The following is a 113,464-nucleotide window of genomic DNA, read 5'->3' on the forward strand; positions in this document are numbered from 1 at the left end:
ATTCACGGCGCTGTTGAGCCCCGGCGACTTCGATCGGAACGGAACGGTGGATGTCATCGCGCGGGCGGCCGGCGGAGACCTCGTTCTCTATCGTGGCGACGGGCGCGGCGGCTGGGGCGTGAGCGGGGTCATCGGGTGGGGGTGGAACACTCTCGTTTCCATCGGATGACACGGGCGGGCGCGACTTCGGAGGTCTATCAAGTCGTGGCATAAGATAGTGGGATGTGCGTGACATCCGTCATCGCAGTCGAATGAGTGGGCCAGTGACAGATACCCGAGATTTTTTCGCCGTCGTCCCGCGTTCCGAGTTCGAAGTCCCCGGTAAGAGCCGCGGACTGATCGATGTCGTACGCTGGCGTTACCTTTTGTACCTGCTGGTGAAGACCGGCGTCAGCACCCGTTACCGCAACTCGGTGCTCGGCTGGACGTGGTCGTATGTCCGTCCCGGCGCGCAGTTCCTCGTGTTCTGGGTCGTGCTCGGTCTTTTCATGAATCTCGAACGCGGGGTTCCGAACTACGCGGTGTACCTCTTCTCCGGCATCGTCGTGATCAATCTTTTCTCTGAGGCCTTCAAGAACGCGACGACATCGATAGTCGGTAATGCCCCGCTCGTGCGCAAGGTGTTCCTTCCTCGCCAGCTCTTCGCTGTCTCGGCCGTGTTCGTGGCGTTCATCCATTTCCTCCCTCAGCTCGGGCTTCTCCTAATCGTCTGCTTGTTCATGGGATGGATCGTGAACATCTCGCTGGTGTCAGTCCTCGCCGTCTTCGCGGGAATCATCATCGTTTCGTTGTTCGCGTTGGGCACAGGCCTCTTCTTCGGTGCGCTGAATGTCCGCTACCGGGACTCCGAGAACATTGTGGAACTACTGCTGCTGCTCGCCACGTGGGCATCGCCGGTCCTCTATGCGTGGACGATGGTGCAGGACGCGGTCGACGAACTCGGCTGGCCGCAGTGGATCGTTGATGTGTACATGCTCAATCCGATCACACAAGGTGTTGAACTCTTCCATTACGCCTTCTGGCGGCCGGTGACGGAGACGACACTCACGATGCCTCCCGGCCTCGCATTGAATACCGTGTGGACGTTCCTGATCGCTGTCGGGACGTTGCTGATCGGGCAGTTGGTATTCCGCCGCCTCGAGGGAAGGTTCGCGCAAGACTTATGACAACAGCAACCGCTTCGCGCCCCAGCATCATCGTCGACAGCGTGTACAAGACGTTCACTCTCAATCACGCGTTCTCCTTCAAGGACACGGTGGTCTCCTGGATACGGCGTCAGAAGACGACCAGCACCTTCCAGGCGCTCAAAGGAATCGACCTCGTGATCAACGAGGGCGAATCCGTGGCGATCCTCGGGTTGAACGGATCGGGGAAGTCGACGCTTCTGAAACTCGTCTCCGGCGTCATGGAACCCGATGACGGGCAGGTGCTCACACGCGGGCGCGTGGCGGGCTTGATCGAGGTCGGTGCGGGCTTCCATCCCGAGCTCTCCGGTCGCGAGAACGTGTTCCTCAACGCCGCGATCCTCGGCATGCAGCGCCAGGAGATCGAGGCGCGCTACGACGAGATCGTCGCCTTCAGCGAGATCGAGAAGTTCATCGACCAAGAGGTCAAGCATTACTCGTCAGGTATGTTCATGCGACTGGCGTTCTCCGTGGCGATCCATGTCGAACTCGATGTCCTGCTCGTGGATGAGATCCTCTCGGTGGGCGACGCGCCGTTCCGGGAGAAGTGCAGGCTGAAGTTCGCCGAGCTCATCGAGAAGAAGAAGACCCTCGTCGTCGTCAGCCACGACATGGAGATGGTGCGTGAGCTGTGCACGCGCGGCGTGGTGATCAACAAGGGCGAGGTCGTCTACGACGGTGAGATCGAAGGCGCCATCGCCCTGGTCGACGAATGATCACCGACTGGATCGCGCAGTCCGGGCTGATCGGCCTGGCGATTCTCGTGCTCTTCGGCCCCGGCCTGCTGATCGGAGCGGGGCTGCGCCTGCGCGGTCTGACGCTGTGGGCTGCGGCCCCGGCGATATCCGTGGGTCTCCTCGCGGTTCTCGCGATCGCGTTCCCGTACCTCGGCGTGCGCTGGGGGCACCTCAGCGTCGGGATCGCGTTCCTGCTCATCGCAGCCGTGACCTGGGGCTGCTCGATGCTCCTGCGGCGTGGTCGGGTCCCGTCATCCGTCCGGCTCCCCAGCCGTGGCGCGACACCGATGCTCACGATCGGGCTCGTCATCGGCGGGGGGCTCAACGCTGCGCGCTTGCTGACGTACATCGGGGTGCCGGACGCGATCTCGCAGACCAATGACGCGGTCTTCCATCTCAACGCGCTGCGGTGGATCGCTCAGACCGGCTCCGCATCGTCGTTCGATGTTTCCGGTCTGGTCGGTGGCAGTACTTTCTACCCCTCTGCGTGGCACGCGGTGACGTCGCTGGTCGCATTGGACAACGCCTCGATACCAGTCGCCGTGAACGCGGTCTCCCTCGTGATCGCGGCGGCCGTGTGGCCGCTCGGCATCGCGTATCTGACACGCGTCGTCAGCCGTGGCAACGCGTCGGCCACAGCCCTAGCCGCTGCTCTGTCCGCCGGGCTCATGGCGTTCCCGCAGTTGATGTTCGAATGGGGCGTGCTCTATCCGTACGCACTTTCGCTCGCAGTGGTGCCGGTCGCGACGGCGCTCACGATCACGACGCTGAGGGCATGGGCGACGGCACGTCCGGGAGAACGACTGCGTGCAGGCATCGGGCCCCTGGTGGCTGGAATGTGCGCCGTGACCGCGACAACGATCGCTCAGCCGTCGACAATACTCGTCTGGGCCGTTCTCGTGATGCTTTGGGCGAGCGGCGAGCTGATGCGCCATCATCGAGCCGCGACCGAGCGCCGACGACGCATTCTGATCGTCTCAGTGATCGTCGCCGGTTGGCTTGCGATCGCCGTCGTGTGGGCGGTGCTCGCGTTTCTCGCCGGGATCGTGCTGTGGCGCGCCTATCGCAGCCCGTTCGGTGCGCTCGCTGACGTGCTGACGAACGGTCATTCCCAGTTGCCTCCCGCTCTCGCGATGAGTGGGCTTCTCGTTGTTGGACTCGTCTGCGCGATCCGCGCGAATCGGCTGCGCTGGCTCGCCGTCGCCTGGATCGGGGTATCGGCGCTGTACGTGATCAGCGTCGCCACCGACCTCCCGGTGATCAAGCGACTACTGACGGGGCCGTGGTACGGCGATTCGTTCCGTCTGGCCGCCATCGTCCCCATCGTCGTGGTGCCGCTCGCGGCGATCGGTCTGGATGCGCTCGTACGCTGGATCGTCGCTTTCGCCGCTGCTCGGCACACGAGGGTGAACCGGCGGGCGCTCACGGTCGCGGCGATGCTGGTGACGGCCCTCGTCGGTGCCCTGAGCGTGATGGCGAGCCCGGTCACCTTGCTTCGTGTGGCCGCTGAGACCGACGAGCAATCCCGCTACGCGCTCAATGACGACAGTTACCTGTCGCTCGATGAGTACGAACTATTGCGAAGCCTGCCAGATCTCGTGCCCTCCGACGCATTGATCATCGCCAATCCCTCGACGGGTGCGGCCTTCGCCTACGTGCTGGGCGAGCGCGAGATCATTCCTCGTACGTGGTCGCCGCCGCAGTCGGTGGCGTGGGAGATCATCTCGGAGGATCTGCGGGACGCCAGTGAAGATGACGGTGTGTGCGAGGCTCTCGCGGCGTACGGGTACCCGGACTACGTGCTCGATTTCGGACCGGGCGACGACGGACCAGGACAGTACGTGATGCCGGGGATGACGGACTTCGAACATCTGTCGGGCTTCGAACTCGTCGCGGGCGAAGGCGATGCGACCCTCTGGCGCATCACCGCCTGCGATCAGGCACCGTCGCCGTGATCAGGAGCCGACTCGTCGTTCGACGTCTGCAGCAGCGCCAGTTTGCGGGCAAGTAGCGTGAGGCTTCGCTGCTGGGCTGCATTGCGCCGCGACTGGGTGTACACGAACACGAGGAACATCAGCACAAGCGCATACAGCAGCAGGTCGGTGCCTCGCCCCACACCCACCAGATTGGCGACCCAGGTCAGCCATTGCGGGAACAGAATCGAGAGGATCGCGACAAGGACGAACAGTCCGTACAGGAGGCGGCGTATAGCGAGATGGCTGTCCGCGCCCGTGCGACGCATGAACACGGCGCCGATCGCGACGACGCCGACGATGAGAACGATCTGGATCCACATCGCATTCACCGGATGACCAGATCGACCAGGATGTTGACGGAGTTGAGCACCGATTGGCCTTTCGATTTCGAATAGTCGGTGTACAGGAGTTCGACCGGGTACTCAGTCCAGGGAAGTCCGGTGTCGCCGAGCTGAAGCACGATCTCGGTGGCGTGCGCCATCCGGTCCTGTTTCAGCTGGATGTGTTGCGCGGCATCCCTGCGGATGACCCGCAGCCCGTTGTGCGCGTCGGTGAGTTTTACGCTCGTGGTGAGGTTCGTCACCCACACTGCGGTCTTGAGGATCATGCGCTTGATCCAGCCCGGGTTCGTCCGGTCGTCGAGGAATCTCGATCCGAAGACGATCGCCGCATCGCGCTCACGGGCGGCGGCGACCATACCGACGGCGTCCTCCACGCGATGCTGTCCGTCGGCGTCGAAGGTGACGATGTACTCGCACCCGGGCTGGGCGAGCGCGTATTCGATGCCGGTCTGCAGAGCGGCGCCCTGGCCCAGATTGATCGGATGCTCGACAAGATGGGTCCCCGCGTCCCGCGCGGCTTCCGCAGAGTTGTCGGAGGAGCCGTCGTCAACGCAGACCACATTCGGAAAGCTCGGAAGCAACCCCCTGATCACTCCGGCGATGACCGTGGCCTCGTTGTACAGCGGGATGACGACCCAGGTGTGCGGGTCTGAGAATGGAGGGTTGGTCACGGGTCTATCCTCTCAGGAATCCGAGCAGAGAGCAGATAGGATGATCGAGCCCCCTTTCCTGATCCTTCGAGGAGATCTCAGTATGGCCTCACCGACTGGTGTTCGAATCGTCGATTCGGCCGATGTCTCTCCCGAAGCGGTGATCGGGGCCGGGAGCTCGATCTGGCACCTGGCGCAGGTGCGCGAACAGGCGCGGCTGGGCGAGAACTGCATCGTCGGTCGTGGTGCCTACATCGGCACCGGCGTGACGATGGGCGACAACTGCAAGGTGCAGAACTACGCACTCGTATACGAGCCGGCCACGCTGGCTGACGGCGTATTCATCGGCCCGGCTGTCGTGCTCACCAACGACACGTATCCGCGCGCGATCAACGAGGATGGTTCGCAGAAGAGCGCGCACGACTGGGAGCTGGTCGGCGTGACCATCGAGCGCGGTGCCGCGATCGGGGCACGTGCGACTTGCGTCGCCCCCGTCACCATCGGTGCGTGGGCGACGGTCGCGGCCGGTGCAGTGGTGGTGAAAGACGTCCCTGCCTATGCTCTGGTCGCCGGTGTCCCGGCCCGGCGCGTCGGCTGGGTGGGCGAATCCGGTGTGCCTTTGACCGCCGGTGACGCCAACGGGGTGTGGGTGTGCCCGAGCACGGGTGCGCGTTTCATCGAGACTGATGGATCTTTGATCAAGGAGACCGTGTGAGCGAGTTTATTCCCCCGGCGAAGCCGATCATCGGCGATGAGGAACGCGAGGCAGTCGACCGCGTGTTGCGAAGCGGCATGGTCGCTCAGGGACCAGAGGTCGCGGCCTTCGAGGACGAGTTCTCGGCGCATTTCGTGCCGGGTCGCGCGTCGGTCGCGGTGAACTCGGGTACCGCCGGCCTTCATCTCGGTCTGTTGGCTGCGGGCGTCGGCGCAGGCGACGAGGTCATCGTGCCGTCGTTCACCTTCGCCGCGACGGGCAACTCGGTGGCCCTCACCGGCGCGACCCCGGTGTTCGTGGACATCGAACCGGAGACCTTCTCACTCGACCCCGACGCGGTGGCCGCCGCCATCACGCCAAGCACCAAGGGCATCCTGCCCGTGCACTTGTACGGTCACCCTGCGCGCATGCGTGAACTCGAGAAGCTTGCGGCTGAGCGCGGAATCGCGCTCTACGAAGACGCGGCACAGGCGCATGGCGCGTCGCTCGACGGGAGCCCGGTCGGGTCGTTCGGAGAGTTCGCGATGTTCAGTCTGTATCCGACGAAGAACATGACCAGCGGCGAGGGCGGCATGGTCACGGCAGCTACCGATGAGATCGCCCGTCAGCTCAGGCTGCTGCGCAACCAGGGCATGGAGCGTCAATACGAGAACGAGGTCATCGGCTTCAACGCGCGCATGACCGACATCCACGCGGCGATCGGCCGCGTGCAGCTGACAAAGGTCGATGCATGGACGAAGACGCGCCAGCAGAACGCCGCGTTCCTCGATGCCAATCTGCAGGATGTCGTGACCCCGCCGGTCGCCGATGGTGCCGTTCACGTGTACCACCAGTACACGATCCGCGTGCCTGAGGACCGCGACGGGTTCGTGACCGCGCTGAAGGGCGAGCACAACGTCGGTGCGGGTGTCTACTACCCGATTCCGAACCATCGGCTTCCCTCGCTGGCGCCGTTCGCCCCGGGCCTCGAGTTGCCCGAAACTGAGCGCGCGGCGCGCGAGGTCGTCTCCCTGCCTGTGCATCCCTCGCTGTCACAGGACGATCTCGAGCGCATCGTCACCGCCGTTAACGCCGTCGCTGGAGCAGGCGCCTGATGACTCAGTTGCGAGCCGGCCTGCTCGGCGTCGGAATGATGGGCCGCAACCATGCGCGCGTACTCCGTGATGTCGATGACATCGAGCTCGTCGCAATAGCGGATCCCGGCGGGGACCCGCACGGCGTCGCGGGCGGTTTGGAAGTGCTTCCCGACGTCGACGCGCTCATCGCGGCGGGTATCGATATCGCTGTGGTGGCTGTTCCTACTGCGTTTCACGAAGATGCCGCGCTCAAACTGGCGGATGCCGGAGTGCACACACTCGTCGAAAAACCTATCGCGCACAGCATCGAGGCCGGGCGTCGCATGACCGACGCGTTCGCCACGAAAGGACTCGTGGGCGCGGTGGGTCACGTGGAGCGTTTCAACCCTGCTCTCCAGGAGATGCGCCGCCGGCTCGAAGCCGGTGAGCTCGGTGACGTGTATCAGATCGCCACGCGCCGACAGAGCACGTTCCCGGCGCGCATTGCCGACGTCGGAGTGGGCAAGGACCTCGCATCGCACGATATCGACCTCACCAGCTGGGTCGCGCAGAGCGAGTACAGTACCGTCTTCGCTCAGACGGCGTTCAAGAGCGGACGCGAGTTCGAAGACATGGTGACCGTCACAGGCCGCCTGGCAAACGGGGTCATCGTGAACCACCTGGTCAATTGGCTCTCGCCGATGAAGGAGCGCGTGACGGTCGTCACCGGTGATCGCGGAACGTTCATCGCGGACACCGCCACCGGCGACCTGACTTTCTACGCCAACGGGACCATTCCCCTGGAGTGGGAGTCGATGCTCGCCTTCCGCGGCGTGTCCGAAGGGGATATCACCCGCTACTCGTTCGCAAAGCGAGAGCCGCTGCGCGTGGAACACGAGAACTTCCGCGACGCGGTACTCGGGAAGCCCAACCACGTCGTCACCATGGAGCAGGGGCTGCGAACCCTCGAAGTGGTCGAGGGCGCCTTGGATTCGGCACGCACAGGCGTGTCCGTTTCTTTCTGAGCACCACCATCACAGGAACAGACACCGATGAATCGCGTTATGCCGGTCTTGCGGGGCCTCCTTCCGCTGCTGCCCAAGGGCGCGCAGCGCTACTTCATGGGCTATATGATCGCCACGACGGCGATCACGGCCCTCGATGTCATGGCGATGTCGCTCCTGGCCATCATCATCGGGCCGGTGCTGACCGGCGGTGCGCTCAGCCTGCCGATCATAGGCGAGATCCCGGCGGACTGGATGCCGCTACTCGCCCTCGGGGCCTGTGTTCTCATCATTCTGAAGTCGGCACTGTCGTTGGTATTGCACTGGTTCGCGACTCGTCGGTTCGCCCGTTACGAACTCGAGATCGGCGACCGCATGTTCAAGGCGTACATCAACTCGTCGTGGGAGGAGCGCTCGAAGCGAACGGTCGCTGAGATCACGCGAATCGCCGACGGCGGTATCGCGAACACGATGTCAGGATTCCTGCTGCCACTCATGCGCATCCCGAGCTTGGTGTTCACGTTCGTGCTGGTGATCGTCGTGCTGCTAGTTGTCGATCCGCTCACGTCGTTGATCGCACTCGTCTACTTGACCGCTGTCGCACTCGTCGTGCATTTCGTCGTGACGAAGCGGGCACTCGAAGCTGCGACGGTGAACCGCAACTACAGCTACCGGGTCGCCATCCTGATGACCGAGATGATGGATGCGCTCAAAGAGCTGAGCCTGCGCAATCGGCTCGGCGATGTGGCGCAGCTTGTCACTGACAGTCGCCACCATTCGGTGCGCGCTCGCGCGAATGCGTCCTTCCTGGGGATCGTTCCCGGCTTCGCTTTCGAATCGGCACTCATCGGTGGAGTCCTGCTGATCGGGACCGCGGCGTTCCTGCAGAATGGGATCGGCGGTGCGCTGGCATCGGTTGCCTTGTTCGCCGCGACCGGTTTCCGGTTGATCCCGGCCATCACAGGAATCCAGAGCGGGATCGTGCAAGCTGTCGCGAGCACGCCTTCGGCGCAAGACGTGATCGGTGACCTGACGGCGGCCGAGAATGACATGAAGCAGTCGCAGACGCCAATCGACACTGCCGAGCTCGCCGAGTCGCCCAGAGCTCTGCGGCTGACCGACGTGCGCTTCAGATATCCCAAGGCCGAAGAAGACGTGATCCGTGGTCTCTCGCTCGAAATTCCCTTGGGTAGTTCTCTCGGTATCGTGGGTCCTTCTGGCGCCGGCAAGTCGACCTTGATCGATCTGCTCCTAGGGCTCAGCCAGGCGACCGAGGGCGAGATCTCGATCGACGGCGATCCGTTGCGCACAGTACTCCGGCAGTGGCGCGGCCGCGTGGGATATGTACCTCAGCGCGTGGCCCTGTTCGACGGCTCTCTCGCGCAGAACGTCGCTCTGTCGTGGACCGAGGAGATCGATCGCGACCGTGTGATGTATGCGCTTGAGCGCGCGCAGCTTTCCGGTCTGGTCGCGTCGCGGGCAGGTGGGCTTGATGAGCGCATCGGGGAGCGAGGGGTTTCGCTCTCCGGCGGCCAGCAGCAGCGGCTGGGCATAGCGCGCGCCCTGTACACCGATCCGCTCGTCCTGGTGCTCGACGAAGCGACCAGCTCGCTCGACACGAAGACAGAAGACGAAGTGACGAAGGCGATCTCAGAGCTTCGCGGCGAGGTCACGCTGATCTCGGTCGCACACCGGCTCTCCACCATAAAGAACTACGACCGCATCTGCTATATGGAAGACGGAACCATCGCCGCACAGGGCACATTCATCGAAGTGGCCACCGCGCACGCCGGGTTCGCCGAGCAGGTCGCTCTGGCCGGACTCGCGGGCGATCTCCGCCTCTAATACCCGACGTCAGGAGAACGCTCTGAACTCGTCTTCAGTCCTCGCGGCCCCGACTCAGCGCCTTGACGCGCTGACGGGGCTGCGTTGGTGGGCGGCATTCGTAGTGTTCTTTTACCACATGAGGGCGTTCGCACCCTTGCCAGGGTCGATCATGCAAGTATTCGACTTCGGATATCTCGGCGTCACGTTCTTCTTCGTGCTCTCGGGGTTCGTCCTGACCTGGTCGGCAAGGCCGAACGTGCGGACCTCGACGTTCTACTGGCGTCGATTCGCACGCATCTGGCCAGCGCACATCGTGGCGTTGCTGCTTGCGATCCCGGTGTTCTACACGATAGGCGCGATCCCGGAAGGCAGCTTTCTCAAGCCGTTCGACCTGGGCGTTCTGCTGTTGTCGGTCGTGCTGCTGCAAGCCTGGTCGGCGAATCCGGTCGTGCTCTTCTCCGGCAACCCCGCGGCCTGGACACTCACGTGCGAGGCGTTCTTCTACGCGCTGCATCCGTGGATATCTCGCGTGCTTGTGCCTCTCGCGCGTCGTGGCGCCCTTTACATGGCGGTCGGGATCGTCCTCGCAGCCTTCGCCTATCGGATCGCTGTCGTGCTGTCACCGGAATCTTGGCTGGCATCGGTCCCCACGCCGGTGCAGCGCCTGCCCGAGTTCGTTCTCGGCATGGCGTTGGCATGGGCGATGCGCAACGGCTGGCGTCCCCGCATCCATCCATTGATCGGTGTGGGCGCGCTCGGTGCCGTGGTGGTGCTCGTGTTGGCGAGCTATCGGTTCTTCGGCGAGATTCGAGTTCTGCACCACATTCCGGGGTTCACGAACGAGATGTTCACGGTGGCGTGCGGGATCGCGATCGTTGCTCTGGCGTCGCACTCCCTGCGCGGCCGTCGGTCGTTCTTCGAAGCGCGGTGGCAAGTTCGTCTCGGCGAGTGGTCGTTCGCGTTCTACCTCGTGCATGCGACGTTCATCTACTTGTTCGTGACGATCTTCGGCATTCAACAGCCCTCGTGGGCGAACCTCGGCTGGTTCGTGGTGCTGCTCGTTATCGATCTCCTCGCGGCATGGGGCCTGCACGCGCTTGTCGAGAAGCCCGTCGAGAAGCGCATGCGCAAATGGAAGGATCGCCGCGACGCCGCCCGTCTGGTTGTCCGAAGCTGAGGCCTTCCGGCTCGGGCACGTTACTCTTCTGCAACGCGTCGTGCATCCCGCAGCAGACGAAGCATCGCCTGGCGATGCAGTGACAGCAGCGGGTTGCGAGTGAGCAGCACGCCGAGTGAGCGTCCGTTCCAGCGCTCGTGAGACAGCGCGAGGATCCGCTCGGCATCGGGAGTCGCAGACAGCGCCTCGTCGATGATCTTCCGGTCGACGCGTGCGAGCACACTCAGTGCTCCTGGTGCCATTCGGCGTAGTCGCGCGAGCACAGCGCGCAGGGCATCTTGGTGGTCGGAAATCGTCCTGCGTCGCGCGGTGATCGCACTGAGCAACTGAATGCGCAGGAGCTTGCTGACGATAGCCAACCGGTCTGCACGATCGAGGGCCGCGAACCAGTCGGCGCCCTCTATGTCGTCCAAGAACGCGAAGTCGGCCGAGAAGGCGCGTGGCGCCGCCGTCACTCGGTCATGTTCGTCTTCATGCCCCAGATACGCGGGACCGTGCAGGTCGATCGCGATGTTCCGGGCGGTGAACCAGAGCTGTGCGGTCACCGGGATGTCTTCGCCGCTGCCCACGCCCTCGGAGAACCGGAGGTGCCCGTGACGCGCTCGCTCCACCAGGCCGATCGGCGCGCTGCGGTACGAAAGGCGGTCGCGTCGTGCGCTCAGGTCGCGAGCCCTCGAACCGTCGCGTATCGGGGGCAGCGGGGCGCTGGGGCGGCCCAGCAGCACGATCTTCGGGATGACGACTGTCGCGCTGGTTTGTTGTTGGATGTTGAGCCAGGAGTCGATGGCGCCGGGTGCGAATTCGTCGTCGGAGCCGAGGAGGGCAGTGAAGGGGGCGGTGGCTTGGTCGAGGCCGTGGTTCATGGGGCCGGCTGGTGAGGGGATGCCGTCGCGGTAGGGGAGGAGACGTACGTCGGGGTGGTCGGCGTAGGCGCCGAGGTTGGTGCGGATGATGTCAGGGGCAATGTTGTGGGCGACGACGTTGACGCGTACGGGTGCTTCGGTGTGGTCGATGACCGAAGCGACGGCTCGCGTGATGGGGCGGGTAGCGGTGTGCACGGCGATGATGACATCGACAACAGGAGAACTCATCGACCGAGCACCGATCGGGCCCCAGCGAGCAGCGTGCGGAATGGCGCCTGCCGATGGAGTGCCAAGAGTGGATTTCGGGGAAGCATTGCATTGATCGAGCGATACGTCCACCTGGCGGCGAGCAGTTCGGATATCTCGCGCTCAGAAGCTCTATCGGCGAGGACGGTGTCGAGGACGCGTCGGTCGGCGCGAGCGAGCAAGCGGATCGCGCCTGGTGCCATATCGTGCAACCGACGGAGCACTTGGGTTATGTCCTCCGCGAGCGTTGAGCGGGTCGCGGGTACCGAGATTCGAGCCGCGATTGCATCGAAGACATGGATGCGCAAGATTTTTACGACCAGCGCAGTTCGAGTCGCGGTGCTTGCTCCGGTCAACCAGTCGAGCTTGTCGAACTCGTCGAGATATCGGAAATCTTCAGACATGGGTCTTGGCTCGAATGTGACGCGGTCGGGCACATCGTCGTTGATGATGTAGCCAGGGTGGTCGAGATCGTATGCCAAGCGGTGGGCACACGCCCAAACCGTTGCCGAGTACGGGAGGTCCTCGCCCGAGCGTAAACCGACGGCCAGACGAAGCTCCTTAAACCGTTCGCGACTCACCAACCCGAGCGGAGCGCTGCGGTAGAAGAGCCGATCCTTGCGCACATCTAGTTCACGCACGCGTACGCCATTTCGCACAGGCGGGTACGGATCGATGTTGCCATTAGGGAGACGAATCTGCGCCAGAACCGCATCTGCGCTGGCTTGTTGTTGGATGTTGAGCCAGGAGTCGATGGCGCCGGGTGCGAATTCGTCGTCGGAGCCGAGGAGGGCAGTGAAGGGGGCGGTGGCTTGGTCGAGGCCGTGGTTCATGGGGCCGGCTGGTGAGGGGATGCCGTCGCGGTAGGGGAGGAGACGTACGTCGGGGTGGTCGGCGTAGGCGCCGAGGTTGGTGCGGATGATGTCAGGGGCAATGTTGTGGGCGACGACGTTGACGCGTACGGGTGCTTCGGTGTGGTCGATGACCGAAGCGACGGCTCGCGCGATGGGGCGGGTAGCGGTGTGCACGGCGATGATGACATCGACAACAGGAGAACTCACACAACGATGCTACCCAGCGTTGTCGGTGGCGACGGCGAGTAGCATCGAATCATGCCCAACTCAGTTCTCGACGCCGCGACCGTGGCTCGAAGTCTTGACGCCTCACTGCACGGTGAGAACAACCCCATCACGGCACCGGCGGCCATTCAATCGGCCGGTCCCGGACACCTGACGTTCGCCGTCGATGTCGAGCGGTACGGCGCCGCGATTGAGTCGGCGCTATCGGCTGGCGCCGTGATCATCGCGCCCGTCGGCACAGAGTTGCCGCCCGGAGTCTCAGGTTCGCTCATAGTGGTCGAGAACCCGCGCGGGGCGTTCGCCCGTGCGGTGACCGACCATTTCACCGAGACGCCTCTGGCCGGCATCGCCTCGACCGCCCGGGTGCATCCCTCCGCTCAGATCCACGAGACGGCGGTCATCGGCGAGTACACAGTCGTGCGCACGGGAGCGGTGATCGGGCCGCATGCCGAGGTGCGCGATCATGTCGTGATCGGCGCCGGCGTGCAGATTGGTGCACACGCACTCATCAAGAGCCATGCTGTCATCGGCGAAGAAGGCTTCGGCATCGAGAAGGATCCGAACGGCGACAACATCCGCATCCCGCACATCGGCTCGGTGCGCATCGGCGATCACGTCGAGGTCGGCTGCTTCACGACGGTCTGCTCTGGCACCATCACGCCGACCGTCATCGATGATCACGCGAAGATCGATGATCACGTGCACATTGCCCACAACTGCTTGATCGGGCGCAACGTCATCATCACGGCGTGCGCCGAGATCTCAGGCAGCGTCATCGTTGAAGACGACGTCTGGATCGGACCCAACGCTTCCGTCATCAACGGCATCGTGATCGGAAAGGGCGCACTCCTCGGCATCGGTGCCGTAGCGATCCGAAGCGTTCCAGAGTACGAGGTCCGCGCAGGCAATCCTGCGAAGCGGATCGGCAGCACTCGTTGATGTTCTGAATGCTCGTCGTCAGACGATCAGGACGTGACGCCCCAACGAGATCCGAACCTGAGTTCCGCCAGAGAAGTCGCCGACACGGTTTCCCCGGTACAGCCAGATGGTCTGGTCAGACAGGCGGCGACCCATCAAATCCGCGGCACCGTCACCGGTGTAGTCTCCTCCGCCGATCAGCGTGAATCCGTTCCAGCCGATACCGAGCTGAGTGGCATCCGTCATCCCGCCCGACGCAGTGCCGAGGTAGATGAACAAGTTCCTGTCGCGTTGCGCGCGATGAGATCACCTCGTCCGTCACTATTCACTCCAACCGGACCCGGAGAACGGAGAACCTGCGAGAAGCTAGGAGATCAATCTGCTTAGCAGTGAGCATCCGCGATCCAGCCGTCGATGAGGACACGTGCACTCGCTGCTCCGCTGTGCACGATCTCGACGAACGCGGGCCCCGACTCGGCGATCCGTCGTGCGCGATCGCGGTCGTCCGCCAGCTCGCTCAGTACATCATCAAGGGTGTCAGGGGTGGCCTCCACGATGGGCAGTTCGATCCCGAAGTCGGCGTGCACGCGTTCTCTCACGTTGGGAAGAACATGGCCGATCACGATGCGCCCGGCCGCCATCGCTTCGCAGGCCGCGACACCGTAAGAGCCTGCGCGGAACTGATCGAGAAGAACGTCGGTTTCGGCGAACACGTCCGGGATCTCGGACGACGGCAGAGACGACAGCGATCTATAAGCAATGTCTGATCGCCTAGAGGAAAGCGCCTCCATCACGGGCGCGATGAGGTGGGTGCCCTTCTGCAGAGGAGCGCTGGGCACGTGTATGACACGCAGAACCTCTGCCGTGGCCGCGGTCGTGGCGCGCGCATCGGCGAACCGTGCCGGGTCGATGACGACCGGGCACCAGCGGGCCCACGGCACGTCGAGGAGCAAGTCGGGCGTTGAGACGAAGGTGGGACGCCGGAGTTCACGCAGTAGTTCGAGGTTCGCCTTCGCATCGGCCCGCAGCACGTCGGTTCGAGGATCTTCGGGATACAGCGACCACGGCGTCAGAGTCGCGTGCCTGTCGGGATCGCGGATGTCGGTGCCATGACAGAGATAGGCGACGGAGACACCGCCATCACCCAGTGCCTTGATCTCGGCGCGGAGGTCTCTTTCGAATCGACGGCCGAACATCGACCGCTCGGCTTCTACGAGCACATGCGTGAACCGCCGGGCCGATTCCCATTCCGCCGCTGCCCAGTCTGCCGAAGAGTTGACGGTCGCGATCGGCACATGGGTATCGGCGCGGAAGCCATAGTCTCCAGGAAGCTCGATGGCGACGTTGCGCGCGCCGATACCGGCGTCTTCACGCTCCACGGCGCGTGCCCATGCATAACCCTGACCTGAATAGTTCGTCGGCGCGATGTACAGCCGCACGGGAGTGTCGGGAATCGTGGTCGGCGGGGTATCGGGGCCGCGCAAGATGCGTCCTGCAAGGCGCCCGACGATGCCGTCAGGATCGCGTGCAACCGATTCCATAGCTCGATTCATCCAGCCGGGAAGCGACGTGCGGTGACGCATCAGCCACTCGGTGGCCATGCCAAAGACCGAGGTCACCGTCGCCGCCTCACGACGGAGCCGAGCACTTCGACGACTCTACGTGCGACGGCGGCCATGGAGTGCTCGCCCGCCGTCCATGCACTGAGCTCGGCACGTTGCTGCGCAGTGGCTCGCTCATCGGCCAGCCACCCCATGGCCGCGGCGATCTCGTCGGCATCGTAGTCACAGGCGATTCCGGCCTTCACGTGCTCGTTGGCGTTCGCAATGAGATCGATCGTCGGCCCCGGTCCGGCGAACAGCACGGGGCAGCCCGCCGAAAGAGATGAGAACGCCTTCGAGGCGTACGAGTACTCGTAGACGGTACCGGGCTTGATGGTCGCCAGTGAAGCGGCGGCAGACGCGAGGTGCGGCAGAAGCTGCGCCGGAGGGACCGGTTCGAGGTACTCGATCTGGCTGGTTACGCCGAGTTCGGCAGCCCGAGTGCGTACCCGCGGCTGCTCAGTCCCGTTCCCGATGAAGCGCAGTACATACTCGGGGTGGGACTTGAGGAACAGCGCGAACGCATCGACAAGGATGTCTGCTCCGTGATAGGGCGAGTAGCTGCCGGCGTAGACGAAGAGCTTCTGCGCCGGGCCGCTGGTCAGCGGGAACTCATTCACGTCAGCGCCGAAGCCCGTGATGGTCGCCGGACGGCCGACGCCGAACGCACGCACACGGTCGACGACGCCCTGGGAGACCGTCACCACGTGTGCGGCCCCGCGCAGCGCGAACCCCTCCAGCGCGGCGAGCACGCGCACGACGAGCGGAGAGACCGGCTCGAGCTGCGCGGCATCGGACCAGATGTCAGCCGCGTCGTAGACGTAGGGGATGCGCCGCAGTGCGCAGATCACCCGAACGACCACTCCCGTCGTGGGCGGCGGCTCGACGAAGACGGCATCGGGACGGCGGGCGAACAGCAGCCGGAATGCGAGGGGGACATCGAAGCTCATATACGGGATGTAGCCGCGAACGTATCCCTTGGCGTCGCGGAGCACGGGGAAGGTGCGCACTCGCTCGCGCGTTCGCCGCTCGGCCATTCCCCTCGGTGGAGACGCTGTGATGACATCCACATCGTGCCCACCGGCGAGCAGCTCATCGGCAATGGCGCCGAGGTAGATCGAGGCGGCCGACGGCTCTGGCCGGTAGATGCGGGAGACGATCGTGACGCGCATATCAGACCGTGAGGAATTCACGCATGAGCACTTCGCGCGAGAAGTCCCCGTTGTGCAGGCGCCGGACGAACTCGGGCCCCTGAGCGGCGAGCGAGCGGTAATGCTCTCGGCGTGCGACGATGTCGCGAAGCACTTCCTCGACGCGATCGATCGGAGTCTCCGGGATCGGCAACGACATGCCGGCGTACGCGTCGACCGATCCGCGGACCTGGTCGCTGACATGGGCAAGCAAAACGCGTCCAGCAGCCATCGTTTCGCATGCGGCGACGCCGTAGTCCCCTGACCGGAACTGATCGAGCACCACATCCGCTTGGGCGACAGCCGCTGGCATCTCTTCGTTGGGTATGCCTTGCAACTCGACGTACTCGATGAGTCCTTCGTCATGAAGCCGACGAGCGACTGGCGCGACATGGGTCGTTCCCTTTGCCTTCGGATGGGTGGGCGCGTGAATGACCCGGATCCGTTCGCGCGCAAGCAGCGGGACCTCGTTCGCCCAATGGTCGGGGTCGATGACGACGCCGAGGAAGTGCGCGTTGGGGAGGTCGAGAAGCAGGCCGGCAGTGGAAACGAATGTCGGGACGTCCAGATCGTCGATGAGCTTGAGGTTCTCGGAGACGACCTGTTCGACACGTTCGGTCGGCGCGCCCCAGAGGTCGTTCTTGAAGTAAGACCACTCGTCGAGCTCGACGTGTCGAGACGGAAGGCGTACGTCTGTGCCATGGCCGACGATTCCGACTTTCACTCCTGCGTCACGAAGTAAAGTGACCTGTCGGCGAACATCGCCGCGGAACATGCCACCGAGGATCGGGAAGCACGCTTCTATGAGCACGTGTGTGTAGCTGCGGCGGATCTCATTCAGAAGTGAGTTCTGCCAGGCGCGTGAGTGCTCTGACATCCGCCAAGATACGAGATGATCGGCGTCGTACCCGAGCGGGTTGTTGCCTGTGTGCACGTAATTGCGTGCGGAGACTTGACCGCTTTGCTCTGCAGCTCGTGCCCACCGATAACCCTGACCGGCGTAGTTGACAGGGCCGACGAACAGGCGAATCGGCTTTGTGGTATCGGGAATGGGAACCGCTGGTGGCCGACGTCCCTGCACGCGGTCGACGCTTGACGCGATGGCGTCCTGGAGCGGTTTCGGCACCAGCTTCCAGGTGCCTTCAGCGAACGGATGCATCTGAGACCTTTCCGTGGTCGGTCTGTCCGGGAGCGATCCATGAGCCTCGAAGTGCCTCTGCCGATCGCCGGCCATCATGCACATGTTGCACGAAAGAAGTGCCGCGATACCCAAGGTTGGAGAGATTGTCCCGACTCGCAAGATCCCGCAACACGTTCTCGATGGTATCCGGGGTCGCTTCGAGAATGGGCAACGAGAGCCCTGTGAGGTCTCGGACACGATCCCTCGTCGGAGTTGCGACCTGTCCGATGACGACGCAGCCGGCGGCCATCGCTTCGCAGGCAGCAACCCCATATGATCCTGCGCGAAGCTGGTCGATGACGACATCAGCCCGCGCGAAGACTTCGGGCATCCGTTCGGAGGGAATCCCGGAGACGATCTCGACTGTGATGAGCCCCTCCGCCTCGAGTTGGTGGAGAATCGGCATGATCAGTGGCGTCCCCTTCGCAATTGCAACCGACGGGGCATGGGCGATGCGAAGTGGACCGGAGCGGCCCTGCGGTCGTTCCGCCCGCCAGCGCGCGGGATCCACGACGACGGGGCACCAGATCGCGGTCGGCAGATCATCGAGCAGGTCCGGTGTCGAAACGAACAGCGGACGCCCGCTGTTCACGATGAAATCGATATTGCGCTGAGCGACCGTTTCAAGTCGGGGAGTGTAGATACCCGGATCAGCGAAGTACGACAACGGATTCACCTGAATATGCCGAGAAGGCAAGCGAACGTCGGTGCCGTGACCGAGGAAAGCGACGTTCACATTTCGCTCCAACAGCGCCTCGGCCTGGGAACGAACCGAACGACCGAATAGGCGTCCGAATGGAGGCTCTTCCGCCTCGATGAGGACATGGGTTGCGTCTGAGGCCGCCGCGAACTGACGGCGTTGCCAATCCCGATCATTGTGATAAGTCGCAACAGGCACTACGAGATCGGCGTCGAATGAGAAGCCTCCCGGGACTTCGATCGCCATGTTCCGGGCCGAGATCTGTGCATCCGACTTCTCCAGCGCCCGCGCCCACTCCCTGCCTTGGCCCGAGTAGTTCACTGGTGCGATTAGTACTCTCTGCGGACGATCGTCGAATGTCGTCGTCGGAACAGAGCCCCGGGGCGCAGGGCGTCCCATTCTCAACGCCGCCAGTCGGCCGGGGAGACTCATCGGGTGGTCGGCGAGCCAATCGATGAGCGCATTGATCCATCGGGGGAGCCGGTATCGATCCATCACAGAGCATCCTAGCCGCCCATGCATCGCGGAAACCGGAAAGGCTGAGTGCCGAACAGGCCGCAGGATAGGATATGAAGCCGTGTGCCGCAGTCGGTGCGCTTCACCGACATGGGATGGTTCAGATATGACGACGCCGAGGACTGATTTCTCCCTCGATTCCTATTCCAGCGCTCTGCGCGCGTTCCGCGAAGCGGGCTATGCGGTCACCGGTTTCCGCGACTTCCTCGCGGCCCCCCATGACAAGCACATGATCCTGCGCCACGACATCGACAACAGCATCGAACAGGCGCTTCGCGTGGCCAAGGTCGATGCGGAAGCAGGCTGCACCTCGGCCTTCTTCCTGCGTGTGCACGCGCGCGGGTACAACCTCATGAGCCTGCCCTCTCTACAGATCATCCGCGAGATGGAAGAGCTTGGCCACGAGGTGCAGCTGCACCTCGAAGGCGGCATCAACGAAGTGCTCGGTCATGACAATGAGGAATGGGCCGAGCGTCAGCGGTGCGTCTTCGAGACCGCGGTCGGGCGCGAGCTGGGAGGATTCAGCCTGCACGAGCCGGCACGCATGGGCGGTTACGAGTTCGCAGATCAACTCCGGCAGAAGTGGTCGGATACGGTCTCGTACCACTCGTACGAATCGCGATTCATGATGCCGACCATGAAGTACCTCAGCGACAGCAGTGGAAACTGGCGTGAGGGCCACTTTGCGCTGTGGGTCGACAAGGTGCCCGTGCTGCAGGTGCTCACCCACCCCTTCTGGTGGTTCGACAAGGTGCCCGCAGAGAACTACTGATCGCTCGTTCGCCGATAGGATGAATGCATGAACGCCGAAGATCTCCTCAAGCTCGTTGCCGGAATTCTCGAGATCGATGAGGTGACCCTCGACGGTGACCTCGACGACCTGGGCTGGGATTCGCTGTCGAATCTGTCGTTCATCGCCGAGGTCGATGATGCGACCGGTGTCACCATCGATGCCGACAAGCTCGCCGAAGCCAAGACGGTCGCCGACCTGAAGGTGCTCGTCGACGCCGGTGCCTGAGGACTACCTCGGTCTGGCGGGCCGAAACCTCGTCGTCACCGGCGCTTCTTCGGGCATCGGAAGGGCGACTGCGACCCTGGCCAGCCGGCACGGCGCGACGCTCGCTCTTCTCGCCCGGCGGCCGGAGGCCCTCGAAGAGACGCGCGCAGCGCTCGCCGGGACCGGCCATCTGGCGCTGCCCTGCGATGTCACCGACGCGCCGAGTGCGGCGAGCGCGCTTCGTGAGGCCGCTGACCGACTCGGGCCGCTGGACGGCATGGTGCACGCCGCCGGCATCCACGACACCACACCGCTGCGAACAACGACGGCCGAGCAGATCACGCGGCTGTTCGATGTGAACGTCACCAGTGCCCTGATGCTGGTCAAGGCATTCCGCCATCGGCAGGTGCGCGGTGAGGCGCCGAGCATCGTACTGCTCTCGTCAGCCGTCGGCCTGGTCGGCGAAGCCGGAGTCAGCGCATACGCCGCCTCGAAGGCAGCCGTGGCGTCCCTCGGCAGGTCGCTCGCGCTTGAGCTGGCACGTGAACGCATCCGCGTCAACAGCATCGCGGCCGGCATCGTAGAGACCGAGCTGACCCGTGGCATCCGCGATCGAGTCGGCGACGCGGGCTGGGAACGCATCGAAGCAACACACCCGCTGGGTACGGGCGCGGCCGATGACGTCGCGAACGCAGCGCTGTACCTGCTGTCGAGCGCTTCCAAGTGGGTCACCGGCAGCACCCTCGTCGTCGACGGCGGGTACACGGCCCAGTGAGCGTATCGCGCCGTAGACTCGCGGTATGAACGCACGCATCGCCGCCGTTGGCTATCACGTCCCCGAGACCGTTCTCACTAACGATGACCTCGCCGCGCAGTTCCCCGAATGGAGCGTCGAGAAGATCGCGTCGAAGACCGGCATCGCGCAACGTCACATCGCAGGCGCCGACGAGTTCTCTTCCGATCTCGCGATCGCCGCCGGCCGGGCGCTGATCGCCGAGCACGACATCGATCCGAAGACGATCGACTACGTGATCGTCTGCACCCAAAGTCCGGACTACTTCCTGCCGTCGACTGCGTGCATCGTGCAGGATGCGCTCGGCATCCCGACCACGGCGGGGGCGACCGACATCACGCTTGGATGCTCCGGCTACGTCTATGCGCTGGGGCTCGCGAAGGGCCTGATCGCATCAGATCAGGCATCCAACGTCATGGTGCTTACCGCTGACACCTACACGAAGTTCCTCAATCAGGCCGATAAGAGCGTGCGCACGATCTTCGGTGATGGCTCATCAGCGACCCTCGTTTCCGGAGACGGGGCGGCTGACTCCATCAGTGGCATCGTCTACGGCACAGACGGATCCGGCGCAAAGAACCTGATCGTTCCGCGCGGCGGCCTGCGTGAAGGAACCGCTCTCCAGCCCAAGGCCAATGCAGATGCGCGAGAACTGGTCGAGGGCTCCTACGACCTCTACATGGACGGCCCCGAGATCTTCAACTTCACACTTCGCGTCGTGCCGGGGTCGGTCGAGCAGATCTTGTTTAAGGCGGGACTGTCACTCGGTGACATCGATCTGTTCGTGTTCCATCAGGCCAATGCATTCATGCTCGAGCATCTGCGCAAGAAACTCGGCGTTCCGAAGGAGAAGTTCTTCATCGCGCTGGAGAACTTCGGCAACACCGTTTCGTCGACGATCCCGATCGCGCTTGCCGAAGCCGAGCGGGATGGCACTCTCAAGCCCGGTATGCGTGTGATGCTGCTGGGCTTCGGAGTCGGGCTCTCCTGGGGAGGGCTCATCGTCAACTGGTGATCGAGCTCTCGTCCTGCGCTCAGGCGATCATCGCGCGCAACGTCGGGTACGGTGCTTGCGGGTGCAGCGCCAGCAACGGGTTCGCGGGTAGCCAGGCGTCGGCGTTCCGACCCCAGCGTTTGGCGAAGGCCTCCCGAATGCGCGCCGGGTCAGGCCTCGGGGTGCGCAGCTCGTGCAGCACGTCTCGGTCACAGCGAGCGAGCAGTGCCGTCGCACCAGGGGAGAGTCGTTCGATCGTGTCGGCGACACGAACAAGGTCAACTGCGTGCGAATCGAGGTCGTCCAAGCGAGCGGCGACAGCATCCATCAGGTGCATCCGCAGATTCTTCACGCCCCATGCGCGCTTCTGCGACTTGCGCAACCGTGGGTACCACGTGGTCGCGCCCACGACCTCGAGGAACCTGAAATCCTCGTCAACGGGACGCGCGGTCGCTGTGACGCGGTCATCGCCTTCCTCGTGGAGCACATATGCGGGACCGTGGCGGTCGTAGGCGAGAGCATGGGCGGTGAACCAGAGCTGCGCCGTGAATTCCTGATCCTCTCCCGAGGCCAGCCCTGGGGTGAAGCGAAGGTGGCCGAAGCGCTCGCGTGAGATGAGTCCCTGCGGGACGCATCGGTAGGTGAGGCGATCCCTGGCTCCGCTGAGCTTCGTCTCTCGACCTCGTCGCGTCGGGGGCAGGGGCTCCACGCCCTGAATACTGCGGTTGACCCGAGCGAGAACAGCGTCGGCGTCCGTGCGCTCGGCCATGGCGAGCCAGGAATCGACCGCGCCGGGTTCGAACTCGTCGTCAGAGCCCAGCACCGCGTAGTAGTTCGCCGTTGCAACCGATATTCCGTGGTTCAAGGGGCCGGCCGGCGACCCGATACCGTCCATGAGGTGCAGCAGCCGTAGCGAGGGATGCCCGGCGTACTCGCCCAGTTCCCTTCGGATCAACTGCGCATCGATGTTGTGAGCGACCACGTTCACGCGCACTCGACGATCGTTGTGATCGAGCGCTGAAGCGGCAGCTCTGGCGATGGGGCGGGTGGCGGTGTGCACAGGGATGATCACATCTGCCTCGAAGTCGCTCATGACTGCGAGCGTAGCCGCAGCAGTGCGGCCGCGGCTCTGCGCTCGAGCGATTCGAGCACCCGGGTATCGTTGATACGGTGGCGGTCGCCGCGTCTGTTCTACGGAGTATCCCCATGAAACCACGTTTGCTCATCTTGTCGTTCGTGCCGATCGACGGCGACCCGCGGGTGGGCAAACAAGTGAGGCGGTTCGTCGACGACTATGCCGTGACGACCTGCTCACCCGGGCCATCGCCGCACCCTGACGTCGAGCACGTCGAGATGAGCGGAGCCCTGCCGACGCGTCGGTCGTTTTTCGCGCGCCTGGTCGACGAGTTCGCGCGCCGGACGGAGCGGTTCGAGCGACTGTACTTCATCACGGATGCTGCTCAGAATGTCACCCAGATGCTCGGCGGTCGCGAGTTCGACGCCGTTATCGCGAACGACGCGGAGACCGTCGGGATCGCCTGCGCACTCTTCGGTGCGGAGCGGGTGCACGCAGATCTTCACGAGTTCTTCCCTGATATGGGTTTCGATGACACAGTGCTGGGCAGGCGGCAGCGGCGCTATTGGACCTGGATGACCCGTGAACACGTCTCACAGGCAGCCTCGTCGACGACGGTCGCAGCTGGGATAGCCGAGCGCTATCACGACTACGGAGTGTTCCCCGAGGTTGTCACGAACTCCACCCACTTGCGAGACCTGCCTGTGCGAGCAGTTGACGGCCCCATTCGCATCGTGCACAGCGGCAACCCGTTCCACGAGCGAAGCCTCGGTGAGATCATGCGAGCGGTCGCGACGTCGCCTGCTGACGTGCGCTTCGATCTCTACCTCACTGCCGAGCCGGCTAAGCAGCGCGCCGAGTTCGTCGCTCTCGCCGACGAGCTCGGCGACCGGATCACCGTGCACGATCCGGTGCCGCAATCCGCGCTGATCGAGACTCTCAACCGGCACGATGTCGGCATTCACGTGCTGCAGCCGGTAAGCACGAACAACACCATGGCGCTTCCGAACAAGTTCTTCGACTTCGTGCAAGCACGCCTCGGCATCATCATCGGCCCTTCACCCGAGATGCAGCGCATTCTCGAAGCCCGTCGGCTGGGAGTCGTCGCCGACGGGTTCGACGAGAACGCCATTCGGCGCGCGATCGACTCGCTCACATCCGAGAACGTGATGCGGTACAAGCGTGCTTCCGCCGATGCCGCGGACGCGCTGTCTTCGGAGCGGCAGGTCGAGACCTGGGCCGAGGCGATCGACGCGATCGTGCGACGGGCGCGAGATGCGCGCTAGCCTTACCGAAACGGCCTATCGCCTCGTCACGGACCTGCTGCCCTCACCGGTCGCCGACCGCGTTCTGCCCGGACGTCGTCGTGAGTATCGAGAAGTGGGGGTGACGGCGGCATCAGAAGCGCCGCACCGGCTGCTCATCGGCCCCGTCAACTCCGCCGGGCAGGGCCGTGCTTGGGCAGAAGTCGCACGCGGCTTGCCGCAGGTGTCGGCGGCGAGCTTCATGTACCGCGGTGCAGACGACCTCTTCCGCTTCACTGCGCATCATGTGATCCCGGTGAGCGCAGTCATTTCCAACGGCCGATGGCGTGCAGCGCAGGAACGAGCCATCCTCACTGGTTTCACACATGCGATCATCGAGTCCGGTCGTCCGGTCTTCGAAAGAGACGGCGATGTCGTGGAGCAGATCGGCAGGCTCGAGCAGGCCGGAATCCGCGTTGCACTGCTGTGGCACGGCAGCGACATCCGCCTGCCCAGCGCGCACGCTGCCCGAGAACCCGACTCGCCGTTCGCGCACGGCTATCCCGACACGGCAGCCCTCGAAAGCATCGCCGCCGCGAATCACGCTATCGCCGTCGAGACCGGCGCCTTCCAATTCGTATCGACCCCTGATCTGCTCGAGTACGCAGCCGGTGCGACTTGGCTCCCGGTCGTCGTAGACGTCGAGGAATGGGCATCTGCTGCCACGACGCCGGCGTTCACGCGGGCCCGCCCCATCGTCGTGCACGCGCCGAGCCGCGCCGGGCTCAAAGGCAGCGATCGCGTAGCGGAGCCGATGCGCAGGCTCGATGCCGAAGGCCTGATCGAGTACCGCGAAATTCACGGCGTGCCGTCAGCGCAGATGCGCGCGATCTACGGCGATGCCGACATCGTGCTGGATCAGTTCCTCGCGGGCAGCTACGGCGTCGCGGCGTGCGAGGCGATGGCAGCGGGCCGTCTCGTAGTCGGTCACGTCTCAGGCGACGTCCGCGCAGCAGTTCGGCGGGTCGCGGGAACTGACCTTCCGATCGAGCAGTCGAGAGCGTCGGAGATCGAACGGGTCCTGCGGCGGATTATCGACGACCGGTTCGCATCCGCGGCCAAGGCCGCATCCGGCACCGACTTCGTGCGATGCGCACACGGTGGCGACCTCGCCGCCAGGGCGCTCAATTCATTCCTCGCCACGTGATCCCGAAGGACTCAGCCACGTAGGGTAGATGACTGTGAAGATCGTCAGCGTCGTGGGCGCGCGCCCGCAGTTCGTCAAGCTCGCTCCCATCCACAAGGCGGCGAGGGCGGCCGGAGTGGATCACATCATTGTCCACACCGGCCAGCACTACGATCCGATGCTGTCGGATGTGTTCTTCGAAGACCTGGGGATCGATGCCCCCGACGTGCATCTGGGGGTCGGCAGCGGTTCACATGGGGTGCAGACAGGGGCCATGCTCGCTGCGCTGGACGCCGTATTCGATGAGCACCGTCCAGACTGGGTGCTCGTGTACGGCGACACCAACTCGACCGTGGCCGCAGCGCTCAGTGCGGTGAAGATGCACATCCCGGTCGCGCATCTCGAGGCAGGGCTGCGCAGTTTCAATCGGCGGATGCCCGAAGAACACAACCGTGTCATGACCGATCACGCGGCGGATCTACTGCTCGCACCCACGCAGGTGGCTGTCGAGCACCTGAGTCGCGAAGGACTTGCGGAGCGCACCGTGCTGGTCGGTGACGTCATGACGGATGTGCTCTTCGCGGTGCGCGATGAGGTCGCAGACACTCCGTCGAGGCTGCTTGTCGAACTCGGGCTGACGCAGGGCGAGTTCTACATCGCAACGATTCACCGTGCCGAGAACACCGACGATCCCGCCCGTCTGGCAAGGGTCGCAGCGGGGCTGGCTTCGCTGGACAAGTCGGTGATACTGCTCGCGCACCCGCGCGTGGTCGAGAAGGCCGCCACACATGGAATCGAGTTGACGCAGGGATCGTTGATGGCGCATGCCCCGCTGGCGTACGCCGACCTGATCGCCGCGGCGCTGTCGAGTGCAGGGGTGGTCACTGATTCAGGTGGTCTGCAGAAAGAGGCGTTCCTGCTCGGAGTGCCGTGCACGACCGTGCGCACCGAGACTGAGTGGGTGGAGACGATCGATCTCGGCTGGAACGTGCTCGCGAACACCGCGGAAGAGATCGCCGCCGCGGTGAGCCGACCGCGGCCCTCGCCTACGACCGAATCGCCCTACGGGCACGGCCACGCAGCGGAAAAGGTAATCGAAGTGCTCGCCGCACGCAGCTAACCGAGCCGCGCGTCACGGCGCGAGATCGTGCTCCGCGTTGGCAGCGGATTCGTGCGTCGGCCGTCCGGCACGGTACCAGGCGACGACGCTGATCAGCAGAGCGAGTACGAGTCCGGCGATCACCCACAGCACGATGAGGAAATCGACCCACGACCCGATGGGCGGTTGACCGGGAAAGAAGTTGCGCAGAGTCGGCGTCGCGAACAGCATGCCCGCGATCCAGGTGAGGAATCCGATCTCCATCGGGCGGCGTCCGCGCAGGGCCAGGATCGCGACGGTGAGTCCGAGCACGGGCAACATGACCATCAATGCGAGCAGGACGATCCCGAAGGCGATCGTCGCCGATGCGCGACGTGCTTCGATGATGTACTGCTGAACGGCGACGTTCCCTTCAGCTACGAGCGGCGGCGACGTGGTGTCGGCCGTGAGCGTGATCACCCATCCCGGCACGTGGTGCTCTCCGAGGGAGAGATCGGCGTGCACGGCCGTCTGCTCGTCGCTTCCGTCCGTGGAGGGCACGGACACCAGCACCATCGTTTGGCTCGCATGATGATCGAATGGCCATTGCTCGATGGCACCGGTCGTGCGCAGATCGATCGACATCGGCGCGACAGCCTGATTCTCCTCATAGCCGACGAGCTGGCGAGCCCCGGCGGATGTGATCACGATCTCCACGTCCGACGTCGTCGTCAGCCCGTCATCGCTCGCCAGCAGACTTCCCTGCGCGAAGCTGAGATCGACACGTATCCGGTCCTGGACCGCATCCACGTCACGCGGTGTCATCACCAGATGCGTGCTCGGCTGGTTACGATCCACTGCGCTTCCCTCATCGGACCGGCCGCCCTGCGCGTACAGGAGGACGACTGCCAGATAGACGAACGCGAACACGATCGCGGAGATGACGACGAGGAGCGGGAACCGACGTCTCTCGGACGATATCGTCATGCGCACGGACAAGCCCTTCTTCCTCATCGTGATTCGACGCTAGCACCGCCTCCTCGCTCACCCCGTAAACTGGAGTCCATGCGCATCGCCGTCGTGGCCCTCGGAAAGATCGGGCTCCCTCTCGCCGTCCAATTCGCCGGATCCGGCCACGACGTGATCGGTGTAGATGTGAACCCCGAACTCGTGGCCGCCATCAATGCCGGTAGAGAGCCTTTCCCCGGAGAAGCAGAGCTGGGCGAACGCCTGACCTCGGCGCTGACGGCGGGGCGCTTGCGTGCGACCACGGACTACGCCGAGGCGATTCGGGATGCGGATGCTGTCGTCGTGGTGGTACCGCTCTTCGTCAACGAGCACACGGCAGAGCCCGAGTTCGGCTGGATGGACGACGCGACGACGTCGCTCGCCCAGCATCTGACCCCGGGAACCCTCGTCTCCTATGAGACGACCCTGCCTGTCGGCACCACACGCGGACGCTGGAAGCCGATGATCGAGAAGATCTCAGGGCTGATCGAGGGCAGGGATTTTCACGTGGTCTTCTCCCCGGAACGTGTCTATTCCGGACGAGTCTTCGCCGATCTGCGCAAGTACCCCAAGCTCGTCGGTGCCCTGTCGCCGTCTGGAGCCGAACGCGCCATCTCGTTCTACGAGGACGTACTGCAGTTCGACGAACGCCCGGATCTGCCACGCCCCAATGGTGTCTGGGATCTCGGCAGCGCAGAGGCAGCTGAGATGGCAAAACTGGCCGAGACCACGTATCGGGACGTGAACATCGGACTCGCAAATCAGTTCGCTCTCTTCGCTGGCACTAACGGCATCGATGTCCATCGAGTGATCGAGGCGTGCAACTCACAGGTGTTCAGCCACATACATCGCCCCGGTATCGCTGTCGGCGGACACTGCATCCCGGTTTATCCGAAGCTCTATCTCTCGACCGACCCCGACGCGAGCATCGTGCGCACCGCGCGTGAACTCAACGAGTCGATGCCGGAGCGGCTTGTCGCCCAGGCGGCGACGATGATCGGCTCGTTCGAAGGCCTCCACGCAGTCGTGCTCGGTGCGTCCTATCGCGGCGGAGTGAAGGAGACCGCGTTCTCGGGGGTGTTCCCGACTGTCGCTGCCCTTGAGGCGCGTGGTGCGAGAGTGTCGGTGCACGATCCGCTGTACGACGACGACGAGCTGAGCAGGCTCGGCTTCGCGCCGTACACGCTGGGGGACGACGTGGACGTGGCTGTATTGCAGACGGACCACGCATCGTACCGTGAGCTCACACCTGATCAGCTGCCCGGCGTCCGCCTCCTGGTCGACGGTCGCGCGGCGACGGACCCTCAGCGCTGGACGGGTACGCCGAGACTGGTCGTCGGTGCGGGCGTCTGAGTTGACGACGCCTCATGCGACACAGCATCCGCTCAGCCTGTGCCCGGGTCGCCGATACGATGGGGTACATGGATCTTCTCGTCGTAGGCTCGGGTTTCTTCGGCCTCACCATCGCTGAGCGCGCCGCGGATGCCGGCCGCAAGGTCACTGTCATCGAACGGCGCGCGCACATCGGCGGAAACGCCTACAGCGAGGCGGACCCGGAGACCGGGATCGAGGTGCACCGCTACGGAGCGCACCTCTTCCACACGTCGAACGCGACCGTGTGGGAGTACGTCAACCGATTCACGACGTTCACGAACTACGTGCACAAGGTCTACACCAACCACAAGAGCGTCGTGTACCCGATGCCGGTGAACCTCGGCACGATCAATCAGTTCTTCCAGGCCGCCTACTCACCCGACGAGGCTCGCGCCCTCATCAAGGAGCAGGCGGGGGAGTACGACGTCAAGTCGGCGCAGAACTTCGAGGAAAAGGGGATCGCTCTCGTCGGACGTCCGCTGTTCGAAGCCTTCTTCCGCGACTACACGGCGAAGCAGTGGCAGACCGATCCCCACAAGCTGTCCGGCGACATCGTCAGCCGCCTCCCCGTGCGCTACAACTACGACAACCGCTACTTCAGCGACACGTGGGAGGGCCTGCCGACCGACGGGTACACAGCATGGCTCGAACGGATGGCGGATCACCCGAACATCGAAGTCAAGCTCGACGTCGATTTCTTCGACGAGTCGCAGCCACTGAACCGCAAGTCTCTCGTGGGGCAGGTGCCGATCGTCTACACCGGCCCCGTCGACCGGTACTTCGACTACGCCGAGGGCGAGCTCAGCTGGCGCACACTCGACTTCGAGCGCGAGGTGCTGAACATCGGCGACTTCCAGGGCACCCCGGTCATGAACTACCCGGACATGGACGTGCCCTTCACACGCATCCATGAGTTCAAGCACTTCCACCCGGAGCGCAAGGACGTGTATCCGGATGACAAGACGGTCATCATGCGCGAGTTCTCCCGCTTCGCGGAGAAGGCCGATGAGCCGTACTACCCGGTGAACACGCCCTCGGACCGCGACGGTCTCCTGTCGTACCGAGAGCTGCAGAAGGGTGAGAAGGACGTCCACTTCGGCGGACGCCTCGGCACCTACCAGTACCTCGACATGCACATGGCCATCGGCTCGGCGCTGACCATGTGGAACAATCAACTGGCGTGACCAGCGCTGCAGGCACCGTCTCGACCGGCAAGCCAGGGAAACGTCTACAGAACCCCTATCGATATGACATCGACGGTCTCAGAGCCGTAGCGATCTTGCTGGTGGTGATCTACCACGTCTGGATGGATCGCGTTTCAGGTGGGGTCGACGTCTTCTTGATAATCTCGGCGTTCTTCCTGACGCTGACGATGTCTCGCCGAATCACGGATGGCCTCCCGCTGCGGATCGGGTCGTTCCTGGCAGGGCGCTTCCGCAGGCTCGTTCCGACCGCCGCTGTGACGATCGTGCTGATACTGGGCGCGTCGTGGATCTTCGTATCGTCGACCCAGTGGCCCAGCATCTGGCGTGAAGGGTGGGCGTCGCTCTTCTACGTCGAGAACTGGCAGCTCGCGTTCTCCGGCGTCGACTATTACGCCAGAGACAGCACGCTGCCCTCGCCGTTCCAGCATTTCTGGTCTCTTTCGGTCCAGGGCCAGGTGTTCGTGCTGTGGCCGCTGATCTTCTTACTGGGCGCTGCGCTCGCTCGATGGATGAAGCGCAGCGCGATCGGTATCCTCGCGGTGCTGTTCGGTGCCGTGTTCGCCGCATCACTGACTTACTCGATCATCCGCACTCAGACTGATCAGACTTTCGCGTACTTCGACACCGGCGCGCGCCTGTGGGAGTTCGCCGCCGGCTCGCTGCTCGCGCTGGCTCTGCCGTACATCCGACTCCATCGCGCGCTGGCGAGCGCGCTCGGATGGATCGGCCTCGTCGCGATCGCCGTTTGCGGTGTCGTGATCGACGTCCGCGGCGGTTTTCCTGGCTTCCTGGCGCTTTGGCCGGTGCTGGCGACTGCCATGGTGGTCATAGGCGGAATCGGCAATGCGGGTCCGGCGCGATTCCTCGCCGCTCGGCCGCTGCGATTCATCGGCCGAGACGCTTACGCCCTCTATCTTGTGCACTGGCCGATCCTCATCCTGTGGCTTACCGTCGTTGACAGCTCACGTGCCGGTGCTCTTGACGGCGTATTGATCATCGCGCTCTCTGTGTTGCTCGCTCGAATTCTCACTTTCGCGGTGGAAACGCCGCTTCGGTTGCCGCGGGGTGAAAGCGGGACGATCTTGCGCAACCTCGTCGTCGTCGCGTTGTGCGCACTTCCTGTCGTCGCGGTCACATCGGTCTGGCAGCTCACCGCCCACGCGCAGGCCGATGCAGCCGAAGCGCAGGCCGATGCGTATCAGGGGGCTGCAGGCGACACGGCTGATGCAATTGACGTGCCGTTGCTTCCCAACGCTATCGATCTCGACTCCGAGTGGGTCTCGCTCGATGAGATGTGCAGCGGGCGACTGACAGCCGCGGAAGAGCGGGTGCAGGTGACCTGTGAACAGACATCGGACGCCGACGCAGCGGGTCACCTGGTGATTGTCGTCGGCGACTCGCACGCCGAGCAGATGATGGCTGCGCTGCGCCCGATCGCGGATGAGGACGGGTGGGGCGTTGTCGGTCTCCTGCACGGCGGATGCTCGCTTGAACGGCACGACGAGGATACGGAGAAAGCGGCCGAATGCGCGCAGTGGCGCGAAGGCGCGATCGCGTACATCGATGCCGTGCACCCGGATGCTGTGGCCACCATCGTCACGGCAGCTGAGGCTGATGGCCCGAACGAACGGATGCTGGCCGGCATCGACGACGTGACGGCAGGTTTCGCCGAGGAAGGCATGCGCGTGATCGGCGTGCGCGACAACCCTCGTTTCGGTATCGACATGTACGAGTGCGCATTGGTGAACGGCGATTGCGATCGGGCCGTGGGCGACGCGATGCAACTTGAGAACCCGGCGGCGGAACTGGCCGACTGGGTGACGCTCATCGACTTCACGCCGCAGCTGTGCCCCGACGGCATTTGCCGCGCAGCCATCGGCAACATCGCGGTGTACATCGACGACAACCACCTGACGAAGATGTTCGCGAAGACGCTTGCACCCGCGATGCGCGCGCAACTCGGCGGGGAGATCGGATGATGCAGGCAGACGCCGCTACGCTGACAGAGCGCGTGCGGGATCTTCGACGTGCGGCACTACGAATTTGTACGGGAGCACGATGAGCACGACGACGGTGGGGGCGCCGGGTACGCCCCGGCGGTATCTGCATTCGTTGTGGCTGCTGTCGGCGCGCGATCTGAAGGTCCGCTACGCCACCAGCTGGCTCGGCTACCTGTGGTCTGTGCTCGACCCGCTGATCATGAGCGGGATCTACTGGTTCGTGTTCACCCAGGTGTTTCACCGGGACAAGATCGGCGAGCAGCCGTACATCGTGTTCCTCATTCTCGCGTTGTTGCCGTGGGTGTGGTTCAACACATCGGTTTCCGATTTCACGCGCGCGTTCCGCAAAGATGCCAGGTTGGTGCGTTCGACATCGATCCCGCGCTCGATCTGGGTGAATCGCATCGTCCTGAGCAAGGGGTTGGAGTTCCTCTTCTCGGTCCCTGTGCTCGCGATGTTCATCATCTTCAACGCGGACAAGATCACCATCGGTTGGACATTGCTGTGGTTCCCCGTCGCCATCGTGCTCCAGGTGATGCTGCTCGTCGGGCTGGGGCTGCTCGTCGCTCCTCTGTGCGTGCTCTACGCCGATCTGGAACGCACTACGGCATTGATACTTCGCGCTCTGTTCTACGCGTCCCCGGTGATCTACAGTGTCAACGACCTTCCTGCCCCCTTCGACATGATCAGCGCGTTCAATCCGCTTTCCGGCATCTTCACGCTCTATCGGGTCGGGTTCTTCCCTGATCAGTGGCACACGACGACCATCCTGATCAGCGTCGTCATGACGGTCTGCATCTTCGTCATCGGGCTATGGGTGTTTCGATCTCTAGAGCGTTCCGTCTTGAAGGAGCTGTGATGGTCGCCGCAATCGAGGTCGTCGGTCTAGGCGTGCGCTTCCGCCGAAATCGTCGGGGACGCCGGAGCATCAAGGATCTGTTCGCCGGATCATCGCGGCGCAACCGCCCCGGGGAGTTCTGGGCGCTGCGGAACGTCTCCTTCACCGTGCAACCCGGCGAGTCCATCGGCGTCGTCGGACGCAACGGCCAGGGAAAGTCCACGCTGCTTCGCCTCGTGGCAGGCGTGCTTCTGGCCGATGAAGGGACGGTCGCCGTCAACGGTGGCGTCGCGCCGCTCATTGAAATCACCGGCGGCTTCGTCGGGGACCTCACCGTACGCGAAAACGTACGGCTCACCGCCGGATTGCACGGGATGTCCAAGGCAGAGATCAGCCGGCGCTACGAGGACATCATCGGCTTCGCGGAGCTCGAAGACTTTCAAGATGCGCCTTACAAGCATCTGTCCAACGGGATGAAGGTGCGCCTCGCGTTCTCGGTCGTTTCGCAGCTCGATGAGCCGATCCTGCTGGTCGACGAAGTTCTCGCGGTTGGCGACAAGGCGTTTCGTGACAAGTGCTACAAGCGCATCGATGAGTTGCTCGCGGATGGACGCACGCTGTTCTTCGTCAGCCACAACGAACGCGACCTGCGGCGCTTCTGCACGCGTGGTCTGTATCTCGACAAAGGCGCGCTCGTGCTGGACTCCGGTATCAATGAGGTGCTGGACCGCTACAACCAAGACTCCGCGCCGCGCTGACCACGGCCTATGCGTCGAGTGTCACATTCAGACGCCGACGAGCGTGCGGAGCTCCTGCAGCGCAGCGGTGGCGGCATCCATGGCTCTCTGCGTGTCTCCGCCGCCCTCGAACGCGCCGCGGAGCTCACCGAGCCGTGCGCTGTACTGCCCGACCGCGTCGTACCATGTCGATGAGATCGAACTCGGAGCGGCTGCATCCGACAGGCGCCCAGCATCCTGCTGGAGCGTCTCGATGACCTGAGCGGCTTCCTGACCACTTGATCCGGCGGCGATCGAAAGCCCTGTCGCGGCATCGTCGAGGCGTGGTTGCACCTGGGCGGCGAAAGTCGCGACGTCGGGATCCGGCACCGGCGGCGCGGTGGGCTCAGGGGCCGTCGTCGGGTCGGGCGTCGGCGTGGAAGTGGGTGTCGGCGTCGGCGTGGCTGTCTTCGTCACCGTCGGGCTCGGTGTCGGCTCGGGGTCGCCGCCACGGGGCAGCAGGAAGAACAGCAGTGTGGCGACGATGGCCAGAGCCAGTACGGACAAACTCACGATCAGCCAGATGCGTCCCTTATTGCTCTTCTTCTGCTCTGAGAAGATCCACTCGGCGCGTGGTTGCTGCTCGTCGCTCATCACTTCTCCAATGCAGGCATGGGCGTCCAGCTGCGGTCGCGGTTGATCTTGCCCCCGTCGCGGATGCCACGGAACAGATTGCTCGTGCCCCGTACCGTGCGCTCGACGAAGAGCAGTCGGATGAGTTCCTTGAAGAACGTCGCCGTGGTTCCCAATCCGAACAGGACAGGATTATAGACGCCGTGCACGCGGTAGTACTTCTTGATGAACGCGCGATTGCGCATGATGTAGTAGCGGTACGCGTTGCTCGACGCATTCATGTGGCGAACGCCCATGTCCCACTGCTTGATCTCGCGAGTACGGCGCAGCACGAACTCGTTCACGATGACGGCGGTCGTCAGCCGCGAGGCGAGCCAGCCGTACATCTGGTCGTCCCAGTAAATGAAGAAGCGAGGGTCAGGCAAGCCGATCTGCGTGACGATGGAGCGGTGGATGAACATCCCCTCGAAGCATCCGCTGTTCATCTCCTTGAACCCTGACGCGTCGAACCCTGCGGGCGCGAAGGGGATCGGAATGCCCATCCGTTCCGCGATGCGGTACTGCCAGTAGAACTCGCTGCCGTCGTAGTCGTAGCGCCGTCCCTGGATGCTCTTGAAACGAGGAGTCCATTTGCCCATGCGCGCCAGGCCGTCGGGCAGGACCTCGACGTCGTCGTCCATCATCCAGATCCACTCGGAGCCGAGCTCGTACGCCGTGCGCATGCCCTCGCTGAACCCCCCGGAACCTCCGGTGTTGGTTTCCAACTTGCGGTACACGATCTCAGTCCCGACGCGCGCACGGAACGAGTCGACGACCTCTGTGGTGTCGTCGGCGGATGCGTTGTCGATGATCACGACATGTCCGGGCTTCGGGTCCATGACCGCGATGCTCTCGAGCAGCCGGGTGAGCAGATGCGAGCGGTTATAGGTGACGATGACGATCGTCGCCGACGCGGGGGCGAATGCAGCGGGCGCCGCGGTCATGCCTTCTCCTCGAAGATCTGCTGCCAGGACTGGGGGGAGACGAGCTCAGGAAGCGCCTCCCGGTATTGCTTTTGCAGTTCAGGCCAGCGCCGTTGGAGTTCGGCGTGCAGCCGGATCGTATCGCGCAGCATCTGCCGGTACTTCTTGCGGTCGCGGGTGTAGATGTTCTTACCGGATCCGTCCGCGGCGCTCACCAGCGCGCTGTCGAACGCGGGAACGCGCCACCAGTGCGCATCCTCCTTGCCGAACTCGACCTCGGGCTGGGCGACGTTCGCAGGATTCGGCTTGTGCATCCAGTGAGCGACCAGGGTCGACAGCGTGAACCACCGAAGCTTCGTGCCCGTCGGGTTGTCGAGATCGTTCTTCGAGAGCTGCTTGTAGACCTGTCGTCCGTGCCTGGAATGCAGCACAGTCGACGGATCGCGATGCACCACGGTCTCGGGGTACTCGGCGGCGAGTGCACGCGCGCGCGGCATCGCTGTCGCCAGATTCTCCCGCATGTGGGCCGGTCCTGAGAGCACGTCGCGCAGGGCTTGGGCGCGCAGCGCGACCGGGTAGTACTGCATCATCATCAGATGCTTGAGGTCGACACGGCGGCTGTGCCGTAGCAGGCGGCCACCACGCGGGACCTCAGAGTGCAGCAGCCCGGCGACGATGCGGTTGCGAGCGTGGAAGTACGCCTGCCAGTCGATCGAATCGTCCTTGTTGACCCACGACACGTGCCAGAGCGCCACGCCGGGCATCGAGACCGTCGGAAAACCGGCTTCGCCAGCGCGGAGGCAGAACTCCGCATCGTCCCACTTGATGAACGCGGGCAGCGAGAGTCCGACCTTGCGGATCGCGTCGAGCGGGATGAGGCACATCCACCACCCGTTGTAGTCCGCATCCATGCGCATGTGCAGAAGCTTCGACTGACGGAGGTTCGATGCGCCGAAGTCGTGCGGCATCTTCTCCTGGTAGAGATTGCGCCACATGAACGGGCTGCGGTCGACGACCTCGGCCCAACCGTGCAGCTTGGGGCGGTCGAGCAGATCGAACATGTGCCCGCCGACGAGAACCGGATTGGTCGCGAACTGGCCGAACACGATCGAGCGTCGGACGGATTCCGGCTCGAGCCGCACATCGTCGTCGAGCAGCTGCACGAAGTCGCTCTCCGGTCGCTTCAGCGTCTCGTGCATCGCGCGGGCGAAACCGCCGGAGCCACCGAGATTCGGTTGCCTGATGACCTGAAGCGTGTCGCCGAGAGCACGTGCGACCTCGTCGTAGCCCTCTTGCTCTGCGACCAGCTGCGTGCCCTGATCGATGAGGAAGATCCGGTCGACGAACTCGAGCGCGTCCGGCGAGGCTGCGAGTGCCTGGAGGGTCTCGACGCAGTAGTCCGGCTTGTTGTAGGTCGTGATACCGAGCGAGGCCTTCCCGATGCGTGTCGGTTCCTGCTCCGTCGTCCACTCCGCACCTTCGAGGATCGCGGACTTCTCGTCGGCGACGATGTCGAACCAGATCCACCCGCCGTCGCTGTACTGCGTGAGGGCGAGGTCGAAGGATGTCGTCGCGTCGCCGGTGACCTCCCCCGTGTCCACCCGCTGGCGCACCCCGGAACCGTTCGAGCGGTACACGAGGATCGTCGCCGGTCCCTTGGTGCGCACGGTGAGACGCACCTGGCGCACGCTCGTCCAGTGCTGCCAGTACGACGCGGGGAACGCATTGAAGTACGTGCCGAGTGAAACCCTCCGTCCGGCGACGATACGCGCGCTGTGCCGGCTCAGGATGTTGCCCAGATGCGCACGATTCGAGACCCGGACGGGCTCCTCATCGATCACGGACCAGGTCTCGGGATCGGCATACAGCGGGAGGAGGTCGGGGTCGCGGTCGAGGGGGAAGACGACATTCTGCAGGACGTGGGTCACGGGCGAGATCTCCGGGATTGCTTCGCCCCGCCCGGATGGGCGCTCGGCTGTTCAGCGGGCACCGAGTAGCCTACCTTCAGCTCATGTGGAACCCCGCAGAGCACGCCCATGCCGTCGTACCCAGGACGCTCGGGCTACGATTGTTCGCAATGAAGGCTCTGATCACCGGCGGCGCCGGATACATCGGTTCCACTGTCGCGACGGCGTGTATTGAAGCGGGCATCGAGACGGTAGTGCTCGACGACCTCTCCACCGGTCTCGAGGAGTTCGGCGCAGAGCGCAACCTCTACATCGGTGACATCGCCGACCGGGAGATCATCGAGCGGATCACCACCGACCACCCCGATATCGACGCCGTCGTACATTGCGCCGCACGGATCGTCGTGCCGGAGTCCGTCGCGGATCCGCTCGGGTATTACGACACGAATGTCGGCAAGACGGTCACATTGCTCAGCAACCTACGCCGTTGCGGTATCGCCCGTGTCGTCTTTAGTTCCTCGGCAGCTGTCTACTTCGGCGAGGGCGGCGAGGGGGTGGATGAGACAGCGCCACTTGCGCCGTCGAGCCCCTACGCATCCACGAAAGCGATGGTCGAAGCGATCCTCTCTGATGCGGCGAAGTCCGGCGACCTGCGGGCTATCGCGTTGCGCTATTTCAACCCGATCGGTGCTGACCCGCGTCTGCGTACCGGGCTGCAAAGCCCGACACCATCACATGCCTTGGGCAGGATCATGCGGGCACGTGCCGCAGAGGAGGCCTTCACGATCACGGGAACTGACTGGGAGACCCGTGACGGCACAGGGCTTCGAGACTATATTCACGTGTGGGACCTCGCACTCGCCCACGTCGCAGCGATTCAACGATTCGACCAGGTCGCCACTGCATCCGATCCTTATCAGGTCATCAACGTCGGCACCGGCGACGGAGTCACCGTTCGCGAGCTCGTCGCGGCGTTCGAACGAGTGACCGGTCGGCCGATGCCTGTCATCGAGGCTGATCGCCGCCCCGGCGATCAAGCCGGCGCTTACGCGATCGTCGACCGTGCCGCTTCTGTGCTCGGATGGCGATCGGAGCGATCGCTCGATGACGGCGTGCGTGATGCGCTCGCGTGGGCCGAGAAGCTCCGTTCGCTGGGCTGAGCGGGTCCGGCGCCGCGTCACTCCTGCGGTCGAAGCGTCGGGATCGCGCCGGTGTTCGCCGCGTCGATGTTCTCGCGCCAGGATCGCGACTGTCCTGCGCGCAGCGCGCACAGCACGAGCATGAACCAGCCGGCTCCGGCGAGCGTGAAGCTCTCGAACATCGAGTCGACCGCGAGCGTGACGAGCACGAGCGGCGTCCACGCGTACACGACCGAATGGCGCACGCTGGCCACCAGCCACGACCTGATCAGCGCGACCCCTCCCAGGATCAGGAACAGCAGGAATCCGGCGATGCCGAGCTGGAGCAGAACGTCGAAGAACGCGTTCAGCGCCGTCTGATGCTGATCGTCGAGCAGATAGTTGATGTAGGTGAACGGGTACTCGCCGCGCTGCCACGGACCGAACCAGCCCCACCCCTGAAGAGGCCGGATCGCCACGAAGTCGAGGATCTTGTTCCACAGGTCGGCGCGGATCGAGAAGTCAGACCCTGCGCCCATCCAGGCGATGATCGGATGCCGGAACGCGAAGGCGACGGCGAGCGACGTGACGGCGAGAGCGCCCAACGTCCACTGCACGAGGTTGCGGTGCGCTGCCGGCGTGTGGCGCACGATCGTCAGCGCTGCGGTCACGACGCCGACAGCGACGGCGAGCACCAGCACGGTCGGCGACGCCGACACGAGCGCGAGGAACCCGGCGAGTGCGATCGACGGGATCGCGACAGGAGCGATCACCGACTGCGTTCGCCACTCGATGAAGAACGTGATCAGCGCGATCACCGCGACGAAGCCGAGCATGTTGCGCGTGCCGAAGATGCCCTGCACGGGCCCGCCGATCGCCAGGTTCCCCTCGACCTGGAGGAACGCGATCGGCACGTCGAGCAGGATGCCGGAGAGGATCTCCAAACCCAGTGAGACGAGCAGCAGAGCGCGCAGGGCATCGCCGATCGCGCGAACCGTCTGCAGCGTGTCGCGGATGTGCCCGATCGTGATGGAGATGATCGCGAAACCGAAGGTCCACAGCCACCCGACGAGCGTGTCTGAGCGGTCCGTCGTCCAGATCACACTCGCGAGCGCCAGCGCGAGGAAGGCGAACAACGACGTGGGGGCGATCCGCAGCAGTGAGAGCTCCTCGCGCCGCACGAACAGGATCGCGACCCCGAGCACGCACAGCAGCACGATGATCGTCGCGTGACTGGTCGCCGACGTCATCCGCTCGATCGCGAATGAGCCGAACGTGGCGGTGAGCGCCACCAGGGTGTAGGCGCGCGCCATCTCGACGGAGCCGAGCAGTCGGCCGAGTCCATCCTGCGCGGGGGTCACGGTATGCGCCGAGCCCTGCTGCCTCGCTCGGTGACTCGAGACTGCTCACTGAGCCCCACACCGACCAACGGCACCGATTTGATCTTGAAGGAGAAGAGCACCAGCATCAGCCACCCCCAGAGCATGATCGGGGTGGACTCCGCGAGCCCCTGCACCAGCAGGATGACGGTGAACAGCAGCGGCAGCAGCGTCAACGGCGAATACGGCCGGTCGGCGCGGAGATTCCAGCGCGGGCGATCGGCGGCGAAGAACCATGCACGCCAGAGCAGCCCGAGATACGCGGCGGCCATCAGCACGACGCCGACCACGCCGAGCTGCATCAGAACATCGAGCCACATGTTGTGCGCATGGAACACCGTGATGCCGTGGTCGATGATCCATCCGTCGAAGGCCGGGTCGGTGGGGATCCACGGACTCGAGAAGCCGTTGCCGAACACAGGATGCGTGCCGGCGCGCTCGAGCACCTTCGTCCAGATGACGTCCGTGCGGCCGGTGAGGTCCGCGCTGCGTCCGAGGAGCTCGAACAGCGGCCTGTGGAAGACGATGACCACGGCCACCACGACCGCGACGGCACCACCGCAGATCGCGTAGATCCGGGCGCGCGCGTCCGGCGTGCGCGCCCGCCGGATCAGCAGCGCCACCATCAGCACGACGGCCGCGGCCAGCGCGCAGACGTACGTGGTCGCCGACGACGCTCTGAACAGCATGTACGCCGCCAGCACCATCCACATCACGAGTGTCGTGCGCCAGCGCGCGCGCAATGCGAAGCGCACACCGAAGGTGACGATCGCGAACAGGCTGATGATCGCGAGCACGTTCGAGTTGCCGACGATCCCTTGGATGCGGTCGCCGTCGAGGAGGTTATTGCGCACCCAGTACCAGTGCGGGTCGATGTCGCCATCCGGAAGAGTCAGGAAGTTCGGCAGCAGGGGGCCGTGCAGCACCAATGACACCCACAGCTCGAGCGCGAGCGAAAGGCCGAGGATCCACTTGAACGCCGAGGCGAGCGCCCGTACGATCTCGTGCCAGCTGAAGGCATGCGTGATCAGCAGGGCGTTCACCGTGACGGCGGCGAGCAGCAGCCAGGTCAGTGCAGTGGGCAATCGCCACTGCGACCACGCCACGGACACCAGGGCCAACGCCACGTACCCGAGCGCCGACCACGGCAGACGCCGCCAGGGGAACGGGTGCGGTTCGGCTCGCGCGATCATCGGGATGCCGATCGCCAGCGCAGCCAGCGTGAGCAGGATCATGACCGCACCGGCGCCGTAGACGCCGACGAGGTTGTAAAGGGCGGTGTGGGCGAACGCGACGACGAAGACGAGGATCCCGTAGCCGCGCAGCAGCAACTGCCCCGTCGACTCGCGTTCCGGTGCGGTCGGCGGGGCTTTCACCGGATGTTTCGTGTACTGCGCCATCGGCTTCAGGCTACCGCGCCGGCACCGTCAGATCGCTGTGCCACGGCCGGATCGATACGCTGGCCTCATGCTGCTGAGTCTGTCGAATGCGCCCCGTGACTACGCCTGGGGGTCGACGACCCTCCTCGCTGATCTCGAGGGCCGGGAAACCACCGGCGCTCCGGAAGCCGAGGTGTGGTTCGGCGATCATCCCGGCGACCCGGCCGAGACCTCTGACGGCTCGACTCTCGACGCGGTGACGGGCGGCACTCTGCCGTATCTGCTGAAGCTGCTCGCCGCAGCCTCTCCGCTTTCGATCCAGGTGCATCCGACCATCGCGCAGGCGCAGGACGGATGGGGGAGGGAGCAGGCGCTCGCCGCGGACGATCCCGCCCGCAACTACCGTGACGCGAACCACAAGCCGGAACTCATCGTCGCACTCAGCGACCGCTTCGAGGCGCTCGGCGGGCTCCGGCCCGTGGCCGACACGCTCCGCCTTCTGGACGCATTGGACGGATCCGCCGGTGTTCGCGCGCTGCGCGAGCGCCTCGAGGGAGGCAGGGATGAGGACCTGCTGAGGGATGCCGTTGGCTGGTTGCTCTCCGGTGACGCGCAGCGCGAGGTGGACGAGATCATCGCCGCCCTGTCCGACGCCGCATCCGGCGAGTTCGCTGCCGAGCTCGCCGCAGTCCGGGCGATCGCGGGACGCTATCCGGGCGATCCAGGAGTCGTAGTGGCGCTGCTGATGAACTACATCGTGCTCAGGCGGGGCGAGGCGATCTTCCTGCGCGCCGGTCTCCTGCACGCGTACGTCTCCGGTCTGGGCGTCGAGATCATGGCGGCCAGCGACAACGTGCTGCGCGGGGGACTGACGCCGAAGCACATCGACGTGCCGGAACTGCTCTCGGTGCTCGACACCACTCCCGAATCGGTGCCGGTGCTCCAGCCTTCACCCGGTGCGGTGACTTCCTACCCGATCGATGTGCCGGACTTCGCGCTGCGGCGCGTCGTGCTCACCGGTGCACCGGAGCCCCTGGACGTCGCCGGGCCGTCGATGGTGCTCGCGACCGGGGGAGACGTCGCCGTCACCGGCGCAGACGGGGTGGCTGTGGCCGTTCCTGTCGGATCGGCTGTCTTCGCCACCGTAGACGAGACGTCGTTGACGTTGAGCGGCGCAGGCGAGGCGTTCATCGCGCAGCCAGGGCGGTGAGCCGCTGGGATCGCGCCGAGCACGACGATCCGCAGACCCGTGTCGGATCCTCTTCCGCCGACACGCCCGAGTGCGCGCTGCACTGAGTTCCACCTGACACGACACGCCGTCGACACGCCGTGAACCTTCAATCCTCGATTGAGGCTTTAGTATCCGCGACTTGACCACAGCGAATGACACGGGTGTAATTAGTTCAGCAAGGCCCGGTGGGGGGCATTCTGAAGGGCAAGGAGAGCGACATGACGGGTTACCGTTCCGACGTTCCCGAGAACTGGTTTATTGATCCGGTCAATCTCGGGGTTCCCGGGGTCAGGCGCATCGAGCCGGACGACGACAGCACCCTGTCATGGCAGACGGATGCGCTGTGCTCGCAGACCGACCCTGAGGCGTTCTTCCCCGAGAAGGGCGGCTCGACCCGCGATGCGAAACGCATCTGCTCCTCGTGCGACGTGCGAGGAGAATGCCTCGAGTACGCACTGAACAACGACGAGCGCTTCGGCATCTGGGGCGGTCTGAGCGAGCGCGAACGCCGCAAGCTCAAGCGTCAAGCCGGCTGATCGATCACCGCTTGGCAGGCTCGCCGCGCATGATCACCGTGGGCTGCGAGCTCAGCGCATAGGCTGACCAGGCCATGCCTACCCCAGTTCACGCCATCATCGTCGCGCGCTCCGGTTCGTCCGCGCGTGCGCAACTGCTGCGAACGCTCGACGCCCTCTCGATGCAGACCCGTCGTGCCGACGCGATCACCCTGGTGGTGAGCGGGGACGGATCGGACGTGCGAGCGAGCGACGTCGTCGCCAGGTCGGTCGAGGGCATCATCGAAGCCCGCGGCGGAACCTCGTACGCGGAGGCAGTGGAACTCGCCCAGACGCGGGTCGCCGACGGCGCAGCCATCTGGTTGCTCGCACAGGACACCGCACCGCATCCCCAGGCTCTCGCTCAGCTCGCGGGTGCACTGGAGCGTTCGCCGTCCGCCGCGGTGGCGGCGCCCAAACTCGTGAACGCCGACAATGAGCGCGAGCTCGTCTCACTGGGCGTCACCATGACCTCGCTCGGGCGTTCCGTCGAACTCGCCGCCGGCGAACTCGATCAGGGCCAGCACGACAGGGGCGACGACGCTCTCGGCGCCGACATCCGCGGCATCCTGATCCGTGGCGAGGCACGTGGGCGGCTGAAGCCGGACACGGCTCTCGCCGGTGCGGATGAAGGGCTCGATCTCGGTGTCCGCGCGAGACTCGCCGGTGGGCGGGTGGTGCTGGCGCCCAACGCGCGGGTCTCAGTGCATCCCGACGGACCCGCTGCGCTTCCGCGAAACGCATCGCAGCGCGCCTACGCGACTCGGCTGGCTCAGCTGCACCGTCGCCTCACCTACGCGCCGGCCGCCGCTGTGCCCCTGCACTGGCTGTCTCTGCTGCCGTTGGCGTTGTGGCGCACCATCGTGCATCTGATCGGCAAACGCCCCGCATCGGTGTTCCCCGAATGGGGGGCGGCGATCACGGCGATGGTGCGCCTCGGCGCGGTCGCGCGCTCGCGGCAGCGCATCAGGGCATCGCGCACCGCAGGGTGGGCGAGCATCGCGCCGCTGCGCATGACCCGAGCACAGCTGCATCGTCGTCTCGACGACGGGCACGGCAGCGAGGGCGGCGCGCTCAGCGAGCTGAACTTCTTCTCCGGTGGCGGCGCGTGGGCGGTGCTGGGCGCTCTCGTCGTCGGCGTCGCGTCGTTCTTCACGCTGCTGGCGTGGCCCGCGATCGGCGGAGGCGCGCTTCTGCCGTTGCGCAACACCGTCGCCGCGCTCTGGGAGGACGCCGCGTGGGGGCAGCGCGGGATCGGCGTGGGAATCGTCGGACCTGCTGATCCCTTCTCCGGCGTGATCGCCGTGCTCGGCACGCTGTGGGCGGGCGCTCCCTCGTTCGCCGTCGTCCTGCTCTGGCTGCTGGCTCTGCCCCTCGCCGTGCTCGGCGGATGGTTCGCGGCGACGCGGATCACCGATCGCGGCGGACTGCGCATCTTCGGCGGCGTCGCGTGGGCGCTGGCACCGACCTTCCTCACCGCACTCGTGGAGGGCCGTCCGGCCGCCGTGCTGCTGCACCTACTGCTTCCGTGGCTGTTCCACACCGCCGTCGTCGCTCATCGTTCCTGGGGTGCTGCCGGCGCGGCCTCCATCGTGCTCGCCGCCGCACTCGCATGCGCACCGGTCCTCGCACCGGCATTCGCTCTGCTCTGGGCGACCGCGCTGGTGATCGTGCTGACCCGCGGATGGTTCCATGGTGCGGTCCGGCTGCTCTGGATGCTCGCCCCCACCGCCGTGCTCTTCGTGCCGCTCGTCGTTACGCAGGTGCGCAGCGGCAACGTGTGGGCGATCTTCGCCGATCCGGGACTGGTATGGGCGGGCCCTCAGGTCGCAGCCGACAGCGCAGGCCGGATGCTGCTGGCCACAGGGTTCCCCACGTCAGACCTCGCAGGGTGGGCCGAGGTGATCGACCCGGCGATCGCCGCATGGGCGCCGCTGCTCATCGCGCCGATCGCTCTGCTCGCACTGGCCGCGGCGATAGCGCCACGATGGGGCGCGGGCATCATGCTGCTCGTGATCGCGATGACCGGCCTCGTCACCTCGTTCATCGCCGTCGGCGTGGTCGTCAGCTTCGCGCAGGGCGTGCCGGTGGAGATCTGGCCCGGCACGGGGCTGAGCCTGGCCTGGGCCGGGGTCGCCGGCGCGGCGCTCGTCACGCTCGATACGGCCGTGACCCTTCCTCGGCTCCGCGTGGCAGCCGTGACGGTGGCCGGTCTGGCGCTGGCGATCTGCGCCGTACCTGCACTCACCGCACTGCACACCGACCGCACGGTCCTCACCGACGGACCGGAGAGCACCCTCCCCGCCTTCGTCGCCGCCGAGGCGAAGGGCGATCGAGAGATCGCGACGCTCGTCCTCACCCCGCAGAACGACGGCGGTCTGGCCGCCGAGGTCGTGTGGGGTGCGAGCGAGACTCTCGGCGCCCAGACGACCCTGCTCAACACCGCGACGGAACCGCGGGGCACCGACATCAGCGGGCTCTCGGTCGACTTGCTCTCCACCCGCACCTTCGACGCACCGGGCGAACTCGCCTCCCACGGCATCCATTTCGTTCTGCTGGATCAGGTCGGCGCCGATGAATCGGATGCCGCCAGGGCGTTCCGTGTCGCAGCGATCACCGCACTCGACCAGCGCGCCGGATTCGTGAAGGTCGGCGAGACCGACAAGGGAGTGCTGTGGCGCCTCGAGGCAACGCCCTCCGAGCGGGCCCCGCTCACCGACGTGCAGGAGGGGACGGCCGCAGCGGTCATCACCGTGCAGCTGATCGTACTGTTCGCCGCTCTTCTGCTCTCCATCCCGACGAGGGCGTCCCGGCGAGCGGCCCGCGCGCAGTCGAGGATCGTCGGACGCTCCCCGGAGGAGCCGATGGTGCTTCCCCGACGCGCGGACGATGAACCGGACGACGAGCAACCGGACGATGAACCGGACGACGACCGCGCAGAGGACCGCGACGCGACCGATTCACCCCGGGAGCCCGAGACCGACGCACAGGAGCCCGAGACCGACGCACGGGAGCCTGAGGTCGACGTGCGCGAGTCCGAGGCCGACGGGCAGGAATCGCAGCGCGATGCTGACGAAGCCGACATCGACGCCCAGGAGCCGGACGCGGATGACCCCGGAACCGGAGCGGAAGAGCCCTCCGAGAAGGCGCCGGACGGTTCAGAGCGTGTGAAGCCGACCGAATCCGAGGAGGAGCGATGACTCAGAACCGTGCGATCCGTGTCGTCGCGACCGGCGCCCGACTGCTGGTCGGGGCGGTCATCGCCATCGGCTGCGTCGTGGGTGTGACCGCGGCCGTGGCGCTGCCATGGCCCGGAATCGAGAACCAGCCGGCCCAGGTCTCGGTGACCCCGACGGCCGGCGACACGACTCTGGTGTGCACCGGAGACTTCCGCGCGATCGGTCGCAATTCGCAGAGCGCCGGACAGATGTCGTCCACCGGGCAGGTTTCACTCACCACCGAGACCGGCGCGGCGAGCGAGGAATCGACGCTCACAGCATCCGATCTCCTCACCGCCGACTTCAGCGGTCCGGCGGCAGGTCCGCTGAAGATCGTGGCGAACGCCGAGCGGGGCTCCGCTGCACGCGTCGGTGCGGCCGAATCGATCACGCTGGCTGCGGACGACCTCTCGGGATTGGCGGCCAGTGCATGCCGCGAGCCGAGCACCGAGTCCTGGCTGATCGGCGGAACGGTGGAGACCGGAACCAGCGACCTGATCATCCTGTCCAACCCCGGTGACGTCACGGCGACGGCCACGATCACGGTGTTCGGCATCGAGCAGTCCTCGACGAAGACGATCGTGCCGGCGGGAACGCAGCTCGCGGTGCCGCTGTCGTCCGTGGCGGCGGGACTGCAGGAGCCTGTCGTGCGCGTGACCGCTGCAGGAGCCCCGCTGCGTGCGGTGCTGCAGTCCTCCCTCATCCGCACCCTCGACCCTTCGGGCATCGACGTGCAGGACACCGCGGGCGCTCCGCGCACGGATCTCGCCTTCGCCGGAGTCCAGGTGCTCACCGAGAGCGCCGACTCCGCCGTCACAGTGCTGCGGATGGTCGCCACCGACCAGGCGGCGCAGGCCACCGTCACGATCCGCTCCGACGACGACGACGACGCCGAGCCGCAGACGCTGGCGGTGCCGTTGGAGGCGGGGATCCCCACCGAGGTGAGCCTCGAAGGACTGGAACCGGGTGTGTACAGCGTCGAAGTCGAGGCCGAAGCCCCCGTCGTCGGCGCCGTCCGACAGGTCACCGGCATCGGACCGGGCGCTGATTTCGCATGGATGACGCCGGCCCCCGAGCTCTCGGGGGACATCGTCTTCGCCGTCCCTGAGGGTCCCCGGCCGCGTCTTCACCTCGTCAACTCGGCCGACGTCGACGCCGCGGTGACGCTCGCACCCGCCGCGGGCGGCGAAGGCGAGCAACTCACCGTCCCCGCACACGGATCGCTCGTCGTCGACGTCGCTCAGGATGCGGCGTACTCGCTGGCGACAGACGCACCGGTGCACGCGGCCGTCGCCATGGCGGGCACGGACGCGATGGCCGGATGGCCCATCTGGCCGGGCGCGGCGGCGGAGGACGCCGTCACGGTCTATCCCTGATCCGGACCGAATTCCCACGGATCCTTGCCGACGTACTCGGCAGCAGCGCGGAACACCGCGCTCTCGATCGCGATGCGGCGGTGCATCGCGTCGTCGTGCCCTGGTGGGAGCAACCGTTCGATCGGGATACGGAACAGCACGATGCGGCCGCCCTCGCGGTCGATCTGCCATCGGGGGATGCCGTTCGACTCAGGATTGAGCGGCAGCGCACCGATCTCGAACCGGACCTCCTGCAATTCGGGCCATGTGCCGCGCAGGAACTCCACAGCCGTGCCGATCGTGACGTCGAAGCGTTCCACCCTGCCCTCCAGCGGCGGGAGGGGTGGCCGCACGACCTCGCTGCGACCGAGGCGTCCGTGGCGCCCGTGACGCGCGCCGCGGCGGGGCGCTGCGGCGCTTCGTGCGGTCCGACGACGGGGCATGACGAAAGTCTATGGTGTTCCGCGCGGCATCCGGCCCTGGACTGCCGTGCGTCCTACGCTGGCACAGATGGACGGACGACTCTGCTCGAAGGTCACCTGCGCCCGTGAGGCCGTGGCGACGCTCACCTACGACTACGGCGACCAGATGGCGGCGCTCGGGCCGTTGGGTGGGGCGGGCCACCCCGGTGCGCACGACCTCTGCGCTCAGCACGCGCAACGCGTCTCCGTGCCCACCGGCTGGATGGTCGTGCGCCACGAGGCGCTCCGCGTCTGAGAGGCCGCGCCGGACAGGGGCACGGACGGGTTGTTCGGTCTCAGACGCCGACGTGGCGCCCGGTGAGCTTCTCCGCCCGTGCGTCGGCGATCGCGAGCGCGCGGCGCTCGCGCTCCCTGCGCAGCACGGTGATCGCGATCAGCAGCTGCTCCGGGTGCGCGGCGACCGGCTGCGGCGAGATGTAGCGGCTGGTCTCGACGACGAGCTCCTGGGCGATGCGTGCGCGTGCGGGCGGCGACATCCGCTCCGCATGCTGCAGGAACTGCGAGACGCGTCTGGCCAGGCGATCGGGCATCCGTGCCACATCGGCGACCTGCCCCCAGCCGGTCAATGACTGAGGCATCACGGGGGCGAGCGGCACGAGTCGGGGCGTGCGCACCCGCTGGCTGTAGGTGCCGGCGACCATGTCTCCCAGACGCTGGGAACGGGCGGTGAACGCACCGGCGAGGATCGCGACGGCGCCGAAGGTCATGTAGATCTCCAGCACGCCGATGAGCGCGCGGATGAATGCGTGCCGGAAACCTGCGGCTCCGCCGTCGAGCCGCACTATCCGTCCGCCGACGGCGAGGCGGCCGAGGCTTCGCCCGCGCAGCGCCAGTTCGATCACGATCGGCACCACGACGAAGCAGACGACGATGGCCGTCACGTTCATGATGCCGTCGATCGAGCCGTCGATGATCCCGGTGCCGAGCAGCCACATGCGCAACCACAGGAACAGCAGGAAGAGCGCCCAGCTGACCAGCATGTCGATCAGGGCGCCGAGCGCACGCATGAAGAAGCTGAGCGGCTGCACGTCGATCGCGACGGCCTCGCCGGAGAGGACTTCGTCTGCGGTGTCGATCGGCGTGGACATGAGTACAGTAAATCAGGTGGATGCCGATGCTCTCAGCGATGCCCGCCGCGCCGAATGGGAACGGCTGGACGAACTCAGCCGCCAACGGCTCGACGGCGAAGGCGTCGACGAGCTCATCGTGCGCTACCGCGCCGCATCCGCCGATCTCGCGGAGCTGAAGACATCGGTCGGCGAGTCGCCCCAGGGCGCGTACGTGTCGTCCATCGTCGCAAAGGCGCGGCTGCGCCTGACCGGCACCTCTGACAGCATCCTCACCCAGACCGCTCGGTTCTTCACCGATCAGCTGCCGGCCGCGCTGTACCGCCTGCGCTGGACGACGCTGGTGATCGCGCTGGTCTTCATCGCGATCATGGCGGGCGTCTCCGCGTGGATCTCCAGCGATCCCGCACTGGTCGCCGCGCTGGGGCCCGCCGACTTCCTCGAGCAGTACGCCGAGGAGAGCTTCACCGAGTACTACACCGAGAACCCCGCCGCGGTGTTCGCGGGGATGGTGTGGACGAACAATGCCTGGATCGCAGCGCAGTGCGTGCTCTTCGGCGTCACCGGTATCTGGCCGGTGTACGTGATCGCGCAGAACGCATTCGGTCTCGGCGTCTCGGCGGCCGTGATGGCCGCACACGACCGCCTCGACGTCATGGTCCTCTACATCCTCCCGCACGGGATGCTGGAGATGACGAGCATCTTCGTCGCGGCAGCGGGCGGACTGCACCTGTTCTGGGCCTGGGTGGCGCCGGGGCGCCGCACCCGTGCGACGGCGCTCGCGCAGGAAGGCCGCTCGCTCGCCACCGTCGCGATCGGTCTGGTGTTCGCCCTACTGCTGTCGGGGCTCGTCGAGGGCTTCGTGACGGGATGGTCACTGCCGTGGCCCATCAAGATCGGCATCGGCGCCGCGGCCCTCGCCGTGTTCCTGGTCTACATGCTGCTCGTCGGCGGCCGGGCCTACCGGCGCGGTGAACGCGGGGACCTGCTCGAGTACGAGGCGGGCACGCCGCAGCTCGTCTCGGGATGACAGAAGATCCCGCCCCCGGATGACCGGAGGCGGGATCTTCTTCGTGCGTCGTCGTCGAGGCGGTGGTCAGACCTTCTTCGTGCCGTCGAGCAGCGTCTTGTACGCGAACCCGGCGATCAGTGCGCCCACGATCGGGAACACCAGGAACACCCACAGCTGGGAGAGCGGGCCGACGCCGCCGTAGACGGCCGCGGCGATCGAACGGGCCGGGTTCACCGAGGTGTTGTCCACGGGGATGCTGATGAGGTGGATCAGTGCCAGCGTCAGACCGATCGCGAGTCCCGCGAACGGGGTCGGGCGCAGCTTGTGCGTCGTGCCCAGGATCACGAACAGGAAGATCGCGGTGAGGATCACCTCGATGATGATCGCCGCCCACATCCCGAATCCGCCGGGGGAGAACTCGTCCCAGCCGTTGCTGGCGAAGCCGGCATCCTGCGCACCCGTGAGCCAGCCGTCGGGACCGAACAGTCCGATCAGCACGAGCAGCGTGCTGGCGATGAGCCCGCCGACGATCTGGGCGATGATGTAGCCGGGCACGTCCCGCCACGGCAGGCGGCCGGCCGCCGCGAGGCCGAGGCTGACAGCCGGGTTGAAGTGCCCGCCGGAGATCGGCCCGAACGCGTAGACGCCCACGACCACGGTGAGTCCGAACGCCAGGGAGACCGCCACGTACACGGCGGAGCCGGAACCGGGATCGGTGAAGTGGTTCGAGGCGAACAGCGCGGTGCCGACGCCGCCGAACACCAGGAGGAAGGTGCCGAGTGCCTCGGCAGTGAGTTTGGAGCCGACCGATGGGATCGGAGGCGCAGCTTCGGCGAGTGATTCACTCATGGGATTCCCTCTCATCAGTTCGAGTCAGAGCGACCGAATTCACGGCACATCTTCCACGCTCGAGGGGATCAGGTGCGGGAGGCGCGCCGACGTGCACTCAGCGTTCTCCCAGCGGACATCGCGTCGCCGAGACGACGGATGGGGCCGGATGCCGAAGCATCCGACCCCATCCGCACAGAGTGATTACTCGCCGACGCCGACCGGGTCTGCCGACGCGTCTGCGGTGCTCAGAGCGAGCGCGCGCACCTTGTCGGCCGTCGCCTGGTCGACCTGACCCCAGTACCAGAAGAAGCGCTCCTGGATGGCGGGGACCGTGAGGGCCTGGTACTGACCTGCGAGGGTCTCGATGAAGCGCTGACGCTCCTCATCGGTGAAGACCTCCGTGATCAGGGTGCGGGCCTGGCCGAAGTCGTCGTCCTCCGAGTGCAGCGTCGCCGCGCTGCGCACCAGTGCGCCGTCGTTCTCCCAGCTCGCCTCGACACCGCGCTGCGGGTCGGCCTCTGGACCACCGGCTGCGCCGTAGGAGTTCGGCGTGTACACGCGGTGCTCTGCAGTGTTGAAGTGGTACTGCATGTTGCCCTCGTGCATGTAATTGCTCACCTGGGCGGCGTGCGGCTGGTTCACCGGCAGCTGATTGTAGTTCGTGCCGATGCGGTAGCGCTGCGCGTCGGGGTACGAGAACACGCGGGCCATGAGCATCTTGTCGGGCGAGATGCCGGTGCCGGGAACCTGGTTGCCGGGCGAGAACGCAGCCTGCTCGATCTCGGCGAAGAAGTTCTGCGGGTTGCGGTTCAGCGTGAACGTGCCGACCTTGATGCGCGGGTAGTCCTTCTTCGACCAGGTCTTGGTCAGGTCGAACGGGTTGAAGCGGTAGGTCTTGGCCTCTTCGTACGGCATGACCTGCACGTACACGTCCCACGACGGGTTCTCGCCGCGCTCGATGGCCTCGTACAGGTCGCGACGGTAGTAGTCGGCGTCCTGACCGGCGATGCGCTCGGCCTCGTCGGCGAACATCGGCTCGACGCCCTGCGTGCTGAGGAAGTGGTACTGCACCCAGAAGCGCTCGCCCGCGGCGTTGACCCACTGGTAGGTGTGCGAGCCGTAGCCGTTCATGTGGCGCCACGAGCGGGGGAGCCCGCGGTCGCCCATGACGTAGGTCACCTGGTGAGCGGATTCGGGGGAGAGGGTCCAGAAGTCCCACTGCATGTCGGCGTCGCGCAGGGCGGAGCCGGTGAGGCGCTTCTGCGAGTGGATGAAGTCGGGGAACTTCATGCCGTCGCGCAGGAAGAAGGTCGGTGTGTTGTTGCCGACGATGTCGAGGTTCCCCTCGGTCGTGTAGAAGCGCAGCGAGAAGCCGCGGACGTCCCGCCAGGTGTCGGGCGAGCCCTGCTCGCCGGCGACGGAGGAGAACCGGATGAGCGTCTCGCTCGTCGCTCCAGGCTGGAAGACCGCGGCGCGGGTGTACTGCGAGACGTCCTCGGTGACGACGAACTCTCCGAATGCGCCGCCGCCCTTGGCGTGCGGGTTGCGCTCCGGCACGCGCTCGCGGTTGAACGACGCGAGCTTCTCGACCAGGTAGCGGTCGTGCAGCGCGGTGGTGCCGTCGGTGCCGGTGGTCAGCGAGTGGGCGTCGCTGGCGACCGGCGTGCCGGTCTGGGTGGTGGTGAAAGTCTTGTCAGTCATTCACTTCTTCCTTTCGCAATCGGAGCAGATGGCTCGGTAGGTCACAGAGGCTTCGAGGATTCGCATCCCGTGGTCGTGGGACGGATGCAGGCACGGTGCGTCGCCGACGGCGCAGGCGACGTCTTCGACACGGCCGCACTCCACGCACTGCAGATGGTGGTGGTTGTCGAACGTGTGCTGCACCTCGTACAGGGCGCTCGCCGCATCGGGGAGGCTCACCCGGCGGACGATGCCGGCGTCGGTGAGGTCGTTCAGGATGCCGTGCACGGTGGGCAGTGCGACACCGCTGAGGTCTTCACGCAGGCGGGAGTACACCGCTTCTGCCGATGCATGCGGGTGGGAGGCGAGCGCCTCGATGACCGCGACGCGCTGCACGGTGACGCGCAACCCGGCGGCCCTCAGGCGCTCGGGGGCGGCGAGTGCCGCCGTCGTCGTGTCCATGCCCCTATTCTCGCAGTTTCCTGAATCATTCGCAAAAAGAAATCATTCAGAATCGAGCTAGAGCCGGCCGGCGGCCTTCAACTCGAGATAGCGGTCGGCGATCTTCGGCGGCAGCGCCTCAGGATCTGCCGTGATCGCCTCTCCGCCTGCGCGCCTTACGGCGTCAGCCACGTTCTCTGCGTCGCGCAGGGTGCGCTCCGCGGCCGCCGCGAGGTAGATCTCCTCGCGGGAACCCCGCTTCTTCGCCAATTCGCCGACCGCGTCATCGGTCACGGAGCCGACCAGCACGGTCGTCGCCCTCGAGGGATCGGGGAAGGCGCCGAGGAAACCCCGGGCGGATTCCGCGGCATCCTGCGCGGTGAGCACGACCACGAGCGATGGGCGGGTCGTGAGCGTGCGGATCGCCGCGAACGCACCGGACCAGTCCGTGTCGACGAGCCGCGCGTGCACTGGCGCCATGGCATCCGTCATGGCGGGCAGGAGTCCTGCGCCGTCGATGCCGGTCACGCGTGCGCGCACGACACGGTCGTAGAGCAGCAGATGCACATGATCGCCTGCCCGCGTCGCGAGGGCCGCGAGCAGCAGAGCGGCTTCGAGCGAGGCATCCAGTCTCGTGCCGTCGCCCACGCGCGCGGCGGCCGTGCGTCCGGTGTCGATCAGGATCACCACGTGACGGTCGCGCTCAGGACGCCACGTGCGCAGCATGGTCGTGCCGGCCCTGGCCGTCGCCCGCCAGTCGATCGAGCGCACATCGTCGCCGCGCACGTACTCGCGCAACGAGTCGAACTCGGTGCCCTGTCCTCGCACCTGGATGCTCGTGTTCCCGTCGAGCTCCCGCAGGCGGGCGAGCCGTGACGGCAGGTGTTTGCGCGACGCGAAGGCAGGGAGCACGCGGATCGCTCCGCGCACTTCATGCCGTGCTTGACGACCGCCGAGGCCCAGCGGCCCGCGAGAGCGGATGAACACGAAGTCGCTGACCAGCTCGCCGCGGCGACGGGGGAGCAGCGGAACCTCGATCCGACGTCGTTCACCTGCGGGGATCTTCGCACGTAATCGGGCAGGATCGGCTCCTGCCGTCGGCTGCCACGCGTCGCGCAGCAGCGCGTGCAGAGTCCGCGATCCGTGATTGTGCACGGAGATGCTGGTCTCCAGGGGCTCGCCCATCCTGGCGCGCGATGGCACGCGCCTGGTCACGGTCACGGAGCGCGCGCCGGCCGCAGAGACGATGTCGACGGCGAGCAGGACGGCGCACAGCAGCAACCAGCCGGACAGCACGACCCACACCGGCGCCCCCGCCGCGGTGAACGCGACGAGGGGGATGACGCCGAGCCCGATGGCGACGGCGAGACGGCCGGAGACGAACACCTTAGATCGGCACCCTGGTCTGCTGGATCACGCTGGCGAGCACGGCATCTGCCGATACGCCCTCCATCTCGGCGTCCGGTCGCAGCTGCAGGCGGTGGCGCCACACGGGAACGAGCATCGTCTGCACGTGATCCGGCGTGACGGCGGTCGATCCGTTCAGCCACGCCCATGCCTTCGCCGCGGCCAGCAGGCCGGTCGAGGCGCGAGGGCTGGCGCCGAGCTGCACCGAGGGCGACTGGCGGGTGGCTCTGGCGAGATCCACGACGTATCCGAGCACCTCGTCGGTGACCTCGACTCTGGATGCCGCATCCTGCGCCGCGCGGATCTCGTCCGCCGTCACGGCAGCCTCGACGCCGGTGAGCTCGCGAGGTGAGAAACCACCGGCGTGCAGCCGCAGCACGGTGACCTCGGCGTCGCGCTCCGGCATGCCCACCACGAGCTTCATGAGGAAGCGGTCGAGCTGAGCCTCCGGCAGGGAGTAGGTGCCCTCGTGCTCGATGGGATTCTGCGTCGCCGCGACGAGGAACGGATCCGGCAGATCTCGACTGGTTCCGTCCGCGGAGATCTGACGCTCCTCCATCGCCTCCAGCAGCGCTGCCTGCGTCTTGGGCGGAGTGCGGTTGATCTCATCGGCCAGCAGGACGTTGGTGAAGACGGGGCCCTGTCGGAACTCGAACTCGCCGGTGCGCGCGTCGTACACGAGGGAGCCGGTCACATCTCCCGGCATCAGGTCGGGCGTGAACTGCACGCGCTTCGTGTCGAGACCGAGCGCGCGTGCGAACGAGCGCACCACGAGCGTCTTCGCGACGCCAGGCACACCTTCCAGCAGCACATGCCCGCGGGAGAGCAGACAGACCAGCAGTCCCGTCACGGTGCCGGCCTGCCCGATGACGGCCTTGTCGACCTCGGCGCGCACACGATGCATCGCCGCACGCAGCTGCGCCTCATCTGGCGTGGCCGCGGAAGAAGCGGGGGAGGTGTCGGTCACGGTGTGTTCCTTTCCACGTGCACAGCGGCATCGACCGCTGCTTCGAGCTCGGCGAGCCGCCGTGCGGTGTCGATCAGTTCGGCGTCGTTCGCAGGCAGTGCACCCGCGAGCAGATGATGCAGGGAGCCGCGCGGAACGCGGAGCCGGTCGCTGGCGGCGTCGGCGATCTCGTTCGGCGTCGAACGCGCCGTCAGGCCCAGACGCGACGCGAGGCGGCGCAGCGATCCGTCGCGCAGCGCCTGCGCGGCGTGAGCGGCGTCGGCGGCCTTCGCGGTGAGTCGCGCGCGCCCGTGCATGGTCTCGGACGCTCTCACCGTCACGGGCAGCGTCTCCGCGACAAGAGGGCCGAAACGCTGCCCGCGGGAGATGCCGGCGACGATTCCGGCGAGCAGCAGAAGAAGGATGGCCGGAGTCACCCACTGAGGGGTCAGCGTCGCGAGGGTCTCGGGACTCTGCGCCTCGATGTCGCTGTCGCCGAACGAGGGGACGTACCAGACGACGTGGTCGCTCTGACCGAGCAGGGCGAGTCCGAGTGCGGCGTTCCCGTCCTCGGTGAGGTGCTCGTTGCTGAACAACGTGCTGCCTTCGATGAGCGAGACGCGGCCGTCTCCGCTGTCGTCCACGAGCAGAGCCGCAGCGCCGTCGTCATCGATGTAGCATCCGGTGACGCCGGCGGCGGGGATGAAGAACCGGTCGGGATGCACTGCTCCGACGTTCGCGAGCTCCGGCAGCCCGCACTCCGCGGTCAGCGCGGCATCGGACGCGGGCGGGGCGTTGTCACCCAGATCGAGGATGCGCAGGAGCCTGCTCGCACTGGACAGGATGACCGTGCGCTCGGCCGGGCCGACGAGATCTTCGACGGCCTGATCGGACAACGCGAAAGGATCGGCCATCACGAGCGTGCTCTCGTCGCCGAGCGCGGACGCGGCTTCGGCCCGCGTACGTGCGACCGTGATGTCGACGCCTTGATCGCGGAGCAGCTCGGCGAGGGCCAGAGCGCCCGATTCATCAGCGCTCTCGGGGTCGAGCGCACCGCGCGAATCGGGGGTACGGGTGGTGATGCTGCCGACGAAGAGGGCGAAAACGATCACGAGCACGGCGATGAGCACCCATCCCAGCGCGGAGCGCAGGCGCCCCTTCTCGCGCACGGCCGTGCTCGGGGCGACGCCGACTGCGGCTTCCGGCTCGAGTGTCGTCGTCATACGGATGCCGCCTCGAGAACGGCCGGGTGAAGCGATGCCAGGCGGTCGTCGATCTCGGCCAGCGCGCGGTAGCTCCGTTCGGTCGCCGGGCGGCGCAGATAGCGCACGTCGTCGAAAGCACCGGCGGCCGCGGTCAGCGCCTCGCGCTGCGCGCTGAAGGCCGCAGCCGCTTCACGCGCGATCGCCTGCGCGGTCGCACCGGGAGCCGGGTCGATGATGTCGCGTTCGAGCAGCGACCGCGCCAGCGCGCGGAAGCGCAGCACGGTGGCGGTGTCCCAGTCGCCGTCGCGTGCGCTTCGTGCGGCATCCGCCCTGAGCTGTGCAGCGGTGCGTCGATCGCGCGCGCCGAGCAGGTCGCTCTCGCGCTGCCTGACCCGTCGCGACACGCGTGGTCGCCCCCAGAGGATCAGCACGGTGATGAGGGCCGCCACGATGACCACGGTCACGATGATCAGTGCCACGTTGCCCGCCTGCTCGCCGGTGTCCTGAGAGAACAGGCTGCCGATGAACTCGGCGACGTCCTCGGCGAGGTAGTCGAACCACGTCGGCTTGGCGTCGGCGTAACGCGGATCCTGGAGCTCCTGCTCCGCCCACCGCTGCGCCTCGTCGCCGTCGGGCGCGTAAGGATCGATGTCCAGCCGGATCATGCACTTCCAGATCCGGGAGGAGCCCAGGGGCTCTCGCTCTCCGGAGGGATCGGCTGAGCGGCCGCCGGGGGATTCTGCGGAGACCGGGGTGCAGGAGGCGGCGGTTGCGTGCCGTACGGCGGTTGCTGCGGAGGGTAGGGCTGCGACGCCGGCTGCTGCGGATACGGCTGCTGCGGATACGCCTGCGTCGGGTACGGCTGCTGCACGGGGTACGGCGGTTGCGGCTGCGCTGGGTACTGCTGCGGCGGGTACTGACCCCACCCGACCGGCGCCGACTGGTACGACGGGACGGGCTTGGGAGGCGGTGCGCTCGACACGGCACGCGCCGGGTCGACGGCGAACGGGTCTCCGAGCTCGTCCTCGCCCGCTCCGAGGTCTCGGCGCTCCAGATAGTTGATGAGACTGTGATCGAGCCCTTCGTAGCGCATCCGGCAGTCGAGATAGATGAAGACGCCGGCGGCGCACTGCACGACCACGGTGACGGCCTGCAGGACGTAGATCAGCAGTTGAGGAGCGAGCGCGGTGATCAGGTAGAGGGCGATCCCTGATGTGTCGTTGGGGCCGGTCGGCGCGATCACGGTGCCGAACAGCGACCCCAGCAGCGACAGCGGCATGCTCACCACGCTCACCGCGGTGCCCATGATCAGGTTCACGAGGAATATGACCCCGAACGCCGTCCAGAACCGGCCGCGCGTCAGACGCCAGGAGCGCACGATCGCCGCGCGGATGCCGGCGCGTTCGAGCACGAGGATCGACGGTACGAGCAGCAGCTTCGTGCTCAGCCACACCCACAGCGGGATCATGCCGAGCACAAGCAGGATGCCGATCACCACGGTGAGGCCGACACCCTCTGCGGATCCGCCGACCCCCGCCATGACGCCGAGGGCGATGATGCCGCCGATCACGGCGAGCAGTACGAGCGCGGCCAGCGCCTGCATCACGCTCCAGCCGACGAGGGGCCAGAACGCCGGGCGCATCAATCGCCAGAGTCTGCCCAGCGCCGGCTTCTCGCCCAGTGCGGCGTGGCCGACGTCTGCGGCGACGACGCCCTGCATGATGGCGGTGAACGCGAGACTCACGAAGCCCATCGCGAGCACGACCAGCGCATTGATCGCGACAGCGCCCCACATCACAGGCAGGAAATCGGGCGAACTGGGGGAGAGGGACTCCAGCCGCAGGAACGTGGCGACCAGGACGGCGCCGACGACCAGCGCCGTGATGACCGCCACGACGAGCTGGATCACGATCGCGAACCCGAACAGCACCTTCGGGTTGTGCCGGAGCGTGGCGAAGGGCTTGCCGAGCAGCACGCCGAAGGTGAGCGGATGCAGGGGGATGAGCCCGCGCTTGAGGGCGGGCGTCCAATTCTGCGCGTACGTCTGACCCTGTGCGCTCACAGCGCTCCCTCCTACGGTGCGAAACCATCGTGTCACACCCCAGGCTCCTGTCGAAGTGGCCACGGGGGCGCTACCGTGATCGAAACGTTGTCATGAAGTACGCTGGGAAGTGCTGCGCTCCACCGCGACCCGCAGGCGCCGCGCACATGCTGAGAAAGATGAGGCTGGGATCAGATGACCTCACGGATCCTCGTGGTCGACGATGACACCGCACTCGCCGAGATGATCGGAATCGTGCTGCGCACCGAAGGCTTCGAGCCGGTGTTCTGCGCTGACGGCGCGAAGGCGGTGGAGGAGTGGCGCACGCAGCGTCCGGACCTCGTCCTGCTCGACCTCATGCTGCCGGGAATGGACGGGATCGAGATCTGCACGCAGATCCGTGCCGAATCCGGCATCCCCATCATCATGCTGACCGCGCGCAGCGACACGGCAGACGTCGTTCGCGGCCTCGAGGTCGGCGCCGACGACTACATGGTCAAGCCCTTCAACCCGAAGGAGCTCGTCGCCCGAATCCGCACCCGCCTGCGGCCGGTGACCTCGACGACGAGTGAAGTGCTGCGCATCGGCGATCTCGTCGTCGACGTCGACGCGCACGAGGTGCGCCGCGGAACGACCCCGATCCCGCTCACGGCGCTCGAGTTCCAGCTGCTGGTGGCCCTCGCGTCGAAGCCTCAGCAGGTCTTCTCGCGGGAGATGCTGCTCGAACAGGTCTGGGGCTACCACTACAAGGCCGACACGCGGCTGGTGAACGTGCACGTGCAGCGGCTCAGGGCGAAGGTCGAACTCGACCCCGATCTGCCGAAGATCGTGATGACGGTCCGGGGCGTCGGCTACCGGGCCGGGAGCGTCGGCTAGGGGACTGCGTTGGCCGCGACGAGCGCGACGCCCACGACCGTCGCGCTGTGGCGCGACTGGCGGGGATGGCCGGAGACGATCGGCACCCTGTGGCGTCGTTCGCTGCGCTTCCGCATCATCTCCATCACCCTCCTGCTGACCTCATTCTCGATCTTCGTGACGAGCCTGATCATGGCGCTGGTCATTCAGAACAACCTCTTCGAATCCCGTCGGGACGAGGTCCTCAGCGATGCCCGAAGTGCGGTGGGCGCCGCGCAGCGGACGCTGGATTCCGCAGAGGTCGCGGATGATCCTTCCGCTCTGCGCGCACTGTGGCAGGACGTGCAGGAATCCATTCCGCGGGTGTCCTCGTCGTCGCTGATCGCCGTCTACGCGATCGACGCGCCGCCGGTCGGCACCGGTGTGCGGGGCTTCACGATCGGCGGCCTGAGCGCTGACCTGCTGAGTTCCGGTCTGCGCGAACGCGTCGTGTCGTTGCCGGACCGCCAGGCATGGCAGTCGGTCGCTCTCCCCATGGCCGACGGATCGACGGCCCCCGGCATCATCGTCGGGCAGCAGCTGATCGTGCCGGAGGCCGGCGCGTTCGAGGTGTACATCGCCTATGACCTCGCCGACTCGCAGCAGACGCTGCAGTTCGTGCAGAGCACGCTGTGGGCGGCCGGTCTCATCCTCATCGCCATCATCGCCGGCATCTCGTGGGTCGTGCTGCGCACCGTGTCCAAGCCCATCATCGAGGCGGCCGAGACCAGCGAGAGGCTGGCCTCGGGCGATCTGGAGGTGCGACTGCCGGTGCACGGCGAAGACGAACTGGCGACCTTGGCCCGTTCGTTCAACGCGATGGCCGACAGCATCGAGTCGCAGATCAAGGAGCTCGGCGAGCTGTCCCTGGTGCAGCAGCGCTTCGTCTCCGAAGTGTCGCACGAGCTGCGCACGCCGCTCACGACGATCAGGCTCGCCGCCGACATGCTCAACGACCAGCGCGATCAGTTCGATCCGACCACGAATCGCACGGCCGAACTGCTGCACACGCAGGTGCAGCGCTTCGAGACGCTTCTCGCCGATCTCCTGGAGATCAGCCGCTACGACGCAGGGTCCGTGCAGCTGGAGCTCGAGGCGACGAGCCTCGCCACCCTCGCGGAGGATGTGATCGAGCAGATGGAACCGCTCGCCGAAGGCCGCGGCTCCGAGCTGCGTCTGGTCGCTCCCGGTGGTTACACGCCCGTCGACATGGATCCGCGTCGTGTGCGCAGGGTGCTGCGCAATCTCGTCGGCAACGCGATCGAGCACGGCGAGGGCCGACCGATCGTCGTCACGGTGGACAGCAATCAGCACGCTGTCGCCGTGGGCGTGCGCGACTTCGGCCTCGGCATGGATCCGGACGACGCTCAGCGCGTGTTCGACAGGTTCTGGCGTGCCGACCCCTCTCGCCAGCGCACCATCGGCGGAACCGGGCTCGGGCTCTCGATCGCCCTGGGAGACGCACGCTTGCACGGCGGCACGCTCGCGGTGTGGTCCGAACTCGCCGTCGGGACCAACTTCGTTCTCACGCTGCCGCGTCAGCCGGGAGACATCGGCGGACCCTCGCCGGTCTCGCTCGAACCGGAGGAGGCGCTGCCCGACGTCAGCCCTGCGACGGAGCCGATTCAGCTCACCGAGCTGCGCGAACTCTATTTCACGGATTCCATCCCGACCGGAGAGGAGGACCGCCCATGACACGTGGACGTCGAGGTCTCCTCGTCGGTGCGCTCACCGTGTTCGCCGTGCTGCTGTCGGCCTGCGCCGCGTTGCCGACGTCGGGCGAAGTGAAGTCCGGCCTCATCCTGGACGAGGTCGATCTGCCGCCGGACATCAGCCAGATCGCCGCGGGACCGTTGGAGGGGGCGAGTCCGGCGGAGATCGTCGAGGGCTTCCTCGATGCCGCGCTCACCCCTGCGGAAGGATGGAAGACCGCTCGCGAGTTCCTGAGCCCGGATCTCGCGGAGACGTGGCGTCCAGGCGCGGGGGTCACGATCGACTCGGGCGCCGCCGCGAGGGAGTTCACGGCGGACGTCTCCGGCGCCGGCGACCTGGCGCAGGAGGGCGATGTCCGCGTCCTGCTCGACCAGACCGCCAGCGTCAACGAGTTCGGCGCCTATTCGGAGTTGTCGGGAGACACCTCCGTCGTTTCGTTCGAGGTCGCCAAGAATGACGACGGGGAATGGCGGATCACGGTCGCGGCAGATGGCATCATCCTCGACGCCGAGGCGTTCCCGCAGGTGTTCCGCAGCTATGCGCTGCACTACTACGACCAGAGCTGGACGCATCTGGTTCCCGACACCCGGTGGTATCCGCGGCGTGGGCAGATCGCGACGACGCTGACCCAGGCGCTGCTGTCGGGCGCGCCGAGTCCGTGGCTCGCCCCTGCCGTGCGCAGCGCCTTCCCCAGCGACGTGTCGCTCGCCCGAGATTCGGTCCCCGTCGACACGGACAAGGTGGCCACTGTCGAGCTGACGGCGAGCGCTCTCGCTCTGGATGCCACCGCGCTGGCCCGCATGCGCACGCAACTGGAGCAGACTCTGCGTCCCGGCGTGACCGAGGTCCGGCTGATGGTCAACGGGCGCGACCTGAACGCCGGACGCGCGACGATCGAGTCCCCGCGAACGGAGACGGGGACGGTCGTGCTCACCGAGTCGGAATTCGGTCTCTACCTCGGCGATGAGATCTCGCCGTACCCCGGGATCTCGGAGGATCTGGTCGAGCTCGCCGACTCCGTGGTGTCGGTCGACGTCTCGAGCGACGACACGCGCGCGGCGGTCAAGCTGGACGACGGCGGGGTGTACACGGTCGCGAACGGACGCGTCGACCAGCTCGATACCAGGGCGGGACTCGTCGAACCGTCGATGGATCTCTACGGCTACACGTGGTCGGTACCGGCGGCGAGTCCGAAGGCCCTCACCGCCTGGCGATCCGATGTGACGCCGGTCGAGATCGGAAACGCTTTCCCCGATGCCGCGTCGATCTCGCACCTGCGCGTGGGACCCGATGGCGTCCGCGTCGCCGCTGTCGCCTCGATCGGCGGGCAGCAGTGGCTCGTCGTGGCGGCGATCATCAGGGACGACGATCAGGTGCCGGTCGAGTTGGGCCCCGTGCACACGGTGGCCCAGTTGGATGGCACGGCGCTCGGATTGAGCTGGGTCGCGGAGGACGATCTCAGCGTTCTCGTGGACTCGGGCGGAAGCCGGGTCGTGCTGACGCAGGACGTCGGCGGCACGGGGACGTTCTCCGCGGCGCCGGGGGCGTCGGTCTCGATATCCGGTGGCAGCGCGGCGTCCGCGGTGCGCATACTCGACTCGGAAGGCGTGCTCTTCGCGCAGCGCGGCACGACGTGGCAGATGGGGCTCTCCGGTGTGCTGGTGCTCGGCACGCACGCGGGGCAGTAGCACTGCACGAGACCGTGCCTGATCCGGTTCTGCACGGATCGTGATCCAGGGGCGTCACGGCGGCGAGGACCGGGTGCAGGCTCGAGAGCATGCCTGGCTCACAACGACGGAACGCGCTCGTCGACGAACTCGCCGCCTTCGTGATGTCAGGATGCTGTGCGGGGTGCGATGTCCTCGGAACACTGCTGTGCGATGAATGCGAACGAGCTCTGCTCGCGACTCCGACGCGTCGGGCGACGCCGGGCGGGCTCGGCGTGGTGGCGGCACTCGCCTACGAAGGGGTCGCGGCACGATGCATCCGCAGCCTCAAGGAGGACGGCGAGACGGTCCTGGCCAGGCCGCTCGGCTCGGCACTCTCGGTGGCCGTGGACCAGGCGCGGGGGAGCATATCGAATCTGTCCTTCGTGCCGGTGCCGACGGGGAGGGCAGCATTCCGACGCCGAGGCTATCGCGTGCCGGAACTGCTGATCCGTCGTGCGGGGCTTCCGGTGTCGAGAGTCTTGAAGAACGTGCGGGTCACGGCCGATCAGCGCGGACTCGGGATCGCCGAGCGCGAACGGAACGTGGTGGGGAGCATGCGCGCGCGACACGCCCGGGATGCGGGTGACGTGCTGCTGATCGACGACGTCGTGACCACCGGAGCCACTCTCGACGAAGCGGCCCGCGCCCTCACAAGCGCGGGATTCCGGGTGCATGGCGCCGTGGCTCTCGCCGCCACACCTCGACATAGCCGATTCCCGGGAAACGCATCGTGAATGAACCGTGACATCCATCGGAACGGAGACTACGGTAGGGGGTCACAAGGCGACCACGGTCCGCCCTTGGCCGGGAGGACCGGGACAAGGAGACAGCAATGGAAACAAGCATCGTTGGCGTCGGAGTGGGAATCACCGATCGCTTCCGAACCGTTGTCGAGGAGAAGATCGCCCGCGTGCAGCCGCTCGCCGCCAAGGCGCAGCGCCTGGACGTGAAAGTCACGCATCGCGCCTATCGTGGCGGGCGTGTTCCGGACGAGACCGTGGAACTCACGCTCGTCGGGAAGGGCCCCGTGGTGCGAGCGGAGGCCGTCGACGGCGACAAGTTCGTGGCTCTGGATCTCGCCATCGACAAGATGTCGCAGCAGCTGCGCCGTGCGAAGGAGAAGCGCGTCGATGGGCGTCAGCACCCTCGCGGAGCGCATTTCGAGAAGGGCAGTGGCTCGCTGGAGGGGATCGATGTCGAACCCGCATCCGCGGACATCCTGCACGCTGTCGCGACCGGAACGGTGCCTGTGCAGAACGAAGAGGAAGAGGCGTACTCTCCCGTCGTCATCCGCACGAAGAACTTCGATGCGGAGTGGATGACGGTCGAGGAGGCCGTGGACCGGATGGAGCTCGTCGGACACGACTTCTTCCTGTTCGTCGACGTGCGCACCGATCACCCGAGTGTGGTCTACCGGCGCAAGGGCTGGGACTACGGTGTGATCTCGCTCACGGCGCAGGCTCCTCCCGCAGAAGCTCTCGCGTCCTGAGACAGAGGTCTTGAGGCACGAGAAGGGGCCCGGCATCCGCGGATACCGGGCCCCTTCTCTCGTCGCTCAGTCGAAGATGCCGTCGAGGATGCTCCCGATGACGAGGCCGCCCATGATGCCGCCCATCACGTCGCCGCCGCCACCTCGGCGTCCGCCGCCCCAGCCGCCGCCCCAGTCCTGCTGTTGCTGCTGCGGCCGCGCCGAATCGATGTCGCGCTGCGCGAGCTGCAGCGCTTCGGCGGCGAGCTGCGCGACGCGACGTGCGCCGGCCAGTGCCTGTTCGCGCGTGTCCTCCGCGGCCATGAGCTCGGGGATGTCGATGCGCAGTCGCTCGGCCTCGGCGAAGCGCGTGCGCGCGTCGGCGCCGATCCACCCGCGGTGCCCTGAGATCAGTCCGCGTGCGACGCCGAGCTGCCGATCGGCGTCGTCCAGGGCATGCTGCACCTGAGCGATGCTCGGCAGCGGATTCTGAACGCGATAGTGCGCCTTGGCGATCGCGTCGTCGAGCGCGGTGTTGGCCGTGCGAAGTCGGGTGAGCTCGGCGAACGGGTCGTTGCGCGAACCTGCCGGCTCCAACGAGTCCAGAGCCTTCTCGAGCTCGGCCGTGGCCTCGGTGACAGCCGGCACCTTCGGTGCGGTTCGCGCGGCGATGATGTCGCCGCGTGAATCGGCGACGACCTCGGCGAGCGTGGACTCTGCGCGCAGCGCCTCGATCTCGAAGTCCTCGACGGCGTCCAGCAGTGCACCGACGCGACGGATGGCCTCCGTCGCGGTCTCCAGCGCGAGGTTCGCCTCCTCGTTCTGCCTCGCGGCGCGTCGCCGCTCTGCGACGTCGGCACCGTGCGTGGCGAACGCGATGAGCTGCTCTGCTTCGTCGGCGCTGTTGCGGATCTGGTGCAGCGCGCTCTCGGCGTATCGCGTGGAGAGGCGCTCGATGATGTCCCTGGCCTGCGGCAGTCGAGCCGACAGCTTCTCGGCGTCAGTGCGCACCTTCTCGCGCACCTCCGGCGCGCGGCGCACCTTCGCGATCGATTCGGCCAGTGCCGAGGTCTTCTCGTCCAGCAGGTCTTCTGCCCAGTCGCACAGCTGCACGATCCGAGCGTTGCGCGTGCGGAGCTCCTCGTCGGTGTCCGGGATCTCGTCGTGGTTGAGCTGGTGCAGCTGGAACGCTTCGCGCAGGTGCGTGCGAACCGCCTCAAGGGCTGCCTTCATGTCCTTCGTGAGCGACAGGCCCAGCTCGGCCTCGGCGAAAGCGAGCTCGTCGCCCGCTGTGCGGATGCGCTCGTCCGCAGCGACCAGCGCCTGCTCGGCCTTGCGTGCGAGATCGGCGTCCTGCGCTGCCTGGGCAGCTTCTTCTTCGCGCTTGCGCTTACCCCAGAATCCGGCCATGGGTCGATCTTAGTGACCCATGGTGATCAGGAGGCTGAGCATCCGCTCCGGGCGAAATTCATACGGGGCACGAGGTGGCGGAGGCGCTCTTCACAGGGCGCCCGCGTTTGGGTCGTTCGGCCGAGAGCTCGACGCCGATCGCGTGATGCGGATGCTCGGAGAGGCGCTGCTCCACGCGATCGAGCCAGCGCAGCTCTGCTTCCGCGCTGAAGAGCATGGCATCCGCGATGAGTGCGGCGGCGAGTCCATCCGACGGGGCCTCACGCAGCGACCGCGCGCGAGCCTCGGACTCGGAACGCTGCGCACGGATCAGCGCACCGGCATCCACACCCGGCAGCGTCGCGGCCACTGCGAGCTTGATCGCGAGCTCGTCTCGGGCCGCCTCGCCCCGCACGACGGGGGAGGAGAACCATCGGGCGACCTCTGCGGATCCGGCATCCGTGATGTGCCAGTAGACATGACCCTGCTCGTCGGCCTCACCGCGGCCGACGAGTCCGTCGCGCTCGAGACGTTCCAGCGTGTTGTAGATCTGACCGACGTTGAGTCGCCACGTGGACCCGGTTCGACGGTCGAACTCGTGGCGCAGCTGGTATCCGTAGCAGGGACCCTGATCGAGGATGGCGAGCAGGCTCTGACGTACCGACATGACGACCTCCTGAAGTGCTTTCCCAGCATATGCATACTCGGCAACGCCGCAGGAATGGCGAATCCAGAGGATCCAAAGGTCACCGGCCGGTAACATAGCGAGGTATGCCCCGGTACCGAAGCCCGATCTGGGTTGCCGGGTTCACACCCACAACAGGGAGATGACTTAAGTGGCGAATCCTCTTGAGAAGCTGCTGCGAGCCGGCGAGGGCCGTATCCTCCGCCGCCTGAATCAGGTCGTGAAGGCCGTCGGCGCGCTGGAGGAGGACTTCGAGAAGCTCACGGATGAGGAGCTCTCGAATGAGACCGCTGAGTTCAGGGAGCGGTTCGACAAAGGCGAGACGCTCGATCAGCTGATGCCGGAGGCGTTCGCAGCCGTCCGTGAAGCCGCCAAGCGCACCCTGGGCATGCGCGCCTACGACGTGCAGCTGATGGGTGGAGCCGCCCTCCACCTCGGCAACATCGCCGAAATGAAGACGGGTGAGGGCAAGACGCTCGTCGCGACCTTCCCGGCCTATCTGAATGCGATCGCCGGCAAGGGCGTGCACATCATCACGGTCAACGACTTCCTCGCCTCCTACCAGGCCGAGCTCATGGGACGCGTGTTCCGGGCCCTCGGCATGAAGACCGGAATCATCGTCTCCGGGCAGACGCCCGCCGTCCGACGCGAGCAGTACGCCGCCGACATCACCTACGGCACGAACAACGAGTTCGGCTTCGATTATCTGCGCGACAACATGGCGTGGCGCAAGGAGGATCTCGTCCAGCGGGAGCACTTCTTCGCGATCGTCGACGAAGTGGACTCGATCCTGATCGACGAGGCGCGCACCCCGCTCATCATCTCGGGTCCGTCCTCCGGTGAGGCGAACCGCTGGTTCACCGAGTTCGCGAAGATCGCCCGCACGCTCGAGCCCGGCGAGGACTACGAGGTGGATGAGAAGAAGCGCACGATCGGTGTGCTGGAGCCCGGTATCGAGAAGGTCGAGGACTACCTCGGCATCGACAACCTCTACGAATCGGCCAACACTCCACTGATCTCGTTCCTCAACAACTCGATCAAGGCACTCGCCCTGTTCAAGAAGAACACCGACTACGTCGTCATGAACGACGAGGTCATGATCGTCGACGAGCACACCGGGCGCATCCTGGTCGGTCGTCGCTACAACGAGGGCATCCACCAGGCGATCGAGGCCAAGGAGGGCGTCCCGGTCAAGGCGGAGAACCAGACTCTCGCGACGGTGACGCTGCAGAACTACTTCCGTCTCTACGACAAGCTCGCCGGCATGACGGGTACGGCCGAGACCGAGGCCGCGGAGTTCATGTCGACGTACAAGCTCGGCGTGGTGCAGATCCCCACGAACCGGCCGATGATCCGCAAGGACAACGCCGACCTCGTGTACAAGAACGAGACGGCGAAGTTCGCGCAGGTCGTGGAGGACATCGTCGAGCGTCACGAGACCGGGCAGCCCGTGCTGGTCGGCACGGTCAGTGTCGAGAAGAGCGAGTACCTCTCCCGGCTGCTGGCGAAGAAGGGCATCAAGCACGAGGTCCTCAACGCCAAGAACCATGCACGTGAGGCCGAGATCGTCGCGCGCGCCGGACGCCTGGGCGCGGTCACCGTCGCGACCAACATGGCCGGCCGCGGCACGGACATCATGCTGGGAGGCAACGCCGAGTTCCTGGCGGTGCAGGAGCTCAAGTCCAAGGGGCTCGACCCCGCCGAGACCCCGGAGGAGTACGAGGCCGCCTGGGACGAGACGTACGAGGCGATGAAGGCCGTCGTCGCAGAGGAGAGCTCCAAGGTCACCGAGGCCGGCGGCCTCTACGTGCTCGGAACGGAGCGCCACGAGTCGCGCCGCATCGACAACCAGCTTCGCGGCCGCTCCGGCCGCCAGGGCGACCCCGGTGAGAGCCGGTTCTACCTCAGCCTCACCGACGACCTCATGCGCCTGTTCCAGTCCGGCGCAGCCGAGGCGATCCTCGCGCGCACCAACTTCCCGGACGACGTCCCGATCGAATCCGGTCTGGTCTCGCGGGCGATCCGCAGCGCGCAGTCCCAGGTCGAATCCCGCAACGCCGAGATGCGCAAGAACGTGCTGAAGTACGACGACGTCCTCAACCGTCAGCGCGAGGCGATCTACGCCGACCGCAGGCACATCCTGCAGGGCGACGACATCGCCGGCCGTGTTCAGCACTTCATCGAGGACGCCATCACCGGCGTCGTCGCGGATCACACCAGTGCGGGCCACAACGAGAGCTGGGACTTCGACGCGCTCTGGACCGAGCTCAAGACGCTGTACCCGGTGAGCGTCACGATCGATGAGGTCGTCGCCGAGGCCAGCGGACGCAAGGGCGGAATCGACGCCGACGGACTCACCAGGGAGCTGCTCTCCGACGCGAAGATCGCGTACGAGAAGCGCGAGGAGACGCTCGGCGAGGCCGCCACCCGCGAGCTGGAGCGTCGCGTCGTGCTGCAGGTCCTCGATCGCCGCTGGCGCGACCACCTCTACGAGATGGACTACCTCAAGGACGGCATCGGGCTGCGGGCGATGGCTCAGCGCGACCCGCTGATCGAGTATCAGCGCGAGGGCTACGCGATGTTCCAGTCCATGATGGGTCAGATCAAGGAGGAGTCGGTCGGCTACCTCTACAACCTCGAGGTCGAGGTGCGCCGCGCCGGCGATTCGGAGACCACCGAGGTCGAGGCCAAGGGCCTCGCGACCGACGGCGGAGAGCAGCGGCTGGAGTACTCAGCGCCCAACGACGCCGGTGAGGTCGAGGTGCGCAACGACCGCGGACAGGTTCAGCAGTCGGCGACGGATCGTCTGCGTCAGGCGGCCGCTGCCGCTGCCGCATCCGACGGAGAGCCCCCGGTCGCGCCCGAGCAGGGGCCGCGCGGCGCCTTCGGCCAGCGGACGGATGCCGCGGCTCCTGCCGCAGGCAACCGCGAGCAGCGACGGGCGCAGGGCAAGAAGAAGAAGTGACAGCGGGCTGAGCGCCGTCGCGTGGGCGGCGCTCGGCACCCGGCGCGTGCCGGTAGGATTTCTCAATGACCCCTTCACGCCACTTCGACCAGTCGTCGAAGCTCAAGAACGTCCTGTACGAGATCCGCGGCAAAGCGCTCGTCGAGGCGGCACGGCTGGAGGCGGAGGGCCACAACGTCCTCAAGCTCAACACGGGCAATCCGGCGATCTTCGGGTTCGAGGCGCCGCATCAGATCGTGCACGACATGCTCGCCGCGCTTCCGACCGCGCACGGCTACAGCGACAGCCGCGGCATCGTCTCCGCGCGACGTGCGGTCGTGAGCCGCTACGAGCAGATCGAGGGGTTCCCGCCGTTCGACCCGGATGACGTGTACCTCGGCAACGGCGTCTCAGAGCTCATCACGATGACGATGCAGGCGCTTCTGGATCAGGGCGACGAGGTGCTCATCCCCGCTCCGGATTATCCCCTGTGGACCGCGATGACGAGCCTCGCCGGTGGCACGCCGGTGCATTACGTCTGCGACGAGCTCAGCGGTTGGGAACCCGACCTGGAGGACATCCGCTCGAAGGTGACGCCTGCCACGAAGGCGATCGTCATCATCAACCCGAACAACCCCACGGGTGCCGTGTACTCTCGGGCGGTGCTCGAGGGGCTGGTGCAGATCGCCCGCGAGAACGAACTGCTGATCCTCTCGGACGAGATCTACGACCGGATCCTGTTCGACGACGCCGTCCACATTCCGACGGCGACGCTCGCACCGGATCTGCTCTGTCTGACGTTCAACGGGCTTTCCAAGACGTACCGGGTCGCCGGCTTCCGCTCCGGTTGGATGGTCATCACCGGACCGCAGGACCACGCCAAGGGCTTCCTCGAGGGCATCACACTGCTCGCATCTACCAGGCTCTGCCCGAACGTGCCCGCTCAGCACGCTGTGCAGGCCGCCCTGAGCGGTGTGCAGTCGATCGATGCTCTCATCGCTCCCACCGGGCGTCTGCTCGAGCAGCGCGATGTCGCCTGGGAGGGACTGGAATCGATTCCCGGTGTCTCGTGCGTCAAGCCTCTGGGCGCCCTCTACGCGTTCCCGCGACTGGACCCCGACGTGCACGAGATACACGACGACGGGAAGTTCGTCTACGACCTGCTCGTCTCCGAGCACATCCTGCTCGTGCAGGGCACCGGGTTCAACTGGCCCACTCCGGATCACTTCCGAGTGGTGACGCTGCCCGAACCCCGCGTGCTGGGCGAAGCCATCGAGAGACTCGGGAACTTCCTCGCCGACTATCGGCAGTGAGATCGGCGTAGGCCGCCCTCGACGGCTCCAGACTCGCGGCGAGACGACGCACAGCAGCCACCAGCACGGAACGCGGTGTCACGTCGGCCATCGGCCGCGCGTGCAGCAGCGCGGCGTCGGCTGCGCGCGGATCGAGAGGCAGGAAGGCCACGTCCGTGATGCCGGCGAAACGCTCCAGCGCACCTCGGATCTGTCCTCGAGCGTCGATACCGAGCGGTCCGGGGCGCACCTGGTTCGCGACGACCGTGATGCGGGCCGCGGGGCCGACGAGCCTGCGCAGTTCGGCGTGATCCCGGAGGAACCGCGATATGGACAGGGGGTCGGCCGCTGTCACCGCCACGATCACATCGGCCTCGCGCAGCACGGTCGTGGTGGCGGCGTTGCGCCGCGGTCCTGCGAGGTCGTCGGTGATCTCCTCATCGGCATCGAACGCCGCGGACACGTCGACGACCGTCGTGTCCACCCACTCGCGGCAGACCTGAAGCGTCGCACTCAGGCGCCTTGCCGCGATCTCCGGCCAGCGGGAAGGCCTGTTGAGCCCGCCCAGAACCTCGACAGTGCCCCCGCTCGTCTCGACCTCGGTGGCGAGCCGGCCCAGCTCCGCGGCATCGAGTCCGCCGAGTTCGGCGCGACGGCACGCCGCGGCGATCCCGGGGGCGTCATCGCCGAGTCCGAGCAGCAGCGCGAGGGACGGTGCCACCGTGTCCGCATCGACGAGCGCGCAGGTCTGGCCCGTTCGAGTCAGTTCGACGGCGAGCTGGATGGCGACGGTCGAGCGGCCCGGCGCGCCGTGCGGACCCCACACCGCGATCACCCGACGCCTGGACGGCTCCGCCGGCGGTGAGGTGACCGGCGCCTCCTCGGACAGGGCATCGGCGATCTGCCAGGCGTCAGCATCCGCCGGGAGCGCCTCGGGAAGTCCGAACCTGCCGAGCAGGCGGGAATCGCCCGACCCGAGCGTGATGATCCGCACACCGGAACGGTCGCAGGCCTCCACCAGCGCGCTCGTCAGCGCGGCGCGGGTGGCGGGAAGGATCACCGCATCCGCCTCGGACAGGAGCGCGGAGGTCAGTTGCGACGGCTCGACGATTCCCAGGACCTGGAGGCCGTCGCGCTCGAGCTCGATCCTGAGGGCCGACGCCCGCGGTTCCTCCAGGCCGATCACGACCGATGTCATGAGCTGTGCCCGAGCGGGACCACGGAGAGCGCAGCGCCGCCGGTGATCGCCGCGAGGACGTCTGCGACGTCGGATCGATCGATGACGATCTCGAGCATCGCACTGCGCTGCGCGAGCATGCCATCGGTCTCGGGAATGGATGCGACGACGACGTCGGCGACGAGGATGCGCGGCGCGTCGAACTCCTCGGTCTCCGCCAGCCGCGGCGCGAACCACAGTTCGACGGGGGTGCCGACGGCGACGCTCTCCGGGATGCCGACGCTGCTCTCGACCACGATGCTGGTGGTGCGGCTGGACTGCGCGTCGGCCGCCGCGGTCGCGGGCAGGAGCTCGCCGTCCTCCAACGTGCGCGACGCGATCATGCCCGGCTCGAGATCCTGGGGCGCGAGGTAGCCGTCGACGACGCTGCCGAGGCTGACCTCGACGATGCGGAAGTCGTCGGAGATCAGCGCCTCGCCCTGTGCGATGGTGCGATCCGCCTGCAGCACCGGTGTCGTCTGGCGCGCCGACGACACGATCAGCCAGACACCGACGACGGAGAGGATCACCAGTGCGATGCCGATGAGGAATCGGATGTCGCCCCAGAAGGCACGCCGGGTGCGTGATTGGGTCATCATCCCCACATCGTCACAGAATCGGCGACGGGGAGTCGAAAGTTATCCACAACGTGATGCTGCCGGGGCATCCGGGCATGCTGGGCGGGGGACAATGAGTACATGGCCGATTCGCCCGCATCTGCTCCTCGCTTCCTCGCGCCCGCGCAGGTCGCCGAGCTGCTCTCGATCGAGGTCGAAGAGGTGATCGCGCTCATCATGAGCGGTCAGCTGCGCGGCGCGCAACTGGGCACGCCGGCGCGGTGGCGAGTGGCCGAGGACAGCATCTCCGACTACCTCGCCGAGCAGACCGAACAGGCCAGGCGCATGGCGCTGTGGCAGCAGGCGGACGCGGCGAGTTTCCCCGAGGTCTGGGGCACGCAGCGCCCGACCCGCTAGCACGCTCAGAGTGCCGCGCCTTCCATCCGTGCCGACAGGATCGCATCGAACGGGATGATGCGGAACGCGCGCACCGCGTCGGCACGTCGGGCCTGACCGGGATCGTGCACGGCGAGATCGAGATGGTCGGCACCGGCGCGGTCGATCGTCCCGTGCAGGCCCTCGCCGTCCCGCAGTGAGAAGCGCAGCGGGGTTCGACGGCGGGCGAGGTCGCGCATCAGGAATCCGAACGTCATCCGCTCGCGCAGCTCGTCGGCCGGCAGTGGGGCGTCCTCCAGGGTCGACAGCAACGCGCCGTGCGCGGTCTCGACGCTCGTCACCGCAGCCAGCGGAACGACGAGCGCACCGCCGACATCGTCGGTCTGCACGGCGATCCAATCGGCGCCGACGGCGTGCACGCGAACCGATCGGCGTTCGCCGCCCGCCAGCCGCAGGCCGATCAGCGCGGCGTCGTGCGAGAGTCTGCGCAGCCGAGTGCGCAGCGTGAGCTTCGCGATGCGCAGTCGCTCGGACTCCGCGTCGAGGACAGCCCGCTCCGCCTCCCACTCGGCGGCGAGCTGACCTTCCAGGTCTTCGAACAGACGATCCCAGTGCACGCGATAGAGCGTAGGGGAGAGGATCCGATCGCTGAGGGAGTTATCCACAGTTTGGATTCAGGACCTGGCGCGCGAGCGGTGCGACGTGGTCTACTGGCACGCATCGAAAACGAAAGTGAATACGATGACGCTTCACGAGTACTTCGCCCCGCAGCCGACTCCGGCAGCAGACCTGCCGAACCCCACGCAGCTGCTGCGAAGTCTCACTCAGGGAGTGCTCGAGGTGTTCGCCGGGGTACGCGAGCTCGATCAACTCGCGCGCTGGTTCAGCGAAGACGCGTTCCGCAAGCTCGGCGCGAGGGCGAACCTGTCCGCGCGGGCGCGCAGCGCACGTGGGGTCCCGCCGGCGAGACCGGTGTTCGAGGTCCTCTCGATCAGGGAGACCCTTCCCGCGGACGGCGTCGTGGAAGCGGTCGTCATCGTGGCCGGTCCTGGACGGACGCGGGCCGTGGCCATCCGACTGGAAGGTCTTGACCGGCGTTGGCGCGCCACCTCGTTCGCGGTGCTCTGAGCGGTACGACGCGCGCCATTAGGCTTGTGGAGTGTCCACCCTCAGTGATCTCGTCCATGCCCAGGGCTGTCTGACCGACAACGATGTCGAATGGCTCCATCGTCTTGCGAGCGACGGGCAGCTGCTCGCCGACCTCGCGTCTGCGGATATCGTGCTGTGGGTCGCGACGAACGACGGATCGTTCGTCGCCGTGGCCCACGCGCGCCCCAGTGGGGCGGCCACGTTGTTCTACCGCGACATCGTGGGCGAGGGGGTCCGTCAGCAGTGGCGCACACAGGTGCGCGAGGCGTTCGACTCCGGTCGGATCGTGGACTCTTCCTCACCGGACTGGTTCGAGGAGACGCCGACCAGGCTTCGTGCCGTCCCCATCGTCCGCGAACGCGGCAAGGACGGCAACCCGCCGCCCGTGATCGGCGTGCTCACACGGCACAGCAACCTGGGGGAGACCCGCACGCCGTCACGGCAGCAGATCACGTTCGACGACTGCGCGAACGATCTGTTCCGCATGATCGCCTCGAGCGAGTTCCCCGACCCCTCAGCGCCCACGTCGCCGCGCAGGGGAGCGCCGCGCGCATCGGACGGCCTGATCCGCATCGACGTCGACGGCATCACGACCTTCGCCAGCCCCAACGCGCTCTCCGCCTTCAACAGGATGGGCTTCGACGACGAGCTCGAGGGGGAGTCGCTCGCCGAAGTGACCACGCGCATCCTCCCCTCGACGCGGCAGGTCGACGAGTCCCTCCCCGTCGTCGTCACCGGCAGAGCGCCGTGGCGGACGGACATCGAGGCACGGGGAGTGACCGTCTCGCTCCGTGCCATCCCGCTGAAGGATCACGGTACCCGCATCGGCGCGATCATTCTGTGTCGCGATGTGAGCGAGCTGCGTCACCAGGAGCAGGAGCTCATCACCAAGGACGCCACGATCCGGGAGATCCACCACCGCGTCAAGAACAATCTGCAGACCGTGGCCTCGCTGCTGCGCATCCAGGCACGACGCACGCATTCCGACGAGGCACGGGATGCTCTGACCCAGGCGATGAGGCGCGTCGACGCGATCGCCGTCGTGCACGACACCCTGGCGCAGGGATTGACGCAGACCGTCGATTTCGACGAGGTCTTCCACCGGGTGCTCAAGCTCGTCGCCGAGGTCGCCGCCGCACCCAACACGCGGGCGCGCACGATGTCGACCGGCCGTTTCGGCGTGCTCCCCAGCGAGTATGCGACGCCGCTCGCGCTGGCTCTCACCGAGGTCGTGACCAATGCCGTCGAACACGGCCTGGCAGGCAAGGAGGGCAGCGTGACGATCGATGCGGTGCGCACCGACGAGAAGCTGCACGTCTCGGTCCACGACACCGGCCACGGCCTGCCGGAGGGACGCATCGGTCAGGGCCTCGGCACCCAGATCATCCGCACGCTCATCCAGGGAGAGCTGGGCGGCAGCATCGAGTGGCGCGGCAGCGACGGCGAGGGCACCGATGTGCTGATCGACATCCCGATGCGCTGGCTGAAGAGCTGACACGGGAATGGCCGGCCCGCACGCGGACCGGCCATTCCCAAAGCAGGTCAGGAAGCGCGGCGGGCGCGCGCAGCGCGGCGCTTGAGGGCGCGACGCTCGTCCTCGGAGAGACCGCCCCACACGCCGGAGTCCTGGCTGGTCTCCAGGGCGTACTGCAGGCAGACCTCCGTCACCGTGCAGGTGGCGCAGACGGTCTTCGCCTTCTCGATCTGATCGACGGCCGGACCGGTGTTCCCCACGGGGAAGAACAACTCAGGGTCGACAGTCAGGCAGGCGGCTTTGTCGCGCCAGTCCATGGGGGCTCCTCGGTATGGATTCTCGTGAGCAGTCGCAGGGCGATGACTCGGTGATGGGCGGCGAAATCGGGGTGTCGTCGACCGTAAGTGATGCGAGCGGATGCTCGCCCCACGCCGCTGTGGGAGCACATGACTGTTAACATTGTGTTACAGCCCGGGCCCGAAATCAAGGATTTTGTGCCTACAAATCTGATTTCCAGGAGACACCGTGCGTTCACCTCGTCTGGCAGCCGCCGCAGCACTGGTGCTCGCGCTCGAGGGAACGGCTCTTGCAGCCATCGCCGTCATCGAGGTCTTCGGCCTCAGCGCCGGCGACGCGGCGTCCCTCCCCACCGCCATCGCGCTGATCGTCCTGACGCTGATCGGCGCCGCCGCACTGTTCGCCTTCGCGGCGGGTACCAGGCGCGGGCGCACGTGGGCCCGCTCCGGCGGAGTCGTGCTTCAGGTGCTCGCGCTCGCTCTCGCTCTGGCGTCGCTGACGGTCCAGCCGGTCCTGTGGGCGTTCGTGCTCGGAGTGGGAGCACCGGCGGTGGTCGGCTTCGTCCTGCTCATCGCCAGTTCGCGCAGCGAGAGCATCGATCCCTCGGACGAGTCGGAGGTCGGATCGGTCGACGGCTAGGGTCAGCCGTCGACGCCGAGCATCTTGCGCAGGCGCGCGACGTGCCCGGTGGCCTTGACGTTGTACAGCGCGTGCGTGATCGTGCCCTGCTCGTCGAGGACGAAGGTCGAACGGATCACTCCTTCGATCTTCTTGCCGTAGTTCATCTTCTCGCCCCAGGCGCCGTAGGCGGTGTGCACGGAGTGGTCGGGGTCGCTCAGCAGGGTGAAGGTCAGCCCGTCGCGCTCACGGAACTCGGCCAGCTTCGACGGCTCGTCACGGGAGATCCCGACGACGCGGTAACCGGCGCCCTGCAGAGAGGCGATGCTGTCCCTGAAGTCGCACGCCTGGGTCGTGCAACCCGGGGTCATGGCCGCCGGGTAGAAGTAGAGGATGGTCTTCTGGCCGCGAAGGTCGGACAGGGCGAGCGTGGCCCCGTCCTGGTCCAGCAGGGAGAAGGCGGGGGCAGCAGTACCGGATTCGAGGCGCACAGTCACCCCTCCAGCCTACCGAGCCGATGAGCCGGGGTTCGCCTCCGCTTTGTCCGCGAACGTCTGCAGCAGACGTTGCAGAGAGTCCAGTCGTGAGAGCCCGGCAGGGCTGAGCTCTCCGCGCCCCGCGGCCTCGATCAGTGCGCAATCCGGCGCATCGCTGAGGTGCGTGCATCCACGCGGGCAGTTCTCGGCGATCTCGGCGAGCTCGGTGAAGGAGGCGAGGATGTTGGCCGGATCGACATGCCCCAGTCCGAAGGATCGCACGCCCGGTGTGTCGATCACCCAACCGGTGCCTTCGGGGCTCACATATCGCAGCGAGACCGTCGATGACGAGGTGTGCCTGCCGCGTCCCGTCACCTGGTTCACGTGGCCGGTCGCGCGTCCGGCGGAGGGCACCAGTGCGTTCACGAGCGTCGACTTCCCGACGCCGGAGTGGCCGACGAACACCGTCGAATGCCCGATCAGCGCTGCGCCTATCTCGTCGGTGGGCATCTCCTCCTGCGCGCTGGTGAACACGCGCAGGTCGAGTCCGTCGAAGTGGGACAGGAACAATGCGGGGTCGGCGAGATCCGTCTTGGTGACGACCAGGAGAGGACGGATGCCGGCATCCAACGCCGCCACCAGATACCGATCGACCAGTCGTGCGCGCGGTTCGGGGTCTGCCGCGGCGACGACGATGAGCATCTGGTCGGCGTTCGCCACGATCACGCGCTCCACCTGATCGGTGTCGTCCGCGCTGCGGCGCAGCAAAGACGAGCGCTCAACGATTCCGACGATGCGTGCCAGGGTCCCCTCGTCGCCGGATGTGTCACCGACGACGCGTGCCTGGTCACCTGTGACGATCGGGGTGCGCCTCAGCTCCCTGGCGCGGGTCGTGGTGATCGTCCGCTCGTCGTCGGTGCCCTCGTCGATCATCACGCTGTAGCGGCCTCGATCGACGCCGAGCACTCGACCGATCTGCGCATCCTCGTGCGCGGGCCGGCGCTTGGTGCGCGGGCGGTTCGCCTTCGGATTCGGGCGCATCCGGATGCTGCTCTCGTCGAAGTCCTCGAAGTCGCCGTCGAGGTCGTCGTCAGGGTCGAGCCAGCTCACGCGGAGGCGCCTCCCAGCATCCGTTCCCAGAGCTGCGTGAACTCGGGCAGAGTCTTCGCGGTCGTGCCGATGTCATCGATCTCCACGTCGGCCACGCGCAGCCCGACCAGTGCACCGGTCGTCGCGATGCGGTGATCGTGATGCGCGGCCCATGCGCCGCCGTGCAGCGGCCGGGGGATGATCCTGAGGCCGTCGGCCAGTTCCTCGACCTCTCCGCCCAACGCGGTGAGGTTGCCGATCAGAGCGGCGATGCGATCGGTCTCGTGCATGCGGATGTGCCCGATCCCGCGGATCGTCGTGGGGGCGTCGGCGAACGCGGCGAGCCCGACGATGGTGGGGGAGAGTTCGCTGGCTGCCGAGAGATCCAGATCGAGACCGCGGATCGCGTCACCGGCGCGCACCGTCATCGTGCCGCTGTGGCGGCCCACGTGAGCGCCCATCGCCTGCAGGATGTCCGGCAGCAGCGCGCCGGGCTGCGTGGAGTGCAGCGGCCATCCGGTGATCGAGACCTCCCCGCCGGTGACCATCGCCGCGGCGAGGAACGGAGCGGCGTTGGAGAGGTCCGGCTCGATCGCGATCTCCTTGGCGCGGGGGACACCGGCCTCCACGAGCCATTCACCGACGGCCGGCCGCTCGATGCGGATACCGCGGCGGCTCAGCGACTCGATCGTCATGTCGATGTGCGGCAGGCTCGGGAGGTGCTCGCCGGTGTGCACGAGGTGCAGCCCGACGTCGAACCTCGGCGCCGCCAGCAGCAGACCCGAGACGAACTGACTGGATGCCGAGGCGTCGATCTCGAGCCGTCCGCCCCTGATCCGGCCATGGCCGCGGACCGTGAACGGAAGGGACCAGGTGCCCTCGTCGTCGATGTCGACACCGAGATCGCGCAGGGCGGTGATCATGGCTCCCATGGGCCGATGCAAGGCGTTCTCGTCCGCCGTGAGATGCACATCCTCCGTCGCGAGGCCGGCGAGCGGGGCGATGAACCGCATGACGGTTCCGGCCTGGCCGCAGTCGATCGTGCCGCCGCCGTGGAGGTGGCCGGGGGTCACGAGCAGGTCGGGGCCGAACTCGCCGTCGCCGTCCGATTCCTCGATTCCGACGCCCAGCGAACGCAGCGCTTCGATCATCCGCAGGGAGTCCTCCGAATGCAGGGGCGCGATCAGGCGCCCTGGACCGTCTGCGGTGGCCGCGATGATCAACTCGCGATTGGTGAGCGACTTCGAGCCCGGAATGGTCAGCGTCGAGTGCACGGCGTCGGCGGCTACGGGCGCACTGTACGCGCCCCTGGCGGGGGAGGTGGAATATCGAGTGTCACTCATCGGTTCCACCTTAGTGAACGGCGGGGCACGCGCCGAGAAGGAGTCCGTATGCTCGCAACGCTGGAAAGCGGGATCACAGAGATCACCGGCCTAGACTGGCCGGTGATGGATGACATGGCACCCGCCGACACGATCGGCGACGCTCGGCGCGAGTTCGAGGAGCAGGCGATCCCCTTCATGGATCAGCTGTACGCGGCGGCGATGCGCATGACGCGCAATCCCGCCGATGCGGCCGACCTCGTGCAGGAGACCTTCGTGAAGGCGTTCGCTTCGTGGGCGTCGTTCACGCAGGGGACCAACCTGAAGGCGTGGCTGTACCGCATTCTCACGAACACCTACATCAACATCTATCGCAAGAAGCAGCGCGAGCCGTTCCAGGGCACGATCGACGAGCTCGAGGACTGGCAGATGGGCGGTGCGGAGTCGACCACGGCCACGCACAGCCGTTCGGCCGAGGCAGAGGCGATAGATCGGATGCCGGCATCCGTGGTGAAGGACGCCCTGCAGGAGGTCCCCGAGGACTTCCGACTGGCGGTGTACCTGGCCGACGTGGAGGGATTCGCGTACCAGGAGATCGCCGACATCATGAAGACCCCCATCGGCACCGTGATGAGCCGCCTGCACCGTGGCAGGCGAATGCTGCGCGAGATGCTGTCCGATTATGCCGCTGAACGAGGAATCGCCGCGGCTGGTACGAGGAGCAAGAAATGAGTGACTGCGGCTGCGACAAGGCCCGTCAGGATCTGGAGGAGTACCTCCGCAACGAGGTGTGCAAGACAGAGCACACCCAGATCCGCGAGCACATCGAGAACTGCCCTTCCTGCCAGGGAGAGGCGCTCGTGGCCAGCACCCTCACCGAGGTCGTCGCACGTGCGTGCAAGGAGACGGCGCCGGAAGAGCTGCGAGACCTGGTGCTCTCCAAGCTGCGCGCCGCCCAGGTCGCCGCGCACTGAGCACGCGCTCTGACGCCGAGTCGGCGGCTGCCTTTAGGGTGGAGGGATGACCGACGCCCGCAGCATCCCCGTCGACCCCACGTCCGTCGAGCGTCTCGCACACCAGCAGCTCACCTATCGGACGATCGACATGTCGTCGAAGGCCGATGCCGAGGCCTTCTTCCGTGCCGACGCGCGCGGCTTCCTCGATGCCGAACCCAGCGCGGAGTCCGTGACCACGACGACCGCGGCACTCGAAGCCCGCCGCAACGTCGGCGTGTTCGAGGCCGGTGCGAGCGCGGGTGCGCTGCCCGTGGCGACGGTGAACTCCTGGATCACGCCGCTCACGGTTCCCGGCGGTGAGGTCGACATGTGGGCTGTGAGCTCGGTGACCGTCTCCGGCACCCACCGTCGGCGCGGCATCGCGCGGGCGCTGCTCGAGGGGGAACTGCGCGCCGCCGCATCAGCGGGTGTCCCCGTGGTGGGACTCACCGCCTCGGAGGCGACCATCTACGGCCGCTACGGGTTCGCCTCGGCGATCCCGGTCGGTCGGGTCACGGTCGACACTCACCGGGCCGGATGGGCCGCGACCGCACCCGCGGGCCGGATCGAGTACGTCGACAAGGAGACCCTGCGCGATCACCTGTCGGCTCTGCACGAGGTCGCGCGCACGCAGCGTTCAGGACAGATCGCCGGCTGGAAGCTGCGCTGGGAGCGGGTCGCGGGGCTCACGCCCGATCACCCCGACGCAGCAGCAGTGCGAGGCATCCGCTACCTCGACGAGCACGGTGCCGTGCGCGGGGTTCTCGCGTACAAGCTCACCGAGATCCCCGGCGCCTTCCGATTCGAGATGACGATCTTCCATCTCGTGGGCGTCACACCCGATGCGCTCACCGCCCTCTGGGGCTTCGCCTTGCAACACGACCTCGTCGACAGAGTGAGCGTCGATCTCCGCCCTCTCGACGACCCGCTGCCGTGGCTCGTCGCCGACCGTCGTGGCGTGGAGATCACCATGCACGACCACGGTTGGCTGCGCATCCTCGATGTGACCGCTGCGCTGGCTGCACGCACCTATCGCGCACCGCTCGACCTGGTGCTCCGCGTGACGGACACGCTCGGCTTCGCCGAGGGGTCCTGGCGCCTCAGCGCCGACGGTGCGCGTGCCACGGTGACGCCCGAACCGGACGCCGCGGCTGACGTCGCCCTGAGCGTGGCCGCGCTGTCGGCGATCTACGTCGGGGGAGTCAGCGCCGTGCAGTTGCGCGCTGCAGGCCTGCTGCATGCGACGGCAGAGGTCGCGGCATCCGTCGACGACGCGTTCCGCTCTGCTGAGGCCCCGCTGCTCGGCATCTGGTACTGAGCAGCGGAGCCATCCGGCTAGAAGCTGAGCGCGCGCTTGAGCAGGTCGGCCTGCTCTGCCGCATGCACCTTCGAGGAACCCGCTGCCGGCGAGGCAGACGCTGCACGCGCGACCGTGCGGAACTGTCGGTCGCCGGGCACGTCGGCGAAGGCGAGAGCGAGGAACGGCCACGCACCCTGATTCTCCGGCTCCTCCTGGACCCAGACGAGCTCTGCGTTCGGGTAGGAGTCGGTGATCGCCTTGAGGGCGTCGATCGGCGTCGGGTACAGCTGCTCCAGCCGCACCAGGGCGATCTCCGGGTTCGGGTTCTTGTCGAGCTCGCTGCGAAGGTCCCAATGGACCTTGCCGGAGTGCACGAGCACGCGCTTCACACTCTCGCGGTTCACATCGCGGTGATCGTCGAGGACCGGCTCGAACCGCCCCTGGGTGAAGTCCTCGACCTTGCTCGTCGCACCGCGAAGGCGGAGCATCGCCTTGGGCGTGAACACGATCAGCGGACGGCGCGGGCGGGCGTACGCCTGACGCCGCAGCAGGTGGAAGTACGACGCCGGCGTGGAGGGACGCGCCACTGACATGTTGTCCTGCGCGCACAACTGCAGGAAGCGCTCGATGCGCGCGGAGGAGTGATCCGGTCCCTGACCCTCGTAGCCGTGCGGCAGCAGCAGCGTGACGCTGGACTGCTGGCCCCACTTCTGCTCGGCGGACGAGATGTACTCATCGATCACGGCCTGCGCGGTGTTCGCGAAATCGCCGAACTGCGCCTCCCACAGCACCAGGGCCTCGGGCGCTTCGACCGAATAGCCGTACTCGTAGGCCATCGCCGCGTACTCGCTCAGCAGCGAATCGTAGACGAAGAAGCGCCCCTGGTTCTCGGAGAGGTTCGCCAGCGGCAGCCACTCCTGCCCGTTGGCGCGGTCGTGCATGACGGCGTGGCGCTGCACGAACGTGCCGCGGCGAGAATCCTGACCGGCGAGGCGCACCGAGGTGCCCTCGACGAGCAGCGAACCGAACGCGAGGAGTTCACCGAAGCCCCAGTCGATGTTGCCGCTGCGCGTCATCTCGACGCGCTTGTCCAGCAGCTGCTGGATCTTCGGGTGCACCGTGAAGCCTTCCGGCTTGTTCGCGAACGCCTCACCGATGAGGCTGACGACCTCGGAGGAGACGCCCGTCACATCCGGCTCGCCGGTGACCTGGTCGACGGGGACGAGATCCGGAGCGATCGGCGTCGCACCCGTCTCCGCCGCATGCGTCTCGGCGAACGCGACCTCGAGACGGCTCTGGAAGTCGTCCTTGGCCTGGTCGTACTCTTCTTCGGTGATGTCACCGCGGCCGACCAGCGCCTCGGTGTAGAGCTTGCGGACCGAGCGCTTCTCCTGGATGAGATCGGTCATGAGCGGCTGCGTCATCGACGGGTCGTCGCCCTCGTTGTGGCCGCGGCGGCGGTAGCAGACCAGATCGATCACGACGTCGCGGTGGAAGCGCTCGCGGTACTCGAAGGCCAGCTGCGCCACGTGGATGACCGATTCAGGGTCATCGCCGTTGACGTGGAAGATCGGGGCCTGAGTCGTCTTGGCGACGTCCGTCGCGTACACGGAGGTGCGCGCATCCGTCGGCGTCGTGGTGAAGCCCACCTGGTTGTTGACGACGACGTGGATGGTGCCGCCGGTGCGGTAACCGCGCAGCTGCGCCATCTGCAGCGTCTCGACGACGACGCCCTGGCCGGCGAAGGCCGCATCGCCGTGCACGAGGATCGGCAGCCACGAGAACGTGCCGATCGGCTTGCGATCCTGCTTGGCGCGCACGATCCCCTCGAGCACACCGTCGACCGTCTCGAGGTGCGAGGGGTTGGCCGCCAGGTAGACCGGCAGTTCCGACCTGTCGTCGGCGATGAAGGTGCCCTCGGTTCCGAGGTGGTACTTCACATCGCCGGAACCGCGCTTGTTGCCCGTGGCCTGAAGGCCCTCGAACTCACGGAACACCTGTCCGTACGTCTTGCCGGCGATGTTGGTGAGCACGTTCAGACGACCGCGGTGGGCCATCCCGATCGCGGCGCCCTCGAGCCCGCCCGCAGCGGCGCCCTGGAGGATCTCATCGAGCAGCGGGATCAGCGACTCGCCGCCCTCGAGGGAGAACCGCTTCTGACCGACGAACTTCGTCTGCAGGAACGTCTCGAACGCCTCGGCCTCGTTGAGCTTGCGGAGAACGCGCAGCTGCTCGTCGTGGCCGGGCTTCTGGTACTTGACCTCGACCTGCTCCTGGAACCAACGACGCTGCTCGGGATCCTGGATGTGCATGTACTCGATGCCGAGCGTGCGGCAGTACGAGTCGCGGAGCACACCGAGGATGTCGCGCAGCTTCATCACGCGCTTGCCGCCGAAGCCGCCGGTGACGAACTCGCGATCCAGGTCCCAGAACGTGAGGCCGTGGCTCTCGATCTCGAGGTCGGGGTGGGAGCGCTGCACGTACTGGAGCGGATCGATGTCGGCCATGAGGTGGCCGCGCACGCGGTAGGAGTTGATGAGCTCCTGCACGCGGGACTGCTTGTCGACGCGCTCAGCCAGGTCGACCGCGATGTCGGCGTTCCAACGGATCGGCGCGTACGGGATGCGGAGAGCGGCGAAGATGTCGTCGTAGAACCCGCGCTCACCGAGGAGCAGCTCATGCGTCTTCTTGAGGAACTCGCCGGAGCCGGCGCCCTGGATGACGCGGTGGTCGTACGTGCTGGTGAGCGTGATCGTCTTGCCGATGCCGAGCTCGGCGAGCGTCTTCGCGCTCGCACCCTGGAATTCGGCCGGGTACTCGAGGGCGCCGGCGCCGATGATGCAGCCCTGGCCCTTCATGAGGCGCGGCACGGAGTGCACGGTGCCGATTCCGCCCGGGTTGGTGAGCGAGACCGTCGTGCCGGCGAAGTCACCGGCGGTGAGCTTGTTGGCGCGCGCACGGGTCACGAGATCCTCGTAGGCGGCGAGGTACTCGGTGAACGTCAGCGTGTCGGCGCGCTTGATGCTCGGCACCATGAGGGCGCGGGTGCCGTCGGGCTTGGGCAGGTCGATCGCGATGCCGAGGTTGACGTGGGCCGGCGCGACGACCGACGGCTTACCGTCGATCTCGGCGTAGAACACGTTCTGGCTCGGGAACTCCTTCAACGTCTGGATCAGAGCCCAGCCGATGAGGTGGGTGAAGCTGATCTTGCCGCCGCGCGAGCGAGACATGTGGTTGTTGATCACTATGCGGTTGTCGATCATCAGCTTCGCCGGGATCGTGCGCACACTCGTCGCCGTCGGAACCGTCAGCGACTGGTCCATGTTCGCCGCGAGGGTCTTCGTCATGCCGCGCAGCGGCGTGACCTTGTCCTCGTCGGCCGAGTCCTCGGCGGCCTTGGTGCCCGGCTTCGGCGCCTGGGCGGGGATCGGCGCCGGTGCCGCCGGCTTCGCCGTCGTGCGGGCGACGGGCTGCGAGCCGATCACCGGGATCGGCGCGGTCACGGGATGCTCGGTCGATGCCGCCGACGTGGCGGCTGCCGGCGCTGGCGCCGATGCGGCGGGTGCGGACGCGGCATCCTGCTTGTAGTTCTCCAGGATCGGCCACCACTCCTTGTCGACGGAGTTGCGATCGATCTTGAACTGTTCGTAGAGTTCGTCGACGAGCCACGAGTTGGCTCCGAAATCTCCGTCGTCCGAACCCCCGACGCCGGCCACCTGGTTCGCCACGCGCTATCGCCCTCTTTCATCGCTGAAGCTTCTGTCCACGCGCCAAACGGGAGGCCCCCGGGTCAGCGCGCTCTGCCCTCTAGCCTAACGTGTTCTCGTGCACGGATACGCGAACGCGGCTGCCCGATCCGACCGCTGTGAAGCTACCGTGGGGGTATGAAGTTCGTCAGCGAGCAACCTGCCGTAGATCTCACCTACTCGGATGTCTTCCTGGTGCCACGCCGCTCTGACATCACCAGCAGGCTCGAGGTCGATCTCTCGCCAGGGGACGGCACCGCGGCGACGATTCCGCTGGTCGCCTCGAACATGAACTCCGTCACCGGGCCGCGGCTCGCCGCAGCGCTCGCGAGGCGTGGCGGACTGGGGATCCTTCCGCAGGACATGCCCCTGCAGGAGCTGGACGCCGCGATCCGGGAGGTCAAGCGTCAGCCCGTCGCATGGGACACGCCCCTGGTTCTGCCTCCATCGGCCACGGTGGCCGAAGCACTGCAGCTCCTCCCCGCCACCGGCGGGCACGGGATCGTGGTCGCCGAGGGCGCCGCCGGCACCGTGATCGATGCATCCGATGTGCGCGGCATCCTTCCGGCGACCCGGCTCGCCACCGCTCTTCCCGACGCCCAGCTCGGAGACCTGGTGCACGCGGGAAGCCCGGCACTGGACGCGGAGGACGTCACGAGCCCGCGCGCCGCATTCGACGTCATCACCGAGACCGGTGCCGAACTCGTCACGATCCTCCGTCACGGACACCTCATCGGGACTCTGAGTGCGCGCAGCGCGCTGCGCTCGACGCTCTACACTCCCGCAGTGGATGCGGCCGGGCGGCTGGCGGTGGGCGCAGCCATCGGCATCAACGGTGACGTGGCGGCCAAGGCGAAGGCACTCGCGGCCGCCGGCGTCGATGTCCTGGTCCTCGATACGGCGCACGGCCACCAGGAGGGGATGCTGCGCGCGCTCGCGGCGGTCGCGGGTCTCGACCTCGGCATTCCCCTGGTCGCGGGGAACATCGTCACCGCGGACGGCGTGAACGATCTGGTCGACGCCGGCGCGACGATCCTCAAGGTCGGGGTGGGCCCCGGCGCCATGTGCACCACGCGCATGATGACGGCGGTCGGGCGACCGCAGTTCTCGGCGGTGCTGGAGACGGCGCAGGCCGCGCACGAACTCGGTGCGCATGTCTGGGCCGACGGGGGAGTGCGCTACCCGCGCGATGTCGCGCTCGCTCTCGCCGCCGGCGCGGCATCCGTCATGATCGGGTCCTGGTTCGCGGGCACGATCGAAGCGCCCGGTCGGTTGCAGACCGACGCCGACGGCCGCATCTACAAGGAATCCTGGGGAATGGCCTCGACCAAGGCGGTGCAGGCCAGGTTCGGGCGACTGGACCCGTACGAGCGCGCACGCAAGGAACTGTTCGCCGAGGGCATCTCGTCGTCGAAGATCTACCTCGACCCGTTGCGTCCGGGAGTGGAGGATCTGCTCGACATGATCACCTCGGGTGTGCGCTCCTCCTTCACCTACGCCGGCGCGGCGACGGTGGCGCAGTTCCACGAACGCGCGCTCGTCGGCCGCCAGTCAGCCGCAGGATATGAGGAGGGCAAGGCGCTGCCGGTCAGCTGGTGAGGCGCGCTCCCGCTCAACGCCTCCGCTACACCTTGTGACAGGCGCGCCATCGATCGATGCCGCGGAAGTCGAAAACTGTAGCGGACGATGGTGAGACCGCGCGGGTCGACCTTTCCTGCACAAGTGGCGCGTGCCGTTGAGCCTGTGAATGGACGTCGCGAGAACGCGGCGGTGACGGATGCTGTGCTGATGACGGAATCGAGAGACCAGAGCGTAGGGCTGGTACGCACACGGGACCGAACCGCAGCTCCGATCGACTATCGCTATGTGCGACGTGCCCTAGCGTCGGAGACGGCGACGAGGATCGCCCCGGGGACATACGCACCGACGAAGCACTGGCAGAGGCTGAAGCCGATCGAACAGCATCTGCTGCGGGTCCGCGAGGCGCTGGCGCGTTCGCACACATCACTGGTGCTGTCTCATCTGGCCGCGGCAGCACGCTGGGACATCGACATCCTGGGATCCTGGCCGAAGCGTGTCGATACGCGTGTCGAACGAGCCTCGGGCGGTCGGGCCAGCGGGCTGCTGCGTCGCCATGCATGGGGCGTCCACGGGGTCGACGTCGCGGAGTGGGAAGGGCATCATGTCACTTCTCCAGCGCAGACCGCCGTCGATCTCGCGTCGGTGCTGAGCTATACCTCGGCGGTCGTCGTCATGGATCAGGTGCTGTGGACGCGGCGCGAGGGCGGTGCACTCGCCACCGCTGAGGCCATCCGACGGGTCATTGCGGAGTCGGCCCCGTTGCGTGGCATCCGAAAGATCGAACGCGCATTCGCGTTCGCCACGTCATTGTCGGACTCCGTGCGCGAATCCCAGAGCCGCGTCGTGATTCATGAGCTCGGCTTCCCGACACCGATTCTGCAGCATCCGATCAAGCTCCTCGATGGACGCTGGGTGTACCCGGACTTCTACTTCGGCGACTTCGATCACGCGGCGGAGTTCGATGGGGTGGGGAAGTATCTCGATCCCGGGCTTCTGAAAGGACGCACCCCTGGGCAGGCGCTCATCGCCGAGAAGGATCGTGCAGACGGGCTCGCACGCGTGGTCTCGAAGATGTCGCGGTGGCGCACGCCCGCTCTGCGCGACCCACGCATCCTGTACGACATCCTCGTCGCAGCCGGATTGCCCACGCGCAAGCAGCGTCCATCGAAAGGAGTGGTCTGGGAGTGACTCCGCCGCTTACACTTTCCGCTACACCTTGTGGCAGTCGCGCCATCGATCGATGCCGCGGAAGTCGAAAACTGTAGCGGATGCTGCGCGTCAGAAATAGTCGGGCGCACAGCTTCGACGGTGTCGAGAATCTGTAGAATCGATGCACCATGGACGACCCTCCCAGTTGTAGTACCACGCCCCACTGCCCGCGCTTCCACTCCGAGGAGGGGAGCGTCTGATGGATTACGTCATGTTGGGCGTGGGGCTCCTTCTCACAGTGGGAACGGGACTGTTCGTCGCCAGTGAGTTCGCGCTGGTCAACCTCGACCGCGCAGAGCTCGAAGCGAGGCAGGCCAGAGGCGAGACACGGCTGGCCATCACGATCAGCGCTCTCAAGCACACGTCCACCCATCTGTCATCCGCACAGCTCGGCATCACGCTGACGACGCTGCTCACCGGCTACACCATGGAGCCGGCGCTCTCGAACCTGCTGAGTCCCGTGCTGACGAGCTGGGGGCTCTCGGAGGCAGCGGTGCGACCGATCGCCACGATCGTCGCCATGTTCATCGCCACCGTGCTCTCGATGATCCTCGGTGAGCTCGTCCCCAAGAACTTCGCGCTCGCACTGCCGCGGGCGACGGCCAAGCTCGTGGTGCCCTTCCAGGTGGCGTTCACCACGGTGTTCCGGCCGGCCATCGTGCTGCTCAACGGCAGCGCCAACGGCATCCTGCGCTCGATGGGGATCGAGCCGAAGGAGGAGCTCTCCGGTGCCCGCACCGCGGAGGAGCTCTCGTCGCTCGTCCGCCGCTCCGCGAGCGCCGGCGTGCTCGAAGCCGACACCGCGAGCCTGCTCGATCGCACCCTCACCTTCTCGCGGCTCTCCGCAGACGATGTGATGACGCCGCGACCCAGTATGCATGCCATCGCCGCCGGCGACTCCGCTGAAGACGTGATCCAGCTGGCGCGCCGTACCGGCCACAGCCGCTTCCCGGTCTACGACGACGACTTCGACGACATCACCGGGGTGGTGCACCTGAAGGCGGCGGTCTCCGTTCCCCGCGAGCGCCGGGCCGAGGTGCCGGTCGGTGCCCTGGCGACCGAACCGCTCCGCGTCCCCGAGACCGTGCACCTCGACGTGCTCATCTCCGAGCTCCGTGCCAAGGGCTACCAGCTGGCCATCGTCGTCGACGAGTACGGAGGCACCGCGGGCATCGTCACGCTCGAGGATCTCGTGGAGGAGATCGTCGGAGAGGTCTCGGATGAGCACGACCGCAGTCGAGCCGGCGTGGTCCGCGGCCGCGACTCCATCACCTTTCCCGGCGAACTGCGCCCGGACGAACTGCGAAGTCGCACCGGCGTCCTCGTTCCGGAAGGAGACGTGTACGACACCGTGGGCGGCTACATCATGAGCGTGCTCGAGCGTGTTCCCGCGAACGGCGACGAGGTGACGCTCGACTCCGGCGTGCTTCAGGTGATCCGTATGGACGGCCGCCGGGTCGACCGCATCCGGTACACGCCGGTGCCGGTCGACGTCGCGAGTGAGGAGGTGACGCGATGAGCGACTGGATGGGAATCGTCTGGCTCGTGATCCTGCTGATCGCGAACGCCTTCTTCGTCGGTGCCGAGTTCGCCGTCATCTCGGCCCGTCGTTCGCAGATCGAACCGCGGGCCGAACAGGGCTCGCGCGCTGCGAAGACCGCTCTGTACGCGATGGAGCACGCGACCCTGATGCTGGCGACCTCCCAGCTGGGCATCACGATCTGCTCGCTGCTGATCCTGAACGTCTCCGAGCCTGCCATCCACCACCTGCTCGGCATCCCGATGCACGCCCTCGGGTGGTCGGATGCCGTGGTCGATGTCACCGGATTCGTCATCGCGCTGCTGCTCGTCTCCTACCTGCACGTCGTGTTCGGCGAGATGGTGCCGAAGAACCTCGCGTTCTCGGTGCCGGATCGCGCAGTGCTCATCCTCGCCCCGCCGCTGGTGTGGGTGTCGAAGGTCTTCCACCCGGTCATCTGGGTGCTCAATGCCGCCGCCAACGGTGTGCTGCGCCTGTTCCGCGTCGAACCCAAGAACGAGGCGGCGTCGACGTTCACGATTGATGAGGTCGCGACGATCGTCGATCAGTCGCGTCGTGAGGGCGTGCTGACGGACACCTCAGGAACCGTGTCGAAGGCCGTGGAGTTCACCGACAAGAAGGCGCGTGACGTCGCTGTGGCGCTGGGCGACCTGGTGACGCTTCCGGAGACGTCGACGCCGGACGACATCGAGCGGGCGGTCGCGCGTTACGGGTTCTCCCGTTACGTGATCGTGGATCAGGATCACGCTCCGGTGGGATACGTGCATCTGAAGGACATCCTCCGGGCTTCGGAAGGGGCGGACGCCGCGACCACGACGATCGCTCCCATCCCGTCGAAACGCATCCATCACATGGTCCCCGTGCACGAGGACACCGACCTCGAGGACGCCCTGGCGGTCATGCGCCGCGCCGGACGTCATCTGGCGAAGGTGCGCAACGCCGAAGGGGACACCACCGCGGTGCTGTTCCTCGAGGACATCCTGGAGGAGCTCGTCGGAGAGGTGCAGGACGCGACGCGTCGCGTCCACGGGCGCTGACATCGACGATGCATGAGAGGGGCCGGGGCGATGCCCCGGCCCCTCTCATGCTGTCAACCGTTACAGCGGAGTCGCGTCGCGGGTGACCTCGTCGAGCTGAGTGGTTCTGCGCTCGTCCGTATCGTTGAGTCGTCCTTCCGGCCAGTACGTGAGCTGGGCTCTCGCGGAGCCGATGTCGGGGACAGCGGTCGTCGTCGGCTGCGTGTACACGAATGTGACACCGAGCACGTCTCCCGCGGCCAACTCACGCGTGAACGCGAAGAAGGCGAGCCCCGACTGCGGCGGGTCGGAGAAGGGCCGTGCCTCGATGAGACCGGGGACTGCGACGCCGTTCAACGTCGCATCGCCCTGGATGCCGATCGTATCGGTGAGGTGGTCGTCGACGCGCAGCAGCATCCCCTCCCCGACGAGGAGCGGGCTCGGCCCGACTGATGTCAGTGTGGCGGACGTCGGGCGGTAGGCGGTGTACTGCGCTGCGACAGCGATGCTCTCCCAGTTGATGTCCAGCAGGGCACCGAAAGGTTCGGCAGGCATGTACGTCGGCGCACCGAAAGCCTGCAGGTTGTTCGACGCGTCCGAGTCGCCGGATGGGGGGATGACCGTGTAGATCGGGGACACGTAGTCGTCCAGGTGATCATTCGGGTACTGGGCGATCATGTCCAGGTCGAAGAGGATCGTCAGGCCTGTTGTGAAATCGCTTCCCACAGGGATCGAACTGACGAAGGTCCACGTGTAGGTGGCGGCGTCACCGCTGATCGTCGGTGCGGTGGATGCCACCGGCGTCGGGGCGTCGCCCGCGAAAGCGTAGGTCATTCCCGTGACGTCCCAGACGCGACTGTCGACGCGCAGTTGGACGGAGATGGCTTCGGCGGGCGAAGGCTGCGTGCCGCGGTTGCCGATGATGAACCCGAGCGGTGAGCCGACGCTGAAGGACTGGGTGAGGTCAGCGGTGAACAGCGAGAACCCGTCACCCCGGTTCAGCGGCTCAGCGGCGAGGTCGAATCCAACGGTGCTCGCCGATGCAAGCGGCGCGGCCACGGCCGCGGCGATGACCGGGACGCTCCACGCCCCAGCCTTGACCACGGTGCGGCGAGAGAGTCCGTGGGTGCCGACAGACGCCGGATCCATCTGTTCGGTCATAGTTGATCCAGTTTCTGCGTATGAGTTTGTGGTATGCGTGTGCACACTGGAACACATCCTGGCGTACGGCGTTGCCCTGGTCAAAACGTACGCAGCGGCACGCTCAGCGCCAGCGCGCGCGGACGTACTGCGGCGGCCACGCGGTGGTGTCGTCGAGCTCATGCGCGGCCCGCAGACCGAAATGCGGGTCGCGCAGCCATTCCCGGCCCGCGAAGATCGCATCGGCTGCTCCGTCTGCGAGCACTTTGTCCGCCTGCTCCGCCGCCGTGATGAGCCCCACCGCGGAGACGGGGATCCGGCCGCCCTGGCGGACGCCGTCGGCCAGCGGGACCTGATATCCCGGATGCACGTCGATGCGCTGGTGGGCCACGAGTCCACCGCTGGAGACGTCGATGAGGTCGGCGCCGCGTCCGACCGCCCAGTCGCTGACGATCGCGGCCTCGTCCGGAGTGAACCCGCCCTCGGCATGGTCGGTGGCGGAGATGCGCACGAACAGCGGCACGGCGTCGCCCGCGATCTCGCGCACGACGTCCACGACGCGCAGCAGAAGTCTTGCGCGGTTCTCGAGCGAGCCGCCGTACTCATCGGTGCGCAGATTCGACAGCGGTGAGAGGAACTGATGCAGCAGGTAGCCGTGGGCGCCGTGGATCTCGAGCACGTCGAATCCGGCATCCAGCGCACGACGTGCCGCAGCGCGGAAGCCGTCGACGACGCGCTCGATACCGGCATCATCCAGCGCGACCGGGTCGGCGAAGCCCTCGAACGCGACCGCGGACGGTGCCGTCGTCGACCAGCCGCCGTCCTCGACCGCCACGGACCCGCGCTGGTCTGCCCACGGCCACCACGTCGAGGCCTTGCGTCCGGCGTGCGCGAGCTGAATCCCGGCGATCGATCCGCGATCGTGGATGGCCTGCACGATCGGTGCCCAGGCGTCGCGCTGCGTGTCGTTCCATATCCCCGCATCCCGCGGGGAGATACGTCCCTCCGGGACCACGGCGGTCGCCTCGGCGACGACAAGACCGGCGCCACCGGACGCGAACTGGGTCAGATGCGTGTGGTGCCACTCCTGCACGACGCCGTCGACGGCGGAGTACATGCACATGGGAGACACCCAGAGGCGATTCGGGAAGACGATCGAGCGGATGCTGAGCGGGGAGAAGAGATGACTCACTCTTCGACCGTAGTACCGCCGGAGAGGACGCGGCGCGCTAGCGTGGGACGCATGGTCGATGTCCGCGAGTGGTCCCGCGCCGACACCGCGCGCCTGCTGCGCGTGCCCGGTGCCGAGGACGACAAGTACTCTCGCGGTGTGGTCGCCCTGCGCACCGGTTCGGACGCGTATCCGGGCGCCGCTGTGCTCGGAGTGGAGGCGGCGTGGCGCGCCGGTGCGGGATACGTGCGCTTCGTTGGCGGCGATCGTGCCGCTGACGCCGTGATCGCCCGGAGGCCGGAGACCGTCGCCGCGCGGGACGTCGGACGCACCAGAGTGGATGCGTGGGTGATCGGCTCCGGCACGGATGCTGCGGCACGAGAGCCCGAGGAGACTGCCGCCCTGCGGGACATCCTGAGCGGATCGGTCCGCGTGGTCGTCGATGCCGGCGCGCTGGATCTCGCGACGGATGCCACCGCGCCGCTCGTCCTCACACCGCACGCGGGGGAGTTCGCCCGGCTCCGTGAGCTGATGGGAATGCCGTCCGGTCGGAACGGCGACCGATCCGCAGACGTCGTCGAGGCCGCGCAGCGGCTCGGGCAGGTGATTCTCCTCAAGGGAGCGACGACGCTGATCGCCGCACCGGACGGGAGCGTGATCTCGGTCGCCTCGGCTCCGGGATGGCTCGCGACGGCCGGCGCGGGCGACGTTCTCGCCGGTGCGCTCGGCGCGCTTCTGGCTGCGGGCGCCGAGACCGCGGCAGCCGAGATCGTGGCCGCTGCCGCCTGGTTGCACGGACACGCGGCAGCGCTCGCCTCCGGTACGGTGGCGGGCTCTTCCGGGCGCCCCGTCGTGGCACTCGATGTCGCCGCGGCGCTGCCTGCGGCCATCGAGGATCTGCTGTCGTGAGGTCGCGCACAGCACTGCTGTGGATCGCCTTCCTCGCGGTGCACGTGCTCATCGCCTGGCAGGGCTGGGTCTATCCGAGCCAGCCGATGGGCGATGTCGTGCTCGTGTACGAGCCGTGGTCGACCGCAGCCGTGAGCGGCGGTGCGATCGTCGGGATCACCGAGCCGTGGGTGTACCCGCAACTGGCACTGCTGCCGATGCTCCTCGCGAATCTTCTCGCCTGGCCGCTTGTCGGACTCGTCGGCGTATCGGGTGCGTACCTGATCGGATGGGCGATTCTGGTCACTGCGATGGATGCTGTCGCCTTCGGCGTGCTGGTCGGTCGCGGAGGCGCGGCCTCACGTCGTTCGGCCGGATGGTTCTGGTCGGCAGCGCTGCTGCTGCTCGGACCGATCGCGATGTACCGCATCGATGCCGTGACCGTGCCGTTGGCCGTGATCGCGGGGCTCTGGCTGGTCAAGCGACCGCTCGTCGCCACGGCGCTGCTCACGGCAGCCGCGTGGATCAAGATCTGGCCGGGAGCGCTCGTGCTCGCCGCGGTGGTCGCCGCCAGAGGCCGGGTGCGGATGCTGATCGCCGCTGCGGTCGCATGCGCGGCCATCGTGTTCGCGCTGCTGCTTCTGGGCGCCGGCCGTCACCTCCTCGGGTTCCTGACCGAGCAGACGGGGCGCGGCGTGCAGATCGAAGCCGTCGTCGCGACACCGTTCATGTGGATGGCGCATCTCGGCGCAGCATCCGTCGACTACAGCTTCGAGATCCTCACCTTTCAGATCCAGGCGCCTGGTGTGGAGCTGCTCGGCGGTCTGCTCACACCGCTCATGGTGCTGGCCGTGCTGGCCGTGCTCGTGCTCGCCGTCGTCAAAGCGACGCGCGGCGCATCCTTCCCGAGGCTGTTCCCGCCGCTGGCGCTCGCACTGGTGGTGACGCTCATCGTCACCAACAAGGTCGGTTCGCCGCAGTTCCAGACCTGGCTGATCGCCCCCGTGATCCTCTGGATCGTCTTCGACCGCACCCGGTCGGGCATCCCGGCTGGCCTGGCGCTCGTCCTGTGCGCGCTGACATGCCTGATCTATCCGCTGAACTATGACGCGCTGCTGCGCGCCGAGCTGTTCCCCGTGCTGCTGCTCACCGCGCGCAACCTGCTGCTGATCGCGTTGCTCGTCGTCAGCGTGCGCGCCACGCTGCGCGTCCCGACGACCCGCGTCTCCCGCCGTACCTGATCATCCAACGAGAGGAACACCACCATGCTCATCGCCTTCTCCGTCGCCCCCGGCGGCTCAAGGAACACCGACGGCTCAGTGCACGATGCTGTCGCCGCAGCGGTCAAGGTCGTCCGCGAATCAGGGCTGCCGCACCGCACCACGAGCATGTTCACCGAGATCGAGGGCCCGGACTGGGACACGGTCATGGATGTCGTCAAGCGTGCCACCGAGGCGGTGATGCCGTTCGGGTCCCGCGTCTCGCTGGTACTCAAGGCCGACATCCGCCCGGGGTACAGCGGTGAGCTCGACGCGAAGATCGACCGTCTCGAGGCGGCGATCGAGGAGTCCGCCGACCAGTAGCATGGACGGGTGAATCCCTCGAAGAATTCGAGGGGTGCGGCGAAGTGGGCGCTCCTCTCCCTCGCCATCGGCTCATTCGGCATCGGCATGACCGAGTTCGTCATGATGGGCCTGCTGCCGCAGATCGCGCAGGACCTGCTTCCCGCTCTCTGGCAGACCAGTCATGAGGACGCCATCGCGCAGTCCGGCGTGCTGATCTCGCTGTATGCGCTCGGCGTCGTGATCGGTGCGCCCACGATCGCAGGGCTGGTCGCGCGTTTCCCGCGCCATCGCGTGATGATCGGCCTCGCGCTGGCGCTGACCGTGTTCAACGCGCTCACCGTCGTGCTGCCGAGCTTCGGTCTCGTCGGCGCCTCGCGTCTTCTTGCCGGGCTCCCGCACGGCGCGTACTTCGGCATCGGCGCGCTCGTCGCAGCCGACGTGCTGGGTCCCGGAAAGCGGGCCAAGGGCGTCGCGTTCATCCTCACCGGCCTCACCATCGCGAACGTCGTCGGCGTGCCGCTGGGCACCTACCTCGGGCAGCAGTGGGGGTGGCGGAGCGCGTTCATGGTGGTCACGATCGTCTTCGCCCTGGCCACCGTCTGCATCGCGCGGTTCGTGCCGAAGCATCCGGGCGATGCGGCGCGCACCCTGCGGTCGGAATTCGGCGTGTTCCGCGTCGGCCAGGTCTGGCTCACGCTCGGTATCGGCGCGATCGGCTTCGGCGGGTTCTTCGCGGTGTACAGCTATGTCGCGCCGCTCGTCACCGAGGTCGCAGGCTCACCCGAGTGGGCGGTGCCCATCGTGCTCGTGATCGTCGGGCTCGGTATGACCGTGGGCAACCTGCTCGGCGGCTATCTGGCCGACCGCGACCTCCGGCTGACGCTGATGGTCGGAATGGCCGGTCTTGCGATCGTGCTCGGGATGCTGGCGCTGCTGTCGTTCCAGATCGTCCTGCTCGCGCTGCTGGCGTTCGCGGTCGGATTGGTCTCGTCGGTGCTGAGCCCGGCGATCCAGACGAGGTTGATGGACGTCGCCGGGGACAATCAGTCCATCGCGGCGGCGATGAACCACTCGGCGCTCAACATCGGCAACAGTCTCGGTGCGTTCCTCGGCGGGGTGGTGATCGCTCTGGGGTGGGGCTTCACCGCACCCGCATGGGTCGGAGCCGTCCTCGCCCTGACCGGGCTCGCGATCACGACCGTGGCGCTTCGTCTGGAGCGGGCAGTCGTCGCGGTCTGAGAGCGCTGCGCGTCTCCCGCGTATGGTGAGGGGATGGATGCGACGATGCCGATCGGCGGAACAGTCGTGCTGCTGCGCGATCGGCGCGGTGGCGGCGTCGAGACGCTGCTGATCCGTCGTCCCGACCGCGGATCGTTCGCCGGCGGTTGGGTGTTCCCCGGCGGCGTGGTCGACGATGCGGATGCGGCGCTCGCACCGTCCGATGCGGACGAGCAGGCGATCGCCGCGCTCGCCGCGGTGCGCGAGTGCGAGGAGGAGGTGGGCCTGCGCCCCGCCGGCCTCGTAGCGCTCTCCTGCTGGGTGCCTCCGGTGGAGGCGCCCAAGCGGGTGCGCACGTGGTTCTTCCTCGCGTCGGTTCCGAGCGGGGAGCAGACGCTCGCCGCCGATGAGGTGGTCGACGCGCGATGGCTGACGGCGGGCGAGGCGCTCGGCCTGCACGCGGACGGGGAGCTGCGACTCTTCCCGCCGACGTGGGTCACGCTGCACGCCCTCGCGCGGTGGTCGAGCGCCGAGGCCGCGCTGGCAGTCGCGGCATCCGCTCCCGAGCACTATGCGACGCACATCCTGGCCGGTGGCGTGTTCGTGTGGGGCGGTGACTCGGAGCATCCGGAGGGCGGGGACGGACATCACCGGCTGGAGACGGCTGCGCTTCCCTGGAACTACGTGCGTGCCTGAGTTCAGTCGGCGAGCAGGCGCCTCAGGTGCGCACCGACGGCTTCGGTCTCGATGAGGAATCCGTCGTGACCGAAGTCGCTGGTGAGCACGATCGCCTCGGGCCCGTCGAGCGTGTTCGGGATGCTGCGTGCGATGCGGTGCTGCCCGTCGACGGGGAACAACCGGTCGGTGTCGATCCCGAGCACGAGCGTCTTCGCGGTGACGGTGCGAAGAGCCTCTTCGACACCGCCACGGCTGCGACCCACATCGTGCGAGTTCATGGCCTCCACGAGCGTGATGTAGCTGTTCGCGTCGAACCGCCTGGTGAACTTGTTGCCGTGGAAGTCGAGGTACGACTCGACGGCGAACCGTCCACCGTGACCGAGTGGCGACACCTCGGACTGCCATGAGCGCTGGAAGCGCTGGTTGAGCTCGATCGGACTGCGGTAGTTGAGCAGAGCCATGCGACGTGCGAGAGCGAGCCCGCGGTGCGGCCCTTCGCCGTCGTCGAGGTCGTAGTACTCGCCGCCCTGGAAACGGGGGTCGATGCGGATCGCCTCCAGCTGCACGGAGTTCAGCGCGATCTGGTCAGCGGTGTTGACCGGGGGAGAGGAGAGCACGGCGAGGCGTTCGACCCGCTCCGGGTGCGTGACGGCCCACTCCAGAGCGTGCATCCCGCCCATCGACCCGCCGACGACGCCGGCCCAACGCTCGATGCCGACGGCATCCGCAAGGCGCACCTGCGCTGCGACCTGGTCGCGCACGGTGAGGTATGGGAAACGGGAGGCCCACTCGTATCCGTCAGGGGCGACGCTGGCGGGACCGGTGGATCCCTGGCATCCGCCCAGCATGTTCGGTGCGATCACGAACCAGCGATCGGTGTCTATCGCGGCCCCAGGCCCGACGATCTCCTCCCACCAGCCCGCAGTCGGGTGCCCTGCGCCCGCTTCACCGCGGAGGTGGCTGTCGCCGGTCAGCGCATGCAGTACGAGGATGGCGTTGTCGCGCGCGGCGTTGAGTTCGCCCCATGTCTCGTAAGCGATGCGGATGCTGGGCAGCTCCACGCCGCTCTCGGTGCGGAACGGTCCGGAGGCGGCGAACTTGCGGTGCCCGGCGGGGTCGCCGTCGCGCCACGCTCCGGTGGCGGGTGGACGTGCACGCAGCAGCCGGGTGTCCGCCTCCGTCACGCGCGCCGACGGCACGGTGTCCTCGGAGGTGCTCTGCCAGTCCATGCCTCCATTCTCGCGTGGATCGGGCCGCGGGCGGTGCAGGTTACGCCCGCGCGCTCGCCGCCTGCGCCGAAGCCCCCTCTGATCGCCGGCGCCCCCTCGGGTCAGCGCACGCGCGAGGGGGCATGGACGCTGGGAGGGGGCCTGGCTGGTGGGACGAGGGGGCATCAGCCGAGCGGTCGGATGCCGAAGGCGAGCAGGCGAGCCGCAAGCGTCTTGGGGGACCGGACGTGTTCCCATCCCCAGCGCGCTGTGCGCCAGCCGGTCACGCCTCGGATGGCGTCTTCGCGGCGTTTCTCAGCGAGCAGGATCTCATTGAGAGTCCGGCCGTTGCGCAGTCCGGGGTCGAGATACTTTGCCTCTCCGTCGAATTCACCGAACACATTCGAACGCGGAAACCCGAAATCGAGCCAATAGTCTTCGCCGTCGGGCCCAATGACGTGAGTCTGCAACATGAGGTCGCGATACCCCAGTTCCCGCAGGTGCAGACGGCTGACGCTCTCGCCCGGCAACTGCGCACGTCCGTCGGCGAACGCGATCACATCTCGCCCCTTCCGCACGCCGCGAACGCTGATGCTCTCAGCGCGTCGTCCGAGTCGTGCATGCCATTCGGCGCTGGCCTCAGTGTCGTACTCATGGCCACGCACCGCTTCGCGACGCAGCGCGGCATCCGCAGCGCAAAGACCCGTCACCGTCGATGTGGAGCACGCCAGGTCGAGCACTGTCCGATCCAGCGACGTGCATCGGATGCCGTCCACTTCGACGATGTCTGCATCGGTGATTGCGACGTTGTGCCACATGACCTTCGCGCGTGAGCGGCCATGACGTTCGCCCATGATCGCCGTATGCACCTGTGTCGGGACGAAGCGGCAGAGCGGAAGACGATGCACGACAGCAGCGGATGGGCCCCAGAACACAGGGCCGGGCGCATCAGAGTTCTCGCGCACGGCCAGGACCTGAATCAGGTGCCGGCCCTCGGGCCACAGATCCTTCCAGTCCGTGGCGTCGACATATCGTCCGCGGCGGACGCGGTGCAGGTCTCCCGAGGAGACTTTGTGGTGCAGATCACGCTCGGTACATCCTTCGGCGATCAGATCATCGCGGGATCGCAGCATCCGCCGTGCTGCATTCAGATCGATCGTCTTCCGCATCCACGCATTGTGTCCGTATGCGTGGGGAGCCCGTGCGCGGGAATCCCGCGATCGGTGGAGAAATCGAGAGCGCGGGTGAAGGTGCAGAACGACACCGAACTGCCGACGCCCCCTCCAGGCATCCGCGCCCCCTCTGAAACACGAAGTTCAGAGGGGGCGCGGACGACCAGAGGGGGCGTCGGCGAATCGACGCGCGGCGCGGCGGCGCGGCGACCTAGGCGCGGGCGGCCTCCGAGACACGGCGAGCCGCGTCGAGCGCCTGCTCGAGGTCGGCCTTGAGGTCGTCGATGTTCTCGAGGCCCACGGACAGGCGCACCAGGCCCGGCGTGACGCCCGACGTGAGCTGCTGCTCGGGGGTCAGCTGCGAGTGGGTGGTCGATGCCGGGTGGATGACGAGCGAGCGCACGTCGCCGATGTTGGCGAGGTGGCTGAACAGGGAGAGGCTGTTCACGAACTCGCGACCGGCCTCCACCCCGCCCTTCAGCTCGAAGGACAGCACGGCGCCGACGCCCTTGGGCAGGTACTCGTTGGCTTTGGCGTACCAGGGAGACGTGGGCAGGCCCGAGTAGTTGACCGAGGCGATGTCATCGCGACCGTCGAGCCACTCGGCGACCTCCTGGGCGTTCTGCACGTGACGCTCGATGCGCAGCGAGAGGGTCTCGATGCCCTGGATGAGGTTCCAGGCGCTCTGCGGGGCGATCGCCGAGCCGAGGTCGCGCAGCAGCTGCACGCGCGCCTTGATGATGTACGCGAGCGGGTCGCCCACCGCAGTGGTGTAGCTGGCGCCGTGGTACGAGGCGTCCGGCTCGGTGAGCCCGGGGAACTTGTCGACGTTCTTCGACCACTCGAACGTTCCGCCGTCGATGATGGCGCCGCCGATGGTGGTGCCATGGCCGCCGAGGAACTTGGTGACCGAGTGCACGACGATGTCGGCGCCGTGCTCGAACGGACGCAGCAGGTACGGGGTCGCGATCGTGTTGTCGACGATGAGCGGCACGCCGTTCTCGTGGGCGATGTCTGCGACGGTGCGGATGTCGAGCACGTTGATCCGAGGGTTGCCGATCGTCTCGGCGAAGAGGAGCTTCGTGTTCGGGCGGATGGCGCTGCGCCATTCCTCGGCGTCATCCTGGTTCTCGACGAAGGTGACCTCGATGCCGAGCTTGGCCAGCGTGTACTTGAAGAGGTTGTAGGTGCCGCCGTAGATCGAGCTGGACGCGACGAAGTGGTCGCCGGCCTCGGCGATGTTCAACACGGCGAACGTGGATGCCGCCTGGCCGCTGGCCAGGACGAGGGCTCCTGTGCCCCCCTCGAGCGCGGCGAGACGCTGCTCGAGGACGTCCTGCGTCGGGTTCTGGATGCGGGTGTAGATGTTGCCGAACTCGGCCAGGGCGAACAGGTTCGCCGCGTGGTCCGCGCTGTCGAACACGTACGACGTCGTCTGGTAGATCGGCGTGGCGCGTGCCTTCGTGACCGGGTCGGGAGCGGCGCCCGAGTGGATCTGCTTGGTCTCGAAACGCCAGGTCTCAGGTGCGGACATGTGTTCCCCCTGGAACGGATTGAGGTCGGTGCGGCGGATGCCGTTGATGAGAGCGTACGTAAGGACCTCGGTGTCAACAACGAGGGGGAAATGTTACGTAACATCGCGGGGTGCGGAAACCGCGCGCTGAAGGCGATGAGACGAGCGGAAACGTCGTACGGTGGAGGCATGGTGACACGGCGTGCAGTGGTGACAGGTGCGAGTTCGGGGATCGGGGAGGCGACCGTTCGCGACCTCTGCGCGCGGGGCTGGGAGGTCGTCGGCGTGGCGAGGCGCGCTGACCGCCTGCAGACGCTCGTCGACGAGGTAGGTGCGTCGGCCATCGCGTGCGACCTGACCGACGAGGATGCCGTGGCCTCACTGCTCGAAGAACTCGAGGCCACCGGTCCGGTGCACGCACTCGTGCAGGTGGCCGGCGGCGCTCGCGGCACTGAGCGGGTGGAGGACGCGAGCATCGCCGACTGGCAGTGGATGTACGACGTCAACGTTCTGGCCACGCAGCGCCTGGTCGCGGGGATCCTCCCGCAGCTTCGACGGGCGGCCGAGACCGATGGGCACGCCGACGCGGTCTTCGTGACGTCGACCGCCGCCCAGGTCGCCTACCCCGGCGGCAGCGGCTACAACGCCGCGAAGGCCGCCGAATCGATGCTCGTCAAGGTGCTGCGGCAGGAGCTCAACGGCGAGCCGATCCGCGTCGTCGAGGTGGCACCGGGCATGGTGCACACCGAGGAGTTCACACTCAATCGTCTCGGCGGTGACAGCCTGGCCGCCGAGGCCGTGTACGCCGGGGTGGAGAAGCCCCTGACCGCCCACGACGTGGCCGATGTGATCGGGTACGCGCTGGATGCCCCCGGCCATGTGAACCTCGACCTCATCACGATGCGCCCGGTCGCGCAGTCCGCCCAGCACCTGCTGGCCCGGGGCCCGCTGCGCGTGCGCGGCGGCGAGGACTGAGCCCGGATGCCTGGCCGCTCGCTCGTGCAGCTGGCGGATGAGGGGCTGATCGACCAGGGCTGGGCTGATGCGCTGAGCCCCGTGGCCGACGTCATCAGCGGGCTCGGGGAACGCCTGCGCGCAGAGCAGGCTGAGGGCCGAGGATATCTTCCGGCCGGGGACCACGTCCTGCGGGCGTTCCAGCGGCCGCTCGCCGACGTCCGCGTGCTGATCACGGGGCAGGATCCGTATCCGACGCCTGGGCATCCGATCGGTCTGTCGTTCGCTGTCGAGCGGCATGTGCGACCGCTGCCGCGAAGCCTGTCCAACATCTATCGCGAGCGCGAGAGCGATCTCGGCATCCCGCCCGCCCCGCACGGCGACCTGACCGCCTGGAGCGACCAGGGCGTGCTGCTGCTCAACAGGGTTCTGACCGTGGCCCCCGGCGCCCCGGCGTCGCACCGGGGCTGGGGTTGGGAGAAGGTCACCGAGCTCGCCATCCGCACTCTGATCGCGCGGGCACAGCCGATGGTCGCGATCCTGTGGGGGAGGGATGCGGCGAACCTGCAGCCGTTGCTCGGAGACACCCCCGTCGTCGCCTCCGCGCATCCGTCGCCGCTGTCCGCGCATCGCGGCTTCTTCGGTTCGCGGCCGTTCTCGCGTGCGAACGCACTGCTCGAGGAGCAGGGCGCGAGCGCCGTGGACTGGCGCGTCGACGGCGAACTATAAGCTGAGCGCATGCAGTTCGAACCCGGCGACCGACGTCGACGGCTGCCGCGTCATCTGCGTGAGCCGGAGCCTGATCCAGGGACTTTCTCGTTCGAGATCCGCCCCGCCCTGCAGCGCGATCTTCCCGATGTCCGCGAGATCTACAACCACTATGTCGCGAACTCCGTCGTGACCTTCGACGAGAAGCGCAGCACGCACCGATACTGGCGCGAGAAGTTCGCGATGCTGACGAAGCTCAAGCTACCGTTCCTCGTCGCGGTGACGCCGTCGAACCAGGTGATCGGGTATGCGCTGGTGCAGCCCTGGGCGACCAAATCCGCCTATCGCTACACCGTGGAGGATTCGATCTACCTCGGCCCGGGTGCGGGCGGCAAAGGGCTCGGCTCCGCGTTGCTTCAGGCACTCATCGCAGCGTGCGAGGAGATCGGACTGCGAGAGATCGTCGCGGTGATCAGCGACAGCGGGGCTGAGCCGTCGATCAGGCTGCACACCAGGTTCGGTTTCGTCGAGGTCGGACGCATGGGGAGGGTGGGCTTCAAGTTCGGTCGTTCGCTGGGAACCGTCTACCTGCAGAAATCGCTCACTCCGAAGTCCCGTCGCCGGTTGTTCCATCGGGGATGACGGGAATCGCGGCAAGCAGACGCTTGGTGTAGTCCTGTTGCGGATGCAGCAGGACATCCTGTGTCGCACCGCGTTCGACGATGCTGCCGTCCTTCATGACGGCGACGGTGTCGCACAGGTTCTGCACCACGCCTATGTCGTGCGAGACCATGATGAGGGTGAGGTCCTCCGTCTGCAGCAGACCGTCGATCAGCTCGAGGATCTGCGCCCGCACTGTGACGTCAAGGGCGGACAGCGGCTCATCGCCCACGAGGATGCGCGGACGGTGCACGATCGCTCGTGCGAGCGCGATCCGTTGGCGCTGCCCGCCCGAGAACTCGTGCGGGTAGCGGTCGGCCATCTCGGTCTCGAGCCCGACCTGCGCGAGCACCTCGCGCACGCGCCCCCGATGATCGACGTCGATTCCCAGCGCCCGCAGCGGCTCTGCGATGATCTGCCCTGCACTCATCCGCGGGTCGAGCGATGCGTACGGATCCTGGAAGACGAGTCCGGTCTGCCGTCGGAGCCAGTGAAGGGAGCGGGCCGGTGCCGCGGCATCCACCGTTCTGCCGTCGATCGACACGGTTCCTGAGGTCGGGCGATCGAGCGCCAGCAGCAGGCGCACCAGCGTCGACTTGCCCGAACCGGATTCACCGATGATGCCGATGGCCTCGCCGGCCTCGATGTCGAGGTCGGTCGGATGCAGGGCGGTCTGCGTGCCTGCACGCTCGAACATCGTCCGCTTCGGAACAGGGAAGTCGCGTGCGAGTCCGCGCGCCGAGATCAGGCTCACCGCGGGCCGCCTTCCGGTCGCCAGAGCGTCGCGGTGGCATCGCGCAGCAGCCCCTGGGTGATCGGCGACGATGGCGCGGAGAGCAGCGTGGAGACCGGCGCGGCCTCGACGACGCGGCCCTGCTCGAGCACCACGCCGTGGGTCGCGACCTGGGCGAGCACGGCGAGGTCGTGCGTGATGAACATCAACGACATGCCCTGCTCCTCGACGAGGGAGAGCAGAAGCCGCAGGATCTCCGCCTGGATCGTGACGTCCAACGCGGTGGTCGGTTCGTCGGCGATCAGCAGCCGAGGCCGGCAGGCGAGGGCCATCGCGATCGCGACGCGTTGACGCTGGCCTCCGGAGAGCTGATGCGGGTACTTCTGCACGATCGTCTCCGGATCGGGCAGGCGCACCCGTGCGGCCTCTGCGACGGCGCGTTCCTTGGCCTCGCGCTTGCCCGCTCCGGTGTGGATCCGCACGGACTCGGCGATCTGACGCCCGACGGTGCGTATGGGGTTCAGGGCAGTCCGCGGCTCCTGGAAGACGATCCCGATGTCATCGCCGCGGAACCGTGCGAGCTCGCGATCCGGCATGCCGATCAATTCGTCGTCGTCCCAGCGGATGCTGCCGGTCGCCGTCGCACCGTCAGGAAGCAGTCCGAGGATCGCGAGTGCGGTCAGCGACTTGCCGGAACCCGATTCGCCGATCAGTCCCAGACGTGCGCCATCGGGCACGTCGAAGGAGATGCCGTCGATCACCCGGCGCCCGTCGATCTCGACCACGAGGTCCTTCACGGCCAGGCTCATGCGACCACCGCCGGGGTGTGGATCTCGGCGCTGCGGTGGCGCAGGGTCGGATCGGTCGCCTCGCGCAGCGCATCGCCCAGCAGATTCAGCGCGAGCACCGTGATCGTGATGGCGAGCCCTGGCCAGATCACCGACAGCGGATGGATGCTGATGTAGCGCTGCAAGTCGGAGAGCAGGATGCCCCACGAGGGCTCGACCACCGACGCGCCGAAGCCCAGGTACGACAGGCCGGCCTCGGCGAGGACCGCCACCGCCATCGACCACGACAGTTGGACGATGAACACGGGAGCGACGTTCGGCAGCAGATGCCGAACGAGGTTCTGCGCGGAGGTGAGACCCGCCGCCCGTCCGGCGAGCACGAAGTCGCTCTGCTGCACCCTGCGCAGCTCGGGGCGGGTGACGCGGGCGATGTTGACGCCGAAGCCGATGCCGACCGCCCAGATCACGACCCACAACGACCCGCCCCAGACCGAGGAGATCATCATGGCGATGATCAGCACAGGGAACGCGATCAAGATGTCGACCAGTACGGCTACGGTCTCGCGCATCCACCGTGCGGTGAGCGCGCCGAGCGCCGCGAGGGCGATGCCGACGAATGTGGCCACGATTCCCGCACCGACACTGACGAAGACGGTCGTGCGCGTGCCAGCCATCACCAGACTGAGGATGTCGCGTCCGGTGTTGTCCGTGCCCAGCAGATGCGGCCAGCCGGGAGCGGCCCAGCGGTCGCGCACGTTCGCCGCGAGTGGATCGAACGGTGTCCAGAAGACGGACACGAGCGCGATGAGCGCGATGACCAGCACGGTGATCAGTCCGAAGCGCCCTGTGGCGCTCCGCCACAGATCTCGCAGCCAGCGGGGCATCAGGCGGCCTCTCGTTGGCGAGGGTCGACGAAGTGATGGATGAGATCGACGATGAAGCCGATCACCAGCACGAGCCCTGTGAGCACGAGCAGCTCGCTCTGCACCTTGATCAGATCGCGAGTGCCGACGTCGGCCACCAGCATCCTTCCGATGCCGGGAAGCGTGAACAACTGCTCGATGACGACGGAGCCGACGACGATGCCGGCGACCTGGAGCCCCAGGACCGTCACGATCGAAAGTCCGACGGCCGGGATGCCGTGCTGCACGAGAGCTCTGTTGCGGCTGAGGCCCTTCGCCGCGGCGGTGCGGACGAAATCCTGCCCTCGCGCCTGCAGGGTCGCGCTGCGCACGAAGCGCAGCAGCATGGCTCCCTCGACGACGCCGATCGTGAGCGCCGGCAGTATCAGCGCCCGAAAAGCCTGCCAGGGGTGATCCCAGCCGCCACGGGGGAACCCTTGGGCCGGGAGCCAGCCCAGCCACACGGCGAAGACGACGATCAGCATCATTCCAGCCCAGATCACGGGAACGGCCGCCAGCGTCTGCGCGGTGACGCTGAGGGCCGTGCCGGACGCACGGCCGCGCCACAGTGCGGAGAGGATGCCGAACGGAACGGCGATCAGCAGGGCGATGATCAGCGACATCAGGCCCAGCGGTACGGTCACCTGCGCCTTCTCAGCAAGCTCTGCCCCGACGGAGGCACCGCTGAGCTGGGACGTGCCGAGGTCTCCGGTGAGCACTCCGCCGATCCAATCGCCGTACTGCACGATCAGCGGGCGATTGAACCCGAGCGCCTCGCGCAGCGCCTCCACAGTGGCGGGCGACGCCTGGGTGCCGGCGATGAGCTGCGCGACATCGCCGGGGAAGACCCGCAGCGTGAGGAAGATCAGCACGCTCGACACGAGGAGCCCTGCGATCAGCAGAACTCCTCGTGTGAGCGTGTAACGGATCACGCCGTGGCTACTCGGCTGCCTTGGCGACGCCCGCGAGGTTGATGCGCGAGTTGATCGAGTCCTGCGGGAACCCTGAGATCAGCGGGCTCACCGCGGTGATGGTGGCGCCGTTGTACAGCCAGTCCGCCGCGTGGTCCTCTGAGACCAGACGAGCAGCCTGTGCGATCAGCTCGGCCGACGCCTCGGCGTCGACCTCTGCGAGTGCCTCGGCGTAGAGCGACTGGACCTCCGGGTTGTCGTAGTTGAAGTAGTAGTCCGGGTTCGCGAAGTTGCCGAAGTCACGCGGCTCGACGTGGAGGACGAAGCTCAGCTCGTAGTCCTTGTTCGTGTAGACGTCCTCGAGCCACGTCGGGAACTCGACCGCGTCGACCTCGAGGGTGACGCCGACCTTGGCGAAGTCCGAGACGAGCACCTGGGGGACGGTGGTGCCGTAGAACGACGGGATCGTCAGTGTCAGGTCTAGATCCTCCTGGCCGGCGTCGGCGAGCAGCTCCTTGGCGCGGTCGGGATCGTACGGCGCGACATCCGAGAGATCTTCGAAGCCGGGGTCGAGCTCGGGGATCGGACCGTAGATGGTCTCGCCGGCGCCGACCGCCTCGACAAGGCCCTCGTGGTCGATCGCGAGCCGCAGGGCCTCGCGCACCCGTGCGTCATCGAGCGGAGCCTTGGCGTTGTTGAACGCGAGCGTCGCCTTGTCGGTGGTGCGGCCGGTGGTGAGGGCGAAATCTCCCGAATCCTCCAGCTGGGGTGCGAGGTTCGGGTCGACCGCCGTGAGCACGTCGAGGCTGCCGTCGAGAGCGGCGTTGACGCCGGCGGTGAAGTCGGGGATGTACTCGAAGACGACTTCGGCGACGCTGGCCGGCTCGCCCCAGTACGCGTCATGGCGAGCGAAGGTGATGGTGCTGCCCTTGCTCCAGTTCTCGAGCGTGAATGGGCCGGTGCCGTTCTCCGCGGTCTGCAGGTCAGTCGTGTCGCCGGTCTGGAACACGAGCCCGGCCGGACCGGTGAGAGTGAACAGGAAGTTCTGGTTCGGCTCCGTGAGGGTGATCACCACGGTCGTCGCGTCGGGGGCCGTGACCGAGGCCACGTTGGCGAACTCCGCATTGCCCTGCAGCGTCGCGTCGGTGCGCACGGCCTCGTACGAGGCGACGACATCGGCGGAGGTGAGGGCTGTGCCGCTGTGGAAGGTGACCTCGGGATTCAACGTGAACGTGTACGTCAGGCCGTCTTCCGAGACCTCGTACTCCGAGGCGAGACGCGGTTCGATCTCGTTCTCCTCGCTTCGGGTGACGAGCCCTTCGTAGATGTTGTCGATCAGGATCTGCTCGATCGCGGCCCCGCTGGTGTGTCGGATATCGAGATTGGTGGGCTCGAGCACGAGACCCACCGTGAGCGTCGCGTTCAGATCCGGCTCACCGGTCGAGGTCTCCACCGGCTCGGGCGAACCGGCGCACGCGCTCAGGATCACGGCTGTCGCGGCGAGTGCGGACAGGACGGCGAGACGTCTGTTTCGTCGGAACATGGAGTTGAGGATTCCTCTCGGTGCGGCAGATGCTGTGTGCCGATGAAGTAGAGCGTAGAGCGGGGCGGTCAGTGGGATGCCAACGTCGGAATGCGGCGACACATTCCTCAGGCGGGCGAGAGCGCGGCCGCGCGGATCAGGTCGGCGAGCTCGGCTGGCGCGGTCTCCTGCACGTTGTGCGAGGCGTCCATCGCGACCACTCTGGCAGTGGGGACGCGGCGCACGAGCTCATCGGCGTCGGCCTCGCTGACGAAGCCCGACGTCGCGCGGACCAGCGTGATCGGCGCCTCGGCGCCGGCGAGGTCGTCCCACCCGCTCGCGGCCAGGATCGGCGCCGCCGCCTCGTCGGTGGCGGGTGCATGCGCCGTCAACTGCGCGGCGAGGCGAGCGAAATGATGCTTCCACTCGACTCGGCCGTCCGGGCGGATGCGTGAGTTGAAGAAGACGCCCCGTTCCGTGTCTGCCCGCGAGCCGCCGAGGCCGAAGGACATCGCTCGATCGACCAACTCGTCGCGCGAGGCGAAGTCGGTCGGCCCGGCGTAGAACTCGCGCAGGAAGGCGGGGCCTCCGGAGGAGTCGATCCCCGGCGTGATGTCGACGACGATCAGCTCGCGGACGAGATCGGGCCTGGCCGACGCCACGGCCGCGGCAGTCAACCCGCCGAGGGACTGCCCGACGAGGACCTGAGGCTCGACGGCCCACGTCTCGAGCGCGGCGATGACGTCCGCAGCGAGCGTGCGAGCGGTGTAGTCGACGTCCTCGCGCCAGCTGGAGTCACCGTGTCCGGCGAGGTCGATCACCAGGGCCGGCTGCCGGAGGAGGAGCGCGGTCGTGTCCCAGGTGTGGGCGTTGAGCCCTGCCCCGTGCAGCATGGTGACCACGGGAGGTCCGTCGCCGAAGCGGAGGGCGCTGAGCTCCCGTCCGTCAGCGAGGCGGAGCGCCACGCGTTCGACGTCGGGCACTGGCACGTTCATCGCCTGTGCCTGCTGCGGAAGGTAGCTGAACTCACTGGTCTCTGTCGCCACGACCATATTCTGCCCCGAGCGGATGCTCGCGCGAAATGCGCGAGCACAATGGCCAACAAAGTTGATGCTCAGGTTGCCGTTATGTTCGCTCTGTTCGGAATGTGGATAGCAGTCTGCATTTCCTGTGCCATGGCCGGGGTGCGGTGGCCCCCGTATCATGGACGTATGAGCGAGACACGAGTCCACCTGTCGAAGACGGAGCCGACCGCCTACAAGGCCCTGGATGCATTCTCTCGCACAGTGGGTGAGATATGTGCGGCCAACGGCATCGACGACCGCCTCAAGGAGATCGTGATGATCCACTGCTCGCAGCTCAACGGCTGCGCGTACTGCACGCGGATCCACTTCGATCGTGCGGCGTCGGCAGGCATCGATGCGGACACGCTCCTGCAGATTCCCACCTGGCGCGAGAGCGGAGTGTTCTCCGATCGGGAGCGCGCGGCGCTGGAACTCGCGGAAACGTTCACCTTCATCCACGACGGCGGTATTCCCGATGACGTCTACGACCGCGTCGGAAGCGTGTTCACCGAGAAGGAGTACGCCGCGCTGAGCTGGGCGTGCGTGTCTATCAACGCCTTCAACAGAATCGTCGTGGCAGGTCGTTACCCGGTTCCGCCCCGCGCGGCGCAGGCGTCGGCGTGAGTCAGATCCGTCTCGACGGCGTCTTCAACGTCCGTGACGTCGGCGGCATCCCGGCCGCAGAGGGCGTGATCCGGGAGGGACGGCTGTTCAGATCGGGGAATCTGGTGTCGGCCAGTCCCACGGCCGTCGCCGAACTCGAGCAGCGCGTCGGTCACATCGTCGATCTCCGCGATGATCAGGAGGTCGCGAGCGCGCCATCCGCGACCACGGGGATAGCCACGACCCACCTTCCGCTGTTCCTCGGCTCGGTCGCATCCTTCTTCGAAGACGACATGAGCCTCGATGAGATGTACCTCCAGCTGCTCGAGGAGAGCGGTGAACGCCTTGTGGACGCCATCCGCATCATCGCGCGCGGCGAGCCCACCCTCGTGCACTGCACCGTCGGCAAGGACCGCACCGGCGTGACGATCGCTCTCGCGCTCTCAGCCGTGGGAGCGGACCGCGAGGCGATCGTCAGCGACTACGCGCTCACCGCGTCGATGCTGCCGGAGGAGCGCAACCGCCGGATCGTGGCGTTCCTGGAGATGCAGCATCCGGAGGCGAAGCACGCGGTGGCCCTGGCCACGCTGTCGCCGGCGGACGTCATGCGCCGGCTTCTCGCAGAGGTGGACGCGCGCTGGGGATCGGCCGCGGCATATCTGCAGGCCAACGGTATGACCGTCGACGAACTCGGTGCTTTGCGGCGGGCGCTGATCGACGACTGAATGACCATAGGTAAGGCAACCCTTCATCGGTGGTAGCATGGAGGAACCATGACCACCTCCATCGATGTCCGCACGGGACGAGCTCGGCGTCGCGCAGAACGACTGAGCGCGCACTACCTGGTGACGGCCGACGAGAACTCGCTGGCAGAGCTCGAAGCGTTCCTCGTGACGCTTCCGCTGTGCGCGTCGGGTCGCATCTTCATCGAGGTGCCCGACGTCAGCGACATCGGGGTCGTGGACGCGCCCGCCCGCATGACGGTGACCTGGCTCGCGCGCTCCTCGCGCTCCGGCACGCCGGGCAGCGGTCGATCCTGCACTCCCGGCGAGGCCGTGGCGCGTGCGACCTGTGCCTGGGCCGACGAGATGCTGTGCGATGGCGAGAACCCCACGCGGGTGACCCTGCTCGGGGGCTACCTCGGCACGGCCGACATCGTCGATCACCTGACTCACACGCTCGGCGTCCCCGCATCCACGATCCACGCCCCGGAGCGTTTCGGACTGCTCCCGATCGAGCGCTGAAGCCCTCGAACCGCCGATCTCTCAGGCCGGCTCTGAGCGCTTCCGCGAACGCCGTACGTAGTTGCCGTCCTCCAGGCCCGCTTCGATCTCGAAGCGATTGCGCATCGGATCACGACCGGCGAACAGGTACAGGATCGGCATGAGGAATCCGTAGCGCAGCCACTGCTGCTTGTGCACGGCCTCGTGCCGCAGCACAGCGTCGCTCGGCCTGACATCACCGGTCAGGAAGCAGCCGCCGACACAGACGCCGCCGCGGTTGAACGTCCAACGGGGCATTCCCCGGAATACCCAGAGTCCGTTCCGCCTCTCGACAGGACCCGTGCTCCACAGCGATCCCCAGGTCCAGCCGACGGCCGTTCCCCAGGCGTAGCCGAGGCGGCTGATGGGGGAGCGCAGCAGGAAGGCCGGAATGCGTCGGTCGAAGCGTCGTCCTCGTGCCAGGATCGCGTCCGCGGTGGTCCGCCAGTCCTCCGTCACGCGACGGCGCCCACGAGACGGAGGATCGCGCCGAGGTCTTCCACGGCATGGTCGGCGGAGCGCGGCGCGAAGCCGGCGATGGTCGCGCCGGCGAGAGGAAAGCGCGCACGAAGCGCGCGGATCGCCGCGGTGAGCGCGCTCGTGCCGGCACCGAACGGCGCGGCGCTCGACACTCCGGCGAGCTCGGCAGGGTCGAGCACGTCGACATCGATGTGCACCCAGACGCGGCGTGCCCCGGTCGACGCGACGGCTTCCGCCAAGGCGTCGACATCGTCGAGATCGTCGACGGAGAGCTGAGCGAGGCCCGCGAGCGGCTCGAGCTCTTCGTCGTCGACGACGCGAGCGCCGACCGTGACGATGCGATCGCGCGGAACTCCGGGGGAGAGGGCGAGCTCCTGCTGTCCCTCTCCGAGCACCGCGCGCAGCGCCATGCCGGAGAAGGCGCCGGACGGAGACGTGTCGGGCGTGTGCAGGTCGGGGTGCGCATCGCACCAGACGACGGCGATGTCGTCGCGGTCGATCGCATGGAGGGCTGCGACGGTCACACTGCAGTCGCCGCCGATGAGGACGGTGTATTCCGCGATCTCGTGCGCGATGAGCTCACGCACGCGCTGCAGGGAGCTCAGACGATGCACACGGGTACCCAGTGAGTCACCGGCTTCGAGCGGGACGTCGAGCACCGTCGTCGCCGCGCGCGGGAGGTCACCAGCGATGGCTGCCGCGCCGTCGACGAGCAGCATCGCGCGTGGGGCGGGCGAGCCCTGCCACTGCGGTGCAACGAGGAATCTGGCCACGAGGACCTCCAGAGAAGAATGAGGGATGCCCCGGGCACATCGGCCCGGGGCATCAGGAGTCTCAGGACTCGATCTGCGACTGCGGAGCGCCGGACTTCAGCTCGGCGAGCCGCGCCTCGACCTCGGTGAGCTCACCGAGGTCGTCAAGGCTCTCGAACTGCGCGTCCAGGCTGGATGCCGCGAGCTCGACCTTGCCCTGGGCAAGTGCCTCCTGACGGCGGACCTTATCCTCGAACCGGCCGAGTTCGCTGGTGGGATCGAGGACGTTGATCGACGAGACCGCATCCTGGACCTTGGTCTGCGCCTCGGCGACCTTGGCGCGGGCGAGCAGTTCGCTGCGCTTGTTCTTGAGTTCGCCGAGCTTGTCCTTCATGCCGTTGAGGCCGCTCTTGAGCTTGTCGACGATCTCCGTCTGCGACGCGATGGTCGGCTCTGCGCCGGTCGCCTCGCGCTCGGCGCCGATCTGACGCTGCAGGGCGATCTTCGCCAGGCTGTCGAACTTGTCGGCGTCCGACGTCTCGCCGCTCTTGCGGAGCTCGTCGGCCTTGCGGCTCGCGGCGAGCGCCTTGTTGCCCCAGTCCCGCGCGGCCTGGACGTCCTCCTCATGGTCGCGCTCGAGAAGGCGGAGGTTTCCGATGGTCTCGGCGATCGCGGCCTCGGCGTCTGCGACGTTGTTGGTGTAGTCGCGGACGAGCTGGTCGATCATCTTCTGCGGGTCCTCCGCAGAGTCGATCATCGCGTTGATGTTGGCCTTCACCAGGGTGGAGATGCGACCGAAGATGGACTGCTTGGTCATGGTGTTTCCTTTCGGTTGAGACGGAGTCTTTCGAGGTCGGTTACGTCGTGAGAACAGCGGAGGGATGTTAGAAGCGCCCCCCTCTGGAGCGGCCACCGCTGCGGGAGCCGCCGCCGAAGCTCGACGGGCGGCTGCTGCGGCTGCTGCCGCCGGAGCGCCAGCTGCCGCCGCCGCTCCATCCGCCGCCACCGCCGCCGCGGCTCGAGCCGGCGCCGCTGAGCAGGCCGCCGAGGATACCGCCGAGGATGTCGCCGCCCAGGCCGCTGCTGCCGCCGCCGCCCCAGCCGCTGCTCGCGCCGCCACTCCATCCGCCGCCGCCCCAGCCGCCGTTGTTGAATGAGGAGACCTCGCTCTGGGCGTACGAG

Annotated in this window: 109 protein-coding genes (2 of these 109 only partly in view); 58 read left to right on the top strand and 51 right to left on the bottom strand. The window is 66.8% G+C overall.

The window, feature by feature from the left end; all coding sequences use genetic code 11:
• The 4 genes from ACYVG2_RS02335 to ACYVG2_RS02350 form a co-directional block, all read left to right on the top strand.
• On the top strand, positions 1-169 hold the final stretch of the coding sequence (locus ACYVG2_RS02335; protein ID WP_460779501.1) for an FG-GAP repeat domain-containing protein. Its footprint begins 2,273 nt before the window's first position; the window shows 169 of its 2,442 coding nt (coding positions 2,274-2,442); the start codon falls outside the window, past its left edge; the stop codon is at positions 167-169.
• 82 nt (positions 170-251) lie between these two features.
• Entirely contained in the window at positions 252-1,166 is a 915-nt protein-coding gene (locus ACYVG2_RS02340) for an ABC transporter permease (protein WP_460779924.1), read from the top strand.
• On the top strand, positions 1,163-1,900 hold the full coding sequence (locus tag ACYVG2_RS02345) for an ABC transporter ATP-binding protein (protein ID WP_460779502.1): 738 nt from the start codon (positions 1,163-1,165) through the stop codon (positions 1,898-1,900). Before ACYVG2_RS02340 ends, ACYVG2_RS02345 begins: the two co-directional genes overlap by 4 nt.
• Positions 1,897-3,876 carry a DUF6541 family protein gene (locus ACYVG2_RS02350; RefSeq protein ID WP_460779503.1) on the top strand — a complete coding sequence of 660 codons (1,980 nt, stop codon included), beginning with the start codon at positions 1,897-1,899 and terminating at the stop codon, positions 3,874-3,876. Before ACYVG2_RS02345 ends, ACYVG2_RS02350 begins: the two co-directional genes overlap by 4 nt.
• Here ACYVG2_RS02350 and ACYVG2_RS02355 read toward each other — a convergent pair.
• Together ACYVG2_RS02355 and ACYVG2_RS02360 are read right to left on the bottom strand one after the other, a co-directional pair.
• Complete coding sequence (locus ACYVG2_RS02355; protein WP_460779504.1) at positions 3,858-4,217, bottom strand: DUF2304 family protein; 360 nt, start codon at positions 4,215-4,217, stop codon at positions 3,858-3,860. The two genes, ACYVG2_RS02350 and ACYVG2_RS02355, sit on opposite strands and share 19 nt — an antisense overlap.
• Positions 4,218-4,222: 5 nt before the next feature.
• Positions 4,223-4,909 carry a glycosyltransferase family 2 protein gene (locus ACYVG2_RS02360; protein WP_460779505.1) on the bottom strand — a complete coding sequence of 229 codons (687 nt, stop codon included), beginning with the start codon at positions 4,907-4,909 and terminating at the stop codon, positions 4,223-4,225.
• A gap of 82 nt (positions 4,910-4,991) precedes the next feature.
• Here ACYVG2_RS02360 and ACYVG2_RS02365 point away from each other — a divergent pair, with 82 nt between their 5' ends.
• The 5 genes from ACYVG2_RS02365 to ACYVG2_RS02385 all read left to right on the top strand — a co-directional run bounded on the left by ACYVG2_RS02365 (position 4,992) and on the right by ACYVG2_RS02385 (position 10,666).
• The gene (locus tag ACYVG2_RS02365; protein WP_460779506.1) at positions 4,992-5,603 is read left to right on the top strand and encodes an acyltransferase; all 612 of its coding nucleotides are present in this window, start codon (positions 4,992-4,994) and stop codon (positions 5,601-5,603) included.
• Positions 5,600-6,697, top strand: a complete 1,098-nt coding sequence (locus ACYVG2_RS02370; protein WP_460779507.1) for a DegT/DnrJ/EryC1/StrS family aminotransferase — start codon at positions 5,600-5,602, stop codon at positions 6,695-6,697. Before ACYVG2_RS02365 ends, ACYVG2_RS02370 begins: the two co-directional genes overlap by 4 nt.
• Positions 6,697-7,683, top strand: coding sequence for a Gfo/Idh/MocA family oxidoreductase (locus ACYVG2_RS02375; RefSeq protein WP_460779508.1), 987 nt, complete (start codon positions 6,697-6,699; stop codon positions 7,681-7,683). Before ACYVG2_RS02370 ends, ACYVG2_RS02375 begins: the two co-directional genes overlap by 1 nt.
• 39 nt (positions 7,684-7,722) lie before the next feature.
• Positions 7,723-9,507, top strand: a complete 1,785-nt coding sequence (locus ACYVG2_RS02380; protein WP_460779509.1) for an ABC transporter ATP-binding protein — start codon at positions 7,723-7,725, stop codon at positions 9,505-9,507.
• A 79-nt stretch (positions 9,508-9,586) separates the two neighbouring features.
• On the top strand, positions 9,587-10,666 hold the full coding sequence (locus tag ACYVG2_RS02385) for an acyltransferase family protein (RefSeq protein ID WP_460779925.1): 1,080 nt from the start codon (positions 9,587-9,589) through the stop codon (positions 10,664-10,666).
• A gap of 20 nt (positions 10,667-10,686) precedes the next feature.
• Here the strand turns inward: ACYVG2_RS02385 and ACYVG2_RS02390 are convergent, their stop codons facing one another.
• Together ACYVG2_RS02390 and ACYVG2_RS02395 are read right to left on the bottom strand one after the other, a co-directional pair.
• Positions 10,687-11,757: a glycosyltransferase gene (locus ACYVG2_RS02390; RefSeq protein WP_460779510.1), complete on the bottom strand. Its 1,071-nt coding sequence runs from the start codon at positions 11,755-11,757 to the stop codon at positions 10,687-10,689.
• On the bottom strand, positions 11,754-12,836 hold the full coding sequence (locus tag ACYVG2_RS02395) for a glycosyltransferase (RefSeq protein ID WP_460779511.1): 1,083 nt from the start codon (positions 12,834-12,836) through the stop codon (positions 11,754-11,756). Before ACYVG2_RS02395 ends, ACYVG2_RS02390 begins: the two co-directional genes overlap by 4 nt.
• Before the next feature lie 51 nt (positions 12,837-12,887).
• On the opposite strand from ACYVG2_RS02395, the gene ACYVG2_RS02400 reads away from it, so the two are divergent.
• Positions 12,888-13,793, top strand: coding sequence for an LpxD N-terminal domain-containing protein (locus ACYVG2_RS02400; RefSeq protein ID WP_460779512.1), 906 nt, complete (start codon positions 12,888-12,890; stop codon positions 13,791-13,793).
• Between the two features lie 18 nt (positions 13,794-13,811).
• Here ACYVG2_RS02400 and ACYVG2_RS02405 read toward each other — a convergent pair whose 3' ends face one another.
• The 5 genes from ACYVG2_RS02405 to ACYVG2_RS02425 form a co-directional block, all read right to left on the bottom strand.
• Complete coding sequence (locus ACYVG2_RS02405) at positions 13,812-14,051, bottom strand: hypothetical protein (RefSeq protein WP_460779513.1); 240 nt, start codon at positions 14,049-14,051, stop codon at positions 13,812-13,814.
• 104 nt (positions 14,052-14,155) lie between these two features.
• Complete coding sequence (locus ACYVG2_RS02410; protein WP_460779514.1) at positions 14,156-15,391, bottom strand: glycosyltransferase; 1,236 nt, start codon at positions 15,389-15,391, stop codon at positions 14,156-14,158.
• Positions 15,388-16,545: a glycosyltransferase gene (locus ACYVG2_RS02415; RefSeq protein WP_460779515.1), complete on the bottom strand. Its 1,158-nt coding sequence runs from the start codon at positions 16,543-16,545 to the stop codon at positions 15,388-15,390. The genes ACYVG2_RS02410 and ACYVG2_RS02415 overlap by 4 nt, the downstream gene beginning before the upstream one ends.
• 1 nt (position 16,546) lies before the next feature.
• Complete coding sequence (locus tag ACYVG2_RS02420; protein WP_460779517.1) at positions 16,547-17,440, bottom strand: glycosyltransferase; 894 nt, start codon at positions 17,438-17,440, stop codon at positions 16,547-16,549.
• Positions 17,441-17,705: 265 nt separating this feature from the next.
• A complete protein-coding gene (locus ACYVG2_RS02425) occupies positions 17,706-18,941 on the bottom strand; it encodes a hypothetical protein (RefSeq protein ID WP_460779518.1) in 1,236 nt (411 codons plus the stop codon).
• 124 nt (positions 18,942-19,065) lie between these two features.
• Between ACYVG2_RS02425 and ACYVG2_RS02430 the strand changes: the two genes are divergently transcribed.
• The 4 genes from ACYVG2_RS02430 to ACYVG2_RS02445 are packed head-to-tail and all read left to right on the top strand — an operon-like array spanning position 19,066 to position 21,764.
• Positions 19,066-19,731 (top strand): GCN5 family acetyltransferase, encoded by a 666-nt coding sequence (locus ACYVG2_RS02430; RefSeq protein ID WP_460779519.1) that lies wholly within the window; start codon positions 19,066-19,068, stop codon positions 19,729-19,731.
• A gap of 27 nt (positions 19,732-19,758) precedes the next feature.
• Positions 19,759-19,977, top strand: a complete 219-nt coding sequence (locus ACYVG2_RS02435; RefSeq protein WP_460779520.1) for a phosphopantetheine-binding protein — start codon at positions 19,759-19,761, stop codon at positions 19,975-19,977.
• Entirely contained in the window at positions 19,970-20,731 is a 762-nt protein-coding gene (locus ACYVG2_RS02440) for an SDR family NAD(P)-dependent oxidoreductase (protein WP_460779521.1), read from the top strand. Before ACYVG2_RS02435 ends, ACYVG2_RS02440 begins: the two co-directional genes overlap by 8 nt.
• 25 nt (positions 20,732-20,756) lie before the next feature.
• Positions 20,757-21,764: a 3-oxoacyl-ACP synthase III family protein gene (locus tag ACYVG2_RS02445; RefSeq protein ID WP_460779522.1), complete on the top strand. Its 1,008-nt coding sequence runs from the start codon at positions 20,757-20,759 to the stop codon at positions 21,762-21,764.
• Between the two features lie 19 nt (positions 21,765-21,783).
• Here ACYVG2_RS02445 and ACYVG2_RS02450 read toward each other — a convergent pair whose 3' ends face one another.
• The gene (locus ACYVG2_RS02450; protein WP_460779523.1) at positions 21,784-22,836 is read right to left on the bottom strand and encodes a glycosyltransferase; all 1,053 of its coding nucleotides are present in this window, start codon (positions 22,834-22,836) and stop codon (positions 21,784-21,786) included.
• A gap of 113 nt (positions 22,837-22,949) precedes the next feature.
• Here ACYVG2_RS02450 and ACYVG2_RS02455 point away from each other — a divergent pair, with 113 nt between their 5' ends.
• The 3 genes from ACYVG2_RS02455 (at position 22,950) to wecB (ending at position 26,368) form a co-directional block, all read left to right on the top strand.
• The gene (locus ACYVG2_RS02455) at positions 22,950-24,104 is read left to right on the top strand and encodes a glycosyltransferase family protein (protein ID WP_460779524.1); all 1,155 of its coding nucleotides are present in this window, start codon (positions 22,950-22,952) and stop codon (positions 24,102-24,104) included.
• Positions 24,105-24,204: 100 nt separating this feature from the next.
• Positions 24,205-25,269, top strand: coding sequence for a hypothetical protein (locus ACYVG2_RS02460; protein ID WP_460779525.1), 1,065 nt, complete (start codon positions 24,205-24,207; stop codon positions 25,267-25,269).
• A gap of 34 nt (positions 25,270-25,303) precedes the next feature.
• Complete coding sequence (wecB, locus tag ACYVG2_RS02465; RefSeq protein WP_460779926.1) at positions 25,304-26,368, top strand: non-hydrolyzing UDP-N-acetylglucosamine 2-epimerase; 1,065 nt, start codon at positions 25,304-25,306, stop codon at positions 26,366-26,368.
• 12 nt (positions 26,369-26,380) lie between these two features.
• On the opposite strand, the gene ACYVG2_RS02470 is transcribed toward wecB, so the two are convergent.
• A complete protein-coding gene (locus ACYVG2_RS02470; RefSeq protein ID WP_460779526.1) occupies positions 26,381-27,340 on the bottom strand; it encodes a DUF4436 family protein in 960 nt (319 codons plus the stop codon).
• 51 nt (positions 27,341-27,391) lie between these two features.
• Here ACYVG2_RS02470 and ACYVG2_RS02475 point away from each other — a divergent pair, with 51 nt between their 5' ends.
• The 5 genes from ACYVG2_RS02475 to ACYVG2_RS02495 all read left to right on the top strand — a co-directional run bounded on the left by ACYVG2_RS02475 (position 27,392) and on the right by ACYVG2_RS02495 (position 33,509).
• A complete protein-coding gene (locus tag ACYVG2_RS02475; RefSeq protein ID WP_460779527.1) occupies positions 27,392-28,687 on the top strand; it encodes a nucleotide sugar dehydrogenase in 1,296 nt (431 codons plus the stop codon).
• Between the two features lie 68 nt (positions 28,688-28,755).
• On the top strand, positions 28,756-29,892 hold the full coding sequence (glf, locus tag ACYVG2_RS02480; RefSeq protein ID WP_460779528.1) for a UDP-galactopyranose mutase: 1,137 nt from the start codon (positions 28,756-28,758) through the stop codon (positions 29,890-29,892).
• A complete protein-coding gene (locus tag ACYVG2_RS02485) occupies positions 29,889-31,892 on the top strand; it encodes an acyltransferase family protein (protein ID WP_460779529.1) in 2,004 nt (667 codons plus the stop codon). Before glf ends, ACYVG2_RS02485 begins: the two co-directional genes overlap by 4 nt.
• Before the next feature lie 79 nt (positions 31,893-31,971).
• Positions 31,972-32,772, top strand: coding sequence for an ABC transporter permease (locus ACYVG2_RS02490; protein WP_460779530.1), 801 nt, complete (start codon positions 31,972-31,974; stop codon positions 32,770-32,772).
• Positions 32,772-33,509 (top strand): ABC transporter ATP-binding protein, encoded by a 738-nt coding sequence (locus tag ACYVG2_RS02495; protein WP_460779531.1) that lies wholly within the window; start codon positions 32,772-32,774, stop codon positions 33,507-33,509. The genes ACYVG2_RS02490 and ACYVG2_RS02495 overlap by 1 nt, the downstream gene beginning before the upstream one ends.
• 27 nt (positions 33,510-33,536) lie before the next feature.
• Here ACYVG2_RS02495 and ACYVG2_RS02500 read toward each other — a convergent pair whose 3' ends face one another.
• Genes ACYVG2_RS02500 through ACYVG2_RS02510 form a run of 3 tightly spaced genes read right to left on the bottom strand, consistent with a single transcriptional unit; the run spans position 33,537 to position 36,990 of the window.
• On the bottom strand, positions 33,537-34,121 hold the full coding sequence (locus ACYVG2_RS02500) for a hypothetical protein (protein WP_460779532.1): 585 nt from the start codon (positions 34,119-34,121) through the stop codon (positions 33,537-33,539).
• Positions 34,121-35,083 (bottom strand): glycosyltransferase family 2 protein, encoded by a 963-nt coding sequence (locus ACYVG2_RS02505; protein WP_460779533.1) that lies wholly within the window; start codon positions 35,081-35,083, stop codon positions 34,121-34,123. Before ACYVG2_RS02505 ends, ACYVG2_RS02500 begins: the two co-directional genes overlap by 1 nt.
• Positions 35,080-36,990 (bottom strand): glycosyltransferase, encoded by a 1,911-nt coding sequence (locus ACYVG2_RS02510; RefSeq protein ID WP_460779534.1) that lies wholly within the window; start codon positions 36,988-36,990, stop codon positions 35,080-35,082. The genes ACYVG2_RS02505 and ACYVG2_RS02510 overlap by 4 nt, the downstream gene beginning before the upstream one ends.
• Before the next feature lie 149 nt (positions 36,991-37,139).
• On the opposite strand from ACYVG2_RS02510, the gene galE reads away from it, so the two are divergent.
• Positions 37,140-38,129 carry a UDP-glucose 4-epimerase GalE gene (galE, locus tag ACYVG2_RS02515; RefSeq protein WP_460779535.1) on the top strand — a complete coding sequence of 330 codons (990 nt, stop codon included), beginning with the start codon at positions 37,140-37,142 and terminating at the stop codon, positions 38,127-38,129.
• 17 nt (positions 38,130-38,146) lie between these two features.
• Here the strand turns inward: galE and ACYVG2_RS02520 are convergent, their stop codons facing one another.
• The gene (locus ACYVG2_RS02520; RefSeq protein ID WP_460779536.1) at positions 38,147-39,448 is read right to left on the bottom strand and encodes an O-antigen ligase family protein; all 1,302 of its coding nucleotides are present in this window, start codon (positions 39,446-39,448) and stop codon (positions 38,147-38,149) included.
• Positions 39,445-40,866, bottom strand: coding sequence for an O-antigen ligase family protein (locus ACYVG2_RS02525; protein ID WP_460779537.1), 1,422 nt, complete (start codon positions 40,864-40,866; stop codon positions 39,445-39,447). Before ACYVG2_RS02525 ends, ACYVG2_RS02520 begins: the two co-directional genes overlap by 4 nt.
• A 67-nt stretch (positions 40,867-40,933) precedes the next feature.
• On the opposite strand from ACYVG2_RS02525, the gene manA reads away from it, so the two are divergent.
• The 4 genes from manA (at position 40,934) to ACYVG2_RS02545 (ending at position 47,224) form a co-directional block, all read left to right on the top strand.
• Positions 40,934-42,055, top strand: a complete 1,122-nt coding sequence (manA, locus tag ACYVG2_RS02530; RefSeq protein ID WP_460779539.1) for a mannose-6-phosphate isomerase, class I — start codon at positions 40,934-40,936, stop codon at positions 42,053-42,055.
• A gap of 239 nt (positions 42,056-42,294) precedes the next feature.
• Positions 42,295-42,612, top strand: a complete 318-nt coding sequence (locus ACYVG2_RS02535) for a WhiB family transcriptional regulator (protein ID WP_460779541.1) — start codon at positions 42,295-42,297, stop codon at positions 42,610-42,612.
• A 74-nt stretch (positions 42,613-42,686) separates the two neighbouring features.
• Positions 42,687-45,830 (top strand): glycosyltransferase, encoded by a 3,144-nt coding sequence (locus ACYVG2_RS02540; RefSeq protein WP_460779542.1) that lies wholly within the window; start codon positions 42,687-42,689, stop codon positions 45,828-45,830.
• Positions 45,827-47,224 (top strand): DUF5719 family protein, encoded by a 1,398-nt coding sequence (locus tag ACYVG2_RS02545; RefSeq protein ID WP_460779543.1) that lies wholly within the window; start codon positions 45,827-45,829, stop codon positions 47,222-47,224. Before ACYVG2_RS02540 ends, ACYVG2_RS02545 begins: the two co-directional genes overlap by 4 nt.
• Here ACYVG2_RS02545 and ACYVG2_RS02550 read toward each other — a convergent pair.
• On the bottom strand, positions 47,215-47,646 hold the full coding sequence (locus tag ACYVG2_RS02550; protein WP_460779544.1) for a hypothetical protein: 432 nt from the start codon (positions 47,644-47,646) through the stop codon (positions 47,215-47,217). The genes ACYVG2_RS02545 and ACYVG2_RS02550 overlap by 10 nt on opposite strands.
• 67 nt (positions 47,647-47,713) lie before the next feature.
• On the opposite strand from ACYVG2_RS02550, the gene ACYVG2_RS02555 reads away from it, so the two are divergent.
• A complete protein-coding gene (locus ACYVG2_RS02555; RefSeq protein WP_448964935.1) occupies positions 47,714-47,920 on the top strand; it encodes a DUF3499 family protein in 207 nt (68 codons plus the stop codon).
• A gap of 40 nt (positions 47,921-47,960) precedes the next feature.
• Here the strand turns inward: ACYVG2_RS02555 and ACYVG2_RS02560 are convergent, their stop codons facing one another.
• Positions 47,961-48,773 (bottom strand): RDD family protein, encoded by an 813-nt coding sequence (locus ACYVG2_RS02560; RefSeq protein WP_460779545.1) that lies wholly within the window; start codon positions 48,771-48,773, stop codon positions 47,961-47,963.
• A 16-nt stretch (positions 48,774-48,789) separates the two neighbouring features.
• Here ACYVG2_RS02560 and ACYVG2_RS02565 point away from each other — a divergent pair, with 16 nt between their 5' ends.
• A complete protein-coding gene (locus ACYVG2_RS02565; RefSeq protein WP_460779927.1) occupies positions 48,790-49,782 on the top strand; it encodes a stage II sporulation protein M in 993 nt (330 codons plus the stop codon).
• 66 nt (positions 49,783-49,848) lie between these two features.
• Here the strand turns inward: ACYVG2_RS02565 and aqpZ are convergent, their stop codons facing one another.
• The 8 genes from aqpZ to ACYVG2_RS02605 form a co-directional block, all read right to left on the bottom strand.
• Entirely contained in the window at positions 49,849-50,613 is a 765-nt protein-coding gene (gene aqpZ / locus ACYVG2_RS02570) for an aquaporin Z (protein WP_448964933.1), read from the bottom strand.
• Positions 50,614-50,796: 183 nt separating this feature from the next.
• The gene (locus ACYVG2_RS02575) at positions 50,797-52,296 is read right to left on the bottom strand and encodes a catalase (protein WP_460779546.1); all 1,500 of its coding nucleotides are present in this window, start codon (positions 52,294-52,296) and stop codon (positions 50,797-50,799) included.
• Positions 52,297-52,737, bottom strand: a complete 441-nt coding sequence (locus ACYVG2_RS02580) for a Fur family transcriptional regulator (protein ID WP_460779547.1) — start codon at positions 52,735-52,737, stop codon at positions 52,297-52,299.
• A gap of 57 nt (positions 52,738-52,794) precedes the next feature.
• Positions 52,795-54,102 (bottom strand): DUF58 domain-containing protein, encoded by a 1,308-nt coding sequence (locus ACYVG2_RS02585; RefSeq protein WP_460779549.1) that lies wholly within the window; start codon positions 54,100-54,102, stop codon positions 52,795-52,797.
• A gap of 1 nt (position 54,103) precedes the next feature.
• Positions 54,104-55,027: an AAA family ATPase gene (locus tag ACYVG2_RS02590; protein WP_259062196.1), complete on the bottom strand. Its 924-nt coding sequence runs from the start codon at positions 55,025-55,027 to the stop codon at positions 54,104-54,106.
• A 59-nt stretch (positions 55,028-55,086) separates the two neighbouring features.
• The gene (locus tag ACYVG2_RS02595; protein WP_460779550.1) at positions 55,087-56,292 is read right to left on the bottom strand and encodes a DUF4350 domain-containing protein; all 1,206 of its coding nucleotides are present in this window, start codon (positions 56,290-56,292) and stop codon (positions 55,087-55,089) included.
• On the bottom strand, positions 56,289-56,939 hold the full coding sequence (locus ACYVG2_RS02600) for a DUF4129 domain-containing protein (RefSeq protein WP_460779551.1): 651 nt from the start codon (positions 56,937-56,939) through the stop codon (positions 56,289-56,291). Before ACYVG2_RS02600 ends, ACYVG2_RS02595 begins: the two co-directional genes overlap by 4 nt.
• Positions 56,936-58,336: a glycerophosphoryl diester phosphodiesterase membrane domain-containing protein gene (locus tag ACYVG2_RS02605; RefSeq protein WP_460779552.1), complete on the bottom strand. Its 1,401-nt coding sequence runs from the start codon at positions 58,334-58,336 to the stop codon at positions 56,936-56,938. Before ACYVG2_RS02605 ends, ACYVG2_RS02600 begins: the two co-directional genes overlap by 4 nt.
• 174 nt (positions 58,337-58,510) lie before the next feature.
• Here ACYVG2_RS02605 and mtrA point away from each other — a divergent pair, with 174 nt between their 5' ends.
• From mtrA to hpf, 5 genes are all read left to right on the top strand, one after another.
• Positions 58,511-59,191, top strand: a complete 681-nt coding sequence (gene mtrA / locus ACYVG2_RS02610) for an MtrAB system response regulator MtrA (protein ID WP_460779553.1) — start codon at positions 58,511-58,513, stop codon at positions 59,189-59,191.
• Positions 59,192-59,200: 9 nt separating this feature from the next.
• On the top strand, positions 59,201-60,904 hold the full coding sequence (gene mtrB, locus ACYVG2_RS02615; protein WP_460779554.1) for an MtrAB system histidine kinase MtrB: 1,704 nt from the start codon (positions 59,201-59,203) through the stop codon (positions 60,902-60,904).
• Positions 60,901-62,610 (top strand): LpqB family beta-propeller domain-containing protein, encoded by a 1,710-nt coding sequence (locus ACYVG2_RS02620; RefSeq protein WP_460779555.1) that lies wholly within the window; start codon positions 60,901-60,903, stop codon positions 62,608-62,610. Before mtrB ends, ACYVG2_RS02620 begins: the two co-directional genes overlap by 4 nt.
• Before the next feature lie 89 nt (positions 62,611-62,699).
• Complete coding sequence (locus tag ACYVG2_RS02625) at positions 62,700-63,365, top strand: ComF family protein (protein WP_460779556.1); 666 nt, start codon at positions 62,700-62,702, stop codon at positions 63,363-63,365.
• A 98-nt stretch (positions 63,366-63,463) separates the two neighbouring features.
• Entirely contained in the window at positions 63,464-64,120 is a 657-nt protein-coding gene (gene hpf / locus ACYVG2_RS02630; protein WP_448964922.1) for a ribosome hibernation-promoting factor, HPF/YfiA family, read from the top strand.
• A gap of 66 nt (positions 64,121-64,186) precedes the next feature.
• Here the strand turns inward: hpf and ACYVG2_RS02635 are convergent, their stop codons facing one another.
• Together ACYVG2_RS02635 and ACYVG2_RS02640 are read right to left on the bottom strand one after the other, a co-directional pair.
• Complete coding sequence (locus ACYVG2_RS02635; RefSeq protein WP_460779557.1) at positions 64,187-65,509, bottom strand: coiled-coil domain-containing protein; 1,323 nt, start codon at positions 65,507-65,509, stop codon at positions 64,187-64,189.
• Between the two features lie 58 nt (positions 65,510-65,567).
• Positions 65,568-66,155 (bottom strand): PadR family transcriptional regulator, encoded by a 588-nt coding sequence (locus tag ACYVG2_RS02640; protein WP_460779558.1) that lies wholly within the window; start codon positions 66,153-66,155, stop codon positions 65,568-65,570.
• 169 nt (positions 66,156-66,324) lie between these two features.
• On the opposite strand from ACYVG2_RS02640, the gene secA reads away from it, so the two are divergent.
• Together secA and ACYVG2_RS02650 are read left to right on the top strand one after the other, a co-directional pair.
• Complete coding sequence (secA, locus tag ACYVG2_RS02645; protein WP_460779559.1) at positions 66,325-69,138, top strand: preprotein translocase subunit SecA; 2,814 nt, start codon at positions 66,325-66,327, stop codon at positions 69,136-69,138.
• Between the two features lie 65 nt (positions 69,139-69,203).
• On the top strand, positions 69,204-70,430 hold the full coding sequence (locus ACYVG2_RS02650) for a pyridoxal phosphate-dependent aminotransferase (RefSeq protein ID WP_448964918.1): 1,227 nt from the start codon (positions 69,204-69,206) through the stop codon (positions 70,428-70,430).
• Here the strand turns inward: ACYVG2_RS02650 and ACYVG2_RS02655 are convergent.
• Both ACYVG2_RS02655 and ACYVG2_RS02660 read right to left on the bottom strand, forming a co-directional pair.
• Entirely contained in the window at positions 70,321-71,607 is a 1,287-nt protein-coding gene (locus tag ACYVG2_RS02655) for an AAA family ATPase (RefSeq protein WP_460779560.1), read from the bottom strand. The two genes, ACYVG2_RS02650 and ACYVG2_RS02655, sit on opposite strands and share 110 nt — an antisense overlap.
• A complete protein-coding gene (locus tag ACYVG2_RS02660; protein WP_460779561.1) occupies positions 71,604-72,224 on the bottom strand; it encodes an SAF domain-containing protein in 621 nt (206 codons plus the stop codon). The genes ACYVG2_RS02655 and ACYVG2_RS02660 overlap by 4 nt, the downstream gene beginning before the upstream one ends.
• Before the next feature lie 99 nt (positions 72,225-72,323).
• On the opposite strand from ACYVG2_RS02660, the gene ACYVG2_RS02665 reads away from it, so the two are divergent.
• The gene (locus ACYVG2_RS02665; RefSeq protein WP_448964915.1) at positions 72,324-72,599 is read left to right on the top strand and encodes a helix-turn-helix domain-containing protein; all 276 of its coding nucleotides are present in this window, start codon (positions 72,324-72,326) and stop codon (positions 72,597-72,599) included.
• 5 nt (positions 72,600-72,604) lie between these two features.
• Here the strand turns inward: ACYVG2_RS02665 and ACYVG2_RS02670 are convergent, their stop codons facing one another.
• Positions 72,605-73,195 carry a hypothetical protein gene (locus tag ACYVG2_RS02670; RefSeq protein ID WP_448964914.1) on the bottom strand — a complete coding sequence of 197 codons (591 nt, stop codon included), beginning with the start codon at positions 73,193-73,195 and terminating at the stop codon, positions 72,605-72,607.
• Between the two features lie 124 nt (positions 73,196-73,319).
• Between ACYVG2_RS02670 and ACYVG2_RS02675 the strand changes: the two genes are divergently transcribed.
• Together ACYVG2_RS02675 and ACYVG2_RS02680 are read left to right on the top strand one after the other, a co-directional pair.
• Positions 73,320-73,706, top strand: a complete 387-nt coding sequence (locus ACYVG2_RS02675) for an Rv3235 family protein (protein WP_307363265.1) — start codon at positions 73,320-73,322, stop codon at positions 73,704-73,706.
• 31 nt (positions 73,707-73,737) lie between these two features.
• Positions 73,738-75,222, top strand: coding sequence for a sensor histidine kinase (locus ACYVG2_RS02680; RefSeq protein WP_460779562.1), 1,485 nt, complete (start codon positions 73,738-73,740; stop codon positions 75,220-75,222).
• 47 nt (positions 75,223-75,269) lie between these two features.
• On the opposite strand, the gene ACYVG2_RS02685 is transcribed toward ACYVG2_RS02680, so the two are convergent.
• Positions 75,270-75,518, bottom strand: a complete 249-nt coding sequence (locus ACYVG2_RS02685; RefSeq protein ID WP_033104713.1) for a WhiB family transcriptional regulator — start codon at positions 75,516-75,518, stop codon at positions 75,270-75,272.
• Between the two features lie 208 nt (positions 75,519-75,726).
• On the opposite strand from ACYVG2_RS02685, the gene ACYVG2_RS02690 reads away from it, so the two are divergent.
• On the top strand, positions 75,727-76,137 hold the full coding sequence (locus ACYVG2_RS02690; protein WP_460779563.1) for a hypothetical protein: 411 nt from the start codon (positions 75,727-75,729) through the stop codon (positions 76,135-76,137).
• Positions 76,138-76,139: 2 nt separating this feature from the next.
• Here the strand turns inward: ACYVG2_RS02690 and bcp are convergent, their stop codons facing one another.
• From bcp to aroA, 3 genes are read right to left on the bottom strand one after another with little or no spacing between them, the layout of a single operon-like run.
• Entirely contained in the window at positions 76,140-76,613 is a 474-nt protein-coding gene (gene bcp, locus ACYVG2_RS02695) for a thioredoxin-dependent thiol peroxidase (protein ID WP_460779564.1), read from the bottom strand.
• Between the two features lie 9 nt (positions 76,614-76,622).
• Positions 76,623-77,702, bottom strand: a complete 1,080-nt coding sequence (gene rsgA, locus ACYVG2_RS02700) for a ribosome small subunit-dependent GTPase A (RefSeq protein ID WP_460779565.1) — start codon at positions 77,700-77,702, stop codon at positions 76,623-76,625.
• Positions 77,699-79,024, bottom strand: coding sequence for a 3-phosphoshikimate 1-carboxyvinyltransferase (gene aroA, locus ACYVG2_RS02705; RefSeq protein ID WP_460779566.1), 1,326 nt, complete (start codon positions 79,022-79,024; stop codon positions 77,699-77,701). The genes rsgA and aroA overlap by 4 nt, the downstream gene beginning before the upstream one ends.
• Positions 79,025-79,072: 48 nt before the next feature.
• Here aroA and ACYVG2_RS02710 point away from each other — a divergent pair, with 48 nt between their 5' ends.
• The 3 genes from ACYVG2_RS02710 to ACYVG2_RS02720 are packed head-to-tail and all read left to right on the top strand — an operon-like array spanning position 79,073 to position 81,316.
• Positions 79,073-79,735 carry a sigma-70 family RNA polymerase sigma factor gene (locus tag ACYVG2_RS02710; RefSeq protein WP_460779567.1) on the top strand — a complete coding sequence of 221 codons (663 nt, stop codon included), beginning with the start codon at positions 79,073-79,075 and terminating at the stop codon, positions 79,733-79,735.
• Positions 79,732-79,977 (top strand): zf-HC2 domain-containing protein, encoded by a 246-nt coding sequence (locus tag ACYVG2_RS02715; RefSeq protein ID WP_448964907.1) that lies wholly within the window; start codon positions 79,732-79,734, stop codon positions 79,975-79,977. The genes ACYVG2_RS02710 and ACYVG2_RS02715 overlap by 4 nt, the downstream gene beginning before the upstream one ends.
• Positions 79,978-80,023: 46 nt before the next feature.
• Positions 80,024-81,316 (top strand): GNAT family N-acetyltransferase, encoded by a 1,293-nt coding sequence (locus ACYVG2_RS02720; protein ID WP_460779568.1) that lies wholly within the window; start codon positions 80,024-80,026, stop codon positions 81,314-81,316.
• A gap of 17 nt (positions 81,317-81,333) precedes the next feature.
• Here ACYVG2_RS02720 and ACYVG2_RS02725 read toward each other — a convergent pair whose 3' ends face one another.
• The gene (locus ACYVG2_RS02725; RefSeq protein ID WP_460779569.1) at positions 81,334-85,026 is read right to left on the bottom strand and encodes a multifunctional oxoglutarate decarboxylase/oxoglutarate dehydrogenase thiamine pyrophosphate-binding subunit/dihydrolipoyllysine-residue succinyltransferase subunit; all 3,693 of its coding nucleotides are present in this window, start codon (positions 85,024-85,026) and stop codon (positions 81,334-81,336) included.
• Between the two features lie 156 nt (positions 85,027-85,182).
• Here ACYVG2_RS02725 and guaB1 point away from each other — a divergent pair, with 156 nt between their 5' ends.
• The 4 genes from guaB1 to ACYVG2_RS02745 all read left to right on the top strand — a co-directional run bounded on the left by guaB1 (position 85,183) and on the right by ACYVG2_RS02745 (position 90,411).
• Positions 85,183-86,643, top strand: coding sequence for a GMP reductase (gene guaB1 / locus ACYVG2_RS02730; protein ID WP_460779570.1), 1,461 nt, complete (start codon positions 85,183-85,185; stop codon positions 86,641-86,643).
• Positions 86,644-86,910: 267 nt separating this feature from the next.
• Positions 86,911-87,813, top strand: a complete 903-nt coding sequence (locus ACYVG2_RS02735; protein ID WP_460779571.1) for a hypothetical protein — start codon at positions 86,911-86,913, stop codon at positions 87,811-87,813.
• 220 nt (positions 87,814-88,033) lie between these two features.
• Positions 88,034-89,353, top strand: coding sequence for a hemolysin family protein (locus tag ACYVG2_RS02740; protein WP_448964902.1), 1,320 nt, complete (start codon positions 88,034-88,036; stop codon positions 89,351-89,353).
• Positions 89,350-90,411 (top strand): hemolysin family protein, encoded by a 1,062-nt coding sequence (locus tag ACYVG2_RS02745; RefSeq protein WP_460779573.1) that lies wholly within the window; start codon positions 89,350-89,352, stop codon positions 90,409-90,411. The genes ACYVG2_RS02740 and ACYVG2_RS02745 overlap by 4 nt, the downstream gene beginning before the upstream one ends.
• A gap of 60 nt (positions 90,412-90,471) precedes the next feature.
• On the opposite strand, the gene ACYVG2_RS02750 is transcribed toward ACYVG2_RS02745, so the two are convergent.
• Together ACYVG2_RS02750 and ACYVG2_RS02755 are read right to left on the bottom strand one after the other, a co-directional pair.
• A complete protein-coding gene (locus ACYVG2_RS02750) occupies positions 90,472-91,551 on the bottom strand; it encodes a hypothetical protein (RefSeq protein ID WP_460779574.1) in 1,080 nt (359 codons plus the stop codon).
• Positions 91,552-91,654: 103 nt separating this feature from the next.
• Positions 91,655-92,722: an NADH:flavin oxidoreductase/NADH oxidase gene (locus tag ACYVG2_RS02755; RefSeq protein WP_460779575.1), complete on the bottom strand. Its 1,068-nt coding sequence runs from the start codon at positions 92,720-92,722 to the stop codon at positions 91,655-91,657.
• 51 nt (positions 92,723-92,773) lie between these two features.
• Here ACYVG2_RS02755 and ACYVG2_RS02760 point away from each other — a divergent pair, with 51 nt between their 5' ends.
• From ACYVG2_RS02760 to ACYVG2_RS02780, 5 genes are read left to right on the top strand one after another with little or no spacing between them, the layout of a single operon-like run.
• Positions 92,774-93,610: an NAD(P)H-hydrate dehydratase gene (locus ACYVG2_RS02760; RefSeq protein ID WP_460779576.1), complete on the top strand. Its 837-nt coding sequence runs from the start codon at positions 92,774-92,776 to the stop codon at positions 93,608-93,610.
• Entirely contained in the window at positions 93,607-94,830 is a 1,224-nt protein-coding gene (locus ACYVG2_RS02765; protein ID WP_460779577.1) for a hypothetical protein, read from the top strand. The genes ACYVG2_RS02760 and ACYVG2_RS02765 overlap by 4 nt, the downstream gene beginning before the upstream one ends.
• A 24-nt stretch (positions 94,831-94,854) precedes the next feature.
• On the top strand, positions 94,855-95,172 hold the full coding sequence (locus ACYVG2_RS02770) for a thiamine-binding protein (protein WP_460779578.1): 318 nt from the start codon (positions 94,855-94,857) through the stop codon (positions 95,170-95,172).
• Between the two features lie 9 nt (positions 95,173-95,181).
• On the top strand, positions 95,182-96,393 hold the full coding sequence (locus ACYVG2_RS02775) for an MFS transporter (RefSeq protein ID WP_460779579.1): 1,212 nt from the start codon (positions 95,182-95,184) through the stop codon (positions 96,391-96,393).
• Positions 96,394-96,426: 33 nt separating this feature from the next.
• Complete coding sequence (locus ACYVG2_RS02780) at positions 96,427-97,068, top strand: NUDIX hydrolase (protein WP_460779580.1); 642 nt, start codon at positions 96,427-96,429, stop codon at positions 97,066-97,068.
• Between the two features lie 2 nt (positions 97,069-97,070).
• Here the strand turns inward: ACYVG2_RS02780 and metX are convergent, their stop codons facing one another.
• From metX to ACYVG2_RS02795, 3 genes are all read right to left on the bottom strand, one after another.
• Complete coding sequence (gene metX, locus ACYVG2_RS02785) at positions 97,071-98,279, bottom strand: homoserine O-acetyltransferase MetX (RefSeq protein WP_460779581.1); 1,209 nt, start codon at positions 98,277-98,279, stop codon at positions 97,071-97,073.
• Positions 98,280-98,443: 164 nt separating this feature from the next.
• Positions 98,444-99,427: a hypothetical protein gene (locus ACYVG2_RS02790; RefSeq protein WP_460779582.1), complete on the bottom strand. Its 984-nt coding sequence runs from the start codon at positions 99,425-99,427 to the stop codon at positions 98,444-98,446.
• Between the two features lie 214 nt (positions 99,428-99,641).
• Positions 99,642-100,964: a bifunctional o-acetylhomoserine/o-acetylserine sulfhydrylase gene (locus tag ACYVG2_RS02795; RefSeq protein ID WP_460779583.1), complete on the bottom strand. Its 1,323-nt coding sequence runs from the start codon at positions 100,962-100,964 to the stop codon at positions 99,642-99,644.
• A gap of 168 nt (positions 100,965-101,132) precedes the next feature.
• Here ACYVG2_RS02795 and ACYVG2_RS02800 point away from each other — a divergent pair, with 168 nt between their 5' ends.
• The 3 genes from ACYVG2_RS02800 to ACYVG2_RS02810 are packed head-to-tail and all read left to right on the top strand — an operon-like array spanning position 101,133 to position 103,247.
• Positions 101,133-101,918 (top strand): SDR family oxidoreductase, encoded by a 786-nt coding sequence (locus ACYVG2_RS02800; RefSeq protein WP_448964891.1) that lies wholly within the window; start codon positions 101,133-101,135, stop codon positions 101,916-101,918.
• Between the two features lie 6 nt (positions 101,919-101,924).
• A complete protein-coding gene (locus ACYVG2_RS02805) occupies positions 101,925-102,626 on the top strand; it encodes a uracil-DNA glycosylase (RefSeq protein ID WP_460779584.1) in 702 nt (233 codons plus the stop codon).
• A 9-nt stretch (positions 102,627-102,635) separates the two neighbouring features.
• Positions 102,636-103,247, top strand: a complete 612-nt coding sequence (locus tag ACYVG2_RS02810) for a GNAT family N-acetyltransferase (RefSeq protein WP_460779585.1) — start codon at positions 102,636-102,638, stop codon at positions 103,245-103,247.
• On the opposite strand, the gene ACYVG2_RS02815 is transcribed toward ACYVG2_RS02810, so the two are convergent.
• The 6 genes from ACYVG2_RS02815 to ACYVG2_RS02840 all read right to left on the bottom strand — a co-directional run bounded on the left by ACYVG2_RS02815 (position 103,207) and on the right by ACYVG2_RS02840 (position 109,173).
• Positions 103,207-103,962 (bottom strand): ABC transporter ATP-binding protein, encoded by a 756-nt coding sequence (locus tag ACYVG2_RS02815; RefSeq protein ID WP_460779928.1) that lies wholly within the window; start codon positions 103,960-103,962, stop codon positions 103,207-103,209. The two genes, ACYVG2_RS02810 and ACYVG2_RS02815, sit on opposite strands and share 41 nt — an antisense overlap.
• 53 nt (positions 103,963-104,015) lie before the next feature.
• Positions 104,016-104,807: an ABC transporter ATP-binding protein gene (locus tag ACYVG2_RS02820; protein ID WP_460779586.1), complete on the bottom strand. Its 792-nt coding sequence runs from the start codon at positions 104,805-104,807 to the stop codon at positions 104,016-104,018.
• Entirely contained in the window at positions 104,804-105,670 is an 867-nt protein-coding gene (locus ACYVG2_RS02825; protein WP_460779587.1) for an ABC transporter permease, read from the bottom strand. The genes ACYVG2_RS02820 and ACYVG2_RS02825 overlap by 4 nt, the downstream gene beginning before the upstream one ends.
• Complete coding sequence (locus ACYVG2_RS02830) at positions 105,670-106,620, bottom strand: ABC transporter permease (RefSeq protein WP_460779588.1); 951 nt, start codon at positions 106,618-106,620, stop codon at positions 105,670-105,672. The genes ACYVG2_RS02825 and ACYVG2_RS02830 overlap by 1 nt, the downstream gene beginning before the upstream one ends.
• A 7-nt stretch (positions 106,621-106,627) precedes the next feature.
• Positions 106,628-108,142 carry an ABC transporter substrate-binding protein gene (locus tag ACYVG2_RS02835; protein WP_460779589.1) on the bottom strand — a complete coding sequence of 505 codons (1,515 nt, stop codon included), beginning with the start codon at positions 108,140-108,142 and terminating at the stop codon, positions 106,628-106,630.
• Between the two features lie 107 nt (positions 108,143-108,249).
• Positions 108,250-109,173, bottom strand: a complete 924-nt coding sequence (locus ACYVG2_RS02840) for an alpha/beta fold hydrolase (protein WP_460779590.1) — start codon at positions 109,171-109,173, stop codon at positions 108,250-108,252.
• Between the two features lie 159 nt (positions 109,174-109,332).
• Here ACYVG2_RS02840 and ACYVG2_RS02845 point away from each other — a divergent pair, with 159 nt between their 5' ends.
• From ACYVG2_RS02845 to ACYVG2_RS02855, 3 genes are read left to right on the top strand one after another with little or no spacing between them, the layout of a single operon-like run.
• Positions 109,333-109,809, top strand: a complete 477-nt coding sequence (locus ACYVG2_RS02845) for a carboxymuconolactone decarboxylase family protein (RefSeq protein ID WP_460779591.1) — start codon at positions 109,333-109,335, stop codon at positions 109,807-109,809.
• Positions 109,806-110,513 (top strand): tyrosine-protein phosphatase, encoded by a 708-nt coding sequence (locus tag ACYVG2_RS02850; protein ID WP_460779592.1) that lies wholly within the window; start codon positions 109,806-109,808, stop codon positions 110,511-110,513. Before ACYVG2_RS02845 ends, ACYVG2_RS02850 begins: the two co-directional genes overlap by 4 nt.
• Before the next feature lie 48 nt (positions 110,514-110,561).
• On the top strand, positions 110,562-111,032 hold the full coding sequence (locus tag ACYVG2_RS02855) for an SIP domain-containing protein (protein WP_460779593.1): 471 nt from the start codon (positions 110,562-110,564) through the stop codon (positions 111,030-111,032).
• A 21-nt stretch (positions 111,033-111,053) separates the two neighbouring features.
• On the opposite strand, the gene ACYVG2_RS02860 is transcribed toward ACYVG2_RS02855, so the two are convergent.
• From ACYVG2_RS02860 to ACYVG2_RS02875, 4 genes are all read right to left on the bottom strand, one after another.
• Complete coding sequence (locus ACYVG2_RS02860; RefSeq protein ID WP_460779594.1) at positions 111,054-111,509, bottom strand: Fe-S oxidoreductase; 456 nt, start codon at positions 111,507-111,509, stop codon at positions 111,054-111,056.
• Positions 111,506-112,303, bottom strand: coding sequence for an arginase family protein (locus tag ACYVG2_RS02865; protein WP_460779595.1), 798 nt, complete (start codon positions 112,301-112,303; stop codon positions 111,506-111,508). Before ACYVG2_RS02865 ends, ACYVG2_RS02860 begins: the two co-directional genes overlap by 4 nt.
• A gap of 61 nt (positions 112,304-112,364) precedes the next feature.
• Entirely contained in the window at positions 112,365-113,099 is a 735-nt protein-coding gene (locus ACYVG2_RS02870) for a PspA/IM30 family protein (RefSeq protein WP_448964878.1), read from the bottom strand.
• 67 nt (positions 113,100-113,166) lie between these two features.
• Positions 113,167-113,464: the 3' portion of a TPM domain-containing protein gene (locus ACYVG2_RS02875; protein WP_460779596.1), read on the bottom strand. It continues 1,739 nt past the right edge of the window; the window shows 298 of its 2,037 coding nt (coding positions 1,740-2,037); its start codon lies off the right edge, out of view; the stop codon is at positions 113,167-113,169.

Source organism: Microbacterium shaanxiense (genome assembly GCF_054779995.1).

Excerpts from the sequence above, each read along its gene's own strand:
- ACYVG2_RS02650 (WP_448964918.1), top strand. The coding sequence starts at position 69,204 with ATGACCCCTTCACGCCACTTCGACCAGTCGTCGAAGCTCAAGAACGTC.
- ACYVG2_RS02455 (WP_460779524.1), top strand. The coding sequence starts at position 22,950 with ATGAAACCACGTTTGCTCATCTTGTCGTTCGTGCCGATCGACGGCGAC.
- ACYVG2_RS02715 (WP_448964907.1), top strand. The coding sequence starts at position 79,732 with ATGAGTGACTGCGGCTGCGACAAGGCCCGTCAGGATCTGGAGGAGTAC.
- aqpZ (WP_448964933.1), bottom strand. The coding sequence starts at position 50,613 with ATGAGTGAATCACTCGCCGAAGCTGCGCCTCCGATCCCATCGGTCGGC.
- ACYVG2_RS02400 (WP_460779512.1), top strand. The coding sequence starts at position 12,888 with ATGCCCAACTCAGTTCTCGACGCCGCGACCGTGGCTCGAAGTCTTGAC.
- ACYVG2_RS02845 (WP_460779591.1), top strand. The coding sequence starts at position 109,333 with ATGAGCGAGACACGAGTCCACCTGTCGAAGACGGAGCCGACCGCCTAC.
- ACYVG2_RS02350 (WP_460779503.1), top strand. The coding sequence starts at position 1,897 with ATGATCACCGACTGGATCGCGCAGTCCGGGCTGATCGGCCTGGCGATT.
- ACYVG2_RS02365 (WP_460779506.1), top strand. The coding sequence starts at position 4,992 with ATGGCCTCACCGACTGGTGTTCGAATCGTCGATTCGGCCGATGTCTCT.
- ACYVG2_RS02640 (WP_460779558.1), bottom strand. The coding sequence starts at position 66,155 with ATGTCGGTACGTCAGAGCCTGCTCGCCATCCTCGATCAGGGTCCCTGC.
- metX (WP_460779581.1), bottom strand. The coding sequence starts at position 98,279 with ATGGACTGGCAGAGCACCTCCGAGGACACCGTGCCGTCGGCGCGCGTG.
- ACYVG2_RS02855 (WP_460779593.1), top strand. The coding sequence starts at position 110,562 with ATGACCACCTCCATCGATGTCCGCACGGGACGAGCTCGGCGTCGCGCA.
- ACYVG2_RS02380 (WP_460779509.1), top strand. The coding sequence starts at position 7,723 with ATGCCGGTCTTGCGGGGCCTCCTTCCGCTGCTGCCCAAGGGCGCGCAG.
- ACYVG2_RS02710 (WP_460779567.1), top strand. The coding sequence starts at position 79,073 with ATGCTCGCAACGCTGGAAAGCGGGATCACAGAGATCACCGGCCTAGAC.
- ACYVG2_RS02805 (WP_460779584.1), top strand. The coding sequence starts at position 101,925 with ATGCCTGGCCGCTCGCTCGTGCAGCTGGCGGATGAGGGGCTGATCGAC.
- ACYVG2_RS02345 (WP_460779502.1), top strand. The coding sequence starts at position 1,163 with ATGACAACAGCAACCGCTTCGCGCCCCAGCATCATCGTCGACAGCGTG.
- ACYVG2_RS02815 (WP_460779928.1), bottom strand. The coding sequence starts at position 103,962 with ATGTTCGAGCGTGCAGGCACGCAGACCGCCCTGCATCCGACCGACCTC.
- ACYVG2_RS02390 (WP_460779510.1), bottom strand. The coding sequence starts at position 11,757 with ATGAGTTCTCCTGTTGTCGATGTCATCATCGCCGTGCACACCGCTACC.
- ACYVG2_RS02740 (WP_448964902.1), top strand. The coding sequence starts at position 88,034 with ATGGATTACGTCATGTTGGGCGTGGGGCTCCTTCTCACAGTGGGAACG.
- ACYVG2_RS02745 (WP_460779573.1), top strand. The coding sequence starts at position 89,350 with ATGAGCGACTGGATGGGAATCGTCTGGCTCGTGATCCTGCTGATCGCG.
- ACYVG2_RS02720 (WP_460779568.1), top strand. The coding sequence starts at position 80,024 with ATGACCGACGCCCGCAGCATCCCCGTCGACCCCACGTCCGTCGAGCGT.
- ACYVG2_RS02525 (WP_460779537.1), bottom strand. The coding sequence starts at position 40,866 with ATGGCGCAGTACACGAAACATCCGGTGAAAGCCCCGCCGACCGCACCG.
- ACYVG2_RS02750 (WP_460779574.1), bottom strand. The coding sequence starts at position 91,551 with ATGACCGAACAGATGGATCCGGCGTCTGTCGGCACCCACGGACTCTCT.
- ACYVG2_RS02655 (WP_460779560.1), bottom strand. The coding sequence starts at position 71,607 with ATGACATCGGTCGTGATCGGCCTGGAGGAACCGCGGGCGTCGGCCCTC.
- ACYVG2_RS02595 (WP_460779550.1), bottom strand. The coding sequence starts at position 56,292 with ATGACGACGACACTCGAGCCGGAAGCCGCAGTCGGCGTCGCCCCGAGC.
- ACYVG2_RS02490 (WP_460779530.1), top strand. The coding sequence starts at position 31,972 with ATGAGCACGACGACGGTGGGGGCGCCGGGTACGCCCCGGCGGTATCTG.
- ACYVG2_RS02435 (WP_460779520.1), top strand. The coding sequence starts at position 19,759 with ATGAACGCCGAAGATCTCCTCAAGCTCGTTGCCGGAATTCTCGAGATC.
- ACYVG2_RS02495 (WP_460779531.1), top strand. The coding sequence starts at position 32,772 with ATGGTCGCCGCAATCGAGGTCGTCGGTCTAGGCGTGCGCTTCCGCCGA.
- ACYVG2_RS02665 (WP_448964915.1), top strand. The coding sequence starts at position 72,324 with ATGGCCGATTCGCCCGCATCTGCTCCTCGCTTCCTCGCGCCCGCGCAG.
- ACYVG2_RS02580 (WP_460779547.1), bottom strand. The coding sequence starts at position 52,737 with ATGGACACGACGACGGCGGCACTCGCCGCCCCCGAGCGCCTGAGGGCC.
- ACYVG2_RS02795 (WP_460779583.1), bottom strand. The coding sequence starts at position 100,964 with ATGTCCGCACCTGAGACCTGGCGTTTCGAGACCAAGCAGATCCACTCG.
- ACYVG2_RS02430 (WP_460779519.1), top strand. The coding sequence starts at position 19,066 with ATGACGACGCCGAGGACTGATTTCTCCCTCGATTCCTATTCCAGCGCT.
- ACYVG2_RS02620 (WP_460779555.1), top strand. The coding sequence starts at position 60,901 with ATGACACGTGGACGTCGAGGTCTCCTCGTCGGTGCGCTCACCGTGTTC.
- ACYVG2_RS02505 (WP_460779533.1), bottom strand. The coding sequence starts at position 35,083 with ATGACCGCGGCGCCCGCTGCATTCGCCCCCGCGTCGGCGACGATCGTC.
- ACYVG2_RS02540 (WP_460779542.1), top strand. The coding sequence starts at position 42,687 with ATGCCTACCCCAGTTCACGCCATCATCGTCGCGCGCTCCGGTTCGTCC.
- ACYVG2_RS02835 (WP_460779589.1), bottom strand. The coding sequence starts at position 108,142 with ATGTTCCGACGAAACAGACGTCTCGCCGTCCTGTCCGCACTCGCCGCG.
- ACYVG2_RS02340 (WP_460779924.1), top strand. The coding sequence starts at position 252 with ATGAGTGGGCCAGTGACAGATACCCGAGATTTTTTCGCCGTCGTCCCG.
- ACYVG2_RS02685 (WP_033104713.1), bottom strand. The coding sequence starts at position 75,518 with ATGGACTGGCGCGACAAAGCCGCCTGCCTGACTGTCGACCCTGAGTTG.
- glf (WP_460779528.1), top strand. The coding sequence starts at position 28,756 with ATGGATCTTCTCGTCGTAGGCTCGGGTTTCTTCGGCCTCACCATCGCT.
- ACYVG2_RS02760 (WP_460779576.1), top strand. The coding sequence starts at position 92,774 with ATGGTCGATGTCCGCGAGTGGTCCCGCGCCGACACCGCGCGCCTGCTG.
- ACYVG2_RS02780 (WP_460779580.1), top strand. The coding sequence starts at position 96,427 with ATGGATGCGACGATGCCGATCGGCGGAACAGTCGTGCTGCTGCGCGAT.
- ACYVG2_RS02800 (WP_448964891.1), top strand. The coding sequence starts at position 101,133 with ATGGTGACACGGCGTGCAGTGGTGACAGGTGCGAGTTCGGGGATCGGG.
- hpf (WP_448964922.1), top strand. The coding sequence starts at position 63,464 with ATGGAAACAAGCATCGTTGGCGTCGGAGTGGGAATCACCGATCGCTTC.
- mtrA (WP_460779553.1), top strand. The coding sequence starts at position 58,511 with ATGACCTCACGGATCCTCGTGGTCGACGATGACACCGCACTCGCCGAG.
- manA (WP_460779539.1), top strand. The coding sequence starts at position 40,934 with ATGCTGCTGAGTCTGTCGAATGCGCCCCGTGACTACGCCTGGGGGTCG.
- ACYVG2_RS02545 (WP_460779543.1), top strand. The coding sequence starts at position 45,827 with ATGACTCAGAACCGTGCGATCCGTGTCGTCGCGACCGGCGCCCGACTG.
- ACYVG2_RS02355 (WP_460779504.1), bottom strand. The coding sequence starts at position 4,217 with ATGTGGATCCAGATCGTTCTCATCGTCGGCGTCGTCGCGATCGGCGCC.
- ACYVG2_RS02450 (WP_460779523.1), bottom strand. The coding sequence starts at position 22,836 with ATGAGCGACTTCGAGGCAGATGTGATCATCCCTGTGCACACCGCCACC.
- ACYVG2_RS02555 (WP_448964935.1), top strand. The coding sequence starts at position 47,714 with ATGGACGGACGACTCTGCTCGAAGGTCACCTGCGCCCGTGAGGCCGTG.
- ACYVG2_RS02675 (WP_307363265.1), top strand. The coding sequence starts at position 73,320 with ATGACGCTTCACGAGTACTTCGCCCCGCAGCCGACTCCGGCAGCAGAC.
- ACYVG2_RS02810 (WP_460779585.1), top strand. The coding sequence starts at position 102,636 with ATGCAGTTCGAACCCGGCGACCGACGTCGACGGCTGCCGCGTCATCTG.
- ACYVG2_RS02375 (WP_460779508.1), top strand. The coding sequence starts at position 6,697 with ATGACTCAGTTGCGAGCCGGCCTGCTCGGCGTCGGAATGATGGGCCGC.
- ACYVG2_RS02420 (WP_460779517.1), bottom strand. The coding sequence starts at position 17,440 with ATGTCAGAGCACTCACGCGCCTGGCAGAACTCACTTCTGAATGAGATC.
- ACYVG2_RS02870 (WP_448964878.1), bottom strand. The coding sequence starts at position 113,099 with ATGACCAAGCAGTCCATCTTCGGTCGCATCTCCACCCTGGTGAAGGCC.
- ACYVG2_RS02445 (WP_460779522.1), top strand. The coding sequence starts at position 20,757 with ATGAACGCACGCATCGCCGCCGTTGGCTATCACGTCCCCGAGACCGTT.
- ACYVG2_RS02660 (WP_460779561.1), bottom strand. The coding sequence starts at position 72,224 with ATGATGACCCAATCACGCACCCGGCGTGCCTTCTGGGGCGACATCCGA.
- ACYVG2_RS02590 (WP_259062196.1), bottom strand. The coding sequence starts at position 55,027 with ATGCATCGTGTGCGCGCCGAGGTCGACAAGGCCGTCATCGGGCAGGCC.
- ACYVG2_RS02550 (WP_460779544.1), bottom strand. The coding sequence starts at position 47,646 with ATGCCCCGTCGTCGGACCGCACGAAGCGCCGCAGCGCCCCGCCGCGGC.
- ACYVG2_RS02475 (WP_460779527.1), top strand. The coding sequence starts at position 27,392 with ATGCGCATCGCCGTCGTGGCCCTCGGAAAGATCGGGCTCCCTCTCGCC.
- ACYVG2_RS02825 (WP_460779587.1), bottom strand. The coding sequence starts at position 105,670 with ATGCCCCGCTGGCTGCGAGATCTGTGGCGGAGCGCCACAGGGCGCTTC.
- ACYVG2_RS02790 (WP_460779582.1), bottom strand. The coding sequence starts at position 99,427 with ATGCGGAAGACGATCGATCTGAATGCAGCACGGCGGATGCTGCGATCC.
- guaB1 (WP_460779570.1), top strand. The coding sequence starts at position 85,183 with ATGAAGTTCGTCAGCGAGCAACCTGCCGTAGATCTCACCTACTCGGAT.
- ACYVG2_RS02535 (WP_460779541.1), top strand. The coding sequence starts at position 42,295 with ATGACGGGTTACCGTTCCGACGTTCCCGAGAACTGGTTTATTGATCCG.
- ACYVG2_RS02840 (WP_460779590.1), bottom strand. The coding sequence starts at position 109,173 with ATGGTCGTGGCGACAGAGACCAGTGAGTTCAGCTACCTTCCGCAGCAG.
- ACYVG2_RS02635 (WP_460779557.1), bottom strand. The coding sequence starts at position 65,509 with ATGGCCGGATTCTGGGGTAAGCGCAAGCGCGAAGAAGAAGCTGCCCAG.
- ACYVG2_RS02415 (WP_460779515.1), bottom strand. The coding sequence starts at position 16,545 with ATGCGCGTCACGATCGTCTCCCGCATCTACCGGCCAGAGCCGTCGGCC.
- ACYVG2_RS02820 (WP_460779586.1), bottom strand. The coding sequence starts at position 104,807 with ATGAGCCTGGCCGTGAAGGACCTCGTGGTCGAGATCGACGGGCGCCGG.
- ACYVG2_RS02575 (WP_460779546.1), bottom strand. The coding sequence starts at position 52,296 with ATGACTGACAAGACTTTCACCACCACCCAGACCGGCACGCCGGTCGCC.
- ACYVG2_RS02600 (WP_460779551.1), bottom strand. The coding sequence starts at position 56,939 with ATGATCCGGCTGGACATCGATCCTTACGCGCCCGACGGCGACGAGGCG.
- galE (WP_460779535.1), top strand. The coding sequence starts at position 37,140 with ATGAAGGCTCTGATCACCGGCGGCGCCGGATACATCGGTTCCACTGTC.
- ACYVG2_RS02500 (WP_460779532.1), bottom strand. The coding sequence starts at position 34,121 with ATGAGCGACGAGCAGCAACCACGCGCCGAGTGGATCTTCTCAGAGCAG.
- ACYVG2_RS02770 (WP_460779578.1), top strand. The coding sequence starts at position 94,855 with ATGCTCATCGCCTTCTCCGTCGCCCCCGGCGGCTCAAGGAACACCGAC.
- ACYVG2_RS02560 (WP_460779545.1), bottom strand. The coding sequence starts at position 48,773 with ATGTCCACGCCGATCGACACCGCAGACGAAGTCCTCTCCGGCGAGGCC.
- ACYVG2_RS02470 (WP_460779526.1), bottom strand. The coding sequence starts at position 27,340 with ATGAGGAAGAAGGGCTTGTCCGTGCGCATGACGATATCGTCCGAGAGA.
- ACYVG2_RS02625 (WP_460779556.1), top strand. The coding sequence starts at position 62,700 with ATGCCTGGCTCACAACGACGGAACGCGCTCGTCGACGAACTCGCCGCC.
- aroA (WP_460779566.1), bottom strand. The coding sequence starts at position 79,024 with ATGAGTGACACTCGATATTCCACCTCCCCCGCCAGGGGCGCGTACAGT.